The organism is Seleniivibrio woodruffii (assembly GCF_029267515.1).
Taxonomy (GTDB): Bacteria; Chrysiogenota; Deferribacteres; order Deferribacterales; family Geovibrionaceae; genus Seleniivibrio; species Seleniivibrio woodruffii_A.
Map to the genome: position 1 here is coordinate 57,672 of NZ_JAJUIS010000002.1, position 114,404 is coordinate 172,075.

The window sequence follows — 114,404 nt, forward strand, 5'->3', positions numbered from 1 at the left end:
TTCCCATCTTTTTGAACTGCGATTCGTCAAACTGAACGCTCAGATTGCGCATGAACAGATTTCCTGTGTTTTTTATGCTCATCATGAGTATCTGACCCTCTGGAGCATCCTTTATCTCATAATATACGGTGAGGTAGTCGTCCTTCGCGGAATTATCATACCTCTCTGCAAGCTCTCTTGCCGGCTGATACTGCATGGAGGAAACGTCCATACATCCGCCCATAAAAAATACAGATGCCAACAGAACCATTATATACTTTTTCATGACAGGCTCCTTATCAGCCGGGTCGGTTGATGTAATCCTCGTGCGGGTCTCTTTCTTCGTCGTCGTCCGCCGCTTGCGGGGTGACAGGTGCAGCTGTTACAGCGGGCTGATCCGGAGCCGCCTGTGCAGGCTGTGCCGCCGTTTTAGGTGCGGCATCTCTGTCCACATATTCGGTTTCGGTAAGCTCGCACTCTTTGATAGCGATTTTTTTATCCATTTCAAGAATATACGAATAGTCCGGTTCGAAGGTTTCCGCCTTCAGCTCGCCGTTTTGTATCATCTGCAAAACCTTATTGCCTATGACCTTAACGCGTTCATCACGTTTCTTTTTCAGGTTTGTGATGTCGATCTTGATACTTCCGGTCTTCGCGAGTTTCTGTATCTCTTCGACACCTTTTTCAAAAGTCTCTTTCAGCCAGCTACCGGGCATGATATCCCCCTTTACACGCTTTCGGGCTTTTCGCCCCATCTCTTATATAAGTTATGCTCTATTTCTATTATATCAAATATTTTTCCTGTTACAAAAGAGATAAGTTCACTGATTTCAGACGGATTGTGATAAAAAGCGGGCGCTGCGGGTAAAATTACCGCTCCGGCGCGGGTGAGAAGCGCCATATTTTCAAGATGGATGAGGTTCAGAGGCATCTCGCGGAATAGAATAACCAGTTTTCTGCGCTCTTTCATGGCGACGTCGGCACAGCGCTCTATAAGATTTGAGCTTATCCCGCCTGCCGCTCTGCCTACAAATCCCATGGATGCCGGAGCCACTATGTATGAATCCACTCTGAAAGAACCGCTTGAAACGGGTGCAGCAAAGTTTTTGTGATCATACAGAGCTGCTTCAGCGCCTATATCAGATAAAAAATCCTTAGGTGAGGCATAATTTTTATTCAGTTCCAGGTTGATGTTCGTCAGCGCATCAGGAGTAATGCACAGGTGCAGTTCACAGCCGTGTGCGGGCAGCTTTTCTATCAGGTCTTTGGCATATACCGCGCCGCTGGCTCCTGTCACTCCCAGAAAAACACGTTTCATATCATCCTCTTAACCATAATGTCGATGAAAGTGAATATGCAGATGGTAACGCTTATGTATGCGTTCAGGTTAAAGAACGCCATCCCCAGCTTTGAAAGGTCTGAGGGCTTGATTATTGAGTGCTGATAGACCATAAATCCACCGGAGAGCAGTATCCCCGCCAGATAAACGTAGCCCATGTCGAAATAGTGCCATGTATAGAAGAAAAGAGCGAATGCTACGAGGTGGAAAACCCTTGCCAGCATAAGCGATTTTGCAAGCCCCAGAAAGCGGGGGATGCTGAACAGACCTTCGCTTCTGTCAAAATCTATATCCTGACAGGCATATACGATATCGAAGCCTGATACCCAGAAGAGCACTGCAAGCCCCAGCATACTGATACCGAGGTTTACGTTGCCTGTAACGGCAGCCCATGCGCCTATGGGGGCAATTCCAAGGGCGATACCCAGAACTATATGACATAAAAAGGTAAATCTTTTTGTATATGAGTAGAGAAGAAAGACAATGAACGGCACTGGTGAAAGATAAAAGCAGAGCGGATTTAACAGGTATGCCGCGAAGAAATAGAGTGCGAACGACAGCACGACGTAGAGCGATGCCTCTGTGACGGATATCTTTCCGGCGGGGATGTCTCTTTTTTCCGTGCGGGGGTTGCGTGCATCTATTTTGGCATCCGCGATGCGGTTAAAGCCCATTGCGCCGCTTCTTGCGCCCAGAACGGCAAGAGCAATAAGCCCCACTGTGCGCATGTCCGGTAGCCCGTCCGCCGCAAGAAACATTCCTGTGAATGCGAAGGGCAGAGCGAACAGTGTGTGCTCAACCTTTATCATACTTAAAAACGTTTTTAATTTTTCCACTGATTCACCATTTTATGAGATTGCCACACCTGCTTTGCAGGTTCACAATAGCGTGCGGGTGTCTCTGCGAGGAGCGGAGCGACGCGGCAGTCTCATCAATTTAGTATTACGTCTAAAATCGCCGCCGCGAAATCGTCGCTGTCGTTAAGGCTTTCTATGCGGACAATATTCAGTCCGCTCTTTTTATATTCGGGGATATACTGTTCGTCAAGTTCTATAAGTGTTTCGATGTGGTCGGATACGAAAGATATGGGCACAACGATAACATTATCAACGCCTTCCTCCGCAAGCCTTTTCAGTTCGCGGTCGGTGTAGGGTGAAACCCACTTAACCGGTCCCGTGCGGCTTTGAAACGCAAGCCCATGGGATTTCGGGTTGGTTTTGGAGATGAGATACGCCGCCTGTTCGTTTATATGGTGTGTGTATTCGTCGCCCTTTGCCACCGTGTATTCCGGCAGTGAGTGGGCGGAGAAGAGAATATGACATTCTGAAAGCGGTTTGCCAAGTTTTTCAGCGGCTGAGAAGATTCTGTCGGTGATGCACTTGTTGTACTTCTCGTTCATGTGCCAGTATTTTTTGACAATCATGTTTCCTTTTGGTTTCGGCAGCGGGTCGAATCTGTCGAAACAGGCGCCCGTAGTGGTGTATGAATACTGCGGGTACATTGTGGTGACGTAGATATTTTCAAACTCCTGTCCCTCAAGCTCCTTGAGTGAGTCTTTGATATACGGATGGTAATAGCACATACCGATGGAGCTTATGATCTCTCTGCCTGTGATGCGCTGATATTCGGGTTTAATCTTTTTTAGGAGTTTTTTTAAATGAGGAAGCTGGGGGGAGTGCCCGCCCAGCTTCATATATTCGGGTGCTACCTTTACGGAGCGTTTTTTCGCGATTTTTCTGGCGATGAAGTTCTGCAGAAGCCCGCCCACATGGAAATCTATGATGGTTCGGTCGGAGAAGAGGTTGTAAAGGAACTCCTCTATTCCCTCAATGCTGTCCGGTCCGCCCATATACATTATGTAGAGCAGGTCTTTTTTCATGCCAGTCCTTTGACTATTTTAACGAGGTAGTCCACGTTTTCAACTGGAGTGGGCGGCAGGATGCCGTGTCCGAGGTTGAAGATGTGTCCTTTCAGCGTTCTGCCTTCCTCAAGAATCTTCTCAGCCTGCTCTTTGATAGCCTCTTTTGAGCCGAAGAGCAGAACGGGATCGAAGTTGCCCTGAAGAACGTATTTTCCGCTGCCGAGTTTTGCGTCGGCATCAACAAGTCTGGTTTTCCAGTCAACGCCCATGCCTGCGCAGTTCAGCTTTCCGATTGTGTCATAGAAGCTGTACGCATCTTTTGCAAAGTAGATGAGCGGAGCGCCTTTTATGTTGTCGGCTATATGCTTAACATAGGGGAATACGAATTTTTCATAGTCATAGGGGGAGAGAACGCCCGCCCATGTGTCGAACATCTGAACGACGTGCGCGCCTGCGTCTATCTGTGCCTGAAGGTATTTCAGTGTTGAGGATGCGAGTTTTTCCATCAGAACTGCGTATGCTTTGGGTTCTGTGTGCATCATTATTTTAATATGCTCGAAGTTCTTTGAACCTTTACCTTCGACCATGTAACAGGCGAGGGTGAAGGGTGCACCGGAGAAGCCTATCAGCGGTACATCCAGAGCCTTTACAAGCATTTTAACCGTTTCTATTACAAATGGGACGTCCTTTGCAGGGTCTATCTCACGCAGTTTATCGGCATCCGCCAGAGTGCGGACGGGGTTTGCAATTACGGGTGCGGGGTCGAAATCCAGCTTGATTCCCATGGGTTCCACGGGGATAAGGATGTCTGAAAAAAGGATTGCGTTGTCGAATCCGAAAGCGCGGATAGGCTGCAATGTCACTTCCGTGCAGAGTTCGGGTGATTTGCACAGCTCAAGGAAAGTCACCTTGCTGCGCACCTCTCTGTATTCTTTCATGTATCGTCCAGCCTGACGCATGAACCATACGGGGGGTCTGTCTGTTTTTTCGCCGTTAAGGGTTCTCATTAATAAATCGTTGAAAGCCATGTTTTGCTCCGAAATTAAGATTATATATTGATTCCTTAATTCCCGTTCACTGTCAAGTTCTTTTCATATTTAATCCTGAAAATGCAAAATATTCCTATAAATTTAGTATGTTATTCTTGCGTAATTTTACGCGCTTTGGTATTATCATGCTCCTAAATCTTCATATAGAGGGATATGATGGCTAAATTCAAAGTTCTTGTTACCGACCACATCTCACCGGACGGTATAGACATTTTGAGAGCGGAAGGCGACATACAAGTCGATATCATGGCGGGTATCAAGAATGCCGAGCTGAAAAAGATAATAGGCGAGTATGACGCGATAATCACAAGAAGCGGCACGACAGTTGACGCAGATCTTATTGAAAATCCGGGGAAACTGAAGATTATCGGACGTGCAGGCGTAGGTCTTGACAACGTTGATATCGAAGCGGCAAGCATGAAAGGCATTATCGTTATGAACGCCCCCACTGGCAACACACTGGCTGCCTGCGAACTGACCATGGGGATGATGCTTTCCGTGGTTCGTAAGATACCCACCGCAAACCAGGTTACAAAAGCCGGCGAGTGGGACAGAAAAAGATTTATGGGTATGCAGCTTTACAAAAAGACTCTCGCAGTTGTCGGTCTCGGACGTATCGGCGGCAACGTCGCCAAAAGATGCAAGGCTTTCGAAATGAAGGTCGTTGCGTTCGACCCGTATATCAAACAATCAAAAGCGGACGCTCTCGGCGTCGAGCTTTGCGAAACCCTTGAACAGGCTATATCTCAGGCGGATGTTATCACTTTCCACACCCCTCTGACAGAGGAAACAAGAAACCTCATCACGGCAAAAGAGATTTCAAAGATGAAGGACGGTGTCGTTATCATTAACTGCGCGCGCGGCGGTATAGTTAACGAGCTTGACCTTGTTGCTGCCTGCAAATCAGGAAAGGTGCTGGCTGCGGGACTCGACGTTTTCGTAAGCGAACCCCCCGTTAACCACCCCTTCTTCGAAGTTGATAACATATATGTTACTCCTCACATCGGCGCGAACACTCAGGAAGGTCAGTACGGCGTTGCCGTTATTATCGCAGAGCAGGTTAAAAACGCTCTCCACGGACGCTCATACCGCAACGCGGTAAACATTCCTTTCATGAAGTCACAGCTCCCCGAAGAGATGCAGAAATATTTCGAACTCATGGAGAGCATGGGACACCTTGCGGCGCAGGTCGTTAAGGGCAGACCGGAATCAATTGAGTTCACAATGGTCGGACCCAAGTTTGAAGAGGATTTCGGCGAAAGAACGTTCGATACACCCTTTAACTTCCAGCCTTTCACCATTGCAGGTCTGAAAGGTTTTATGGAGGTGGCAGTTAAAGAGAACGTATCCTTCATCAACGCTCCCTACGTTGCAAAAGAGCGCAGCATAGACATACTTGAGACCAGAACCAACTCATATGGTAAATTCAACGATCTCGTTGTCATAAAAGTTAAAACCGACAAAGAGGAAAAGACGCTCGGCGGTACGGTTTTCAATGATGGCATCGGACGTATCCTTACATACGACAACTACTATCTCGACCTTATCGGCGAGGGAACTTATCTGTATTTCAAAAATATGGACAGACCAGGCATGATAGGCAAACTGGGAACCATCCTCGGCAACAACAACATCAACATTGCCGATTTTGAACTCTCCAGAGAAGCCGAAGGAACAGCCGTTGGCTTCGTCCGTGTTGATAACAAGATACCCTCCGAGGTTGTTAAGGAGATTCTCGCCCTCGACGGCATGATGGAAGTTAAAGCCGTCACACTTTAATGATAACACTGAATATCAATACATCTGCCCGCTGTCAGCTTGTGGACATCACCCGTGATGTGGAAAACAGGCTGACAGCCCAAGGGCTGCAGGACGGCATTGTCGTCATCTATACTCCGCACACCACATCGGCAATCACTATCAATGAAAACGCAGACCCCGACGTTCAGACTGATATGAACGCATTTCTTTCAAAACTCATTCCGGTATCAAGGGATTTCAGACACGTTGAAGGGAACTCCGACAGCCACATCAAGGCATCGCTTGTGGGCGCGTCGGAAACTGTGATAGTTGAAAACGGCAGGCTCGTTCTCGGCACATGGCAGGGCATATATTTCTGTGAGTTCGACGGACCCAGAAACCGCAAAGTCCATCTGAAATTCATCGGCTAATGAACACATTTTTTAATCTTAAAAACACTGATAAAGTAAGTTTAAGCCAAATTGTAAGGGTCTCTAGTGAAACGTGGGTTCATGAAAACGGGTTTTGTGCAAACTGTCTCTGCGGTCTTAATAAATTCCCAAATAACAAACCTGTTGCTGATTTTTTCTGTCCTGAGTGCGGAGAACAATTTGAATTGAAATCAAAAAAGAACAAGTTTGGGAATAAAATAACTGATGGTGCCTATGAATCCATGGTTTCCAGAATAAACTCGTCGGATAACCCCAATTTTTTCTTTATGTCATACAACCTCGTTGAAATGACTGTAAATGATTTGATTTTGATTCCTAAACATATTTTTGAAATAAATCTAATTGAGCGCAGAAAACCATTAAATTCAACCGCTAAACGCGCAGGCTGGGTTGGATGTAATATTCTGTTTAATATGATACCGGAATACACAAAAGTATATTACATCAAAAGTGGGTCTGTAATGTCTCGCAATGAAATTAACTTTAAATGGAATCAATTAACTTTTTTCAAATCACAGGATTTACGTGATTCTAAAGGATGGCTGCTGGATGTTATTCTTTGTATCGAAAAGCTAGGAAGAAAAGAATTTAATCTTAATGATATTTATTCATTTGAATCATGGCTAAAGAACAGACATGAAAGAAATAATAATATTCGCGCAAAAATCAGGCAACAGCTTCAAGTGTTGCGGGACAGGCAATATTTAGAATTTACTTCCAGAGGACTTTACAAAGTTCTGTGAAAGTAGCTCTTAGCCGCAGACATCCTCGCCCATAAGAACTGTGAACTTATTGCGTCCGGTTGACTTGCTCAGATAGAGCGCCTTATCCGCAACGCCGACCATAAACTCCACGTCTGTATAGCATTTATGATAAGGAGTTATTCCTGTGCTGAACGTTATCTGAAACTGTTCCCCGTTGCTTTCGAAAATGGTCGCAGCAAGTTTGGTGCGTATCCTCTCAACAGCCATGATGGAATGTTCAAGGTCGGTTTCTGTAAAGATGATCGCGAACTCCTCTCCGCCGTAACGGGATGCGAGGTCGGTTGAGCGGATGCACTCTTTTATCGTGTTGGCGTATACTTTGAGAACTTCGTCGCCTTTAAGGTGACCGAAATTATCATTTACCTTCTTAAAGAAGTCTATATCCATGAGAGCAAGGCAGAAATGGTTGTTGTAGCGTTCGGAGCGCTGCATCTCGTCTTTCAGTTTGTCTTTGAAATATGAGTGGTTGTAGAGCAGGGTGAGACCGTCTTTTTTCGCCATCTGCTCAAGGAACTCGTTCTGTTCCAGAACGTTTGTGGATGCGAATGCCAGCTCAAATATCGTTGATTCCAGCTCTTCTGTCTTCTCTTCCAACTCAAGTTTGATGCTTCTGTGCTGTTTCAGCGTATTGAAACGTATCTCAATCTCTTTTTCAGGGTCTTCCTTCAGGCAGAACACGAAATAGTATTCCTTTGAAAGTTCAAGCAGGATTGCATCATGGAGCTTATCGGAGATGAACAGGAAAAAATTGTTTGTTTTCAGCAGCTCTTTTATAGAACCGATGCTGTCGTCTTCGCATATTTCAAAGACGACAAGCTCGCGGTTTATATTCTCGATTTCATCGGCAGACATGAACTGCGCCTGAGTGAATATCTGCGCAATGTGCTGTCTGATGTTTTCTGTTTTGGCTCTCGCTGTAACTTTTGTGTTATTCGGCATCCTCAGGCCTCATGTGGGGAAATAGTATAACGTCGCGGATGGACTGGCTGTCTGTGAAAAGCATGACAAGCCTGTCAATGCCGAGACCGGCGCCTGCGGTGGGGGGAAGACCGTATTCCAGAGCACGGATGTAGTCTGTATCCATCATGCAGGCTTCTTCGTCGCCGGCTTCTTTTGCGGCAACCTGTTTAGCAAATCTCTCATATTGGTCAATGGGGTCGTTAAGCTCATTGAAACCATTGGCAAGCTCAAATCCTCCCATAAAAAGTTCAAATCTTTCAGTGGTTTCCGGGTCGTCTTTTTTGGACTTGGCAAGGGGGGAAACCTCTTTCGGGTAGTCGATTATAAAAGTGGGATTGATAAGTGTGTGCTCAATCAACTCTTCGAAGATCTCCATAATAATTTTGCCTTTGCCCCATTCCTTCTGTACTTTTATACCAATTTTGGTAGCTGCATTTTCTGCCGATTCTCTGTCTTTAAGCATGTCTTCGGTGATGCTGCTGCCTTTAACAATGGCTTCCTGCATGGTCATTCTTGCCCAGGGGCTTTCAAGGTCTATCACGTTTCCGCCGAAAGTTATCTCTTTCTTACCGTAGAGTTTTTCAGCAATTTTCTGGCACATTTCCTCAATCATGTCCATGAGGCCGTGATAGTCGTTGTAAGCATTATACCACTCTATCATGGTAAATTCAGGATTATGTCTTGTAGACAGTCCTTCATTTCTGAAATTTCTGTTGATTTCGAAAATCCTCTCGAATCCGCCGACCACCAGACGCTTGAGATAAAGCTCCGGCGCGATGCGCAGATAAAGGGGCATGTCCAGTGCGTTGTGATGCGTTATGAAAGGTTTGGCGGTTGCGCCGCCGACGATGGGGTGCATCATGGGGGTTTCCACTTCAAAGAAGTCTTTATCTATGAAAAATTTTCTGACTTCCTGAACAATGATGCTGCGTTTTCTGAAAGTTTCCTTCACATCCTCATTAACTATAAGGTCAACGTACCTTTGGCGGTAGCGTGTTTCTATGTCTTTGAGACCGTGCCATTTTTCCGGCAGGTCGCGGAGTGCTTTCGTGAGAAGGCGGAACTCTTTCGCGCAGATTGTCAGCTCGCCTGTTTTTGTTTTGAACAGGAATCCTTTGATGCCGATTATGTCGCCGACGTCAGTAAGGTCGAAAGCCGCATACTGTTCGTCGGATATTTCCCCTTTTTTAACATATACCTGAATGATGCCTGTGCGGTCTTTAACAGTAAGAAACGCCGCTTTTCCGAAGGGGCGCAAAGCCATTATTCTGCCTGCTACGTCGAACCATACATCCTGTGCCGGCAGGTTCTCTTTTTCTGTTTCCGCGTATTGTGCTGTAATTTCTGCAATGTCGTTCGCTACTTTATGATAATTGACAAACGGCTGTTCTGAAAGCTCTTTCAGCTTCTGCATTTTATCAAGACGGTGTTGTTCCATTGAATCTGAGATCTCCTGATAAGTTGATTTATTTTGACTGTTTATACCATAACTGCATATGCCTTCAAAGTGCAAATAAAAAATGCATCATATTTCATTTTATTTATTTGACACAGTATATAAAAATCACTAATCTAAAAAAGCAGATAAATTCCTTTGTTTCGTTATATTAATTCACTTGAAATATGTCTGCTTATAGTCTAAATTGTCGTGTTCGAATTAAAGAAAATTTTACCCAATCGGGGGTGTTTAATCACATGGGGCTTTTCGACGTATTTTCCAACGACTTAGCAATCGACCTTGGCACAGCCAATACTCTCATATATGTGAAAGGCAAAGGGGTTGTGTGTTCCGAACCCAGCGTTGTGGCAATTAACAACGTAAACAACGAAGTTCTCGCGGTGGGCAGCGAGGCAAAAAGTATGCTGGGACGTACTCCCGCAAACATCGTGGCAATCCGTCCTATGAAAGACGGCGTTATCGCCAACTTTGAGGTTACGGAGAGGATGCTCAAGAACCTCATCCAGAAGGTTCACAACAGAAAATCACTTGTGAGACCCAGAATAGTTATCTGCGTCCCTTCCGGTGTAACTCAGGTTGAGAAACGCGCCGTTAAGGATTCCGCAATTCAGGCTGGCGCAAGAGAGGTTTATCTCGTTGAAGAACCTATGGCTGCGGCTATCGGTGCGGGGCTCCCCATTGAAGACCCGTCAGGCAACATGGTTGTCGATATCGGCGGCGGTACAACTGAGGTTGCCGTTATATCCCTTTCAGGCATTGTGTATGCGAACTCCGTGCGCGTCGGCGGCGACGAGATGGACGATTCCATCGTAAGCTACGTTAAGCGCAAGTATAACCTGCTCATCGGTAACGGAACCGCAGAACAGATAAAGATGAAGATTGGCTCATGCTTCCCTATGGACAGCGAAATGAGCATCAAGATAAAAGGTCGCGACCTTGTTACCGGTATACCCAAGACAATTGAGATAACCGACGCGGAAGCCAGAGAGGCTCTCGACGAGGCAGTGTCAAAGATCATCGACGCGGTGCGCATCGCACTTGAAAAGACTCCTCCGGAGCTTTCCGCTGATATCGTTGACAGAGGCATCGTGCTTACAGGCGGCGGTGCACTTCTTAAAGGGCTTGATAAACGTCTTTCCCATGAAACAGGTCTGCCCATAATCGTGGCTGACGATCCGCTTCTTGCCGTTGCGATAGGCGCGGGAAAGGTGCTTGACAATATCGAGCTTCTGAAAAAAGTTACAATAGACTAGGGTGTCGGCAGCGGGGCAGATGAAACTTTGGAAAAAAACACTTATCGCTTTTATCGCCCTGCTCATCCTTGTTATCATTCAGGCGAGAAATCCTGAGATAAAAGGACCGTTCAGGGGCGTAATCGGCAACTTCGTTAATCCGTTTGTGTATTACACTGAAAAAACGTTCAGCTTTTTCAGCGATATATGGAGCGGGTACATTAATCTGGTGGACGTGCGCAGGCAAAACGACAGACTGAAGCAGGCGAACGGCGAACTTATGCTCGAAAACTCACTTCTGCGGGAGCAGGTGAAGGAACACGGACGCATAGCCAGACTTCTGAAGTTCAAAAACTATTCAGATCTCGATTTCGTTCCGGCATCCGTTGTCGGGCGCAACGTAAAAGGCTATCTGAAATTCATCGTTATCGACAGAGGCAGCCGCGACGGCATCAAACGTCAGGATCCGGTTATAAGCTATAACGGTCTTGTGGGCATGGTGCGCGAGGTTTATGCGGACAGCGCAGAGGTGGAGGTTGTTTTAAGCCCCGCCAGCAACGTTTCTGTTATGAACAACAGAACCCGCACCGTGGGCATAGTCCGAGGAAACGGTCACGGCAGTATGGCTGTTGATTTCTACGACAGGCTTGACAATGTCAAAAAAGGCGACACGATGGTCACTTCCGGTCTGGGCGGAGTATATCCCAAAGGACTGGTGGTCGGCTATGTCAGCGATGTGAAAACCGCTGAAACCGGACTTTTCAAGATAATGACACTCAATTCTAAGGTCAGGTTTGAAAAACTTGAAAATGTACTGGTGATAAGACAGCGATGAAAAGCATCAACTATCTTTATCCGGCAATATTTTTTGCGCTCATTTTCGGTCATATAATTACGCTGGTTTGGGCGTTTGTTTTTTCAAATTTTGATTTTGCAGTGGTGATTTTTCTTCTCATCTACGAAATGATAGATGAAGACAACTATATATGGCTTTCCGTTCTTTTCGGGGTTTACACAGATTATGCGCGCAACGGATTTTTCGGTCCCGGAGTCATGCTGTTTCTTGCGTTTTCAATCTCAAGGTTTAAAGCCGATATTGTTATGGATATGACCAAATTTAATTCGAAGGTGCTGCTGTTCACTTTTATTTCCGCTGTCTACTGCATTTTTAACGCTGCCCTTTCCGGTTACGACCCTGAAACGGTTTTGAAAATGACAGTCACAAGAACGGTTATAAACGTTGCCGTTGCGATAGGAATCGTGAAACTCTCGGAGTACAGAATTGCTTTTAAGAACGCTTAAAGACGAGATACTTGATTATTTCAAAAAGCGCGCCATGTTCGGATATGTGGTGCTCGGTCTTTTCTTTGCGTTCCTGGCTCTGCGTCTTTTTTACATGCAGGTCATAAGTTACGAAAAATTCAAACAGCTTTCAGAAAACAACCGTATCCGTATCGTCCGCATAAAGGCCGACAGAGGATTTATCAAGGACGTAAGGGGACGGCTTCTCGTTAAAAACTCACCAAGCTACGAGCTGAAAATCGTGAAAGAGGACGTTAAAGACCTCAACGCCATTCTTGATAAGCTGGCGAAGGTTCTCCCTATAGATAAGAAATACGCTATAAAGCAGGTGGAGAAATCCTATCTTTATGAACCTGCTGTCATTCTTCGCGGTCTGTCATTCAATCAGGTTGCGGAGATAATGGAACACTCCGACGATTATGCCGGTGTTGAGATAGGGCTTGAAGCCGTCCGAAGTTATATGGACAGCAGAGCGTTCAGCCACATCCTCGGTTATATGTCAGAAGTTAACGAACAGGAGCTCAGAGACAGCGCCTATTATCGTTCCGGCGATATGCTTGGTAAGACCGGAGTTGAAAAAGTATATGAAAAACAGCTCAGAGGCGATGATGGTGCCAGACAGGTTGAAGTTGATTCATACGGACGACCTGTCGAGATACTTTCAGAGAAGGCGAGTGTTCCGGGTGAAAACATAACACTCACCGTCGATTATGACGTTCAGACTTTCCTGCACAGACTGATGGACGGCAAAAAAGGTGCTGTCGTGGTTATGGATGTGAACAATTTCGATGTGCTTGCTCTCTATTCAGCGCCCGCATTCGATCTTATGTCGTTCACACCGTTTGCAACTTCTCAGGATAGGCTGGCTATCATAAAAGACCCTTCCAAACCGCTCCTTAACAGAGCCATTGAGGGTCGTTACCCTCCCGGATCCGTCTATAAGGTACTTATGGCGGTTATGGGGCTTATGGAGCATAAAATAAATCCGGACAGCAGATTCACCTGTACCGGAGAGATGCAGTACGGCAATTTCAAATATAAATGCTGGAAAAAAGAGGGGCACGGGACCATAAATCTCGTTCAGGCAATTGAGGAATCGTGCGACGTATATTTCTATAACCTCGGTCTTATACTTGGTATTGATACAATTTACGACTATTCCACAAGGCTGTCGCTCGGCGTGAAAACAGGTATAGCTCTGCCAAACGAGAAATCAGGATTTTTCCCAGGCAGACAGTGGAAAAAAGAGGTTCGCCACGAGGGCTGGTACCCTGGAGAAACGATAATAACATCAATCGGTCAGGGCTATATGGCGACAACCCCAATACAGATTGCCGTTATGCTCGGAGGTATTTTCAATGGGGGACACATATACACTCCAAATCTTGTCAGATACCTTGAAAATCCATCAACCGGGCATGTGCGTGAACCAGTCCGAAATCTTAAAAACAAGGTGCATATTGATAAATGGGCGGCAAACGTCGCTATGAAAGGTATGGTTAAAGTGGTTGAGGGCGAACACGCCACCGGCTACAGGGCTAATGTTCCCGGAGTTCATATCGGCGGAAAAACCGGTACGGCGCAGGTTGTAAGCCTTAAACGTACCGAGGATATGGACGAGGATGATATTCCTGAGCATTACAGAGACCACTCGTGGTTTGCCGCTGTTTTCCCGGCGGAAAACCCGAAATATGTCGCGGTTGCGATGATAGAGCACGGCGGAGCCGGCAGTAAGGGCGCAGCACCCATTGTCGGAGCATTAGTAAATAAAATGGCGGATCTTGGCTATGTTAAGCGTGAAACTGGACAGGAAGCACATTGAGAATTTTGATGTCGTTCTGTTCGCACTTCTCTTTCTGATAACGACTCTCGGCATTTTCGCCATTTATAGCGCGGGGTTTGACCCTGTGGACGGTAAAGTGCGCAATTTCTGGCTGAAACAGTTCTATTTCCTCATACTGGGGTATTTTTTGTTTTTTGCTTTCAGCGCAATAGGTTACAAAAAACTTGTTAAATATTCCTATGTGCTTTATGCTCTTGGTCTTATTATATTGGCGGCGGTTCTCGCCATGGGACATGAGGGAAAGGGTGCCGTGCGCTGGATATCCGTTGCCGGCATACGCATACAGCCCTCTGAGTTCTTTAAGTTCATCTGGATGATAGTTCTGGCAAGGCTCTACATAGATTTCACAATGAACAAGTACGGTATGCTGGATATAATAAAAAAACTGTTTATCGCCATGCCTCCGTTTGTTCTGGTTTTCCTCCAGCCCGACCTCGGTACCGGAGGAACCTATCTTGCCGTATGGGGAATTGTGCTGCTTTTTATCGGCATAAAGCGCATGACGCTGGTAATTATTGTCACCAGCCTTGTGTTTGCTGCGCCGATACTCTGGACGCACATGAAGCCTTATCAGAAGCAGAGGGTTGAGACGTTCCTTAATCCGGAGGCGGATCCTTTCGGTTCCGGATATCACGTTATACAGTCAAAGATAGCCATCGGTTCAGGCGGTCTTTTCGGCAAAGGATTTATGAACGGAACCCAGTCCCACCTGAAATTCATACCTGAGCGCCACACCGACTTCATTTTCGCGGTTATTGCGGAGGAGTTCGGTTTTATCGGTGCGTGTGTGGTGATTCTCTTATTTACAGGGCTGGTTTTCCGTATAATTTATGTAGGCATAAACTCGAAAGAATCGGCGGGAAAGCTGGTTTGTGTGGCTGCCGGTGCTATTTTCTTTTTCCAGTTTTTCGTGAACCTCGCAATGACAGTTGGTATGATGCCTGTTGTTGGTATTCCTATGCCGATGGTCAGTTACGGGGGTTCTTCCCTTATCACGTTCATGTCCATTCTCGGCATAGTGAACAGTGTGGCCATGAGGCGTTTTGACAGTCCCAGTGAGGTATAATGAAAGATTATAAAAAGCTCCTTAAAATATCCAGACCCGCAAGATATATCAACGGAGAGATAAACTCCATCCACAAGGAACACGAAGGCAGAACGACTGTTTGTCTTGTTTTTCCCGACGTTTATGAGGTCGGTATCAGCCATATAGGGTATAAAATGCTCTATGAAAGATTGAATCTGCGTGATGAGCTTGTTTGCGAGCGGTTTTTCATGCCGTGGCCTGATGCCATCGAAGCATACGGAAGTGAGATGTTCGTCAGTCTGGAATCTACAGCAGGTCTGAAAGATTTCGACGTAGTCGGCTACAGCTTTCAGTATGAGCTGTCATATACGAATATGCTGAAATCCCTGCTGATGGCCGGAATTCCAGCCAGAAGCAAAAACAGGGGCGAGGACGACCCGATTATAATTGCGGGCGGTCCCTGCGTTTGCAACCCCATGCCTATAGCTGACTTTATAGACGTATTTTTCATCGGTGAATCTGAGATAACTCTGCCTGACGCAATGGTTAAGCTCAATGAAATGAGCGGTGCCGCAAGAGCAGAGAAGATAGCGTATCTCAACTCTCTGCCGTTCACATACGTTCCGGAGATAGACCCTGACAAACATGTAAAACGTTCCATTCACACCGGATTTTCTGACGACTATACAATAAAAGACCTTGTGGTTCCGGCTATCCCCGCCGTTCAGGACAGGGTCGCTGTCGAGATTTCACGCGGCTGCACACGGGGATGCAGGTTTTGTCAGGCAGGTATAATCTATCGCCCGAACCGCGAGCGCAGCGTTGACAATGTAGCTTGTGACGCACTGTATCAGCTGGATAAAACAGGATATCTCGAAACCTCTCTGCTTTCGCTTTCCGCATCGGATTACAGCAGGCTCGAAGAACTGCTTGTCACCATGGTGGGGCTGACCGAGGCGAGAAAGGTTTCTCTCGCATTGCCCTCCATAAGGGCGGACAGAATTAAGGAGTATATTTTCCGCGAACTTTCGAAGGTGCGCAAATCCGGCTTTACCATAGCGCCGGAGGCGGGTTCTCAGCGGATGCGTGACTCCATAAACAAGGGACTTACGGAAGAGGCGATACTTGAGGCTGTTGAGAAAGCATCTGATGCGGGATGGAACGGTGCGAAGCTCTATTTCATGATGGGACTGCCGGGTGAAACCCTTGAAGACGTGCTTGCCATAGCTGAGCTTGCGAGAAAGGCAAAATACCTGCGAAAAGGCAGATTCAGTATAAAGGTATCCGTTTCAAATTTCGTACCCAAAGCCCATACTCCATATCAGTGGTGGGGGCAGAACAGCGGTGATGAATTTTTCGAAAAAAGGCAGAAACTCAAGGAACTTCTTGTTAAATATAAAATTCCCCACGCTTTCCACGGTATTAAAACCAGTGTTCTTGAGGGTGCATTTTCCCGCGGTTCCAGAGAACTAGGTAATGTTATCGAAGAGGCTGTTAACCGCGGAGCCATGTTTGACGCGTGGACTGAGTTCTTCAATTTCTCCGTCTGGGAGGAGTGTTTCGCTAAATTCGGGCTGAAAGTCGAAGATTTCGCTCAGCGCAGCTACAAACGCACGGAGAGACTGCCTTGGGAGCATATAGACTCCGGGGTTACAAACGATTTCCTTTGGGATGAATATCTCAAATCACAATCGCTGGAGCTTACATCGGACTGTACAGACGGCGTATGTCATATGTGCGGTGTATGCGACTTCAAAGAGATTAAGAACACATTTGCCGATAAAACTGAAATAGCTACTGAACCTGTGAAGGACGTGGATGAACAGAAATTCACCCGTTACGCGATGGTGTTTTCAAAGACGGAAAGGCTAAGCCTCCTGTCAGCCATCGAAACCCAGAGGCTGTTTACTCACGTTCTGACAATATCAAAATTCGGACTGAAATTCACCAAGGGGTTCAATCCGCAGCCGAAACTGAGCTACGTTCAGGCGGCTTCCACGGGGCTTTCGGGACTTAACGAGGTTCTTATATTCGAATCGGAAAAGATAGATGATTTTCAGGAAGCCATAGACAGGCTGAACGGTATTCTGCCTAAATGGGTACGTATCAGCCACATGGTCGAATTTCCGGTCAATCCCAGACACTTCGACGTATACGTACGCTTCGGGTTTGCAAAAGAATTTATAGACATTTTCAAGGCGAAATATGAAGCCGGAGAGGCGAAATACGAAAAACTGAACAAGAAAGGACTGCCCAAGGTTATGGATGCAAAGGATTTCACCGCGCAGACAGGTGAGACGGACGTTGTTTTCAAGACTGAAACCACGGGTAATTTTAACTGTTTCGAGTTTTTTGAAAGCCTTGGATATGAGCGCGGCGACATTGATATAATAAGAAAGAACGTTTATCTTGTGCCGAGAGAGGGTGACGATGCGGTCGGAACCGATTTATAAGACTTTTCTCGAAGATATTTACAGGAAATACAACAGTATTGAATATCTTGACACAGACCCTGTGTTCTTCCCACATGCGTATGAAGGCAACACCGAATACGTCGCTTTGACTGCGGCTGTATTCGCGTATGGAAACGTGAAGGCTATCAAAGGGTTTATCCGTTCATTCCTTGATTATTACGGAACAGACCCTCTTGCGGCTGTAAAACCTTCCGGCGGGCTGTATTACAGGTTTCAGAAGAAGCACGATATAGAGTATTATTCGGAGCTTATGCGCAGGCTTTACGGTGAATACGGCTCCATAGAGAACATTTTTGCCAAAAGGGATACGCTGGAGGAGGGGATACTCCTTTTCCATGACCTGATTAAAAATTACGCGGCTGATGCAGATACCGGACTGCACTTTCTGTTCCCAAATCCGGTAACATCCGGTTCAAAACGCCTGCGTATGTTTCTGCGCTGGATGATTCGCAAGGATAACGTAGATTTCGGCTTATGGACGAAATTCAGTCCCGCTGAGCTTATGATGATAATAGACACACATATTCTCAGATTCGCAAAAAATAACGGAGTTATAACAAATGACTCTGCCACCCGTTCCAACCTTGAAAAAGTCAGCAGTTTTTTCAGAGCCATGAACCCAGAAGACCCTGCGAAATATGACTTTGCGCTCACAAGACTTGGTATCGTTTCGGGATGTAAGTATATGAGCTGTATAGCCTGCAGCACCTGCGGGCACAATGACGGCTGTATATTTAGGAATTGATGAATATATGAATATTTAAAATGTATCTTCGTAGCATTGACAAAGCATGAAAATAGTATAGTATAAATCTGAAAGCGCTTAAAGATATTTAGGAGGATTGCTATGGCAGCAGAACTTAACGAAGCTAGTTTTCAATCAGAAGTAATCGATTGCAGCATGCCCGTCCTTGTGGACTTTTGGGCAGTGTGGTGCGGACCTTGCAGAATGCTCACACCCACTATAGAGTCTCTTGCTTCAGAATACGCAGGCAAAGTGAAAGTTGCAAAGGTTAACGTTGACGAAAACCAGCAGCTCGCAGCCAAATACGGTATCATGAGCATACCTACAGTTATGGTTTTTAAAGACGGCAAAGTTGTTGAACAGTTCATCGGCGTTCAGCCTAAAGGCGTTTACGAAGACGCTCTTAAAAGATACATATAACATATCTTACGCACACTGCGGCTTTTCAGCCGTTACGGGAGCAGCTTTTTAACAGGCTGCTCTTTTTTTATCCATTTCCCTGATTTCAACTTCTTGATATGAATCAAAGAAAAAACTTTTCTTCAAACATATGCTGTGTATTGATGATAATGAATATCATTTTCTCTTGACGCGACGGCGTGATAATGATAGTTATTTTCATCATGCTTGGTATAGGGTTTTACTTTTTTAATTAGGGAGATCAACAAATGATTATTTCCATGAGAAAGATGAAAGACAATCAAAAGGGCAGGATTGTCAAGGTCAACTGCGAAGGCGAACTTCGTCAGAGGATCAACGATATGGGTCTGACCTCAGGAACTGAATTTAAGATCATAGGCAGGGCGCCCCTTTTCGACCCTGTTGCTCTGAAAGTGAGAGGGTTTACCATCACACTCAGAAACAACGAAGCTGATCACATTGAAGTGGAGGTCATTGATTAATGAAGATTGTTGCCATTGCCGGAAACCCCAACTGCGGGAAGACGTCTCTTTTCAACAACATAACAGGCGCAAACTACCACGTTGCCAACTATCCCGGTGTTACAGTTGAAAAGAAGGAAGCGAAAGTTAAGCACAACGGTGAGGAGTTTACAATCGTAGACCTTCCCGGTACATACAGCCTTTCCCCTTACTCGCTCGAAGAGAAAGTGGCGAGAGACTATGTTGTAAACGAAAAACCGGATGTTGTCGTCAACGTTCTGGACGCATCTAACCTTGAAAGAAACCTTTACATGTTCGTTCAGTTTATGGAGATGGGCGCACCTGTCATGGCTGCGCTTAACATGGTTGATGTTGCAAAGCTCAGAAAAATCAATATAGATGTCAAGGCTCTGGGCGAAAAGCTGAATGTGCCCGTGGTTGAAACTGTCGCAAGGGAAAACAAGGGTACCAGAGAGCTTCTGGACGCCGTTGCAAAATTCAGCGCGAGCCAGACAAAAGCGGCTCCCCTTGATATTTCATACGGTCCCGATGTTGACGAGACTCTCGTTAAAATGGAGACCAAGATCAAAGACGCAGGTTTCATGACTGCAAAATACCTTCCCAGATGGACAGCTCTGAAATATCTTGAAAACGACGAGCAAATAATCGCAGAAGGTTCAGGCATCGGCAGCATCCATCAGGAACTCGTTGCGATGGCTGAAAAACTTAACAGCCACATCAAAACAACTCAGAAAACAACAGCGGAAAACCTCATTGCGGATTACAGATACGGCTACATCAGCTCTATCCTTAAATCAGTTGTAACATATGAGGATTCCCCTCTGGACAGACTGTATCTCAGCGACCGCATAGACAAGGTACTTACTAACAAACTGCTGGGACCGATAATAATGCTCGGTTTCCTGTATCTTATATATGAGTTTACATTCTGGGCGAGTGAATATCCTGTTATGTGGCTTGAAAGCCTGTTCGGCTGGCTCGGCGGTGTTGCCGAAGCGGGCATGGCGGAGGGCTTGCTGAAATCTCTTGTAATTTCAGGTATCATCGATGGTATGGGCGGGGTTCTCGGTTTTGCACCTCTTATCCTTTTCATGTTCTTTGCCATCGCGTTCCTTGAGGACTCAGGCTATATGGCAAGAACCGCCTATATGCTGGACAGGGTGTTCCGTATTTTCGGGCTTCAGGGCAACTCTGTTGTTGCATACATCGTTTCCGGCGGTATCGCTGGAGGATGCGCAGTTCCCGGCGTTATGGCGGCAAGAACCATCAAAGGCGAAAAAGAGAGACTGATAACAATCCTTACGGCTCCTTTCATGCCCTGTGGTGCTAAACTGCCCGTTTATGCTCTGCTTATCAAGGCTTTTTTCCCCGGCAACGAAAGCGGAATGATGCTTGCAATCACGCTTATAAGCTGGCTGCTGGCGCTTTCAATAGCAAGAATACTGGGCACTTTCTTTGTAAAAGAACCAGATTCAGCATTTGTTATGGAGCTTCCTCCTTACAGGATGCCCACACTGAAAGGTCTTTCAATACACGCATGGGAAAGATGCTGGATGTACGTCAGGAAAGCGGGTACCGTTATCCTTGCGATATCCATCCTGCTCTGGGCTATGATGACCTTTCCGCAGCTCACAGACAAACAGCTTGAAGTTTATGAGAGCCAGCGTCAGGACGTAACCGCTTCTTACGATAAAGCTGTTGTTGAAGAGGGCGATTCCGATGCTGAAGAAGTTTCCGCTATGGCTCAGGAATATCGTGACCGACTTGCAGAGGTTGATGCCAATGAGGCTGGCGACGCTCTTGCAAATTCTGTGGCGGGCAGACTCGGAAAAGTGTTCGAACCTGTAACACAGTTTGCAGGATTTGACTGGAGAACCAATATTGCTCTTATAGGCGGTATAGCTGCAAAAGAGGTCGTGGTTGCGTCTCTGGGTACTGCATACTCTCTCGGAGAGGTTGACCCTGAGGAATCAGACAGTCTTGCTGATAAGCTGGTTAAATCCGGCTGGACCACAGCAAACGCAATCTCGCTGATAATATTCACAATGCTGTACGCGCCGTGTTTCGTAACTGTGGTTGCTATACGTAAGGAGACAGGCTCTTCCAAGTGGGCGCTTTTCACACTTGTCGTTTACACAGGTGTTGCGTTCCTTGCTTCTATTGCCGCCTTCCAGATTATGGGGTAACCGCTCGGAGGTGATATATGATGTCAAATATTATTCTTACGGCAATACTGCTCTGGGCAGTGGGTTTCGCCGGATATAGGGGATATAAGACCTATAAACAGGCGAAAAGCGACAAGCCTATGCAGTGCGCATGTTCCGGCTGCGGCGGAAGCTGTTCATCGGACAAGAAAATATAACATGGGAAGAGGGGCGCTTGCCCCTCTTTTTTTTGTAATTATCAGATAAATCTATATTTTATTGAATATCTGTTTAAATTGGATGAAAACCTTGTTTTTCAAATATTTGTAGCATTAGTAAAACCTATTGTGTATACTGATTGAAATATGAGGAGCTTAGCGCCACTAGTTCTGGTAGTATCAAAATGTTGTTAAACGGGGTATACCATGTTAGCTAAAACTTCACCAAAACCAAGTTTTTGCAAAAGTCATACACGGTGCAAACCGTGTCCCGCAATTGGCCGTTGGCAGCAACATTTTCCGGGCTTTGCTTCCAACGGCATTTTTTCGTGTCTAATTTCACTCCAGGGAATTTCCAGCCATGCTTAAACGTAAAGAACTGACTAATATTCTTGATTTTTCTCTTGAGCTGCTGAATATACGGACGTATTCTGGTTTCACATCTTCTGTTATGGGGCTTAAAGGGCTTTTTGAGTTCGATTTTGTTCACATAGGCGCTGTTTATTTTTCGGAAGAGTGGAAGATGCAGACCTTCTATACCAACCTGAGTGTTATGAAAGAGTGGTCTCCTTATCAGTATTCAACCAGCCCGAATCCCAACGACCCTGTTTACCACATGGTGAGCGCCGGAAAAACCATGATGTGGTGGGAAGAACTGCCCCCTGCGATAGGTTCCGTGACTCCGCTGATGATACTTCCTAACCTCTGCGGCTACAGCTTCAGCAAGGTTGCACCTGATAAATCCAAAACCGCCGTTATTTCATTCGGAGGCAGGGAATTCAGTAAAGCAGAGCGGACAGAGGAAATTCTTTATTATATTTATCCGCACCTTGCCAACGCATATTACAGGCTGAGCGAGATGCAGGACATTGACCCCGGACTTATCAGCGGAAGGGAAATGGACGTTCTGAGATGGCTGAAAGCTGGCAAAACCTCTTGGGAAATTTCAAAAATACTGGAAATAAGTGAGAATACGGTTAATTTTCATATCAAGAATATAAAGAGAAAGCTGAACGCGACAAACCGTCAGCACGCAGTTGCGATAGCTATAGCCAACAGTATCATTTCCTAGGTTTCGTTGCCGTCGCAGATTTTTACTCTGTTTCTTCCCGATTCTTTCGCCTTGCAGAGGGATGTATCTGCCTTTTTAAATAAGAGATCAGATGTGGCGTTTACAGGCGGCACAGCGCAGCATACTCCTATTGATACCGTTATATAGCCTCCAGTGTCTCCTGTTGTATGTTCAATTTTAAGGTTTTCCACATCTTCGCGGATCTGTTCGAAAAATTCTTTTGAGTGTCTCGTGTTCATTTCCGTGCATATAACAGCAAAAGCCTCGCCGCCGATTCTGAAAGCGAAATCACCGGCACGGTTTAGGGATTTTTTTATTGTAGCAGCGATACTTTTCATAACATTATCTCCGGCAAGGTGCCCGTAAGAATCGTTGTACGCTTTAAACGCGTCTATATCTATTATTGCAAGCGTCATGAATGAGCGGTTTCTCTGTGCTCTTCTCATTTCCTGTTCGATTATCTGGTTAAAATACCTTTTATTGTAAAGTCCGGTTTGTTCATCGGTAATGGTAAGCTCTTCGACACGCTTTTTATCAGTTATATCTGTTCTGATGGAGGAATAGCCTATGAAATTACCGCTTTCATCAATTTTGGGTACTATGTGTGCGTTAACCCAGAAAGTGCTGCCGTCTTTTCTTATATTTTTTATATCTCCGTTCCATGAATTGCCGGACATTATGGTATTCCACATCTGTCTGGACATATTCTGATCCATATCAGGGTGTTTTAATATTGTATGCTGCGCCCCGATAAGTTCGTTTCTTGAAAACTGAGAAATCTCACAAAGTGCTGTGCTGACCTTAGTTATTACCCCTTTTGCATCAGCTTCCGAGTAAATCACATATTTATCGATTATTTTATGGTTATAATTCAGCTCGTCTTTTGCCCTGTTCAGGTCGGAGCTTGTTCTGTGCAGGCTCCCGATATAAGCGTTAAATCCGATGTTAACAACAGTAAGGGTTGCCGCGGCAATTATAATACTGAACAGAAGGAGTATGAGGACATCATCCTTTATGTCCTCTATACTTTTTGTTACGTCTATGGCAGCAACAAGGGAGGCTATGCTCTCGTTGCTGTAGTTTTTAAGCTCCATGACAGGCGCAATGAGATATGTCCGTCCTTCGCTTTCATAGGTGATCATTTTCTGTTTTTTAAGGTATTTAAGAGCTTTAACAAAGAAGTCAGGCGTATCGGTTTTGATATATTCGTTTCCGGCAAGAACCAGTCCGTCCTTATTTCTCAGGATGTTCAGGGAGTCTTTTTTGAAAACGAAAGCCAGTTTTTTGTCCGTATACATTGTTTCAAGGAGATGGGTGAAATACATCGGGTCAGTGCCCAGTTCCAGACATCCAATATGCTTGTGGTCGCTATTGTAAACAGGCTGTACGACTCTATAATAAATACCGTTCAGTCCAACCTCTATTCCGCTTTCAGGCAGTTTTTCCTGATTTGATTTGGCTATTATGTGCCTTATTTTCGAAAGATCGTCGCCATATTGTGCCGGCATATGGACGCGGAGAATGGTGACGGTATTTTCCGTATGGAAATGCATGTTTTTAAAGAAATGATTTTCAGCGGCGAAGAGATCGAAATTCTGCTTAACAAGAGTGTAGAGCTTGATTCTGTCTCTTTGTTCTATGGCATTGATAACATCCTGATTTGACAGAATATTGTCAATTCGTGTGTAGTTCAGTTCGTTAAGGGCGTTCAGTTCGGATTTAAAAAACGCTTTAAGGTGCTCTGCTTCACCTGAGAGTGTGTTTTCCAGTTTTTGCCTATAACTTACATAGGTTATGAACAGAAAGAGGGCGAATAATAGCGCCATGATTACTGAAAGGCGTATCAGGGTTTTGTTCTTTATGTTCAGATAACGTTCTGTCATAAAGAATTATACCCTTATTAAAGGGTATATCAAATAAAAAAGCCGGACAAATGTCCGGCTTTGAAAACTCAGTATAATGAGTTGTTATTAGTATCTTCCGCGTCCGCCGCCGAAACCGCCGCGTCCACCGCCGAAACCGCCTCTGCTGTTTCCGCCCTCTTCACGGGGTTTAGCTTCGTTAACAGTTATGTTTCTGCCGCCGAACTCAGCGCCGTTGAACTGTTCGATAGCTGCTTTTGCTTCGTCGTTGTTAGACATTTCTACGAAGCCGAAGCCTTTTGAGCGTCCTGTTTCTCTGTCTTTGATGATGCGTGCTGAATCAACAGCGCCAACGCCGCCGAAAAGAGATGTAAGATCGTCTTCAGTTGTTCCGTAGCTAAGGTTACCTACATAAATGTTCATTGTAAAAATTCCTCATAATATTATTTGTCAAAACTCTCAACTCTGGGATAATACGGTGAGCAATACGGATGCTAAGGAGCCAAACGCAGGGAACTTATGAACAATTTTTGCGGGTTATATTGAGGTACAACGGCATAAATGATCTAGGTTCTGGTTCAAAATCCGGGTCAGTTTGCTAACAACGTTCAACCAAATCTCGGTCTGACAAACTAACTATACATTGTTAAAAATAAATAGCAATAGAAAAAATGGAGGGTTATGAAGAAAATATCAAAAGCGGGCATTGCTGCCCGCCTGAAATTTGTTTACAGGAGATGATTAATATCTGCCGCGTCCGCCGCCGAAGCCGCCTCTGCTGTTTCCGCCGCGTCCGCCGCCGAAACCGCCACGGTTTCCGCCTTCTTCACGGGGTTTTGCTTCGTTAACGGTGATGTTGCGGTTGTCAAGCTCTGTGCCGTTGAATTTTTCAATTGCAGCTTTGCCTTCGTTGCTGTCGCCCATTTCTACGAAGCCGAAGCCTTTTGAGCGTCCTGTTTCTCTGTCGGAGATGATGCGTGCTGAATCAACGCTTCCAACGCCGCTGAAAAGTGAAACAAGATCGTCTTCTGTTGTGCCGTAGCTAAGATTTCCTACATAGATGTTCATAATGAATCCTCATAAAATATTATTTGTCAAAACTATTCATGGAACGGTGCGCAAAGAGCGGAGATGTACAGTCTTGTGTACATAGAAACGGTGGAGTGAACAATTTTGCAGATAAATATTGAAGACTCAATAGAAAGCGGCATATAACTGATCAGGATCCGGTTCAAAATCCGGGATAAATTTGCGAACAACCTGCAACCGATGTATCGGTCTGACAGGAGTTACTATATATGGTTAAAAATAAATAGCAAGAGAAAAATAAAAAAAATATCAAATAAATAAAAAGGCGGACAAAAATGCCCGCCTTAACAGCTTTTATCTTTGAAGGAATCAGAACCTTCTGTTTCCGCCGCCAAAGCCGCCTCTGGGACCGCGTCCGGCGGGTTTGTCCTCTTTTGGCTTTGCTTCGTTAACAGTGATGTTTCTGCTTCCGAATTCGGAGCCGTTAAATTTTTCGATTGCTGCTTTCGCCTCAGCGTCGTTGGGCATTTCCACAAAACCGAATCCTTTGGAACGTCCTGTTTCCCTGTCTTTGATGATGCGTGCGGAATCCACTGCGCCGACTGTTGAGAAGAGTCCTATAAGGTCTTCTTCTTTTGTCTGATAGCTGATGTTACCTACATAAATGTTCATATACAACCCTTTGACCGCATTATGGTCATTTAATGTGATTGCTCAGAATAGCTGAAAATTAATACAAATCAAGTGAAAAGTTATACATTGAAATGGGTTGGGACAAAAAACAGTCTGTTTCACATCTTTAACATTGAAAAATCCTGAAGTGCTGTTAATGTAGTGTGGTGCAAAAGAATTTATTAAAGATATTTACGGAGTTTCAAATATGTCTGAAAAAACATGGGAACTGAAATGGATGGCCTGGGAGATCACATCAAAATGCAATCTGAAATGTGTCCACTGCCGTTCATCTTCGGGTATTCATTCCGCCGTTGGCGATTTCACCCTTGAAAAGGCAAAAAAATTTATCGACGAGCTTACTGAGTTTGCTAAACCTGTCGTTGTTCTGACAGGCGGCGAACCGCTCATGCGCGAGGATGTGTTCGACATCGCCGCATACGGCACGGAAAAAGGTCTGCGCATGGCTATGGCTACAAACGGGACACTCATTAACGACGAAGTCTGTGAAAAGATGAAAGCCGCCGGCATCCGCATTGTGTCTCTCAGCCTTGACGGCTCAACTCCTGCCGTACACGACGACTTCCGCCAGCAGGAAGGCTCTTTTCAGGCTGTAATGGATGCCGCCGCATACTTCCGCAAACACGATATCAAATTCATCATAAACTCATCGTTCGCAAAACGTAACCAGCACGACATCATGGACACATACAGACTCGCAAAGTCTCTTAAACCCACCGCATGGTATATGTTCCTCATAGTTCCCACGGGCAGGGGAGAAGAGCTTATGAAAGAACTTATCAGCAAAGAGGACTATGAAGATATACTAAACTGGCACTACGATATGGAACGCAACGAGGACGAAATTCTTGTCCGCCCCACCTGCGCTCCACAATATTACAGAATATGGGCGGACCGCAGCAAAGAGGCTGGGCTGGACAAAAACCGCAGGAACCTTACTTTCGGCACAGGTGGAAGCAAGGGCTGCATAGCCGGACAGACCATTGCCCTTGTGAACTCAAAAGGTGATGTGCTTCCCTGCTCATATTTCCCCGTAACTGCGGGCAACGTTTTCGAAAAGCCGTTTAAGGAAATATGGGATAACTCCAAACTTATGAATGATATGCGCAGCTTTAAAGACTATGAGGGAAAATGCGGTGTCTGTAAACACCTCGGCGTCTGCGGCGGCTGCCGTGCGAGAGCCTACGCCGTCACAGGCGACTATATGGCGGAAGAACCCTTCTGCGATTACATACCCGCTAACTATATCTGCAAATAATATTTTCTGCGGGTGTTTTATAATTGATAAAGCACCCGCATCTCTTACCCCGACACCTTTTCACATTACACAGTCTTTTTATCGTCTTATAATGAACATTTACTGTCTTGACATGGTACAAATTATGTTTTAAAATCCCGAAGACTTAGGGGAGTCATATGAAGATAATTTCGCTTCAGTTGCCAGTGAGGCTTTCAGAGGTTGACGAAAACCTGAGAAAGTTTAAAGACGGGATTTCGCAAGTTATTGATGGTGAAGATTCAATTATCATTCTTCCTGAGATGTGGGCTTGCGGTTTCGACTATCAGCGGCTGGTGGAATTTTCTGAACAAACGCACTCTGTTATTGACGGAATACAAAGTATTATAAATGATAATACGCTTGTAATCTCATCACTCCCCGAAAGAAATCAAAACAAGGTTTTTAATACGGTTTATGCGGTGACAAAAAACGGAATCGCTGCAACCTATAGAAAGAACTTCCTTTTTTCTCCCATGAGGGAGGATGAATATATAGACAAAGGCAGTGGTGTGACCGTCTTTGACTTCAAGGGTATGAAGGTCGGACTGCTTTTGTGCTATGAGGTAAGATTTCCGGAGATGTTCCGTATGACGGCGTTTGCCGGAGCGGATATAATAACCGTACCCGCTATCTGGCCGCAGATGAAAAAGGAACACTGGCTCACGCTTATGCGTGCGCGCGCCATAGAAAATCAGTGCTATGTCGCCGGATGCAATACAAACGTCATGATGGGCAAAAAAGATATGCCCTGCGGTTTTTCCGTCGCGTATGACCCCTGGGGCGAACCGATGTTTGAACCCTCCGAGGAGGAGGGAATCTACACATCTTTTGCCGATGCAGAGGTCGTTAAAGATATCAGGACAAAAATTCCCAGCTTCCTTGATGCAAAGGGATTTTTTACAATAAAAGGCATTAACAGTTGATAACTACTCAAATATGGAGGAACAAATGTCCGAATTAGAGTCACGCATCAGATGTAAGAGCCTTCTCAGCAAAGTTGTTAAAGTTGAGGAGACTATCCAGTATTTCAAAGACGGAATGAACCTCGGCTGGTCAGGTTTCACACCTGCCGGTTATCCCAAAGCAGTTCCGATAGCTCTGGCTGATTATGTTGAAGCTAACAACCTTCAGGGCAAAATGAAATTCAACCTCTTCATCGGCGCATCCGTCGGTGCGGAAACTGAGAACAGATGGGCACAGCTTGATATGATAGACCGCAGATGGCCCTATCAGACAGGTAAAGACATCGCTAAAGGAATCAACGAAGGACGCATCCGCATGGGCGACAAACACCTTTCTCTGTTCGCTCAGGATCTCGGATACGGTTTCTATACAAAAGACACTCCCACAGGCAAACTTGACCTTGCCATCATAGAGGTTTCTGCTATCACAGAAGACGGCGGACTTGTTCCCACTTCTTCTTGCGGCGTTATCCCCGAAATACTTATGATATGTGACAGAGTTATCCTTGAGGTCAACACTGGTCAGCCCTCTTTCGAAGGTATGCACGATATCATCGTTCCCGGAACACCCCCTAACAGACAAGTGTTCAACATCACAAGAGCTGACAGCCGCATAGGTACAACTTACTGTCCTTGCGACCCCAGCAAAATCATCGCTATCGTTGAGTCCAAACACCTCGACAAAGGTCGTGCTTTCGCTGAGCAGGACGACACTTCCGAAGCTATCGCAAACCACATCATGGACTTCTTCCAGTATGAAGTTAAATGCGGCAGACTTCCCAAAAACCTTCTGCCTATCCAGTCTGGCGTTGGCTCAATCGCAAATGCTGTTGTAGGCGGTCTTGCAAAAGGTCCTTTCAGCAACCTTACAGTTTTCACCGAAGTTCTTCAGGATACAATGCTTGACCTGTTTGATTCCGGTAAACTGGATTGCGCATCTTCTTGCTCTCTTTCACTCTCAGAGAAAGAAGGTTTCCCCAGATTTTTCGCTGACAAAGAAAAATATGCTCCTAAGATCACCCTTCGTCCTCTGTCAATCTCAAACGCGCCGGAACCTATCCGCCGTTTAGGTTGCATTGCTATGAATACACCTGTTGAGTTCGACATCTATGCACACGCTAACTCAACACTTGTCGGCGGCACAAGAATGATCAACGGTCTTGGCGGTTCTGGCGACTTCCTCAGAAACGCTTTCCTGTCAATCATGCACACACCTTCAACAAGACCCAGCAAAACAGATCCCCACGGCATTACTTGTGTGGTTCCCAAAGCTCCCCACATTGACCACACTGAACACGATCTTGACGTTCTCGTTACAGAGCAGGGTCTTGCCGACCTTAGAGGTCTCGCACCTAAAGACAGAGCACAAATGCTCATCGACAAGTGCGTTCACCCCGAATACAAACCGATTATGCAGGAATACTTCGACATGGCGAAGAAAGAGTGCCTGAGCAGAGGTGTAGGTCACGAGCCTCAGCTTTTCGACAGATGCTTCAAAATGCAGATGAACCTTGCAAAACACGGTACAATGAAGATCACAAACTGGGACGTACCGGAAATCGTCTAATCATCGTTTATACGATTCAAAAAGCCCGACCTTTGTGTCGGGCTTTTTTTCGTTTAACGGAAATATGAGCCTGCTTCACCCCATAGGGGTTCGCAGAGACGGGTAGAGGTGAACGTCTTCGCGGGGAGTTCAACGACGCGGCGATCTGATATCTTCAGCATCTTCTATGCGGAGCAGATTGCTTCGCTCTGTTCGCAAAAACGACATAAATTTCGTTAAATGCTCTAATAAATATCCCATTGAAAAATAGTAACTTTTGACTATTAATACCGATGTGGTATTATATGGCAGAGGTATAAATATGAATCGTTTAAGAATCGCCGTCGGAGCCATTTCATTCATTCTGGCAGTTTTCTGCCTTACAGCTCCCAGCTTTGCGGCGGAGAAATTTGTTATAAACTATGACAAAAAACTGGATGTAACTCAGAATCCAGTGACAATAGAGCAGGGAGGATACAAAATTAAAATTGATATGTCCCGCCCTGCGCGTCCCTTTTCGGAGATAGTTTTCCGTGTGTTCATAGACAAAGGCGGCAAGCCTGTGAGCATTTCGCAGGGGCACATCCTGTTTAATATGTCAATGGATATGGGACTTTACAAAGCTAATCTTCAGAAAGCCAATACAGGCTACACCGCAAAGGTGACTCTTCCTAAATGTATCATGGGCGGCAAGATATGGTATGGTAAGCTGTCTTTCGGGCATGAGGGCGGTCAGGTTGAAAAGGTTTTTCTGTTTAATATAAAGGATTGACGTGGAAGAGCTTTCATATCTTGGCTTTCTGACCCTTGGTTTCTCTGTCGGCTTCGGGCATTGTCTGGGGATGTGCCATCCCTTTGTGCTCTATATTTCAGGTCGTTTCGTGGGCGAAAAGAAGGGCTATCAGGCGCTTTTTCTGCCTCATATCAAATATAATCTCGGCAGGATAACAACTTACTGCGTTCTTGGTGCTGCTGCCGGACTTGTGGGCAGTATGGTTCAGGTTGTGGGCAATCTTGCGGGAATACAGAAGGGTGCGGCTATCTTCGCCGGTATCTTTCTGGTGCTGTACGGTATTTTTGCATTTTCAGGCTACAATTTCATGAATAAGCTGGAGAGCAAAATAGGGCGGGTGGACGTCGCGGACAAGATTAAGCGTTTTCAGCCTAAAACACCATATCTTACAGGTCTTATTCTGGGTTTTCTGCCATGCGGACCTTTATACGGCGTAATCATAGCCTCAGCTTCATCTGCGGATGCTTTGCGCGGGCTTCTTTCAATGCTTTTTTTCGGCACGGGGACTATGGCTGCGCTTCTTGCAGCTTCTGTCTTCGGCAATTTCCTTATGGCGCGAAGAGGTTTTTTTAACGCTCTTTCACTGGTGATAATGGTTGTAATGGGGGCTTTTTTTATCTGGTCAGGAATCAGGATGTGATTATCTGTTGATTCTCAGTGAGTTGAAGACCACCAGCAGACTGCTGACGCTCATCAGGGCGGCGCTGAAAACCGGATGCACCTTGCCCGTTACAGCCAGAGGTACCATCACTATATTGTAAGAGAACGCCCAGAACAGGTTCTCCTTGATTACCCTCAGAGTTTTCACAGAAGTTTCGTGCAATGTTGTCAGCATAGGGAGTTCATCCCTCATCAGAACTATGTCGGAGCTTTCTATGGCTATATCTGTGCCCTGACCGATTGCCACGCCTACGTCCGCGGTTGTAAGAGCCGGAGCGTCGTTTATGCCGTCACCAACCATCACACAAACATTCCTGTCAGACTGATATTTTCTGACTATATCGGCTTTATCAAAAGGTGTGACATCCGAAACATATTCCAGACCCTCAACGCCGAGCTTCTGGACCAGCTTTTCAGCCGCCGCTCTGTTGTCACCTGTGATTATGACAGCTTTCATGCCTTTTCTGCTTATGTATTGAAGTACCTCTGCTGCGTTTTCACGGATGCTGTCAGAAAGCGTTATCATGCCGCCGAATATGCCATCTATGCCAACACAGGCGATGGTATGTCCTGTATCTGCGGTTTGCGGAACGGATATGCTATTTTCTGCCATGAACGTTTTAGTACCCACCAGAACATGTTTGCCGTCAACAAGTCCTTTGACTCCCTTGCCCGGAACTTCAGAAAAATCAGTGACAGGCAGAAAATCGTCTTCGTATGCAGTTGTTATCGCCTTTGCTATGAGGTGCGTTGAATTCTTTTCAAGTGATGCTGCCAGAGCCAGAACGGTCTTTTTGTCGTCCGCTATGATGCTTTCGACCTTCAGTTCGCCCTTGGTTATGGTGCCTGTTTTGTCGAACAGGAATACGTCAGCTTTACTGTATCTCTCTATTATATCGCCCGATTTTGCAACAGCGCCCAGTTTGGTGATTTTCGATGTAGCAATAAGTATCGCCAGAGGGGTTGCAAGTCCCAGAGCGCAGGGGCAGGCTATTACAAGCACGGAAACCGCCGTCATTACGGAAGTCAGCACGTCCCCGCTGTGCAGATACCAGAATATGAATGTCGCCGCGGCAATTGCCAGTATGGATGGAACAAACCATGCCACTACCTTGTCTGCGACGTTCTGTATGGGCGCTTTTGAAGACTGCGCATCCTCCACAGCCTGAACTATTTTGGAGAGTGTCGTCGTTGCTCCCACCTGTTCAATCTGAACGACAATACTGCCGTTGATGTTGATGGTTCCGGCGAACACTTTATCGCCGTGCGACTTATACTTGGGACTGGATTCCCCTGTCAGCATGGATTCGTTTATCTCCGTGCTGCCTTTAACGACATATCCGTCGGCAGGCACCGAGTCACCCGGCAAAACCTCAAGATATTGTCCGGAGCGTACCTGTTTAACGTGTACCATCACGGATTCGTACTGTTTTTCAGGGTTAAAATCTTCTATGAGCCTCACCTGAGTTGGCTGGTATGTAAGGAGCTTTGAAACCGCGTTAGAGGTGCGTACCTTCGCTCCGGCTTCAATGTAGCGCCCAAGAAGGATGAGCGTAATTATGTTCGCAGTTGTGTCGAAATATATCTCTTTGTTCATGAAGAGTGCAAAGATGCTGTAGACATATGCGGTGAACGAACCCAGAAAGATAAGGGTGTCCATGGTTGTATGTCCTTTGCGTATCGCCTGTAAAGAGCTTTTGATGAAGGGATAGCCCGAATAGAACATTACAGGGGTGCAGAGGAACCATGCGATGTATTCGAAAAAGTCTTTGAGTCCCGCGTTGATACCCTGAAAATATCCGGCGTAAAGGGCAACTGTATAAATCATTAACTGCATTGTAAAAAATGCGGCTATGGAGAAACGGTAGAAATAATCTTTCTTTTCGTTTTCGTATATGGTTTCGACAGATGATTTGCTTATGGGAAGAGGGCAGTAGCCTATGGACGTTATCCTGTCGATTATCTCGGCAAGGGTTATTTTCCCTTTTTCCCAGCGGATTCGGGCTTTGTGGGTGGCGTAGTTCACGCGAACCGACTCCACCCCTTCCGCCTTTGATATGTAGGTTTCTATCAGCCAGATACATGCGGCACATCTTATGCCGCTGAGAGCGATGTCCACTTCATAACCTGTGTCTGTCAGCTTTATGCTGTCGAAGAATAGATCCTCCGACACTTTGACATTGGACACGGCACCCGCTTCCCATTCGCCCTCTCTTTTTGAGTAAAATTTGCCAAGCCCTTCTGTTTTGAGTATCTTATAAGCACCCGCACAGCCATGGCAGCAAAAGAAGACATCCTGACCGTCAATACGCTCCTGTATTGCCTGGTTTCTGTTGACCTCCTGCATACAGTGAGAACATTGAACAACCTTCTCACTTATCGTCGTCATCGTCATCCAGCATCCGGTATTTAGGTCCTTCCATGTCTTCAAACTCCCCGCTTTTGCCTGCCCAAAGAAAAACGGCAAGGACAATCACTCCCAGAATGAGGGAGATGGGGATCATAATGTAGAGTGCGCCCATCAGTTAGCGAATTTCATCGCGAAAAAGAGGGGGATGCCTATCATAGCGATAAGCGAGACTATCATAACAACTGTTCCGAGTTTCATAATAAAAAACCTCCTGCTTATTGGTTGATATAAAAATTCTTCCTGAGGGCTATTTCGTCCGCTGCTACTTTCGCACGAACCTCAAGAACAAAATTGCCGTAACCGTTTGCGGGAAATTCCGCTTTGTATGAACTGCCTTCAAGCCTCGGTGTGATATACACCATGTCTCCGTTTGTTGCGGGGCGCTCGACTGCGAACTTTTCATCGGCGAACGCAACTCCTGTCGCGTTTGCGATGGCAAATTCTATCGCCACCTTATCGCCGTTTTTAACGGTTCTGATGTTTTCAAGCGCCAGACCGTTGTCCTTTATTATCTTTTCGCATTTGTCATACTCCAGCCCCGTTTCGTAAGGCTTTTCAGTTACCTTGCCGTCAAAGTATTTGATACCAAGATAAATACTCGGTGCTATGGTAAGAAAAGCCACAAAAATAATCAAAAGCGATATTTTCATTTAAAGCCTCAAAAATTCAGACTGCTTCGCCGTTGGTTCGCAGAGACAATATTATGTCATTGCGAGGAACAGAGAGACTCGGCAATCTGTTTTTATTTTATAGTCTTACGTTTTGCCTTTATGGGTCTGCGGAAACTCATCTCACTCTCCTGCGGTTTCATCTCTTTGTCGTCAGGGATGGCGTGCATTTCTAGTGACAGAATAGGGAATTTTTCCAGTTTTTGCGCAGGAATGAACAGAAATACCGTTTGCTTGCCTGTTTCCGTGGGTTTGACGGTAAACGGTTTTTCATATTGCAGTTCGTACTCTTCAGTTCCCTTAACATCAAGGGTGAAGGCTATGTCCTTGTCGGAAATATTCTTAACTATAATTTCGTAAGAGTTGATTATGCGACCGTCTTTCTCTCTTGGCATGAACATCTGGTTAGGCAGAACCTGAAACTCGAATGGTTTCGTAGTTGCCGCCATCCAGATAAAAGCTATGCCGAATATAAGCGTGATGAATGTGGTTATCATCACGTTCACACGGTAAGGGTTCTTCTGTTTGTCAAACCCGAAAATATAGTGTACTAGGCTGGGATGCTGCTTTTTCTTCATGACCTTAGCGCAGGCGGTGATGCACTGCCCGCAGTTAATGCAGGCGGAAACAAGTCCTTTGCGGATGTCCAGCCCAACCGGGCAGGTTTTCACGCAGGCGTTGCATTTTATACATTTGTCCGCCGTGGCAGGGTCAAAAGCCACAATCAGCGTGTTCTTATCGAACATGATGGATTGCAGCTTGGAATAGGGACAGATAGTCGTGCAGAACTTATAGCGTACCAGTGTGAAGCTGAGATATGTCAGCACTGTCAGTACAATGCAGAACCACGCCGTGACACTGCCGAGTGTTCCCCCCGCAAGGTCGCGGAAGAAGTCGTAGGGTGAAACGAAATAGAATACTATAGTAACGCTCGCAATGAGACTAACGAGAAACACAAGTATATGGTTAAGAACCTTATTGATAAAATTCAGTTTTTTTCTGTCAAAGAACCATGTGAGGTTTATCATCACGGTGTGGGGGCAGAACCAGCCGCACCAGATGCGACCGTAAAGCTGTGTTATCAGTATACCGAGGAAAGTAATAAAAAATGTAAATATAAGAAGAATAAAGAAGTTTTCTATCCAAACGGATGCGCCGAAGAAAAAAAGGCGCATGGAAGGGATGTCAAAGCGCACAGCACTGTGACCGCCAACTATAAGCCAAGGGATTAGAAGGAATAAGGCGGTGTTAAAAAGCCGCACCGCCCAACGGTATTTTTGCAGATTAATCATCATCGTCATCCAGCATTTTGTATTTTGCTTCCTCAACCGCATCTTTTCTCTTTTTTGAATAGTAATAGAAAATTATTACGGCGAAGATCACTGTCAGCGACAGTCCGTAGAAAAGAAAGGAGTAAACGCTCCCAATCATAGACAGCCTCCTTGTTTTTTTATGAGACTGCTGCGTCAGTCTTCGCGAGGAGCGCAGCGACGCGGCGATCTCTTTAAGTTAAAAGGAAAGGGAGCCTAAGCTCCCTTTCTCGTTATCGATAGGTTACTTAGGCTGAGTCTGCATGGACTCCTGAAGCGCTTTCTCCTGCGACCACCCTGTAAAGGCGGGCGTATAAGCGTATACATAGTATATGCCGAAAACGATGAGTCCGATAAAAAGTATCAGCCAGCCAAGGGGAAGTGCGTTTTCGGTGTCTTCCCTTGTGAATTCTTCTAAGTTATCGAATTCCTCTTGCATGATTACACCTCTTCCCTGTTATTTAAGGCTGTTGATATAAGAAACAACAGACCATATTTTGTCTTTGCTGAGCTGTCCGGCAAAAGCGGGCATAGCGCCTTCAAGACCGTTTGCAACGGTTATGTAGGTGTCTGTGTCAGCGGGTTCGCCTTTGGCATAGTCGGAGATGGATGCACCGATGTTGCCTTCAGCGTTCTGACCGTGGCAGCCTGCACATTCAGCTTTGTATATAGCCTGACCTTCCGCTATGGCTTCGGGTTTTCCAGCAAGGGGGTTTGCGGCTTCTATCATTGAAGCGTCAACAACGATAGCCTCTTTTCTTGCAACGGAAGTACCGATTACCTGCATGTATGCCACAAGAGCGTCAAGCTGTGTTGCGGATGCAAGTGCAGTGGCGTCCTCTTCTGTGTAGGGGAAGCCGAGCGCTTTCATATGCGCAAGGGTTTCGGGAGCGTTGACAGGCTTGTTTTTCAGCCATGTGTATTTAGGCATGTTCGACTTAGGAAAGAACGCCTGAGGGTTCTCGAAGTGCTGAATATGCCATTCGTCGGGATATTTGCCGCCGATTCTCGCAAGGTCGGGACCTGTACGTTTTGAACCCCAAAGGAAGGGTCTGTCATAGGCAAATTCGCCTGCTTTTGAATATTCACCGTATCTCAGCACATCCGCTTTAAGGGGACGAACTGTCTGTGTGTGGCAGTTAACGCAGCCTTCCGCCTGATAGATGTCTCGTCCTGCAAGCTGCAGAGCCGTGAAAGGCTGAAGGTTTTCGTTTTTCGGGTGCATTCCCGCTGTGAACATGGGAACGAACACTGTCACAATTGTACCGATAAGTACTGTTACCGCAGCAACAACTGCGAACAGGACGGCTTTGCTGTAAAGTGAGTTTTCGTGATTGCTCATCGTGTGCCTCCCTACGCTGCCTGTTTGGCAAGGTCGTTGCCTTTTTTGATTGTCATAAGCACGTTATATACGAAGAACAGCATACCGACAACGAATATCACACCGGCAACGGTTCTCATCTGCCAGTAGGGATAGTTACGGACCAGTGTCTCCATAAAGGTGTACTGGAGCGAGCCGTCGGCGTTTGTCATCTTCCACATAGCGCCTTGCTGGATACCTGTTATCCACATAGTGATGGAGAACATAAGCTGTCCGATAAGGACTATCCAGAAGTGTATGTTGGCAAGTTTCTGGCTGTATATTTCGGTTTTATACATAGCGGGTATCATATAGTAAACTGATGCGCAGATAACCATTGTAACCCAGCCCATTGTTCCCATGTGAACGTGTCCGGGAACCCAGTCTGTATAGTGGATAAGGGAGCTTATCACCCTTATACCCTGAGAGGGACCCTGAATTGTCTGAAGACCGTAGAAGGTGATTCCAACTATGAAGAATTTTGTCAGATAGTTGGTTCTCATCTTAGACCAGTCCCTGTCCACAGTGAAGTAGCCGTTTACAACGGAACCCCATGAGGGAGCGATGAGGAACAGTGTGAATGCGATACCCAGAGTCTGTATCCAGTCGGGAAGGGGAGTGTACACAAGGTGGTGCGCCCCTGTCCAGAGATATGCAAATATCAGTGACCAGAAAGAGATGATGGACAGTCTGTGGCTGTATATAGGCAGCCCGGTAGACTTGGGAAGGAAATAGTAGAACATTGCAAGTATGGGAGTTGTGAAAAGGAAACCCACTGCGTTGTGTCCGTACCACCACTCAACGTTCGCACTGTTTACACCTGCAAAAAGGTGATAAGACTTTGTGAGCGACGCGGGGATCGCAAGGTTGTTAACGATGTACAGAATTGCAACAGTTATGATCGTCGCAATTACATACCAGAGAGAAACGTACATGTTTTTCTCTTTTCTTGTGAATACGTTGCCGAGAACGTTTATCGCAAACAGTACCCAGAGGATAACTATCGCGATGTCGATTGGCCACTCGAACTCTGCATATTCAAGAGACTGGTTCATGCCTGCGAAGAGAGAGAGCGTCGCAAGAACCATGCCGACATTGAACAGCCAAAGGTGGAAACGCGCCAGTTTCGGAAGAACCAGCGGTCTCTTGGTCAGCCTCATGACGATATAATAGAATATACCGAATTCGGCGCCGATTCCGAGCCCGTATGCCAGAACGTTGACGTGAAGGGTTCTGAGCCTGCCATATGAGAAATACTCACCAAAGTTAAGGTTAGCATCCCAAAGCTGGGCAGAGATGAGAAGACCCATCACAAGCCCGATGACACCCCAAAAGATGGCGGAGAGAACGAATCCCTGTACCGTCTTGTAGTCGTAATGAAACTCGTTGTTCATTCAGACCTCCTGCATTGATTTGGATTTTAAAAACAGTTCGTTACCATTAAAAAGAAACTCTTTTATCTTGGCCTCTTTCAGCCTATCCTCTATGTCTTTCTGGATATTGCTGAAAAGTCTGTTGATCTTGCAGATGGGGAAAAGCTGGCAGGTAGCGTTGTTTGTTGTGCAGGAGTTCACCCTTCCGGTGAATCCCATGCAGGCGAGTATATCGTACATACTGGCTTCGAGAGTTTTTTCCCCGATGGTCAAACCGCCGTCTTTTCCGGTTTTGGTCACGATAAAACCGCAGTTTTTGAGTTTGTTGATTATTTTGACAACGATAGGGCGGGAAAGATAGAGTGAGCGGCAGATGTCGTCTGTTTTAACCTGTTTACCGACAGTTGCCAGAAACACGATGATCCGTATTGCATAGTCTTCTTCACGCAGTATGAATGAATCCAATTGTATACCTCTCAGGTAAACAATACATCTTGTGTGAGACCCTTGTCAACAAAAGATACAAAAAATATCTAAATAGGCTTATTTGGATTTTCTATCGAGCATGAGCATTTCGCCGTTTTCTTTCAGATTTCCAAAGGCTTTGCCCAGACGCTCCATAATAAACTGATAACTGTTTTCATCATGATTTTTTGTGCAGGCGGAGCAATCCTTAATGTTACCTTTCCATTGCGGGTCGCCGCCGCAGTCGCCAAAGAAATAAAGAGGGCAATAGCAGAACAGACAGTTTTGCCGTTCAATCTTATGGCAGGGGAAATACTCACATTGTTCATTTGTAAAATACTTATAGCTCAAAAGGATGCTCCATATGCTTCAATATTAAGTTTACCACTTAAAATAGGATTTGCACTTTATTTTTTTGGTCTGAATTTTGTTTTCACCTCTTTGCTGTTAAGCTCGTTCAATACCTCTGTTGCTGTTGTTTTTGCAGTTTTTGATCCGCCGTCTCGCATGACTTTTGCAACTTTTACAGCCAGTTTTCGGTTCTCCTCATTGCGTTTTCCGATATTGCGCAGCGCCCAGCTCACAGCCTTTCGCACATAGTTGCGGCTGTCGTCGCACTCGTTCAGTATCAGCGTACAATAGCTGTCTATCTCCGCAGCGGTGAGCGTTTCGTCTTTTGCCGCGATATTGGCTATCATGGCGAAACCAGCCCGTTTAACGAATGTTTCGTTCTGAACAGCCCATTCGTATATCTTCATCTTGGCGCTTTCGGTTTTGTATGCAAGGTTTGTGCAGAACTGGTCGCACAGATCCCATGAATTTATCTCCATAACCCATTTTTCAAGCAGTTCATCGTCCATTCTGTTTTTGTCTGCAACCATGGTTGCAAGAATACGCGCTTCATGAATACCCGTTTCCCAAAGTTCAAGCGCAAGAGCGTGGTCTTTTCTCAGTTTTTTGCCTATTTCTCTGAGGTCGGCGGTCGTAACACCGCAGGCGTTCGCTGTGTTGATGCCGAATTTTGCCATGCTCTCCTTGTTCTCTTCCGAGCGTTTTTCTTCCAGAATCGTTAAAATTTCGTCTTTAGTCATTAGTTGATATACCTCATAAAATTAGAGAACAGGGTCGGGTGTCCGCTTGCATATTTGATAAGCCTGTCAGCTGCGTAATCCATTATTTTTCCGTAATCTTCAACACCAAGAGCTTCGCCGTAATTCAGCAGCAGCCCGGCAAAAACTCCGATTGGGTTGGGCATGGAATCGTCGAACGTATCTGCGACGGTTTTGTCGATATCAAGGTATATAAGACCGTCCTTAGTGAATATATCCAATGCTCTTTGTGTCAGTTTTGCCGCTTCTGTAAGGAAGTTACGCTCTTTTGTAACATGCAGGAACTCAAGGAGCGTGTCGATAGTGTACGCATAGTCTTCAAGGGTGACATGAGCCATAACTTCGCCGGCATAGTTTACGCGGAAAAGGGTGCCGCCCTCCATGTGGAAATGGCGCATCTTGTTCATTAGTGCTGAAGCCTGTTCAAGATAATATTCTTTGCCAGAAACCTCGAACATTTTAAGAAGCGCTTTGCAGAAAAGCATATTTTGCGAAAGGATTATCTTTGTATCCTTCGCTGGTTTTTCCCGTGTGTTTGTATCTTTCAACAGGTCGAAATGTTTCTCAAGACGGACGTAGTTTTCGTAATCAGCTTCATTGACGTTCACCACGCCTTCTTGCAGCGAGACAAGCTCTCTGACAGGTGCCATGGCATTTTCCGTATAGAGATAGTAATAACCTTCAACGAGCTTGCCGTCGTCGGAAAGGCTGTCTGCATCCATAGCAGCGATAAGTCCGAAATCAGTATTAAACTCATGGAGTATGAAATCAATGGTCTTTTCTGCTATGCGGAAATAGAGCATGTTGTCCGTGCGTTCATACATCTGTAAAAGGAATACGGCGTTCTGGGCGTTGTCATAAAGCATCTTTTCAAAGTGGGGGACTGTCCATTGCCTGTCCACCGCGTATCTGTAAAACCCGCCGTTGACATGGTCGTATATCCCTGAAGTACATAGCATATCTGCCGTAAGATTCATGAAATCGCGCACATAGAGGTCGGTGTCATAATAGTACAGCATGGCGTTAAGCACTGGAATATTAGGGAATTTTGCATCTCTGCCCAGTCCGCCGAACTCTGCATCGAACATTTTTGAAAAGTCTTCGGACGCCGTGTGAAAATCGAAATCACGCAGGTCGTTCATGCACCCCTCAAAAGAGGTGAATTTCTGCATAAAGGCGTCAAAATTATTGGCGTATTTTTCTGCCTCTTTCTGGTTTTCTCGGTATAGTTTGCCCAGTTGAACCACTATTTCAGTGAATGCGGGCAGTCCGTGTGTGGGTTTAGGCGGGAAATAGGTGCCGCCGAAGAACGGGCGTCCGTCCGGCAGGGTGAAAACGGAAAGCGGCCATCCGCCCCGTTTTCCGGTTGCATGGAGATAAAACTGATAGCGCTTGTCAACGCCAGGGAACTCCTCGCGGTCTATTTTCACCGGGATAAAATATTTATTAAGTATTTCCGCCGCAACCTGATTTTCGAATGTTTCATGCGCCATGACATGGCACCAGTGGCACGAAGAATATCCTATGCTGAAGAAAATGGGCATATTCAACTGCTTTGCTTTTTCAAACACTTCATCGGAATATGCCTGCCAGTTGACAGGGTTATTCTCATGTTGTTTCAGATAAAGACTTTTCTGTTCGGAGAGTGTATTTTGCATCGGTCTTCCTGACATCAATAATTTAGAAATCAGAATATAGACTTCGCCACTTTACGGCAAGGGAAAAAAAACGGGGCGGATGTTCCGCCCCACACGATAAGAGAGGTACGGCATGATGCCGCATAATGGTTTTGCAAACGCATGTTCCCCTTTATACAGAGGACATTATATTATTTATGTTTCTGTTTTGCCTTTTCTATTGCATCAACAACTGCGATTGCGCCGAGGTTGACTATCTCATTAACTCCGCTACCTCTTTGCAGAACATGAACGGAGCTTTGGAAACCTTGCAGTATGGGACCTATCGCTATGCCGCCGCCCAGTCTCCAGAGGAGTTTGTACGCGCTGTTCCCTGCCTCAAGGTTGGGGAAAACAAGCACGCTTGCGTCGCCTTTAATGTCGGAGAAGGGGAATGCCTCTTCCGCAATGGGTCTGTAAAGTGCTGTGTCCGCCTGCATGTCTCCGTCTATTATCAGTTTGGGATATTTATCTTTAACCTTTTTAATTGCATCGACAATTTTTGTTGTTCTGGGCATTTTAACAGAGCCGAAGTTGGTGAAAGATATCATGGCAACTTTAGGTTCTATTTCGAACTTAGCGCATGTGTCCGCGGACTGCATGGCTATCTGTGCCAGAACGTCAGCGTCGGGGTCTATGTTCACAGTTGTGTCGGCGCAGAGGACAACCCGGTCTCTGAAAACCATGAAATATGCGCCGGAAGGACTTGTATAGCCTTCCTGCATGGGCATTATCTCAAGCAGAGGCTTAATGGCATCGGGATAGTTGCGTGAATATCCGTTGAGCAGACAGTCAGCGTCCCCGCAATATACCATCATAGCAGCGTAATAATCGCTTATGCGCACAAGGAGTCTGTGCGCCTCATCCATGGTGAGTCCCTTCCTCTGGCGCATGTTGTGAAGCAGTTTAGTGTACTTGTCCAGATTGGGCGCGAGCGAGGGGTTAATTATTTCGCAGTCCGTAAGGTCGATGTTGTGTCTTTCGGCAATAGCGCGGATATGTTCTTCTTCTCCCAGCAGTACGGGTCTTGCGATACCTTCCTCAACCATTTTCTGTGCTGCGCGGAGAACTTTTTCGTGTTCGCCTTCGGGCAGTACGAGTCTTTTCGGTTTTTGTCTTGCAACACTTATTATCTGTCTGGTGAACTCTTTTGCAAAAGAGAGTCTTGATTCCAGATAATCCTTGTATTTTTCAAAGCTGGGGATGTCTTTCTGTGCAACGCCTGTGTCGATTGCAGCTTTAGCGACCGCGGGTGCAACCCATGTGAGCACTCTGGGGTCGAAAGGTTTCGGGATTATATAGTCAGGACCGAACTCAATTCTGTCAACGCCGTACGCCTTGCATACCGATTCCGGAACTTCCTGTCTGGCAAGCTGGGCGAGAGCATTTACAGCAGCCATCTTCATGTCCTCATTGATTGCTTTTGCTCTGACATCAAGCGCGCCTCTGAAAATGAAGGGGAATCCGAGAACGTTGTTAACCTGATTGGGATAATCAGAGCGACCAGTAGCCATGATAGCATCTCCGCGTATCTCTGCGACCTCTTCTGGTGTGATTTCAGGATCGGGGTTTGCCATTGCCATGATGATGGGGTTGCGAGCCATGCCTTTGACCATGTTAGGTGTCACGGCACCTTTCTGGGAGAGACCGAGGAAAACGTCTGCTCCGTCCATCGCCTCTTCGAGTGTCCTTTTGTCAGTGTTGACGGCGAACTCCTCTTTATATTTGTTCATGCCTTCGGTGCGTCCATTATATATAATACCTTTAGTGTCGCACATAACGATATTTTCGCGTGTCGCACCGACGAGCACCATCAGTTTCCCGATGGCTATTCCCGCTGCTCCGGCTCCGTTGACAACTATTTTTACTGTGCCTATCTTTTTGCCCACAAGGTCAAGAGCGTTTATGAGTGCGGCAACGGCTATGATAGCTGTCCCGTGCTGGTCATCGTGGAAAACGGGTATGTTGAGTCGCTCTTTAAGGGTCTCCTCAATATAAAAACAGTCCGGAGCTTTAATATCTTCAAGGTTGATGCCGCCGAAGGTCGGTTCCATCAGCTCACATGCTTTGATAACGTCGTCGGGGTTTTTGGTGTTAAGTTCTATGTCAAAAACATCGACATCGGCAAACCTTTTGAAGAGAACGCCTTTTCCCTCCATAACAGGTTTTCCGGCAGCGGCGCCTATGTCGCCGAGACCAAGAACCGCCGTGCCGTTTGAAACGACGGCGACAAGGTTTCCTTTGGATGTGTAGTCATAGACCAGTTCTGGGTTGGCTTCTATTTCCAAACAGGGCTGAGCAACGCCCGGAGTGTATGCTAGTGAAAGGTCTCTCTGAGTATAACAGGGTTTAGTGGCGACGACCTCAATTTTTCCGCATCTTGGAAATTTGTGATAGTCAAGGACTTCTTCCTTCGTTATTGCTTTTCTGTTCTTCATATACAGTCCTCCATACTAATGTTCTGTTACAGGATAGGGTATGTTAAACTATTAGTCAACTCAAAATCGACAGCACTACTTTTTTTCATAAAAAAGTTAAATTAAATTAAACGAAAAGTTAGCTATATTTAAATCGAAAAAATCAATTCAATTTTATAATATTCCTGTTCTGTTATTGAAATAAAAAATAGTATGAAAATATAATATGTGTTTGTTATTTGATTTATCTATCGATATAGACCTTTAAATAAAGCCTTTGTCTGATGATATTCTTTGTTTTGATTTAATTTATAGGAAGATTTTTTAATAGTATTTCTATACAATAATAATTGTGATAATACTTGTTATATGGTTTTGCGATAAGTTGTTTCATAGTGATGTTTTGATGTAACCAAAATTTAACAGAGGTTGTTTCAATTTTTTACCTGCAATCTTAAAAAATTGAAATCTGTACCATGAGGGTGTATACATATTACAGACTTATGTTAGCACGAAAAGGGATATTTTGGACAACGGAAAACTTATTTTCAATTTTAAAACATGGATGAAGCACGAGCAGGGGCTTGCCGATAACACCGTTGCCGCTTACGAATCCGACGTTTCCATCTTTGCATCTTCAATCATGAAAAATCTTGCCGAATGTTCCGCTCAGGAGATAATTGCCTTTATGACGGCAATGCGCAAAGACGGCTACAGTATAGAGACGGTTCTGCGCAGGATATCCGGCATTTCAGCCTTCTATGATTTTCTGATTCAGGAGAGGATGATAAAGACCAATCCCTGCGGATTTGTGTCCAAGCCTTCAAAGTGGGAGAAACTGCCCGTATTTCTGAATTTTGATGAAGTGGAGATGCTGCTCAATGCGCCTGATGTTTCATCTAAATTTGGTTTCCGTGACAGGATAATTTTTGAAACTCTGTATTCAACCGGTATGCGCATAAGCGAGCTTACCGGGCTTAAAGTTGCAGAACTTGACATGAACCGCGAGATAATGCGTGTGACAGGAAAGGGCGGCAAACAGCGCTTTGTTCCTCTTTACAGCTCTCTGGCGGAGAAAATGAGGGATTATCTTGGTTTCCGTAAAGATTATTTTGTTAAAGAGCGTGATGAAGGCTGGCTTTTTCTCAGCAAAAACGGTAAACAGCTAGACAGGGAGCTTGTATTCATGCTTGTGAAAAAATATGCCGAAAAAGCCGGAATCAATAAAAATATATCGCCGCATACCCTGCGTCACTCGTTCGCTACTCACCTGCTGACAAACGGCGCAGATTTGCGAACAATACAGATTTTTCTCGGTCACTCAGACCTTTCCACCACCCAACGCTATACGCATGTCACTGATGACACTTCCAGAAACGTGCTTCTGAACTGCCATCCGAGATTTAAAAGATGAAAAGAATAGCAGTTACTCATAAAAATCCTGATTTCGATGCCATGGCAAGTGCTTACGCTGCGTACAGACTTTACGGATTAGATGCCGTGGTCACAGCCACTTCATACGAATCCGCAGTTAACGAATACGTTTCGACACTTGAAAAACCGCTCCCGATAGTCCATCTGAAAGAGAAGGATATTGAAGATATAGAATCTCTTGATCTGCTGGTTATAACCGACTGCAAGCTGGCGGGCAGGCTTGAACCGTTGGAAAGCCTTGTGGCAAAAGCTAAAAAGGTTATAGTTTTCGACCATCATCCGGCACACGGGCAGGACATTGAGGCGGATGAGATGTACGTCGAGGAGACCGGATCCTGCTCTGCCGTTATAGTGCAGAAGATGAAAGAATCGGGGCTTACCCTTACGCCGGAAGAGGCTACCCTTATTATGACGGGCATCTACGAGGACACTGGTATGCTTACCTTCACAAGCACTACCGTTAAGGATATGGAGGCTGCCGCTTGGCTTCTTTCTTTCGGGGCGAACCTGCACGAGGTGGGGGAATATGTCAAACGGGAACTCAGTAGAGAACACGTTTTCATACTTAACGAACTTTTGACCAATATGAATGTGCACGCCATAGGGTCTGTGAGAGTCGGTGTATCAAATGCAAGTAACGACAAATATATAGAAGATATATCTCATCTTGCTCATAAGATAATGGATATAGAATCTCTGGACGCTTTGTTCATTCTTGTGCGGACTGGCGACAGGATCGTTCTTGTGGGCAGGAGCCGCACCGACGATGTTGACGCGGCGGAGATAGCCGCGGCTTTCGGAGGCGGCGGGCACTATACGGCGGCGAGCGCCGTAATAAAAGACCAGATGCTCCACGAGTGTGTGGCTAAACTGGATATGATTCTTGGTGAATCGGTGAAGCCTGTCAAAAAGGCGCGGGACATCATGACATCGCCTGTGAAAACCCTTGCAGCAAATGTGACTTTCGATGCGGCGATAGATATTTTCATGAAGCACAACCTGAACAACATGCCTGTCGTGCAGGGCGACGTACCTGTGGGTATCGTCTCCAGAAGGGATATCCTGCAGGGTTTGAAACACGGACTTAACAGTGAGCCTGTAAGCTCCATCATGCAGGTGGAGTTCACGAAAATACCGCCGGATATGCCGTATTACACCATAGAGGAGACCATGCTTGCCGGTAACCATAAGATGGTTATTGTTGAAGAGGATGGCAGACTTATGGGGGTAATCACCCGCACGGATCTTCTTAGGCTGATTCACGACGAAATAGCCAGAATGCCCCGTTTCAGCGACGGAAGGCTGATGAAGGGCGAGAACGGCAGAAGCAAGAACATCGCTGGGCAGATGGAGAACATTCTGCCGGAGCGTGTTTTCGGCACACTCAAAGACGTTGGCGCTATGGCGGATGAGCTTGGGTACAAGTGTTATCTGGTTGGCGGCGTGGTGCGGGATATTCTGCTGAGGAAGACAAACGAGGATATCGACATAGTCGTTGAGGGCAGCGCCCCTGATTTCGCGAAGGTTTTTGCCGACAGGATGGGTGCGCGGGCTGCCATACATGCGAAATTTAAAACTGCCGTGGTGATTTTTCCCGATGGTTTTCGTGTGGATTTTGCCACCAGCCGCACCGAATACTATAATTTTCCTGCCTCCGCTCCCACAGTGGAGGACGCTTCTATAAAGAATGACCTTTTCCGAAGGGATTTTTCCATAAACGCAATGGCTGTTAAGCTGAACAGGAAAGAGTTCGGCGTTCTGCTGGACTTTTTCGGCGGACAGAGGGACTTGCAGGATAAAAAGATACGGGTTCTTCATTCGCTTAGTTTCGTTGACGACCCGTCCCGTGCACTGCGCGCCGTTCGGTTCGCCGTGCGGTTCGATTTCATGATAGGACCTCACACTGACAGACTTTTCCGCCACGCTGTTAACCTTGACCTGTTCGAGCGCGTTCAGGGACAGCGGATGTTTCTGGAACTGAAGTATATCCTGAGCGAGAAGAACTACCGCAAGGCATTAAGGATGATGCGTAAATATGACCTGCTGAGATTCTTTCATCCTACGCTGCGTGTGGACGAGCGGAAAGAGGCGCTTTTTGATGATCTGGACACTATTCTGGATTGGTACGGGTTCCAGTTCGACGAGGAACCGGAGGCGTATCTTGCGCGGATGGCAGTGCTTTTCAGCGATATGGAGAGACAGGCGGTCAAGGATGTGCTGAGGCGTTTCAGTCTGGATGAGCACAAAACAAATCAGCACGCGGAATGTTTCAAAATGGTTAAGGATACCTCTGCATGGCTCAGACGATCGAAAAAGATGCCGGATTCGGTGTTTACCAGAAGGATGAATATGATGGATATTCCATGTGCTATAGCGGTTTCCGCTCTTGCAGGAGAGGATTTCGAACGGCAGGTCAAAGAATATTTTACTGTTTTCAGGTATGTTAAGCCGGATATCACCGGAAACGACCTGCTTGAGATGAAAATTGAGCCGAGAACTGAGTATTCCAACCTGCTTTCGGCGCTTAAAGATGCGAAAATAGATAAAAAATGCACCGACAGGGAGAGCCAGATAAGATTTGTGCAGGAAATGGTGAAAAATGATAAAAAAAACCGTTGAGGTTGCAAAAATACTCGTTCCGTCCATCCTCGGACATAAAGACACACATCTGAGGATGATAAATTCTGAATTTTCAGTCAGCACAAGCGTTCTTGGCGGCGTATTCACCATTGAAGGCAAGGCGGAGGATGTCCGTATGGCTGTCAAAGTGCTTGAGGAAATGGTTAAGATAGCTTCCGAAGACGACCTTGACACATCCAAGACCGCAGACATAATCCGCATGATTGCAGACAACACAGAGGACGCATACGATATCATGAAGGATGGCATACCTGTTGCGGGGCGCGTTAAAAAAGTTGCGCCGAAATCCGCATTACAGAGGGATTACGTCAACGCCATCCGCAACAACGACATGGTTTTCGGCATAGGTCCGGCGGGAACAGGCAAAACTTATCTTGCCATGGCGATGGGTGTTTACTATTTTCTGCGTAAGAAATGCGGTAAGATAATTCTGACACGCCCCGCTGTTGAGGCGGGTGAGAACCTCGGATTTCTCCCAGGAGACATAAGCGACAAGATAAACCCTTATCTGCGCCCTCTGTACGATGCGATGTACAGCATGATGGACTACGGCAGAGTGAACGCTCTGATTGAAGACGGCATAATCGAGGTTGCGCCGCTGGCTTTCATGCGCGGAAGGACTCTGAACGATGCTTTTATTATTCTTGACGAGGCGCAGAACACCACGGAGGAGCAGATGAAGATGTTTCTGACGCGGATGGGCTTCCAGTCAAAAGTTGTTGTTACCGGAGACATAACCCAGATAGACCTGCCGACCTCCAGAAACAGCGGTCTGATACAGGCCAGAAAGATACTTAAAGATATCAATGGCATAAAGTTCATACAGTTCACGGAAAAGGACGTTGTGCGCAATACCCTTGTGCAGAAGATTGTTCAGGCATACGATAAATATCACGGAGATACACATTGAAAGCGGAAATACTTATAACGGATGAGGTTGAGAGCGGACTTGCTGAGGAGCTTTTCAGACAGGCGGCTGACGCTGTTTTTGAAGAGCTTGAGGTGGAGTTTGACGAGTGCGAGGTTTCGCTGCTTATATGCGATGATGCCCAGATTCAGGAACTTAACAAAGAATACCGCGAGAAGGATTATGCAACGGATGTGCTGTCGTTTCCGATGTCCGACGATCCTTATGGCGAGGGCGGGATGCTCGGCGATATCGTTATTTCTCTTGATACCGCGAAGAAGCAGGCGGCAGAGGCTGATATTGCACTTGAGCGCGAGGTGAGTTTCCTTTTTATACACGGACTTCTGCACCTTATGGGGTTTGACCATGAGCTTGGGCAGGAGGAAGAGGAGGAAATGTTCACTCTTCAGGAGGAAATATTACTGAAACTTGTCAAATCAGGGAAAGTAGCTTGATAAAGTTTCTTCGTTATGTTATTTAGAGCTAATCGGCACTGGATTTTTTCCTGCCGAAATTAATATTTTTTATGAGGTAAAAAACCCTTCAATGGACTCGGACAGTTCGTGTTATCGTTTTAAAGGAGACGTAAGTGAGTGATTCTTTAATTCTTGAGTTGCTTACGATTATCGTCTGCGTCGTTCTTTCATCATTCTTTTCGGGAAGTGAAACTGCTCTGACATCGCTCAGCGAGATACGTGTGCGCCGTTTGATTGATGAAAATCCAAAAAATAAGCCGCTTAAACTCTGGCTTGAGCACCCTAACAAAGTGCTTAACACCACATTGATAGGAAACAACATTGTCAACATTCTTGCGTCTGTTCTGGCGACGGACTTCACCGCAAAGGTTGCCGGAAACTCAAACATAGCACTGGTTACAGGTGTTATGACCATTGTTATTCTTATTTTCGGTGAAATCACACCTAAAACCTATGCGAAACACAATGCCGATAAAATAGCGCTGCGTGTTGTCAAACTTATAAAAATTCCGTTTATTCTGTTCTACCCCTTTTCTTACGGGATAAATAAACTCGTAAAATGGATAATCGTGCTTTCGGGCGGAAACTTTGAGAAATCAAGGCATAAGATAACCGAGGACGAGCTTGAATTTTACATCTCTGAAAGCGGAAAAGAGGGGATGCTTGAAGGCAATAAAACTAAGATGCTCCAGAATATCTTCGACATCAGTGAGATATATGTAAAAGAGGTCATGGTGCCCAGAACGGATATGGTTGCTGTTGACATAAATACTCCTGCCGAAGAGTATCTGGACAGGATACTTGCTTCCGAATTTTCGCGGATACCCGTTTATGAAGACAGCATAGACAAGATAGTCGGTATCCTTTACGTTAAAGACCTGCTGAAATTCGTTAAAGAGGACGGGGTCAATTTCGACCTCAGAAAGGTTATCAGAAAGCCCTTCTTCGTGCCTGAGACCAAAAAGATAGACTCTATGATGGGTGAGTTTCAGAAAAGCCGCAACCATATGGCGGTGGTTATTGACGAATACGGCGGCGTTGCCGGTATTGTCACCCTTGAGGATATCCTTGAGGAAATTGTCGGCGAAATATGGGACGAGTATGACACTGAAGAACACGAAGTGGTTCAGACATCCGATGATACCTATATCGTTGATGTGCGTATGGATATCGACGATTTCTGCGACAAGTTCGGAGTGGACAAGACTCACGAGATGGACGAGTACGAAACCCTTGGAGGGCTTGTTTTCGACATAGCGGGCAAGATTCCGGAGGTCGGCGAAGTCTATAAATTTGACGGCTATTCGTTTAAAATATTGAATAAACATGAAAGAAGACTTGACAAGGTGGAGTTAACAAGGCTACACAGAGAGCCTGAAGATGATGAGGAGAACTCCGCCGAATATGAAAAAACAGCATAAAACAGGTTTTGTAGCAATAGTAGGACGCCCGAACGTGGGCAAATCAACACTTCTTAACGCCATTCTTGGTGAAAAGATTGCCATTACATCTGCGAAGCCGCAGACAACAAGAACAAATATTCAGGGGATCCTCACAAACGAGGATTCCCAGATTATCTACATAGATACACCGGGATATCACAACGCCAAGGACACCATAAACAAGATGATGGTGCAGCAGGCTAAAGACAGTCTGGATAACGCTCATGTGATTTACATGCTCGTGCAGCCGGATGAATTTATGGGACCGGAGCTTGAAAGTCTTCTTAAAGTTCTGGAAAAGACCGAAGCCGTTAAGTTCCTTGTGGTAAATAAGGTTGACAACTTTAAACGTGAACTGGTATATGAAGCCGCCAACAAGTTCTTCCCGAAACTGCAGTTCAAACACGTTCTGCCCGTTTCCGCTCTTAAAGGTACCAACGTGGATAAGCTCATTGAGCTTACCGTTGAGGAACTGCCCGAAGGTGAACCGCTTTTCATCGATGACGAAATAACCACTCAGCCTGAAAAACTTCTGGTGTCCGAGTTTATCAGGGAACAGGTTTTTCGCAGGCTGAAAGATGAGATTCCATATCAAATAATTGTTGAAACAGAAAAAATTGAAGACAGGAACGACGATTTGATGTATATTGCAGCATCGATAATCGTTAACCGAGAATCACAGAAGGGAATAGTTATAGGCAAAGGCGCGCGTGAACTTAAAGAAATCAGCACCGCGGCGCGCATATCTTTGTCAAATTTCTTCGGTGTAAAGATTTATTTGGATTTGTATGTTAAAGTCATTGAAGGCTGGCAGACCAAAGACGAGTATCTGAAACTACAGGGGCTTTATTGAAATGACAGGAATCTCTGTGAAAACGAAGAACAGACATATTGGTATCAGCGCCGTTAAGCATCCCCAGATGCGCATACAGCGCCAGTATTTCACGGAGATGGAAACTTCTTGCGATTCCCGATCGCGCTGAACGGTTTAAACCGTTAAAAACACATTGTTTATCAGCGCTATGAAAGGAGAATTGCCATGGTCAAAATTTACACCAACATTAACTCACGCCTGAAAATTTTTGAGCTTGAAGAATATCTTGCAAATATCGACGACATTGAGAGCGACGTTCTCTGGGTGGATATGATAAATCCATCCGGCGAAGATATAAGCACCGTCGCGAAAGAATTTGAAATTGAGTTCCCATCAAAACAGGAAACGGAAGAGATTGAGATAAGCTCGCGTTTCTGGGAATCCGATAAAGATATAACAATTAACAGCTATTTCCTCATTGTTGACGGCGAAGCGGTTTACAATGAGACTGTCACGTTCATCCTTCAGAACAACCTGCTTGTGACGATGAGATACAGGGAACTGAAAGTATTCAACGAGTGCGTTAAGAAACTGGTTTCAAGCCCAAGCATTTTCCGTGACGGCTCATACATCCTGAGCTATATTTTTGAAACGCGCATCGACCTTGATGCCGACATTATCGAAGGTTTGTCCCGCAACATATCCGGTCTGCGTAAAAAGCTGTCAGCAAACGACATTGACAACGAAGATATACTGGATTATATCTATCATTACGAAAACCTTAACACCAACATCAGAGATAGTCTTATTGATAAGCAGCGCATCATTTCCGCACTGCTGAAATCGCATAAACTTGCTGAAATAATCAAAAACAATTTCCGCATCATGATTAAAGACGTTAACTCGCTGATAGATTATGCGAAATATAACTTCGACCGTATGGACTATATCCAGAACATCGTTCTCGGTTTCGTAAACATTGAGCAGAACAAGGTAATTAAAATATTTACCGTAGTGAACGTCATATTCCTGCCGCCTACGCTTGTTGCAAGTATTTACGGTATGAACTTCAAGCATTTTCCGGAACTTGGGCTTAAATACGGATACGGATTTGCATGGGTGTTCATGATAGTTTCGGCGATCCTGCCTGTGCTTATTTTCCGCAAGAAAAGATGGTTGTAGACTGAAAATAGCTCTTTGCTTTCTGCCGTTTTGGAGTAATGTATCTGCATGAGCAGAGAGAAGACCGGAGCAATAATATACCGCCTAGTGAAGTATTCCGACAGTTCCGCCATTGCCATGGCTTTTTCGAAAGAATTCGGCAAGGTGAAACTGTTTGTGCCCAAAGCGTACACCAAAAAGGGCGGGGTGATGACCTTCATTCCAGGTCTGCTTGATATCGGCAGAAAGGACAGCGACCTCTCCAGATTTTACGCCTTCGAACCGGATACGGCTTTTTATAAGTATCTGAATAATCATGAAATTATTCTTCGTCTGCACCTTGTGTTCGAAATATTGGACGGGCTTTATCAGATAGATATGGCGGACGAACGGTTATTTGAACTTATACTTAAAATAGACGACGTAAACTACAGAAAAATAACGCCTTATATGATATATTTCATGCTGAGACGCGCCGGTTTGATGTACGACACTGAAAACTGTGCCAACTGCTCATCCGACGAAGATATTTTCACCGTTGCTTCAAACGGAATGTACTGCCCCACATGTGCAAAAGAGCTTGATATAGACAGCTTCTGCGACAGGGAATCGGCATATATAATCCGTTGTTTCGGCAACGCCCCTCTTTATAAAGCTCTTACAATCAACAGGAAACAGGAGATTCAGGTGCTTTCCGCCCTCGGCGCATATGCCGCTCATGTGTTTGAAAAACCCCTGAAAAGCCTGAAAACCATTATGGACATTATATAAAAGTGTAAAAAACAGTCTATAGGGAAAATTAATATATGTTATTTTCTTTACATTTTTCAAACGAATGGCTACACTTAATAAGTGCTTCACATATAACACAAATCAAAGGTATACAAAATATAAGAGGTTATTATGGAAAAGGGTGTTACGAATCTTAACAGATTCCTCATTGAGGAGCAGAGGGCATTTCCCGAAGCTACGGGCGACTTTACCATGCTCATCGAATCGATTGCTTTCGCTTCCAAAATCATCAGCCGCGAAGTAAATAAAGCGGGTATAGTTAATATCATCGGAAAAGCTCAATCTGTTAACGTCCACGGAGAAGAACAGCAGAAGCTGGACGTTTACGCCGACAAAAAAATGATTGAGGCAATGGATCACCTCGGAAAACTCTGCGCCATGGCTTCCGAAGAGAACGACGAGGTCATTCAGGTTCCCAAAGAATATCCGAAAGGGAAATATCTTGCGGTTTTCGACCCGCTCGACGGTTCAAGCAACATTGACGTGAATATCAGCATCGGAACAATCTTCGGCATCTATAAAAGACAGGATGGCGATACAGGAACTCCTTGCTGTAAAGACTTTATGCAGCCCGGACGCAAGATGGTTGCGGCTGGATACGTTATATACGGCTCCTCCACGATGATGGTGTATTCCGCAGGGAACGGAGTACACGGCTTTACACTCGACCCAAGCATCGGTGAATATATCCTCAGCCACCCGAATATGAAAATTCCTGAATGTGGAAAGATTTACAGCATTAATGAGGCTAACTATCACCACTGGGACGAGCCCACGAGAAAGTTTGTTGAACATATAAAAAACAACACTGAAAGAACTTACACTGCTAGATACATAGGATCGCTGGTGGCGGATTTCCACAGAAACCTGCTTAAAGGCGGCGTTTTCCTCTATCCCGGCGACGAGAAGAACAAACGCGGCAAACTGCGTCTGCTCTATGAGTGCGCACCTCTTGCATATATCATAGAGAACGCTGGCGGAAGAGCAACCAACGGTGCTCAGGACATTCTGGATATAGTTCCTGATACTCTCCACCAGAAAGAACCGCTTATCATCGGCTCTAAATATGAAGTTGAAACCTATCTGAAATATCAGAGGGGCGAACTCAAATAGACGATGCTCATAGGTGCGCATAAATCTATAACGGGTTCAATAGATAAAAGTATTGAGAGGGCACTTGCAGACGGCTGTGAGTGCCTTCAGATTTTTGTGAAAAACAAGAACAGATGGGAGGGCAAGCCGCTTTCCGAAGACGATGCTCTTGCTTTCGCATCCGCACTTGTCAGAAGCGGACTCAGGGTTTGTTCTCACGCTTCATATCTCATAAATCCCTCCGCTGTTAATCCTGAAACTGCTGATAGGTCTCTGATATCTTTTAAGGATGAGCTTTTGCGCTGTGACAGGCTCACCGTGCCTTTTCACGTTATACATCCGGGCGCGCACATGAAAGCGGGCGTGGAAGCCGGCATCGAAAGCGTCGCTGAGTTTCTGGACAGAGCTTATGATGATGGCGGATTTTCCGCTATGACGCTGCTGGAAACCACTTCTGGTATGGGAACATGTCTCGGTCACAGGGTTGATGAGATAGCCCGCATAATCGAAAAATGCAGAAACGGCGACAAAATAGGCGTATGTCTTGATTCATGCCACATTTTTGCGGCGGGATATGATATAGTCGGGGCATACGATGAAGTTTTTGATGAATTTTTCCGTATTTTCGGGGATAAGATAAAGGTGTTTCATCTTAACGACAGCAAAAAGCCGCTTGGTTCGAGACTGGACAGGCACGAGCTGATAGCGGAAGGTGAAATAGGCGAAGAATTTTTCAGGAAAGCTGTTAACGATAAGAGATTTGAAAACGTTCTTGGCATACTTGAAACGCCAGTTGAAACGGATTATAAAAAAGAAATAATAAAACTGAAATCATACAGGGGGAAATAGATGGAAATCACCGAAACTCCGGTCGTAACCATTATGAAAGAGCTTATCAAACCCGACAGAATCGCGGAAACGCATATTTCATATGTGTTTCTGAAAGACGATTATGTCTATAAAGTAAAAAAATCGGTGGATTTCGGATTCCTTGATTTCAGCTCCAAAAAGAAACGTAAGGCCATGTGTATACTGGAAAAAGAACTCAACGAGCGCTTTTGTAAGGATATCTATCTGGATGTGCTGAAAATCGTTCGCAAAGAAAAATCATTTGACCTTGTGAAATATGACAGTTCGCTCCTCACTATTGACTACTGTGTTAAAATGAAACGTATCAAGGACGACGCGTTCCTGTCCGCAAAGGTGGCAAGCGGCGAGGTTGCTGCGGAGGATGCGGTAAGGATAGGGGAGAACGTCGCGAAACTCTTTAAAAATATCAAAACAGATCCCTATGCTGCGGAGGCGAACGGAAGCTACGATATCGTGCGTTTCAACTGCGAGGAGAATTTTTCACAGACCGAAGGATATAAGGGCGGGCTGATTGACGCTGCACAGTTCGATTTCATAAAAAAACAGACCATAAAATTTCTGGATGAGAATAAAGAGATGTTCGAGCGCAGGCTGAAAGACGGCTACGTAGTTGACGGACACGGCGATCTGCGCCTTGAACATATCTATATGGACGGTGACGATTTCGGTCTTATCGACTGTATTGAGTTCAACCAGAGGTTCAGGTTTAACGATGTTATGTCGGAAATCGCATTCCTCAGCATGGAAGTTGACCAGATGGGGAAGACAGAATTTTCTGACGGGCTTCTGGAGGGCTTTTTCAGGGTATATGATGATGAGGATTCGAAAAAACTGCTCAACTTCTACCGCTGCTACAGGGCATACGTCCGCGCAAAAGTGACGTGTTTCCTGCTTGGTTCAAAGGATGAAAGCTGGGAGCACTATAAAAAGAACAGGGACGACGTTGCAAAGCTGATGAATATGGCGGCGCTCTATGCGGCAAATATGTTCGAAACAAAAAGCCTTATTTTTTATGGACTTATGGCTTCCGGTAAAACAAGGAATGCCAAGATGTTCAGTGAAGTTTTTCCTGTCAGGCACATCAATACAGACGTGGTGCGGAAAGTAATGCACGGTATTGACCCTGAAAGTAAAGTGCACGTTGATTTCGGCGTTGATATCTATTCAAAAGAAAACTCGCTGAAACTTTACGAAGAGCTTGGAATGATGGCTGAGACCAACAGAAAGCTGGGGCGCATGAGCGTCATTGACGGCAGTTTCAGCAAAACTGAGTATCTAGGCAGGGTGAACGTTTCATATAAAGGAAAGTTCTTAAAAGTGCGTTTTTTCGCCTCCGAAGAGGAGATAATGGCAAGGCTTGAGAAACGAAAAAATAAAATATGCGTCACCGACGGGCGCATCGAGATATATGAAAGTCAGAAGAAGACCGCGCAGGACATAGGCGCGGATTTCGAAGTTGAAACAACAGGAAGAGCGGAAGACAACGCCATGAAAATACTGGGATTTCTGATTAATGAAGCATAATTTTGACATCAAGCAGGTTAATTCGCCATTCGAGGATACGGCGTTCTTTGTGCGCAACGTATACAAAACTGAAGGATTTCTTTTCGACTGCGGCAGGCTTGGCGGTCTGACCAATTCAGAAGTGCTTTCCATATCTGAAATATTTATAAGTCACACACACATAGACCATTTCTACGGATTCGACAGGATACTGCGCGGGACGCTTCTTTCTGGGAAACGGTTCCGTGTTTTCGGACCGCAGGGCATCATTAAGAACGTGCGCGGCAAGATTGACGCTTATACATGGAATCTGATAAAAAGTTATCCGGTAAGTTATGAGGTTATTGAGCTTAATTCCGGTAAAAAAGAGTATGATACTGCAGTTTTTTCCGCCGCGGACGGTTTTGAAATGGTAAGAGGCTCCATAAAGCACGAAGACTTAATTCTTGGCGATGGTTTCAGACTGGATTTTGATATTTTCGATCACAGGGTACCGTCTGTGGGCTACAGGGTTTCCGAACGTGAGATGGTTGCCGTTAAAAAAGATGCTCTGGAAAACGGATTCCTCCCCGGAAAATGGATAGGAGAGCTGAAACGCAGGATACTTTCCGGTGAGCTTGACGGAGATATAGAGGCGGAAAGCTCTTCCGGGCTCGTAAAAATGACTATACGCGAGGCAGCGGAAAGGTTTATCGAACATGTTAAGCCGAAATCTGTCACTTTTATAACAGACATCGCGCCCAGCAGTGAGAATTTTGAAAAGGCTGTGGCGCTGGCGAAAGACACGTCCGTTCTGCTTATTGAGTGCGTGTTTCTGGAAGAGGATTTCGAGCACGCGGACATAAAAAAACACCTTACTATGACCCTTTCAAAGAGGATTTTCAGGGAGAGCGGCGCGGAAAAGGTACGTTTTTTCCATTTCGCACCCCGTTACGATCAATGCCGCAGGGAGTTTTATGACAGGCTCCACAGCGACATGGAGGGATGTATTTACTGATGACTGAACTGAAACCTTTCAAAGATCTGTCCGATGTCGAAGATATTGAACTGCACGATCTGGACTTTAAACGCGCGGAATCGGAAAATGTTGCACTGAAAGCAAATTACCCGCATTTTGAAAAACGAGGAGACATAGGCGTTCTGCTGGTGCACGGCTTTACGTCCAGCCCTCTTGAGATGCAGCCGCTTGCCGACTATCTTGCATTGCAAGGGTTCAGCGTTTACAACGTCCGTCTTGCCGGACACGCATCGGATTATCATTATCTGAATATGACAGGCTACGACGACTGGTACGATTCAGTCAAATACGGGCTGTTTACTCTGAAACGCAACTGTAGAAAGGTTTTTGCCGCAGGTTCGTCCATGGGTGGTCTGATATCTCTTATGACCGTGCACCTGAACGGACTAGACGGTGCTGTGCTGATGGCACCCTGCATAAGGATAAAGGCTCCTCTGGCATCCATTACTCCTGTTGTCAGCATGGTGATGCCTTATATGCCTAAGATAGGGTTTGATATGCAGTATTCGGATATTTTTTACCACACATGGCCTATGAAAGGGGTGGCAGAACTTTATCGGTTCACCAGATACATTGAAAATGTTACGCAGCATTTTTCTATGCCGCTTCTGGGTTTTCAGTTTCCCGGTGACATGATTGTGAGCGCAAAGGCGACGAAAAATTTCTTTTCCGGCGTCGGCTCGAAAGATAAATTGTATGTTGAGTTTCCGAATAAAGACGGGCAAACTCATATCTTGACATCCCACCTGAATCAGCATAGAGATGAGATGTTTGCAAATATCGCCGTTTGGCTTAAAGACAGGAGCGAAAAATGACGGAAAGTCTGAAAATAGGCTTTATCGGAGCCGGAAACATGGCGGAAGCAACTATAAAAGGGCTTCTCGCATCCGAACTGAAAACTGAACTCGCCGTCAGCGATTCCAGCGTAGAGAGACTCGAAGTAATCCGTACTGTTTACGGGATTGAAGGCGTTACGAAAGATAATAAGAAAGTGGCGGATTTTGCTGAAATACTGGTTCTGGCTGTAAAACCTCAGATAATCTCCGTTGTTCTGCGCCAGCTCAAGGGCAGAGTGCGGGAAAAGCTCATCGTGTCCATAGCCGCAGGAGTGACCACTGAATATATCGAAAGCGTTCTTGGGGAGGATACGCGCATTGTACGCGTTATGCCCAATACGCCAGCGCTGGTTCTCAGCGGCGCTGCGGCTGTTTGCGGCGGAAAAGCGGCATCAGATGAAGATCTTGCGACGGTGAAATCAATATTCGATGCCGTGGGAAGCTGCATCATCGTTGACGAATCTAAGATGGATGCTGTAACAGGGCTTTCAGGCAGCGGTCCCGCATACGTTTATCAGTTCATAGAGGCGCTTAGTGATGCAGGGGTTAAAATGGGGCTTATGCGTGCGGACGCAACCCTTCTTGCCGCGCAAACCGTTATGGGGGCGGCCAAAATGGTGCTTGAGACTAAAAAACACCCAGGCGAGCTGAAAGACAGCGTGACCTCACCCGGCGGAACGACAATTTGCGGTATCCATGAGCTTGAAAAGGGCGGGATGCGCGCCACTGTGATGAACGCAGTTGAAGCAGCGACTGAGAAATCCAGAGAGCTTGGTAAAAAGAAATAAAAGGTGTGCAGATTTTTCTCTCATATGTGAAATATTTGCGTGCCTATCTTCTTGTAATTAGCTTATATATAACAAATATGTTGACAAAATGAAGTGGCATTTCTTTTGCATTATCCTTTGAGGAGGAAAAAATGCGAAAATATAGAAATACCGTTTCGATTATTACTTTTGTGCTGTTTATTGTGTCGGCTGTGACGGGGTTCATAATATTTTTTATGCCACACGCTCCCCGACCGGATGTTGCTGCTGAAGCTGTGCGGGCTATCAGTTTCGGGCTGGTGATGAAAAGAACCCATGAATATGGTGCTATGCTGATGGCGGTTGCTGCGCTGCTGCATATTTATCTTAACTGGGGCTCGTTAAAAAGCTATATAATTAAGAACAGATAAGAAAGGCGGTCTTGCGACCGCCTTTTAAGCTATATTCTTTCAGAAATAAGGTCGCCCATCCGGTCGGTTTTGACCAGTGTCTGTCCCGTCTTGTTCTTGTTAAAGATGTCGCCGGTTCTGTAACCCTCGTCCAGAACCTTCTGAATAGCGTTTTCGATGTCTGTTGCCGCAGCATCCATGCCGAGAGAATAACGGCACATAAGAGCCGCAGACATTATTTGAGCGATGGGGTTTGCTATGTTCTGCCCGGCGATGTCTGGGGCTGTTCCGCCGATAGGCTCGTACAGACCGAAGTTAGATTCGTTGATTGAAGCGGAAGGGAGCATACCCAGTGAACCGGTGAGCATTGCCGCCTCGTCGGAGAGTATGTCGCCGAACATGTTTTCGGTAACCACAACATCGAACTGGGAAGGCCAGCGAACAAGCTGCATTGCTGCGTTGTCCACATACATGTGGTTCAGTTCAACGTCGGGGTAGCTCTTGTGAACCTCTGTAACAACCTCACGCCACAGAATAGAGGACATGAGTACGTTTGCCTTGTCAACGCTTGTAACTTTCTTGCTGCGCAGTCTGGCGGCTTCAAAAGCGAGTTTTGCGATGCGCTCGACTTCGGGCTTGGTATAGAGCATGGTGTCCATACCCATTGTGCGTTCGGCGTTTATCTCTTTGGGCTGACCGAAGTAGATACCGCCTGTGAGCTCGCGGAAGAAAGCTATGTCGAGACCTTCAGGGATAAGCTCGTTTTTAAGTGAGCTTGCGTCTATGAGAGAGGGGAATATTTTAACCGGTCTGATGTTGCAGAACAGGCTGAAATGTTTACGCAGGGGGAGCAGAGCGCCTCTTTCGGGCTGTTGTGCCGGAGGAAGATTTTCCCATTTGGGACCGCCCACTGAACCGAAAAGGATAGCGTCTGATTTTTCGCAGAGTTCCAGAGTTGACTCGGGAAGGGGGGTGCCGTGGTTATCTATTGCGATACCGCCTATGTCGGCGAATGAAAATTCGAATGTTTTATTATATTTTTCAGATACTTTGTTCAGGACTTTAATAGCCTGCTGCATCACTTCGGGTCCGATTCCGTCACCCGGTAAAACTGCTATTTTTGCCATGTGAAACACTCCTTATATTAGTTAACTATCAATTTTATGCCAATATATCTGTAAAGTCAAACTTTAATATGTTTAATAAAACTACATTGCATGTTCTCGTCTGTATATGATGTAAACTGCGAGACTGGCAAAAATTATTATGGGCAGAAAGCTGGACATGAATGGGCTGAGTACGCCGTTTTTGCCTAGTGAAGCGCATGAAGCAACACTCATCCAGAAGCCGAATCCCACTCCAAGTGATTTTGCGGCAACTTTAATATATGAATGGTTTCTGTTGAAGTCTACGCAGAGAGGAAATATCACAAGAATTATCACAAGAACGCTGACTGCATGTGCAAAAATTTTATATATCTGCATCATATATTTGGAAGTGTTAACGTTCTGATTTTTCATAACCTCCGCAACCTTGTATATGTCGCCTATGGAGACGAATTGAGGTTTAAGGAAAGGCATTTTTGAAAGTTCGTCAAAAATAGGTTTTTCAGTTATTATGTTTCTGACATCATAAGTTTTTTTCGGGACGTTCATCATTTCGTATTTTTTCTGATTGAACAGTTTCCACTTGTTCCCGTCTTTTTTTGCTGAGTTATAGGTTTCTATGGATTCAACCTGCAATTTATCATTCAGAGTATATTCGGTGACGTAGTGAAACTCCATCTTTTCAGGGTCAAGAGCGGTTATGTGTATGAACCTGTTTCCGTGGAGTTTCATCCAGATGTTAGTGAGAGAAGGGCGTATGTCCATCTCTTTCTTATAGATTATTTCCGCGGCATATTTTTCCCGCATATACATGACTTTCGGGTTAATTGTGTTTGCTGTCAGAACGAGGAGCATGGATACAACTACGCCTGAGATGAGAAACGGCTGTATCAGGCTGCGTATCTTGCCGCCGAGTGAGACATACGCTACCAGTTCATTATTTTTTATAAGCGTAAGCATAACCAGCATTGTCGAAATGACTATGGACATCGGCATGGTCGTATAGAGCAGATACGGAACTTTCATGAGGTCGAATATCAGTACCTCAGTGATCGTTACAGCGTATTTGTCTATGAGGTCGGTGTGCATTGCGGCATTGGCGAGGAGTGAAATGACCCCTACAACAATCTGAACAACAACTGTATATTTAAGGAATAAGGTTATGACATATTTATCAAATTTAGATATCATAGAACTCTCTCATAGGCGAAGATGCTCAGTATTCCGAAAAATATGTTCGGCACCCACGCGGCGAAGAAAGGATCGATGCTTCCCTCTGTTGCAATGTTCTGTGCAACGAGAAACATCATATTATAAATGACTACTATGAAAACTGTGGATGGAACAGCCATGGTCTTTCCGCTTCTGTGGAAGAACATGCCGATACTCATTCCGAAAACGCACATGATTATTGCTGCGAAGGGCATTGAAAAGCGTTTTGAGTATTCGAATTTATATATCGGATCCTCGTTGAAGTTTGCTCTGAGCTCGCTCATAGGCATGAGTCTTTCTGTTTTGATAGTCACTTTAGAAGCGTCAGAAAGTGGCGCATTTATGCTGAATTTCTCGAAATTTATTGTGGAGTGCATATTGTCTTCGCGGATTGTGGCTATACGTCCGTTGGAAAGCTCCAGAAGAAGACCTGCATCACCTGTGGGGATAATCTGCGCAGACTGTGCGGTTATAACCGAGTTCTTGTTCTTGTCAATGATCATCAGACGTTCGTATTCAGTATCGCTCTTCTTCTTTTCCGCGTAGAAAACATAGCCTTTGAGTTCTTCGTAAAGCTCTTTTTCCTTGATATCTTTGATGGACACCAGTTTTGCCATTCTGAGTACGTTCTCTGCCGCCATAAAACTGCCTTTTGGCATGAAATAGGCACTCATCGCAATACCCATCAGGAAAACGCCTATGGCAAATATCATTGACGGCAAGAGAAAAAATCTTCTGCCAGCCCCGAAAGACCTCATGGCTATTATTTCGCTTTCAGAGGACATCCTGCCGAAAACAAAGATAACGGCGAGAAGTGCCGACGTTGGTATGGTTATTACGAAAAATGAGGGGAGATAATATATCACCGTCTGGATTATCAGCCATGCCGGAACGCTTTTTGTGAAGAAAAGGTCTGACAGGTCAACGAGTTTATCCAGCAGCAGCAGAAGTACGAAAAATATGTTGCCGAGCAGAAAGATCGGCAGCAGTTCTTTCAGAATATATTTATGAATCAGTTTGAGTTTCACTGTAAAGCCTTATGACCGGAGTCTCTTTTTTTACGGTAACTTCGTCTATTCGGACTATGTAGTTGAGCGGGATATACGAGCGCTCAACATTTTTGAAGACCTCTTTCAGTTTTCCGTCGTCGGGAGAGATAATTATATCAGACTGCCCGATGAAGACTATGTCGGATATCTCTATCAGCCCAAGGAACGAGGACGGATTAAGGTAGCTGGCGTGTATGGTCTGAACCTTTTTGTCTTCGTCTATAAAGATGATTTTATACAGTTTTTTGTTCATTCGTTTATTCGCCTTTGCGGTAGTAAAATTTTACGGCGGAGCGTGAGGAGAATGAATCGAATATCAGGTTTACCAGGCTTATGATTATAGCGCCGAGAAAAGCCGCCCAGAATCCTTTGATGACCAGTTCTTCAATAAAATGAGCCGTAAGCAGCAGAAGCAGTGAGTTGATGATCATGTACCCGATACCGAGGCTCAATATCTGGAAAGGAAGCGTCAGGAAAAAAAGCAGCGGGCGCAGGAAAGTCTGGAAGAACGTGAGGATAAGCGCTGCCGCCAGAAGAGCGCCGTATGATTTCACATTAATGCTTTCCATGATAAGCGATGCGAAACCTATTCCTATTACGTTGACACAAATTCTGTAAAGTATATACTGAAATCTATACATAATAGGACATAATATATTGTTAAAATGATAATAACAAGGAGTTTTTCATGATAGATCTGCATTGTCACTCAACCTATTCTGACGGTACGTTTTCTCCTGCAAAGCTGCTTGAATACGCTGAAAAAAGGGGCGTAGAGGTTCTGGCTCTGACAGACCATGATACTGTTGACGGGCTGCCTGATTTCTTTTCTCACGAAACAAAAGTGGAACGGGTTGCCGGTACTGAACTGAGCATCGACTATGACAATGGAACATTTCACGTTGTCGGACTTTTCCTTGATTATCATAATAAAAAACTGAACGAAACTCTGGATTTTCTGAAAACGGCACGCAGAGCCAGAAACGAGAAGATACTCACCGCCGTCAGCAACCTTCTCGGACGTGAGGTGACTTTGGATGACGTTTCCGATGGCAATGAGGGCGAACTGGGCAGACCGCATATAGCAAAATTTCTTATAAAATGCAAAGTTGTCTCCACCATGCAGGAGGCTTTCGACAAGTATCTTGCAAAGGGTAAGCCGCTTTATGCAGACAAAGCCCGTCTGAGTTTTGACGACGCTGCCAAAATAATTCACGGTGCGGGCGGTATAGCCGTTCTGGCGCATCCTGTGAGTTTGAGGCTTGAAGATGATGCCGTTGAGCCGTTTCTTTCGGACTTGAAGGGCAGAGGACTGGATGCAATAGAGGTTTTCTGTTCAGAAGTGGTTCCAGAACGCCGCCCGTTTTATCTTGAAACAGCGCAAAGGCTCGGTCTCGGCGTTTCCGGCGGCAGCGATTTTCATGGAGATAATAAGCTGAAAATAGCTCTCGGCACGGGTCCTGAAACTCTTAATACTCCGTATTCGGTTTATCAGGCGCTGAAAGAGCTTACGCAGAGATAGTCGAATACCTCTGTATGGTCTTTTATGACCATGCTGTCTTCAAGCTCGTTTTCGTATGCGAGGAAATGCACTTCTGCCGCTTTTGCAGCCAGATAGTCCGTCATCGAATCGCCTATGAAAAGAATCGATTCTTTCGTGCTGCTGAAGTAATCCATAATTTTGAAAAGCCCTTCGGGGTTTGGCTTGGGATTTGCTACATCCATACACGTAACGGTATAGGAGAAAAAATTTCCCATACTGAAATGTTCCAGAAGGTATGAAAGCGATATGCCCCTGTTTGTGAAAACGGCGAGGCTGCGACCGGAACTTTGGAGCTTTTCGAGGGTGTCGTGTATGTTCGGGTTTGGTTTCATAAGATCTATGAACATTTTAAAGTTCATTTTCATGGCAAACTCAAGCATCTCTGCAATCAGTTTTTCGTCTTTAACGAAATGCCTGATTATTCCTTCGTTGGTTCCCATCATGGCGAGTTTCACAAGGGAAGGGTTTTCCCAGTCTATGACAGGGATTCCGTATTTTTCAAAAACGAAGTCGTAATAACCCTTAACCGCCATGGTGCTGTCGAACAGCACTCCGTCGCAATCGTAAACAATAATATTTTTCATACCTAATTGCTTAATACATTTTTACGGTTTGGGCAATTTGTTTCTAAAGATAAGAAGAAATCAGTCCGAATAGACTGGTATCCATAGGAGGTTGACCCATGGCAGGTATACAGGTTGGCGGTATCGTTTCCGGACTTGACACGAACGCGCTGGTTGAACAGATGACCCAGCAGGCTAACATTGCTGTGGACAGGCTTAACGGACAGTATTCTTATAAATCAATCGAAAAGAGTGTTTATACAGACATTAACGATATGATGGGTGATATCTCAACCGATCTTCTGTCGCTGAAGCTGGAATCAACTTTCCTTTCCAAAAAAGTATCGTCAACAAATACTTCTGTTGCAAGCGCCACCGCCACTACAGATGCGGATATCGGTTCGCATTCTATAAAAGTTTCAAAACTCGCGAAAAACTCTGAGGCTATCAGCTCATATACTCGTGTTGCCATGGTCTCCGCAGGAGCCAATGTTTCGAAGATAACAGGTACTGCCACGGAATCCCTTGAAGGCACGCACACGGTCACTGTGTCCACGGTTTCATCTAAATATCTCTCAACAGATGTTCTTGAAGTAAACAATATAGGTTCGGTCACAAAGCAGGCGGGTACAACTTTTTCCGGGGTTGACTCAAACGGTTTGCTCACGGCTGATGTAACCGGAGATATAAAGTTCAGCTATACGGACGCTGACGGAAACAGCCAGACGCTGACCATAAGCGGTACTTTCGGATCCTCCGGTCAGGACATAAACGTCGTTTCAACGAATGTTGAAGATACCCTTAATAACGCACTTAACGCCTCTATGGGGACGAACAATGTTCAGTATGTCGTCATGAGGTCTGATTATAACAGCACATCCTCTTCATGGAATTTTTCCATGTATGAAACCACGATAGATGATTTTAACATAGCTTTTGACGGAACGGATGCGTCTACCATAAGGGATACTCTCGGTTTTTCCGAATCTTCATCCCCAACGGTTTCCACCACTACAAAAATAAACAAGTACCACCTTTCCGATTCTGCCGCCAACCTTGGAAACAAACTGGCAAGCTCCATTTCCGGTATTGTTCCTGGGGCATCTCTTGAGCTTTCCGGTGCGCTTACAACAGGAACTTTTGTTTTCGCTCAGGATGCGTCTTTAAAGGTCTCTGCGGCAACATATTCCACATACGTCTCAGACACAGTTACAACAGGTACTTTAGATACGGCAACGGACGGACTTCAGAACGCCGGATTTTCGGTTGCGGCAAGCAGCAGCCTCAACGGTACCTTCACCATAAACGGTGTGGCAATAACTATTGATGATTATACGAAAATAAGCGTTGACGACCTGCTTGGCATAATAAACAGTTCCGGTGCCGGGGTCACGGCTTCGTATGATTCCACTGCCAAAAAATTCAAGCTGGAATCAAATACCATCGGTGCGAAAAGCATTACCCTCGGCGACTACAGCGATACAAGCAGTATGTTTAAACTGCTGAAACTGGACTCAACCAGCGAAACAACATATACCATAGGAAGCACGTCCGGCAGTATCAGCACTACAACAAATCTCACGGGTGCGGGGCTTACAACTTATCCTTACTCAGGAACCTTCACTGTAAACGGCGTGTCCATTTATGTGGATACCGCTGTGGATACTATACAGACGGTAATAGATAAGGTGAATAAGTCCGGTGCCGGCGTAACAATGAGCTATGACGCCACAACAGATAAAATAAAGCTAAAATCAAATACGATAGACCCCATTACTGTGGGTTCGTCTGCGGATACAAGCAACCTGCTTGTAGCGTTTAACCTTACAGACGATTCAACTGTTGAAAAAACTGTCGGGGAAGAGGGCAGCAGAGCCGTTTTCACTGTGGACGGCACAACGTATGTCAGAGATACAAACGTTATAGACGATGTTGTGGGCGGTATTACGTTTACTCTTAACTCTGTCAGCAACGAATCCGCAACCATTGACGTGTCTGTTGATCCTGCAAAAGGTGTTGCGGCTTTCGCGAAACTGATTCAGCACTATAACACCCTAATGGAAAAACTCTATACACCGGAAGTGGATGAAGACGAAGAGGAAAAATATATCGAATATCTCACTGATTCCGACAAAGAGAGCATGAGTGAAGACGATATAGCTACTTATCAGGAAAACTATGAACTTTATAACAGCTATAAGATAATCAGACGAAGCTCTGAACTTAGGAACCTTGACACAAACCTGAGAAAATCATTCTTTGCCGAGCGAACCGGAATAACATCATCCATAAACGATATGTCCGACCTCGGAATAAAAGTTGCCGGAGCAGGGGATACATCGAAAGAGGTCTACGGATACCTCGTTTCCCTGTCCACAGATTATGATGAAATCTATGCCGCTCTTGAAGGCAACGAAACTTTTATGGATGCTCTTCAAAATAATCCTAAAGATGTTTATACATTTTTTGCGAATTCATCCGATTTAGATGTAGATGATGCTACAACCACCAAAGAGAAGGCAGCCATTGAACAGCAGATAGAGAATGAAGTCGGCTGGGCAAGATACTTTGGTGATTACGTGCTTACTGCTTATACGGATTCAGATGGTATGATCGGTAATAAATTGGGCACAAGCGGAACACTTCAGACCTACATGGATAAACTGGCGACCAAGATCAGCGATCAGGAAGACAGGGTTCAGCAGGAGTTGGAACGCTATTGGGCACAGTTTACAGCTATGGAACAAGCGATTTCCGATGCACAATCTCAGGCTTCCGCATTAAGCAGCGTGACAGGTTCATCATCTTAATGTATAATAGAGGAGTTTTAATCTATGCAAAGCCCTTACAAGAACTACATCAAACAGGAAGTTGAAGGAGCCACCAAAGGAAAACTTGTTCTTCTTCTGTATGATGGAGCTATCAAGTTTATGAGGATTGCTGTTAAAGCTATTGACGACAAAAATATTCAGGACTCTCATAACAATATTATGAAAGCCCAGAATATTATCTATGAACTTATGTCCACCCTTAACATGGACGCAGGTGATATTTCAAAAAACCTCCTGCGCCTTTACGATTTTATGGTGTGGCAGCTTATAGAAGCGAACAGGGAGAAAAGTAAAGACAAAGTTGAAAGCGTGATAAAACTTATGTCAAACCTGAGAGAGGCTTGGAGAGAGGTTGTCCAGAAAGAAGAGGGCACCGCCAAACCGGAAACTCATGAGGCAGAGGTCAGATCCATCAATTTTGCCGGATAATTTATGACTATTAACCCTAACGGTTCCGTTGTTAATCTTCGGGAAAAGCTCCTGCAGATGGACAGGAAAAAAACACAGTCTGAGTCTGAAAGTGTGAATTCGGACAAATTGTCGGGCGAGTCCGTTTCTGCTGATAAACAGTATATCTCTGATATTATCGGCATAAGAAATGAAAATAAACTCGCGGTACAGAGTTCAAACGCCATCACATCCAAGGATGAGGCGTTTGAGATGCTCGACCTTCTTAAAAAGAAGTTTGCCGACAGTTCTGAAACAGCTCTGAATGCTCACAAAAAGGCGAGTCCCGACACGGTGATGAAGTTCTATCCTTTTGAATGACATTCCACGGGTTTAAAAATGCTGATAAGGAAACAATCCTGATGAGCCAATCCGATTTTCTTGTTATGTTTAAACAAGCGTATGATGCTGCAAAAGATTTGAATGAAAGAGCTTTTGATGATTCATTCTTAGATAAATATCAAACTTACAGTAGTTATATTTCCCAGATAATCCAGATACTTCAAAATATGCCGTATAAGACGGAAGAGGTTAGAACGCAAATAAAAAACCTTCTTGAAGAGCACAAGAAGGTTGAGTATCGTCTTGAAAGAGAAAAAACGGAGATTGGGAAAAAAATATCCGGCAAGATACGCAAACAGCATATCCAGAACAAATATCATTCAAAAAGTATTAAGTCGGCACTGCTAAATAAAAAAATCTAGAACATTCAAAGAAGGATTTCTAATTCCTGCTCTGAACACACACATGACATCGATCCGGTATAAATACTAAACCTGTGCCTGTGCGGAGCACTGCCTGTGCTTTTTCTGAAAGGGGCTGTTATTCAGCGTCTATCAGAAGTTCTTTGATCTCTTTGCCGGGTTTGAAGTAGGGTACGTTTTTGGAAGGTACTTCCACTTTGTCTCCGGTTTTGGGGTTGCGTCCGAGTTTGGAGTTTTTCTCTCTGATCTTAAAGCTGCCGAATCCGCGGATTTCCACTTTGTCTCCGGCTTTCAGAGCGTCTTTGATGTTCTGGAAAACGCCGTTAACGATAAATTCGATCTGCTTTTTTGTCAGTTCGGGGTTGAGGGTAGCAATTACTTCGATCAGTTCTGATTTAGTCATAACCATAATCTCCGTGCAAATATCGTTTATTTATGATATTTTTCAATGTCTCATTATATCCGATGTGTTTTAGCGTGTAAAGTGAATTTACATTTTTTTTTAAGGAAATAATTGTCATGGCAGGATTTGTTAAAAAAGTGCTTAAATCCGGACTGGGAATTTTGACCAGCAGGATTTTCGGAATGGTCCGCGATGTTCTCGTGGCGGGCTTTTTTGGTGCAAACGCGCTCACAGACGCCTTTTTCGTCGCTTTTGCCGTTCCGAATCTTTTCCGCGCTTTTTTTGCCGAAGGAGCGCTCTCCTCTGTTTTTGTTCCCATAATGAGCGACAAGCTGACGAAAGAAGGTGAACATTCTGCTTCAGATTATCTTACCAGTCTCGTTTTTTTTGTTTCAGGCGTAATAATAGTTCTTCTTGCGGTAGTGTTTATATTTCCAAAGATATCCGTGACCGTTTTCATGCCTGGCTACAGACACGAAACAGCCATTCTGTCCGCCGCAGCCGATATGCTTGTAATACTCATGCCGTATCTGCTTACAATATCGGTTTGTGCGCTTTTTTCAGGTTATCTTAATATTAAGGATACCTACTATCTGCCTGCCGCCTCAACGGCTATTCTAAATCTCTCTATGATAGCCGGTGCGTGGCTGGGGTATATTAATTCAGGTGACATAAGGATACTGTGTTACGGTGTTCTTGCTGGCGGTGTGCTCCAGCTTTTTCTTGTTCTGGGAGCCGCTGTTTACAAAGGTTACCGTCCGGTTTTCTCATGCGGAATAAACAAGGATGCTCTTAATTCTTTTTACTATGTTTTGCCGTCTCTGGCAAGTGTGGGGATAAACCAGCTCAACTTCATGGTGGGGCGCATAATCGCATCGTTTCTTGCTGTGGGGAGTATATCGTATCTTTATTATGCCAACAGACTTTTTCAGTTTCCTCTGGGCATGTTTGCCGTGGCTGTGGGTACTGTTACCCTGACGGAGATAAGCGTGGCGAACTCAAATGATGACTTCGGGCAACGTAATATACTTATAGATAAGGCGGTTAATGCTATTCTTGTAATAATGGTTCCCGCTGCCGCCGGTCTCATAATCCTTGCAGACCCTATCATTGCATTCGTTTACGGAAGGCTGTCTTTTGGGATCAAAGATGTTAACGCAACGGCTTTTGCGCTTCGCATGTATTCTTCAGGTCTCCTTTTCTTTTCACTCATAAGCGTATTTAGCCGCATATACTATTCCGATAAGGATGTTAAAACCCCGCTTAGGGCTGCGTCGATAGGGTTTGTTTTTAACGTTCTTCTCGGATTTCTTTTCATGAAGCCCCTTGGGCACGGCGGCATTGCTCTTGCGTCCTCTATTGCCGCGTTTGTGAACTGTGTGTGTCTGTATATAAATCTTAAACACTATAATTATTCCGTAAATGGCAGCTTGGCGCTTATCAGCAAGGTTGCCGTGTCAACTGCGGCAATGTCCGCCGTTATCTGTATCGCGGATATGGAAAGGGTGCAGGTTCTTATCAATATTACACTCGGATGCTGCGTGTATTATTTTACTATGAAAATGCTTGGGATTGATATGCTGAAGGTGATGAAATGAGGGCTGTTCTTCAAAGGGTTAACAGTGCATATGTCCGTATCGACGGCAAAATTCAGGCGGAGATAGGCAAAGGGCTTCTGATACTTTTCGGTGTGGAGAAGACGGATGCAGAGGAGAAATGCGCAGAGCTTGCTTACAAGTCCATGAATCTTAGGATTTTTGAAGACGATAACGGTAGAATGGGGAAATCTGTTAAAGATGTGGAAGGAGGGGTTATTGTTGTAAGTCAGTTCACTCTGGCGGGAAACTGTAAAAAAGGTCTGCGTCCTGATTTTACAACTGCAATGGAACCTGTGACAGCCAATCAATACTATGAAAAGTTCGTTTCGGAGTGCCGCTTAAATTACCTTCCGGAAAGGGTACAGACCGGAATTTTCGCAGCCGACATGAAAGTTGGTCTTGAAAATGACGGTCCCGTTACAATAATATTAGAATCTAAGCAGGAGCATATATGAACATTGATATAGTGATAACCGGCCCCCTGGGCGTAAATACATATATAGTATCGGATAAGGGCAATGCGGTGATTATTGATGCCGGCGGCAACGAAGAGGATATTGAGGAATATCTCAATGATAACGGGCTGAAGCCTGTTGCTCTGGTGAACACCCACGGGCATTTTGATCATATAGGAGCAATATATCCGCTTATGAAGAAATACGGGCTGCCTTTTTATTTACATAAGGATGATGAATTTCTTTTGGGGCAGGGTAAAAAAGTTATGCAGATGTATGGATTTGGCGACATGGAAACGCCTTATGTAACAAATTATATTGAACACGGGCAGAAACTTGACCTCGGCGGGATAACCATGGATGTTATCCACACTCCGGGACATACACCAGGCGGGTGTTGTTTTTATATCGACGGGCTTAAAAGCGTTATAACCGGAGACACGTTGTTTCTGGAATCTGTTGGTCGTACAGACTTTCCATACAGCAGTACACAGTCCCTTGTAGACAGCATCAGTGAAAGGCTTTTTTCGCTTCCCTCGGAAACCGTCGTTTATCCCGGACACGGAGCGAAATCGACTATTGAGCATGAAAAAAACATGAACCCTTTCATGTGATTATGAAAATATTTACAGTGTTTGGATTATTGACTTATATCACATATCTGATAAGATAACCTGAATGAAGTACATGCTTGCGGATACATCGGGAAAAGGGCTTTATGTCACTGTGTGCGACGAGAACAGAGTTCCTTTTTCGTCTGTCTTTCTGACGCTGGAAAACTCTCTGAGTGAAAAGATGCTCTGGGCTTTGGACAATCTTTTGTACGGTTCCGGACTGACACCGCAGGACATCGACAACTATTATGTGGTGAAGGGTCCCGGCTCCTTCACAGGAATAAGAGTGGGCGTCGCTACGCTCCTCGGTTTTTGTATGGCTTGCGGAAAGCAGCTTCAGGGAATAAGCTCCCTTGACGCGGCTGCAATAGTCAGCGGAAAGCAAAAGGTTACAACAGCAGTTAAACTTCGCGGAAAGCTATACGGCTACAGAAGATATGACTTTGAAAATAATGTTTTTTCTGAATATATGACCGGAAAGTTTGAAAGTACTGACGGTCTTTTTGTTGTGAACAGCGGTGATGGTAATACTGTCAATCTTTCAGAGGCTCTGCTTTCCGAAAGATTCGGCATGTTCGTGAGCGATTATGCGCCGATGTATATGAGACCAAGCGAGGCGGAGATCAATTTTGATAAGAAACGCATCGCATGAAGATCTGGACGCGATTCTTGAGATAGAAAACGGCTGTTTCACCCGCCCTTGGAGCCGGAAATCGTTTGAGGCCGAACTTTTTAAAATCAGAAGCGATTTTCTGGTCTGCGAAGAATGCGGTGAAGTGGCGGGATATATAGTTTTCTGGTATATTTTGGATGAGGCGGAGCTTGCAGACGTCGCCGTTGCGGAAAAATTCCGCAGAAGGGGCATTGCGAGCCGTCTTATTACGCATTGTGTTGAAAAACACGAGGAAATCGATATCATACACCTTGAGGTGGAGACCAACAACATCTCCGCTGTAAGTTTGTATGAGGGAATGGGTTTTAAACCTAAAGGGCAGATAAAAGATTATTACGGTGAAGGCAGACACGCACTCAGGATGTCATGCCGCCGTACAGATTACAGGGGTGACTAGCATGCTTAAAGACAGCGCACTGGTGGAAAAGATTTGTCAGGTCGATGAGGAGTTCAGGAAACTTTTTGAAAACCACATCCGCTTCGAGCAGGATCTTGAGGCTCTTTACAGTCTCAAGTTTTTTCCGCCGGAGGTTGAAGCAAAGATGAAAGAACTGAAAATGCTGAAACTCAAAGGTAAAGACAGGATGACGCAGATTATAATAAAATACAAAAATGATAATGGTTTATAGGAGATAGTTAATGAATAGCAAGAAATATTTATTCACATCAGAGTCTGTCAGCGAGGGACACCCGGACAAAATAGCGGATCAGATTTCTGACGCTATCCTTGACGCCATGCTTACCGATGACCCGAACAGCCGTGTTGCCTGTGAAACGCTTGTTACAACAGGACTCGCTGTGGTTTCCGGAGAGGTTACCACCAGCACATATGTGGATATACAGTCAATTGTAAGAGAAACAATCAGACAAATAGGATATACAAGAGCTAAATTCGGTTTCGATGCTGATACTTGCGGCATAATAACAACGCTTAACAAGCAGTCTCCTGACATTGCCATGGGTGTTGACACCGGAGGCGCAGGTGATCAGGGGCTTATGTTCGGCTACGCTTGCGACGAAACGCCTGAACTGATGCCCATGCCCATAATGCTTGCACATAAAATAACGAAGAGACTTTCCGAAGTCCGCAAAAGCGGCGAATTAAGCTACCTCCGCCCTGACAGCAAATCTCAGGTTACAATAGAATATGACGGATATACTCCGCTTCGTGTGGACACCGTTGTCGTAAGCTCACAGCACTCCGAGGATATCAGACTTGACGTTCTCAAACACGATATAATCGAAAAAGTAATCAAACCGGTTATCCCCAGCGATATGCTTGACGATAAATGCAAATATCATATAAATCCCACAGGTCGTTTCGTGATAGGCGGTCCCATGGGGGACTGCGGTCTTACAGGACGTAAGATTATCGTTGATACATACGGCGGCATGGGGCGTCACGGCGGAGGAGCATTCAGCGGAAAAGACCCGTCGAAAGTTGACCGCTCCGCAGCATATGCAGCAAGATGGGTTGCCAAAAACATCGTTGCCGCCGGACTCGCAAAAAGATGCGAAATTCAGGTGGCATACGCTATTGGGGTTGCAGAACCTGTCAGCGTCATGGTGAACACTTTCGGCACGGCCGAAGTTGACGAACAGCTTATCGAAAAAGCTGTTATGGAGGTTTTTGATCTCACGCCCAAAGGTATCATAACCGCACTCGACCTCCGCAGACCCATTTACAGAAAAACCGCTGCATACGGACATTTCGGACGCAGCGAATTTTCATGGGAAAACACCGACAAGGTTGACGCACTTCTGGCAGCAATACGCTGATAAATAAATTATTCATGCCCGCGAAGTTTTTGACTTTTGCGGGCTTTCTGTGCTTATAAGGAGAAAAAGATGGACAATACGCTGAAATACAAAGTCGCCGATATTTCCCTTGCAGATTTCGGACGCAAAGAGATTGACATCGCCGAGCATGAGATGCCCGGTCTGATGGCGACCAGAGAGAAATATGCGCCCCTCAAACCCCTTAAAGGAGTACGTATCTCCGGTTCTCTGCACATGACCATTCAGACGGCGGTTCTTATAGAGACCCTTACGGCTCTCGGTGCGGAAGTAAAATGGGCGAGCTGCAACATCTTCTCCACACAGGATCACGCTGCCGCAGCCATAGCGAAAACAGGAGTTCCCGTATACGCGTGGAAGGGTGAAAACCTTGAAGAATACTGGTGGTGCACAGATATGGCGCTGCGTTTTGACGGTGGCAAAGGACCCCAGCTTATCGTTGACGACGGCGGCGACGCTACCATGATGATACACGTCGGTTATCTCGCAGAAAAAGATCCCTCCATTCTCGACAAAACTCCCCACGGAGAGGACGAGGCGGAACTCTATAAACGTCTGAAAATCATCCTTAAAGAGAACCCCACAAGATGGCACGATACTGTTAAGGAGTGGAAGGGCGTTTCTGAAGAGACCACAACAGGCGTTCATAGACTCTATCAGATGATGGAAAAAGGTGAACTGCTGGTTCCGGCAATTAATGTAAACGACTCTGTTACAAAGTCAAAATTTGATAACCTCTACGGATGCCGTGAGTCACTGGTAGACGGAATCAAAAGAGCCACCGACGTTATGATAGCCGGTAAAGTTGCTGTCGTATGCGGATACGGAGACGTCGGCAAAGGATGCGCGGAATCTCTGAAAGCAATGGGTGCAATAGTAATTGTTACAGAGATAGACCCCATATGCGCTCTTCAGGCTTGTATGGCGGGCTACAGCGTTAAAACAGTTGAGGATACCCTCGGTCTCGGAGATATCTATGTTACCACAACCGGCAACAAAGACATCATCCGTATCGAGCACATGGAGAAGATGAAAGATCAGGCTATCGTCTGTAATATAGGTCACTTCGACAACGAGATTGAAGTGGCTAAACTCGAAGAATACAAAGGAATTAAAAAGCTGAATATCAAGCCTCAGGTGGACAGGTACACTTTCCCCTCTGGCAATTCAATATATCTGCTTGCCGAAGGAAGGTTGGTGAATCTCGGATGCGCCACAGGACACCCTTCGTTCGTAATGAGCAACTCTTTCACAAACCAGACCCTTGCCCAGATAGACCTCTGGACTAACAAGGATAAGTATGAGGCTAAAGTCTACAGACTCAGCAAAAAGCTGGATGAAGAGGTTGCAAGGCTGCACCTTTCAAAAATAGGTGCTAAACTTACCACACTTTCAAAAGATCAGGCGGACTACATCGGCGTGCCGGTTGAAGGTCCTTATAAACCGGAGCATTACAGGTATTAATACCTTATGGTAAAGCAGCATTTTGATATAGTTGTCATCGGTGCCGGTCCTGCCGGCATCGAATGTGCCAAAAAACTGGCAGACAGCGGAAAACAGGTTTTACTGATAGACAAGAACATAGGCGGCAGTTACTGCTACGCCGGGAGTGTTGTGTCTAACCTGCTGCTGCATATCAGCTATCTTTACGAAAGAAGCGTCAACAAGGCTTCTAACTTTTTAAGCGTCGATTATGATAAAGTTCCCTCATTCGACTTTAAAAAAGCTAAAAAGTATATTGACGGCATAACCTCTAAGCTCGTAAAAGATTTTCAGGACGAACTGGAGCAGTCCGGTGTTCAGGTTATCCGCGGAACCGCTGTTTTCGAAGATGAGAATACCCTGCGTGTTACGGATGAAAAACAGTCCTTTCTTATAGGATTTTCAAAAGCAGTAATAGCCACCGGTTCCAACAATATGGCAACAAACGTTCCGTCTACTAAAAAACTCATTGACTCCACAAATATTTTCGAACTGAACGCAACTCCAAAAAGCGTTATAGTTGTCGGCGGCGGTTTCATAGGTACCGAGTTTGCAACTTTTTTCAGACGGATAGGTTCCACTGTGACTATTATTGAAAAAACTGAGAAAGTTCTTGCAACCATTGACAGACAGGTTGTTAAAGACTATGAGGATCAGCTTAAAAAGAACGGAGTTGAGATAATTAAAGGCGTGTCTGTGGAGCGTATAGAGAAGGTCGGCAACAAGACCATCGTTTTTCTGAGTAACGACACCAAACTTGAATCGGAAGAGGTATTTCTGTCAATAGGCAGAAGACCTAACATGGGCAGGATAGGTGTTGACAGCGCAGGGATAAAGCTGTGCGAGAGAGGATTCCCTAAGCTGACGAAAAGCCTGCGCACAACCAACAGGAACGTTTATGTTGTCGGCGACTGCACCGGTATCAATATGTTTGTTAACTGGGCGTTCATGTCGGCGGATATGGTTGCCAACGACATACTTGAGAAGAGCAAGGTCATATCGGCGGAATACTGCCCGCGTATACTGCATCTGGATCCGGAGATAGCCGCTGTCGGACTAAGCGAGGACAAGGCGAAGGAATCGGGAATAGAGTGCAAGGTTATCAAACATTCCTTCAAAAATCTTGAAAACGCCATAATGTCAGGTACTTTCAAGGGCTTCATAAAGGTTATTTATGACGATGCCACTAAAAGAATCCTCGGATGCCATGCGATTGGCAGTGGTGCGGCGGAACTTGTAACAACCTTTTCAATGATGATCCAGTCAAGAATATCTCTTAATAAACTTGAAGATTTTGTCTTTAATCACCCGACTTTCTCCGGTGTTTTGGGCGACATCGCAGGCAAGGTTAAATGAAAGCGATTTACAGCCTTTTCGTATGGATAACTTTCGGTCTCACGACCGCTTTCCTTACAGTTTGCGGAGTTCCTTTCGTTATTGTCGGCAAAAACCCTTTCTTCTATCTGGCAAGACTTTGGGCAAAGATAAGCTCAAAACTGTTTCTTGTGCGCTATGAAGTTCAGGGGCTTGAAAAGATAGAGCCGGACAAGAACTACGTCTTTATGGGCAACCACCAGAGCTATGTCGATATATTTTCCATGATATCCATAATAGACAAGGACTTTCTTTTCATGGCGAAGAGAGAGCTTTTTTCCATACCGTTTTTCGGCTATGCCATCAAGCATATGGGACTTATCCCTATCGACAGGGGTGAGAGCCGCGAATCACTTAAAAGCCTTTTCGATGCTGCCAAAAAGATTCAGGAAGGCTATTCTGTGCTCCTTTTCCCGGAGGGAACAAGATCCGAAGACGGAGTTATGCTGCCTTTCAAACGGGGAGCATTTACACTTGCCGTCCGCACCGGACAACAGATTATCCCTTTCGTGATAGACGGTTCGGGAAAGGTTATGAAGAAAGGGGCGTTTATCATCAATCCTTTCAGAAAAGTGCGTATATGTTTCCTCGACCCCGTAAGCCCCGACGGAATCAAAGACAGAGAGATGGTTGATATCATAAGAGCGAGGATGGAGGATGCGCAAAAAGAACTTAGCGGTGCTGGGACTGGGAAGTAATCTGGGGCGGAAAGCCCGCAATCTTGCCCTTGCCGTAAACGAAATATCCTGCTTTTGTGAGGTTGTGCGTGTGTCTTCGATATATAAGACCGCATCTTTGCTGCGTGACGGACAGGATGGATATTTTAATCTCTGTATGCTTGTCCGCACGGATTTTCCGCCGGAAAAACTCCTTTCAGCAGTCAAAAATCTTGAAAAAGTTATGGGCAGAGAGAACACCGGAAGATGGTATACCAGGCTTATAGATATAGATATTATAGACTATGACAATATTGTTGCGGAGTTTGACGGTCTTTCTCTTCCCCATAAAGAAATGCAGAACCGCAGTTTCGTTCTTAAACCTCTGGCAGAAATTTATCCTGATTACATTCACCCCCTAAGTTGCTTAAATGTCAATGATATGGTAAAAAATATCAAGGACGATCTTGGCATAAGCAAACTGGGGGTGTGCATATGGCGGTCATAACCATCTCAAGACAATACGGTTGCGGCGGTGAATACGTCGCGGAACGCGTCGCAGAAAAACTCGGATTCAAATTCCTTCATAAAGAACTGATACGCATAGCTTCCGTTCTGATGAGCACAGACGAAGAGAAGCTGAAACAGTTTGACGAGGAGGAGTTTTCCACCATGCGGTCGTTTATGTCGAAATATTTCGACCTGGGCATGTTCACGGAAATGCTCAGTAAAACCGATTATTCCGAAAAAACTGCGAAAGAGATAGCCATTCAGGAAGCCGAAACTTTTTTCGACAAATACAATCCTGATACAACTGCGTTCGACAGTGACACTTTTCAGGCGATGATAAAAAAGATAATCATGAAGGCGGCGGACACCACAAATGCCGTGATAATGGGCAGGGGCGGGGTTTGTATACTTGCAGACGTGCCGGACACGCTGCATTTCAGACTTATTGCCGCGGATGATGACAGGATACGCTGGGTGAGCGCCCGCGAGAACATATCTAAAAAAGACGCTAAAGAGCGCATTGAAGAAGTTGACAAACGAAAAGAGAAATATTTCAGACACCATTTCGATAAGGATATAAATGACCAGTGGATGTACCACGGCACTCTGAATCTTTCGAAACTGGATATAGAAGAGGCTTCGCTTGCTATAACCGCCATCGCGAAGATAAAATTTAAACTCTGAAACCTTACTGTTGACTGGACAGTGTTTTAAGCATAATATCAGGATTTTGGAGGAATATTTCCCGTGTATCAGAAAGTCAAAGGTTTCAGAGATATATACGGACTGGAAGCCAGATACTGGAACAAAGTTGAAAAGGTATTCAGGCAGACATTCCGCACGTTCAATTTCGAAGAGTTCTATCTTCCGGTTCTTGAGAAAACAGAAGTATTTAACAGAGGCATAGGCTCCACAACAGACATAGTTGAGAAAGAGATGTTCGCCTTCGACGACAGGGACGGCACGTCTGTTTCACTGCGTCCGGAGGGCACAGCGTCACTTGTCAGAGCGTATGTTGAAAATAAACTGTTCTCAACACCTGGAATATCAAAATACTACTACATAGGTCCCATGTTTCGCAGGGAACGCCCGCAGAAGGGCAGATTCCGCCAGTTCACACAGGCGGGGATCGAAGTTTTCGGCTCCGGCGGTCCTTCAATAGATGCGGACGTTATTTATCTGCTCTATAAGCTGGCTGAAAATCTCGGCATAAAGGACTACGTCAGTATGGAGATAAACTCCATCGGATGTCCGAGCTGCCGTCCTGCATACAACGAAAAACTTATCGAATATTTCAAGGCGAATATAGACCATCTTTGCGGAGACTGCCTGCGCAGACTTGACAAAAACCCCATGCGCATCCTCGACTGCAAGAACGAGTCCTGCAAAAAGATAACCGCAGACGCGCCCAAAGCCGTTGACTATCTCTGCGACGAGTGCAAAGACCACTTCGAAGGTGTGAAAAGCTACCTTGACGCGCTCTCTGTTCCATATAAAGTGAACCCTATGATGGTTCGCGGACTGGATTATTACGTACGCACTGCGTTTGAGATGATAACCGACAAACTCGGCTCCCAGAGCGCCGTGGGTGCCGGAGGACGCTATGACGGACTGATTCAACTCCTCGGCGGTCCGGACACTGCGGGAATAGGCTTTGCGGTGGGCATAGACAGGCTGGTTAGTCTCTGTATGCTCAACGAAACGGAGAAAGAGAACGATCTTGACGTGTTCATCATCAGCTTTAAGGACGTTTCAGACAAAACCGCACTTAAACTTGCGAACGAAATGCGTTCACAGGGGATCAGTGTCGATATGGACTACGATTTCAGAAAGATGAAGAAGCAGTTCAGCCTTGCCGACAGATACGGTGCACTTTTCACCGTTGTGATAGGTGAGGACGAAGCTGCTAAAAACACCGCCGCTGTCAAAGACATGCAGGCTGGTACGCAGGAAGAGATTGAGACCGCAAAGGTTACGGCATATATTATAGATAAACTCAGGAGGAATTAACGTGCTTTCAAACATGGGAGACTGGCGAAGAAGCCACCACTGCGCACAACTTACCGGAAAAAACATCGGCGAAAAGGTCTGTCTTATGGGCTGGGTTCAGAGACGCAGAGACCACGGCGGCGTTATTTTCGTTGACCTCAGAGACAGAGAGGGGCTTACTCAGGTTGTAATGAACCCCGAATATAACGAAAAAGTCCACGAACAGGGCAACAGCGTGAGAAACGAGTTCGTTATCGCTGTTAAAGGAACCGTTTCCGGCAGACCGGACGGAACAGTCAACACAAAACTTCCTACAGGCGAAATAGAGATAATGGTTGACGAACTGCGCATCCTGAACAACGCAAATACTCCTCCTTTTATGATAGACGATTACACCAATGCGAATGAAGACGTAAGGCTGAAATACAGATACCTCGACCTGCGCAGACAGAAACTTCAGAACAACCTCAGACTGCGCCACGAACTGACACGCACTGTCAGAGAGTTTCTCTACAGCAGAAACTTCATGGACATCGAAACGCCTTTCCTTACAAAATCAACACCTGAAGGCGCAAGAGACTACCTTGTTCCCAGCCGTGTGAACCCCGGAAAGTGCTACGCGCTGCCCCAGTCGCCCCAGATGTTCAAACAGCTTCTGATGGTTGCCGGCTACGAAAGATACTTTCAGGTAGTAAAATGCTTCCGTGATGAAGACCTCCGCGCAGACCGCCAGCCTGAGTTCACTCAGCTGGATATGGAGATGTCGTTTATCGACAGGGAAGACCTCATGGACCTCATCGAGGACATGTTCATCCTTATCTTTGACAGAATAAAAGGTATCAAACTGACAAAAGGTTTCCCCAGAATGTCATATGACAACGCTATGGAAAAATACGGTCATGATGCCCCCGATACCCGTTTCGAAATGTTCCTTAAAACTATCAACGACCTCGTTAAAGATTCCGGATTCAAAGTATTTAACGACACTGTTAAGAACGGCGGGGTTGTAAAAGCGGTTGTTGCACAGGGAGCAGGAGAGAAATTCTCAAGAAAGGACATCGATGATATGACAGACTTCGTTGTAGGACTCGGCGCAGCCGGTCTTGCATACATAAAAGTGAACGAAGACGGTCTCCAGTCGCCTATTGTTAAGTTCCTCGGCGATTCTGCCGATAAGATTGTGAGCGAACTGGGCGCAAAACCGGGCGATATCATTTTCTTCGGCGCAGGCAAAAAGGAAATCGTGAACCTTTATATGTCAAAACTGCGTATAAAACTCGCAAATATGCTCGGTCTCATAAAAGAGGATCAGTATTCATTCACATGGGTGCTGGACTTCCCGCTGCTTGAATACGATGCAGAAGATAAAAGATACGTCGCTGTTCACCACCCCTTCACAGCTCCGCTGGACGAGGACGTGGACTATTTTGACACAGATCCCGGCAAGATGCGCGCCAAAGCATATGACCTTGTTCTCAACGGCTCGGAGATAGGCGGCGGTTCCATAAGGATACACAGAAGCGACGTTCAGGAGAAAATGTTCAACGCTCTCGGCTTCACGGAAGAGGAGAGGGAATATAAATTCGGCTTCTTCATAGAGGCTCTGCGCTACGGAACGCCTCCCCACGGCGGTATAGCGTTTGGCGTGGACAGACTTGCATCGATACTGACAGGTTCCGACTCCATCAGAGACGTTATTGCGTTCCCCAAAACGCAGAGAGCAACCGATATGATGAGCGATGCACCCAGCAAAGTGGACGAAAAACAGCTTAAAGAACTCTTTATGCAGTTCAACGTCCCTGAGAACGATTGATAAATTATATAAATATTACAAAAATAAGTAGTTTGCACTTTTGACAAACTATTTCATGTGTGATATTATTATATGTAAACAAAACCCGGAGGATGAAATGAGCAGAGTAACTAAATTGCTGTTTATGGCTGTTATAGCAGCCGCTGTGTTAGTCTCAGGCTGCACAAAACCTCCCGTTCAGGAGATGGACAACGCCAGAGCCGCCATGAAGGCAGCTCAGGAGGGCGGCGCAGAAATGTGCGCCGGAACCGAATACTTAGCTGCTAAACAAAAACTCGAAGCTGCGGAAGCAAAAGTTGCTGAAGCTGAAAAAGGTGGCGATAAAAGTGAGCTTTACAAACAGGCAAAAGCTGAACTGATTGAAGCAGCAGCCGATTTTGAAAAAGTTAAACTTGTTGCCGCTGAAAGAGCGAAAGTTAACGAGCAGGCTAAAGCCGAGCTTGCAGCTGCAAAAAACAACCTTGCCGCAAATGCTGAGGACGGAGCCAAATACTCCGCCACATATCAGGCAGCCAAAGCAAAACTTGATGAGGCTCAAGGTCTTATTGACAAATGCGAAGGCGAAAAAGCACTTGCTGTGCTGAAATCTGTTTCTACTGACAACGATACCATCCAGAAAGAGATTGCAGAGGGCAAAGCCGCTTCAATGAAAGCGGATACCAAGGGTTCAGCCGCTGCTTCAACTCCGGTTGCAGGTTCAGTTGAAGATATAATGAAGTATAAAGTCGTCAGAGGCGATAATCTTTGGAATATCTCTAAAGCGAAATACCTCAACCCATTTATGTGGCCGCTCATCTATTGGGCTAACAAAGAGCAGATTAAAGACCCCGACCTGATTTTCCCCGGTCAGGTGTTTAAGATCCGCAAAGATGTTGACGCTGACAAAGCGAAAGCAGTTGACTACTCCAAACACAGAGGACCATGGTCGCTGTTCGACGGCAAATAAGACAACAATCTTTCAAATAGAAAAGCGGAGGTTAACGCCTCCGCTTTTTTTGTATCTGATATTCTTATTAAAAAAAATGTTACTAATATTTAAATCGACTTATATCCGTTTTCAAGGTACATGTTCTTGTAGCTGATATATCTGTCGGCGTAGTTTCTTATGCCGTCAATATCCTTTTGTTCCAATGTCTTCACCACTTTTGCGGGGCTGCCCATTATGAGGGAGCAGGGAGGGAACTTCTTGCCGGGGGGGACAAGGGATCCTGCGGCTACTATGGAGTTTTCTCCTATTTCCGAATCATCAAGGATGATTGCACCTATACCAACCAGAACGTTGTTGTTTATTCTGCATCCGTGAAGCATAGCGTTATGTCCTACTGTGACGTAATCACCTAATATAGTAGGGAATTTATCTAAAGTGGTATGTATAACGGTTCCGTCCTGAACGTTTGAACATTTCCCTATGACTATCTTTTCCACATCGCCTCTTAAAACGACGTTAAACCAGATGCTTGCGTCATCATCAAGTATAACTTCGCCGATTATATCTGCGCTGTCTGCTGTAAAAACTCTTTCACCCTTAACAGGAGCGGTGTTCAGCCTGCGTAATACAGATTCCATATAATCACCTGTCCAATAATATTTAAAACAGGATATTCGCCTATTTGTTTTCAGTCAACTGTTAAAGTAATTTTTGACGAGATATTAATTAAAATAAGATAATATTGGGTAATATATTAGTAAATATCGTAAAATAAAAGATTAATTATTAACGAAAGATGTTGACAGTGTGTCTTTATTTAATATATAATCTTAATTATTTTTATGGGGTGTTATTATGCCTTACGGTATCAAATTAAGAGAGATCAGAAAAAAACTTGGTATGACCCTTGAGGATATATCCCAGAAAACCGGTTTTACCAAAAGTTTTATCAGCCAGATAGAGAATGGAAAGAACTCACCCTCTATCGCTTCGCTGAAAAAGATCTGCTTTGCGCTCGGAACAACTATCAGCGAACTTTTTGAGGATGAACGCAACATTGTTAACGTGTTTGATCCCTCGGAATATAAAGTTTTTAAAAACAAGAGTATTTCGATGTCGTTCATCGCTTCTAAACTTGTTAACAGAAAACTTGAGCCCATGCTTATAGAGCTCGACCCTTACGGTGAAACAGGTTCCGAATATTATCAGCACGTAGGTGAAGAGTTCGGTTACGTTATAGAAGGCGAGATCTGCGTGGTGATAGGTGCTGATGAGTACCATCTTCCGGCAGGACACAGCATATATTTCAGCTCAAACATGCCACACAAGATACGCAACAGAACCGATAAACCGGCTGTGGCTCTCTGGGTGGATACGCCGCCAACTTTCTAAAAAGTTAACAGAGGAGGTCGTAAGACCTCCTCTGACTGATGATAAACTGGTCTAAACTCAATTGGATTAGCTCATAGCAAAGCTGTTTCATAAAGACTTTGGCTTCTCTGTAATGGCAGCAACTTTCGTCTTTGCGAGGACTGAAAGGATTAAGCAATCTGATTTTCTTAGTTTTTTGTCAACAACCAGAGGAGGTCGTAAGATCTCTTTTTTTTATCTTGACGTAAGTTCTTTAATTACCTATTATTCACTTGCTTGGATCTTCGGACCGAGACACCGCAAATCAACAAAGTTCAATTTTTGCCATGTCTTGCGTCTGTAATCAGAAAATCAGAGGTTGGATATGAGCAAACACACTGATATCAAAAAGATTACAGTCAATACAATCAAAAAAATGAAGTCTAACGGTGAAAGAATATCCTGTCTCACCGCATATGATTTCACGTCTGCATCTATACTGGACAAAGCCGGAATAGATATGATTCTCGTGGGTGATTCCCTTGGAATGGTCATAAACGGCTATGAAAACACTCTTCCGGTCACGGTAGATGAAATAATCTATCACTGTAAAATGGTCAAACGTGCCGCGACTAACGCATTTCTTATCGCCGACATGCCGTTCGGTTCCTATCATGTATCAGACGAACAAGCCCTTGAAAACGCTATCCGCGTCATTAAAGAGACCGGATTTGACGCTGTTAAGATTGAAGGCAGCGGAGAACGTGCCGGACTGGTAAAAAAACTCACCGGATGCGGCATAAACGTTATGGGTCACATCGGTCTCATGCCGCAGTTCGTCAGTACAATGGGCGGATACCGCATACAGGGCAGGGAAGGGCACGAAAAATTGCTTGCCGATGCTGTTGCACTGGAAGAGGCAGGAGCGTTTTCTATAGTGCTTGAGGGCACTGTCAGTTCTGTTGCGCAGGTGATAACGGACACCCTGAAAATACCCACCATAGGCATAGGTGCCGGAGTTCATTGCGACGGACAGGTGCTTGTTTTTCATGATGTTTTCGGTATATTCGACGGCTTCACACCAAAATTTGTCAAGCAGTATGCCAATGTTAATAAGATAATATCAAAGGCGGCAAAGACTTATATTAAAGAGGTAAAAACCGCTGAATTCCCGCAGGATATACATTCTTTCTGAGGTGATAGATGAAGATATTTAGAAAAGTAGCTGATATAAAAACTGAAATTAAAAAAATAGAGGCATCTGCTAAAACTGTGGGACTTGTTCCCACCATGGGGTTTCTCCATGAAGGGCATATGTCGCTGGTGCGCGAATCGGTTAAAAACAACGACGTGACTGTGGTCAGCATATTTGTTAACCCGACACAGTTCGGACCCACGGAAGACCTTGCGGCTTACCCGCGCGATTTCGAAAACGACTGCGCACTTCTTAAAAAGAACGGCGCGGATATCGTGTTCAACCCCGAACCTTCGGAGATGTACGGCGAAGGTTTTTGCACTAAGGTTGAGTTATCCGGTATCACAGAGGTTCTTTGCGGGATCACAAGACCTGTGCACTTCGCCGGGGTTGCAACTGTGGTTACAAAGCTGTTCAACATTGTTGAACCCCACAGAGCATATTTCGGATCAAAAGATTATCAGCAGCTTCAGGTTATAAAGCGTATGGTGAAAGACTTGAACATGGACGTTGAAGTTGTGGGGATGCCTATCGTGCGCGAGGCTGACGGTCTGGCACTCAGCTCAAGAAACGTTTATCTCGGTGCGGAGGAACGCGTTTCAGCACTGGCTCTCAGCGGCAGTTTCAAAGTTGTCGAAGACCTGCTGAAAAAGGGCGTGAAGGATACTGAAACCATAAGAAAAGAGATTGCGGATTTCATTCTGAGTCATCCGCACACGAAGATAGATTACATCGAAACGGTAAATCCTGAGACTCTGGTCTCAGTGGGCATGACAGACGCGGATTTCGTTGTTGCGCTTGCCGTATATGTCGGAAAAGCAAGATTGATAGATAACAGATATTTTGAGGTGCATCATGTTTAGAGAGATGTTCAAATCAAAAATTCACAGAGCCACAGTTACAGATGCTGATCTGCACTATGAAGGCAGCATAGGCATCGATCTCGACCTTATGGAAGCGTCAGGCATCAGAGAGTATGAAAAGGTAGATATCTGGAACATAACAAACGGCGAACGTTTCCAGACGTACGCCATTGAAGGCAGACGCGGCAGCGGCGAAATATGCCTTAACGGAGCGGCGGCGCGCAAGGTGCATGTCGGCGATATGGTTATAATCGCCACGTTTGCCATGTACGACGAAAAGGAGCTTGAAAACTATAAGCCCACAGTCGTTCAGGTAGATGCGAATAACAAAATTGTGCAGAAGACAGGCGCCTTAGTATAATATTTGCAATCTTCCGATTAAACTGATATGATTGCACAAAAATACAAAGAGGTTCTCCATGTCCGAATATAAACAGTATGTCCGTCTGCTTCTTGCTGAAGATAAATACGGCATCGATATCATGGATATTGAAGAAATTCTCCGCATGGTGGATATTACAACCGTCCCCAAGGCACCTTCATTTGTTGAGGGCATCATAAATCTTCGGGGCAGGGTTATCCCTATCGTGGATCTGCGCAAGAAACTCGGGCTTATGGCATCTGATTTTACAAACTCTACCCGTATAATTGTTGTCAACCTCAACGGACGCAAAATAGGCTTTATTGTCGATAACGTTGAGGATGTTCTCCGCGTCAGCAGCGATGTTGTGGACAAGGCTCCAGCCGCATCCACAGGCGCCGATACTAAATACATTCAGGGTGTTGCGAAGACCGAAACAGGAATGGTGATAATCCTTGATGTACATAAAGTTTTCTCAGGAAATGAATCTTCCGCTCTGAACATGTTTTAAATGGCAAACGACAGAGGAAGACTTTTAAGACTGCTTGCAGATATTAAAGATCACACGGCGGACTACTTTAAAAATCCGCGCAAATATCTGGATGCGCTGAAAGATATAACCACCCGCAGCGGTTTTGACTCTGCGGGTTTTGTTTTTAAAGACACTTACGAGCGCAAAGAGCTTGAGAATATCCTTGCCGAGATAACACTTCTGGCACAGTCCGCAAACACTACCGAAGAGTTTAAAGCAGTAGACATCCGCAGTCTCCCGCGCATAGGTAAAAAGGTTGCGGATGCTCTGGAAAAGCAGAATATCCGAACTGTCGAGGATATGCTCTATCATTTCCCTTACAGATACGAGTATATAGGCGAGTCCCAGAGCGGAAAGCGTGCATTGACAGGTGTTTTCAAAACTGGTGGTGTCGTTATAACCAAAAACAGGAAAAGATTCTACAGGGCTGTTTTTCAGGCTGATTTCGGTCAGTTCTGTGCAATCTGGTTTCATTTCTCAGCAAAATTCCCGTCTGGCGCTCTAAAAGAGGGCGATAAATACACACTTTACGGTCAATCAGGTAATTTCAGCGGCATGGAATCGATAATCCACCCGCAGTTCATCAAAGAGGACGAGATGGGCGAGATAATCCCCGTTTACACTCTGCCTAAAACCGTAGCGCTGAAAAGCTATTGTTCCGCTGTTAAATCCGCTCTGGAGCGGTATCTTGGTCTTGTGCCTGATTATCTGCCCGCCAGATATGAGATGAAATACAAATATCCTTCCGCGAAAGAGGCGCTCAGGCTGATACACATGCCTGACACACCGTACGAACTGCCATCTCTGTCCGACAGAAGCCATCCTGCATATCAGCGCTTCATTTACGAAGAGCTTTTTTATCTTCAGATGGGGCTGTTGTATAAAAAGAAAGCCTACGCCCGCCAGGAGGGCATAAGGTTTGACATAAAAATGGAATATCTTGAGTGGATAAAAGGACTTCTGCCTTTTAAATTCACACACGCACAAAAAAAGGTCATGGCGGAGATTTTTAACGATATGTCAGCCACCGGACAGATGAACAGACTGGTTCAGGGGGACGTGGGCAGCGGTAAGACCATCGTTGCGTTCACGGCGGGGCTTGTGGCTGTAAAAAACGGCTGGCAGGTTGCCGTAATCGCCCCCACAGAGGTTCTTGCCAGACAGCATATGGCTAACCTTATTAAGCTCATTCAGGGAACCGACGTTACAGCGGCGCTTCTGACAGGTTCCATGACCCAGTCGGAGAAGAAACGCACCAAAGAGATGATTGCCGCCGGACATATGGATTTTGTTGTGGGCACCCACGCTGTGATTCAGGAGAATGCAGATTTTATGCGCCTTGGGCTTGCTATAATAGATGAACAGCACCGTTTCGGTGTTGAGCAGAGAAAATCATTGATAGAGAAGGGATACATGCCGGACATCCTTCTTATGACGGCAACGCCTATCCCGCGGACACTGGCGCTTTCGTTCTACGGCGACCTCGACATCAGTATAATAGACGAGATGCCTCCGGGGCGTACACCCATAATAACTAAACACAGCAATAATATAGAAGATGCACACAGTCTCATTGCCTCTGAGATTGCCAAGGGACACGGGGCATATGTGATATATCCGCTCATAGACGTGAGCGAGAAGATAGACCTGAAAGCAGCCACAGACGAGTATGAGAACCTCTGCGGGGTTTTCGGTGAAGAGAACGTGGGACTGCTCCACGGGCGGATGAAACACGAGCAGAAACAGCAGCTTATGGATGCTTTCAAAGCGGGCACGATAAAGATTCTGGTGTCAACCACAGTTGTTGAGGTTGGTGTGGATGTTCCGCAGGCAACCGTCATGGTAATTGAGAACGCCGAGCGATTCGGGCTTTCACAGTTGCATCAGTTGCGCGGGCGTGTGGGAAGAAGCCACAGACAGTCCTATTGTATGCTCATAACAGGAAAAGAGGTCTCCGAAGAGGGCAGGGAGCGCATAAACGCCATGTGCCGATATGCGGACGGCTTCCGTCTCAGCGAAATTGACCTTGAGATGCGCGGCCCCGGAGATTTCTTCGGAACGCGTCAGTCCGGACTGCCGGAGTTTCGGTTTTCAAACATTGTGCGCGATGTTAAGGTGCTTCAGCAGGCGCGTCATGATGCCGCCGAAGTGCTCTCGGACGATCCTTCGCTTTCGCAGTCTAAAAATGCTGTCATAAAACAGGTATTGGCGAAAAAATGGAAAAAAGAACTGGAATACATAGATATTGCCTGACAGGTGTAATTCGATTTGATTTATGCGTTATTGTGCGGTTTAATTGATATATACACCAACGTTACAGGAGGCAACCCCGATGCAGCTAATTAAACTTACTGAAGAACAGCTCAAAAACATCTGCTCAGGCATAAACTTGCAGAGAGCAGAGAATTATGTCGGGAAGTTCCATAACTGCTCTGTTGACGGTTCGCTTATCAAAGGAACTATAAAGGGCAACCATGGTGACTATGAGGTCAGTCTTGATCTGGCGAGTGATCCAATCGGCTATACATGCAGCTGTGAAAACTCCAGAGAACTTTTCTGCAAACACGCGGCCGCACTTGGACTTACCTATATCTACACCCCTTGGGTTTTCGCCAGCAAAACGAGGCTGGACAGAAAAAAACTCCAATCCACAAACGAAATACAGTTTTTTGTAAAGACTACTCCGCTTAAAGACCTTCTGGACGAGCTTAAAAAGGCGAACATAGGTCTTTCAACGATTTCAGAACTTACCGGCATTTCAATGCAGCAGATTTCCGTTATGGTAAAGGAGGATACCACTGGAAAGCATCACTCTCTTACGGATCCTTTAAAAATGTCGTGCTTGTTCCTTCTTGAAAAATATGCTTAAACTAAAAGCCCTGTTGAGTCAGGGCTTTTTTTTCGAATAACACAAAGGATTAATATGACTGAAAACTTGAAAAACAAAGACCCGTTTCATGGAATCACGCTGGAAATGATTGTGAACAGACTTGCAAAACACTACGGATGGGAAAAGCTGGGCGAACTTATCACCATCAAGTGTTTCATAAAAAATCAGTCGGTTCCGTCCTGTCTGAAATTTCTGCGGCAGACGCCATGGGCAAGGGCAAAGGTTGAAGATCTTTACCTCGCTACAGAGTTTACTGACGAAGAACCCGTTAAGGTTAAGAAAGTTAAAAACAGACCGCAGGAAAGCGATATATAAATTCAGTCCGGTGCACATAATAACCTTGTAAAAACGGCTGAAATCTGATAGAAAATTGAAGTTTTGCCCATAGAGGTTCATCGGAGGATATTTTGGCTAAGAGAACAGACATTAAGTCTATCATGATAATAGGTTCCGGACCTATCGTCATCGGACAGGCGTGCGAATTTGACTATTCGGGAACACAGGCTGTAAAAGCGCTTAAAGAAGAGGGGTACAGGGTTATCCTCATCAACTCTAACCCAGCGACAATTATGACAGATCCCGAAATAGCCGATGCTACATACATCGAACCCCTTAATGTTGAAATGGCGGAAAAAGTTATCGCAAAGGAACGACCCGATGCGATTCTGCCCACAGTCGGCGGACAGACTGCCCTTAACCTTGCGAAAGATCTTCATGCCGCCGGAGTGCTGGATAAATATAACGTTGAGCTTATCGGCGCTAAAATAGAGGCTATCGACAAAGCGGAAGACAGGGAACTCTTCAAACAGGCTATGAAAAAAATAGGTCTGACCCTGCCCGAAAGCTACGTGGTCAATACATATCAGGATGCCCTTGACTGCATCGATAAAATAGGCTTCCCCGCAATCATCCGCCCATCGTTCACTCTCGGCGGAACAGGCGGAAACGTCGCCTATAACATGGAAGAATATAAAGAATACGTTGAATGGGGGCTGGAAGCGTCTCCTGTAACTGAAATTCTGGTTGAGGAATCGGTTCTCGGCTGGAAAGAATACGAGCTTGAGGTCATGCGCGACCTCAACGACAACGTCGTTATCATCTGCTCCATCGAAAACATAGACGCAATGGGCGTTCACACCGGCGACAGTATAACAGTTGCACCCGCCCAGACCCTTACGGATAAGGAATACCAGATAATGCGTAACGCCGCCATCGCCGTTATCCGCGAGATAGGCGTCGATACTGGCGGTTCAAACGTACAGTTTGCCGTTGATCCCAAAACAGGAAAACAGATTATCATCGAGATGAACCCCAGAGTTTCCAGAAGCTCCGCGCTGGCATCAAAGGCAACTGGCTTCCCCATAGCCAAAATAGCGGCAAAGCTCGCTGTGGGCTATACTCTGGACGAACTTAAAAACGACATCACGCTCAAGACCCCCGCGTCTTTCGAGCCTACAATAGACTACTGTGTTACCAAATACCCCAGATTTACCTTTGAAAAATTCCCCGGTGCGGACAACACTCTGACAACTCAGATGAAATCCGTAGGCGAGGCTATGGCTATCGGCAGAACCTTCAAGGAGTCCATCCAGAAGGCGATAAGCTCTCTTGAAATAGGTAAATCCGGTTTCGACGAGGTTTTCAGCGACGAAGAGCGCAAGACAGAAGCTGCAATCGAACAGATCAAAGCATTGCTCAGAAGACCCACTGCGGAACGTATGTGGTATGTCGGCGAGGCTTTCAGAGCAGGATTCTCCGTTGCTGAGGTTCACGAGCTCTGTTTCATTGATCCGTGGTTCCTAGATAACATCAAACAGATAATAGATTTTGAAGCTGAACTTAAAAAAATATCAATATCATCAATAGATGAGGCGACATTTATTAAAGCAAAGCAGATGGGTTTCAGTGATAAACGACTGGCAAAACTCATGAATTGCGCAGAGCTTGATGTCTGGGCGAAGACAAGGGGCAGGGCAGTATACAAGCGCGTTGATACATGCGGTGCGGAGTTCGAGTCTTTCACTCCCTATCTTTACAGCACTTATGAAAAAGAGTGTGAAGCGGAACCCACTGACAGGAAAAAGATAATGATTCTCGGCGGCGGACCCAACCGTATCGGTCAGGGTATAGAGTTTGACTACTGCTGTGTTCATGCTTCTTTTGCCCTTGAAGAGATGGGATTCGAAACAATCATGGTCAACTGTAACCCTGAAACCGTTTCAACCGACTATGACACATCCGACAGACTCTATTTCGAACCCCTTACGAGGGAACACGTTCTTAATATTGTAGATAAAGAAAAACCCTTCGGCGTAATCGTCCAGTTCGGCGGTCAGACACCCCTTAAACTGGCAGTACCGCTGGAAAAAGCAGGCGTTCCGATTCTTGGCACCTCACCGGACAGCATAGACATAGCCGAAGACAGGGAACGCTTTAAGGATATGATAACCAGACTGAATATAAAACAGCCGCCCAACGGCATAGCAAAAAATGCCGAGGATGCTTTCAGAATAGCCGAAGAGATAGGCTATCCCGTTGTTGTGCGTCCGTCATATGTTCTCGGCGGTCGGGCTATGGAGATAGTGTACGACACTGAATCGCTCCAGAACTACATGGTGTACGCAGTTAAAGCCAGCGAAGAGCACCCTGTTCTGATAGATAAATACCTCCAGCACGCAACCGAGGTGGACGTTGACTCCATAAGCGACGGCGAAACAACCGTTATCGGCTCCATCATGCAGCACATTGAAGAGGCGGGCGTTCACTCAGGCGACTCCGCGTGTTCAATCCCGTCAAGAACCATAAGCGATGCTGTGCGCGCACAACTCCTTGAATATACAAAGAATATCGCGAAAGAGCTTAAAGTCATCGGTCTGATGAACATCCAGTATGCCATCAAAGACGAAGAGATATATATGCTTGAGGTAAACCCCAGAGCATCCAGAACAATTCCCTATGTCAGCAAGACTATAGGTGTTCCGCTGGCAAAAATGGCGGCAAAGGTCATGGCAGGCGCAAAACTGAAAGACCTCGGCTTCACAAAAGAGGTGGACATAAGCTACTTCACCGTGAAAGAGTCAGTATTCCCCTTCGTCAAGTTCCCCGGAACAGACCTTGTACTCGGACCGGAGATGAAATCCACAGGCGAAGTCATGGGTATCGACTCCCATTTCGGAAGCGCATTTTACAAGGCTCAGATAGCCGCAGGAAATAAACTTCCCAAAAGCGGCAACGTCTTCATCAGCGTTAAAGACTCCGTTAAAGAGGAGATACTTGGCGTTGCGAGGGAACTTGTTAAGACCGGCTTTAAACTTGTTTCGACATCAGGAACTTATAATTTCCTGCGCGAAAACGGACTTGAAGTCGTTAAACTTGCAAAAGTTCACGAAGGTATTCGTCCAAACGTTGTGGACAAAATTAAAAACGGCGAAATCGCCTTTGTTATCAATATCCCTGAAGGTAAAAAATCCAGACTGGACAGCGAATCCATCAGACGTACCATGCTGAGCTACAGTGTGCCCTACGTCACAACCGTTGAGGCTGCGAAAGCGTGCATAGTAGCCATCGCGGCAGGACAAAAAGGTCTGACGGTTACGCCCATTCAGGAATATTATAAAAGAGGCTGAACATGAAAGGAAAAGTTGTTAAAAATCAACAGCTTAATGATAAGTACTTTTTCCTTGAAATAAAATCCGAAGAGTTTGTTACGCAGGCTAACGTCGGTCAGTTCCTTATGATAAAACCCGGAAGTCAGGATTACACGCACGATCCGCTTCTACGCCGCCCGCTGGGTATCGCAGACGTTAAAGACGGCAAGTTCAGCCTTGTTTATATGGTTGTAGGCAAAGGAACAAAACTGCTCAGCGAGTTCCACGAGGGCGGAATGATAGAGTTTTCCGCGCCCCTCGGCAACCGCTTCACACTGCTTGAGAATAAGCGTGTGGCTCTTGTTGCCGGAGGAATAGGCATCGCTCCTGTATTCTGGCTCGCGAAAACTCTTAAAACACGCGGCTGTGTGGTTGACCTCTATTATGGCGGTCGTACCGTGGACGACGTTGTTCTTCTTGAAGAGCTGAAAGAAAACACCGACCATCTGATAGTTACAACTGACGACGGTTCCGCCGGAATAAAAGGATATGTCACACTTCCTTTTAAGGAAAATGTTGAAACTTACGATATGGTATACACCTGCGGACCCAAACCCATGCTCCAAACCGTCAGCGAAATCTGTATCAATGCGGACGTTCCGGTGGAAGTTTCTCTGGACGAGCGCATGGCTTGTGGACTGGGTGCTTGCCTCGGATGTATCATATATGTGAAAGATGGCGACGAAATAGTGCAGAAACGCTGTTGTGTCGAAGGTCCTGTTTTCGACGGCTCCAAAATTGCGTGGGATAAATTAATCTAATTCGGAGAATCGTTTATGTCTGACAGACTTAAAACCGTCTTTTGCGGTATAGAATTCAAGAACCCGATAATCACTGCCAGCGGAACGTTCGGCTATGGTCTGGAATATGCGAAACATATCGATATAAGCAGGCTAGGCGGAATCTCTGTTAAGGGTATATCACTGCAAGAAACTGCCGGTAATCCCATGCCCCGAATAATGGAGACCACATCGGGAATGTTAAACGCCATCGGGCTTCAGAACGTCGGCGTGGATAAATTTATAAACGAAAAACTGCCTGAACTCAGAAAGCACGACACGAAGATAATCGTTAACTTCTGGGGTAAAACCATTGATGAATATGTGGCAGTTGCCCGTATACTCGACGATGCCGACGTTGATATGCTTGAGATGAACATATCCTGCCCGAACATAAAAGAGGGCGGCATAGCCTTCGGTACCGACCCGAAAATGACATACGAAGTCACTTATAACGTCAAAAAAGCTATTAAAAACAAACCGCTTATGGTGAAACTGTCGCCGAACGTCACAAATATCAAGGTTTACGCGAAAGCCTGCGAGCAGGCTGGAGCGGACGCAATCAGCGCGATAAATACGCTGCTTGGCATGTCCGTTAATATCCATACCAGAAAGCCCAATATTTACAACGTTACGGGCGGACTTTCAGGTCCCGCTATCAAACCGGTTGCAATACGCATGGTTCACGAGACATTCAGGACAGTTAATATCCCGATAATGGGCATCGGCGGCATAATAGACTGGCGAGATGTTGTGGAGTTCGGACTTGTGGGCGCATCCGCCGTTCAGGTGGGTACGGCAAACTTCATAGACCCTGAGATACCGTTAAGGATAATAGACGACCTTGACAAATATATGGCTGAAAATAATATATCGAATTTCAGCGAACTGATTGGAAAAGTTGATCTGACAAGATAAAAAGAGGGCGGGTTAAAACCCGCCCGTTTCGTTTCTATACTTTGATGTCTACGTCCATTCCGAGAAATTTTTCATACTTCTCAATAACAGGTGTTACTTCTTCTCCAAGGAACTGGTCAACCTGCTCCGGTGCTCGTCCGACAAATTTTATAGGGTCGAGCAGAGCCATGATTTCCTCTTTGTTCAAAGGCACGTCCTTGTCCGCAGCCAGTCTGTCGAGAAGATCATTGTCCTTGCCTTCCATCTTGACGCGTTTACCAGCTTCCATAGAGTTGACACGGATTACCTCGTGCATGACCTGTCTGTCTGCGCCTCGTTTGACGGATTCCATTATAATATTTTCTGTCGCCATGAAGGGGAGTTCCTCCATAACGCGTTTTGTTATCATCTTTTCATAGACGACCATGCCGTCAGTGATGTTGTAAAGCAGTTCAAGGATCGCATCGATGGCGAGGAACGCCTCGGAGATACCTATACGTCTGTTTGCTGAATCGTCAAGAGTTCTTTCAAACCACTGGGTAGCGTGGGTCATGTAAGGGTTGAGGCTGAGCGCTATGACATGGCGGGAAAGGGAGCAGACACGCTCGCTGCGCATAGGGTTGCGTTTATATGCCATGGCGCTGGAACCTATCTGGTTTTTTTCGAAAGGCTCTTCAATCTCTTTCAGGTTGGCAAGCAGCCGCAGGTCAGTAGCCATTTTATGAGCTGACTCCGCGATTGCCGCGAGTACCGCAAGGACTCTTGTGTCCTGTTTTCTTGTATAAGTCTGCCCTGTTATGGTCAAAACCTTGTCAAATCCCATCTTTTTAGACACAGTCTCATCCAGTGTACGCACTTTTGCGTGGTTGCCTTCGAAAAGGTGAAGGAAGGAAGCCTGAGTTCCGGTCGTGCCCTTAACACCTCTGAAACGCAGATTTTCATGTGCAAACTCAAGTGCTTCGAAGTCCAGAACAAAGTCCTGAAGCCACAGGCAGGCACGTTTGCCAACGGTGGTGAGCTGTGCCGGCTGGAAATGTGTGAAGCCGAGCGTAGGCATATTTTTATATTTCAGAGCAAATTTTTTCATATTGTCCATGACGTTGACCATCTTTTTACGGACGATCTCAAGCCCCTCTTTAAGGACTATAACGTCTGTGTTATCACCGACAAAAGCGCTTGTAGCGCCAAGGTGAATTATGGGCATTGCCTTGGGGCAGCACTCGCCGTATGTGTGGACGTGCGCCATAACGTCGTGGCGGAATTTGCGTTCCATTTGAGCCGCATATTCAAAATCTATGTTTTCAACGTTGGCTTTAAGCTCTGCAATCTGCTCATCAGTGATGTTGAGTCCGAGTTCCTTTTCAGATTCTGCAAGGGCAACCCAGAGCTTGCGCCATGTAGTGAATTTTTTGTGCGGTGAGAAAAGGTAGAGCATTTCAGGGCTGGCATACCTCTCCTGCAAAGGGTTTGAATAACTTTTGTAATCTTTCATCATATTCCTCTAACCGTTTATTATCTTATCCGCCCAGAGCCTGGCGTTATACTTTATTTTCTCTTCATCCATTGTATGGATTATTCTATCTTTCATCAAACACTTACCGTTGACATACATAGCCGTTACGTCGGATGATGATGCGGAATATACAAGGTGGGAAACAGGATTAAAAACTGGGGTGGTCTTCGGGCTGTCGAAAGAAACCACGATGAAATCGGCTTTATTTCCTTTTTTAAGCTCGCCTGTGTCGTCTACGCCAAGGGCTTTCGCGGCGCCCGTGGTCGACATATGCAGAACAGTTTCGGCGGGCAGGGCGGTTGCGTCTCTAAGCACACCTTTGTGAACCAGAGCGACGCTGCGCATTTCGTCAATCATATCGAGATCATTGTTACTTGCCGCACCGTCAGTGCCGATGGTTACGTTGATTCCGGCATCCATCATCTTTTTGACTGGTGCAAAACCGTTCGCCAGCTTCATATTGCTCTGGATGCAGTGTGAAACGCTTACATTTTTTTCGCCCATAATGGCTATATCATCATCGCCAAGATGTACGCAGTGGGCAAAAATACTCTTAATATCAAAAGCTCCTGTTTCATTCATAATATGGACTGTGGTCTTTCCGTGCTTAGCGACAGAATCCGCTGCTTCGTTTGCAGCCTCCATGAGATGGGTGTGCAGAAGAAGGTCGTGTTTTCCGCAGAACTCGACACATTTAACGTAGTTCTCAGGACTTACTGTATAAGGTGCGTGGGGACAGAGCGAAACGGTGATGTTGTCGTCGTTCTTATATTTGATGTGAAGGTCGGATGCTTTTGATATGTAATCGTCTGCGCCGGTTCCGAATTTCGTAGGGAAGTCTAGTACCCCGACACCTATTATGCCTTTCAGTCCGCTTTTTTTCAGTGATGAAGCTATGTGGTCTGACAGGAAATACATGTCATTGGAAAGTGTCGTTCCGCTTTTTATCATTTCGATGGCAGCAAGGTCACTTGCCGCCTGAATAAATTCAGGCGAGAGCCACTTTGCCTCCGCTGGCCATATGTGATTCTGGAGCCACTCCATGAGGGGCAGGTCATCTGCCATCCCTCTGAAAAGTCCCATCGGAAGATGCGTATGAGTGTTCACCAGTCCTGGAAAGATTGCAGAGTTGCTGAAAATTTCAATGGTGTAATCATCTGCCGGATTTTCGGCTATGCCTGTTATAGTGTCATTCTCTGTAAGCAGGTGGGTGTTAGTATGTATCTTGTTGTTGTAATAGACGTAATCTGCATAGTAAGCTGTTTTTGTCACTTCATACCCTCCAGAATATCAATTATCTCAAGCGGGGCGTTAACTGTGAAGTCGGGTTTAACATCACTCACAGTACCATAGCCGAAAGTGCAAAAGCAAGTTTTTACCCCTGCATAGTAGCCAGCTTCAATATCCGTGTGGTTGTCTCCAATCATAATAGTGGATGATTTTTCGGCACCGTAGTCTTTAACAATATTTTCAACAGGGACAGGGGAGGGTTTCTTTGCGCCGAAGCTGTCGCCTCCGTACCATTTGTCGAAATACCTGTCTATACCGTAATGCTGAACAAGTCCGCCTGTTAAAGATTCTATTTTATTTGAAAGAATAACTGTTTTTATATTATTTCTGTCCAGATACTCGAATATTTCATCATAACCATCTATTACTCTTGTGTTTACTGTCATTTTCTCAGCGTAAAGGGTTCGGAAAAAAACTTCCATCTCGTCTTTGAAATTTTCTTCCCCTGCTGCGCGAATGACCAGTTTTCTAATTCCATCACCTACAAAACTTCTTGTTACATCTATGGAAAATCTTTTAAGACCGAAATGTTTCATAGTGTCGTCGAGACATTCGTGAATATCCTGAAGCGTGTCGAGGATGGTGCCGTCCAAATCAAATATTGCAAGAATCATAAATTCCCCCGAAATTATTAAATAACCGCAGTCTTTTGGGTTTTCTGTTATAGTATTTCTATCTGTGCTAGTCAATACGATAAGGCGGTGGTATAAGAGTTTATGCATGAATGGCTGATACAATACGGTTATTTATCTATGTTTATGCTGGCGTTTCTCGCATCGACAGCTATTCCGGTCGCTTCCGAATGGCTTCTTGTGGCGCTGGTGATAAAGGGGCTGAACCCTGTTCTTCTTCTTGTGTGCGCGGTTACAGGAAACTATCTCGGAGCCTGCACAACCTATGCCATAGGCTATTACGGCAGTGATTACGCCATAAGAAAGATACTCAAAATCAGCGATGAGAGCAGGGCAAAAGCTGAGCGTACCTATAACAAATACGGTGCAGTTTCCCTGCTGTTCTCATGGATACCGATAATCGGCGACCCTCTTTGCCTTGTTGGCGGTCTTTTCAAGATACATTTTCTTAAATATTCCGTTCTGGTCTTCACAGGAAAGCTGATACGCTACGGCGCAACTGTCTGGCTCACCCTGAAAGGAACGGAAGCCTTTATCCGTTAGCTATTTTTTTGTTTTCCAGAGAGAAAAGAAAACGCCTGATGCCAGCAGAAACAGCGTTATCGTCAGCGATTGAAGTGATGAAAAATGATACCATCCAAACACGTCGCCTATGAAAATCTTTGAACCTATGAACACAAGAACCAGAGAAAGTGTGTATTTCAGGTAGTAGAAGCGTTTTATCATGGCGGCAAGGGCAAAATAAAGCGCCCGCAGACCGAGGATTGCAAATATATTACTTGTATATACTACATAAGGATCTGTTGTTATTGTGAAAACAGCAGGTACGGAGTCCACGGCGAAAATAACATCCGCTATCTCAACCATTAACAGTGCCACGAAGAGGGGAGTGCAGTAAATGTGGAGCTTGCCTGTTTGTGGATGTGGCTCTTTTATGAAGAAATCGTGCCCGTGGAGATGCTCCGTTATCCTGAGGTGGTTCCGAAGGAATTTAAGGATTGCGTTGTCTGACAGGTCGTCGTCTTCGATCTCTTTGTTAAAGAGCATTTTAACGCCTGTGTATAGAAGAAAAAGGGCGAATATATAGAGTATCCACTCGAAACGGCTGACCAGAGCTGAACCCAGTCCTATCATTATGCCGCGCAGAAGGATAACGCCGAGGATCCCCCAGAAGAGAACTCTGTGCTGATATTTTGCAGGAGTTTTGAAATAGCCGAATATCATGGCTATTACGAATATGTTATCCATAGCAAGCGATTTTTCAACCACAAAGCCTGTCAGATAGTTAAATCCGCTGTCATGTCCGAACTTCCACCAGACCCATACGCCGAAGAGAAGACCTATGGCTATGTAGAACACAGACATTTTAAGACTTTCCGCAACACCGATTTCATGATCTTTTTTGTTGAACAGTCCCAAATCAAGAATAAGCAGGAATATCACAATCGCAAAGAAGAGTATCCAAGACCAGATTGGCTTAGACATAACCGTTATAAATAGAAAATCCACAGCAAATACCCTCTGAAAATAATAAGTAAGACAATCTAATCCAGTTACAGTTCAAACGCAAACATAATTCGTTCAAATTAATTTAACATAATATATCTTATAGGACGTTACTGTGTAGTCAGGGTAGAAGCTGGTTCGCCCTGAAACCCCTGATTTTATTGGATTGCTCTGTTTTAGTGATTGGCGCAGTAATTGTTGAAGACGTTATTGAGGAATTTTACGTTTTTAAATGCCGTTGTGTTGGCTCTGGAAAATTCAGACTCTTCCACTTTTACATATTCAGATTTCAATCCTTTGTATTCGTTCCTATCCTGCGGCGGCATTGGATTTTTATTCATAGGGCCGACCTGATATACGTATATGTCCGGATTGCCGGCAACAACTGTCTCTATGCCTGTCTTAAAGACTTTCTTTTCTTCTTTGACAGACATGTAGCCTCCGGCGCGGGTCACCATGTCACTTACTATACTGTCGGTTCCGGCAGACATCAGAGGCGTTTGCGATACCTCGAAAAATATGTTTACCCTGCACGCAGGTTTTTTTAGCCCCGTAATTTCCTTTTTAAGCGACTTTTCCAGAGCGGCGGCGGTATCTGCCTTGCCGAACTCCTTTCCAAGGTCTCTGACGGTCAATAAAATTTCCGCCAGATTGTTCGGGTCAAAAGTATAAGTTCTGATACCAAGAGCAGCTTTTATTTCATCTGTGAAATATTTGCCGTTACCTGCGATGAGAAGATCCGGCTTCAGCGACCTGATTATCTCTATGTTAGGTTTAAGATGCGTGCCGACCTCGACGGCGTTAGGAAATCCGTCAAGATTTTTTGTAACACCAACAACTTTGCTTTCAGCTCCGAGTTTTTGTATAATGTCTCCCGCTGCAGGAGCAAGAATAACTACCCTCTCTGCGGCAAAGGCGCTAAATGATGAAAGAGAAATCGTGAGAATTAGGAGAAACCTTAACATTATAAACCTCTTCTATTATCTTAGGCGTCACTTCCTTGTTTGAAATATCGTAAAGTATTTTTCCATCCTTCATGAAAATGAGACGTTTGAAATATCTTATAGCGAGATTGACGTCGTGCATGGATGCTATGACGGTTTTCATAGTATCTTCAATAATATTCATGATTTCAAGTGAGTGCCGGACATCAAGCATACTGACAGGTTCGTCCAGAAACAGGAATGGGGTTTCCTGGTTGAAAGCGCGCGCCAGCAGAACTCGTCGTTTTTCGCCTCCGGAAAGCTCGTTCAAACGTTTGTCCTTATATTTTACGATGTCGAAAAGAGTAAGTTTTTCAATGGTTTTTTCATCATCTTTACGGCTGTATTTTCCGCCGCACATGCGGAATCTGCCCATGCGTACTATCTCGAAAACAGTGAACGGAAACGATACGTCTGGATTCTGGGCGAACAGCGCAAACATCTTCGCCCTATCCTCTGTGGACATGCTTTTCAGCGGTCTGTCCATGTATGAAACGTTTAGCTCTGATTCCAGCAATCCGCAGCTATAGTTGATAAATGTACTTTTGCCGCAACCATTTTCACCAAGAATAGCAACTTTATCATGAGTTTTAATTAATAAATCATTTATATCAAGTGCAAAGTCTGGTCTTTTAAAGTAAATTCTGCCGTATTTAATCATGCCACATCTCCGCACGGCGTTTAACGAGGATATAGAAGAAGAATACACCGCCTATAACCGCAGTAACTATACCAACAGGGAGTTCCGCTCCGGAGCTTATCGCCGAACGGGCGAAGGTATCTGCACCAAGCAGCAGGAGTCCGCCGAATATCATTGAATAGTAAAGGTTTGACTTCATATCCGGTCGAAATGTACTGCGGGCGATATGTGGAACAATCAGCCCTACAAAGCCTATAAGACCGCTGTAACTCACTGCAACGGAAACAAGTATAGTTGCCGTGATAAACGCCGCCGCCCTCTCCTTCCGTATGTCTACTCCGCCTGTCCGCGCTGTGCTGTCGTCGAATACCAGCATGTCAAGCACTGCGGCTCTGCTATTCAGGTATATAAACGATGCCGTCAGCACTATAAAAACAATTGCCAGTTCATAGAAATCGATATAGCTGAAACCGCCCATAAGCCAGAATATCACAGACGAAAGTGATTCATCGAAATAGAATTTTATAAAACCCATTATGGATGAGGCAACTATGTTAACTATCACACCGCAGAGTATCATTGTTACGGCGCCATTTGCTCCGCCTGACAGTGTATAAACAAGCCATAGTCCGAGGATTCCTGTAAGAAATGCGAACGGAGGTACATAAACCGGTGGAAAACCTGCTGCAATGGCAAAAACAGCCCCAAGAGCGGAAGATGATGCGGCTCCGGTGGTGAAGCTGTCCGCGAGAGGATTTCGCAGCACGAGCTGATATACGGAGCCTGAAAGCCCAAGCATTGCACCGATCAGAAAAGAGAATACAGCTCTTGGCAGCCTCAGGTTTGTGATAATGTCAAAATTATCGCCGCTCAGTATGTCCAGTTTTACTGAACCGAAAAACAGAGAGGACGCAATGGCGACGACAACAAACAGCAGCCAGAGATATCTCACGGTTCCATCCCCCGCATTATGCGCATACATATCCAAAACAGAACGGCCGCTATCAGAGCGGAAATACCGAAATTGACCAGATATTGCGTCTCAATGCCGATAACGGAGCCACGGATGAGCGACGTTGTGTAGGTCATGGGGAATATGTGTGCCAGATATTTGACAACTAAGGGCATTTTATCAACGGGGTAAAAAGTGCCTGAAAGAAAAATCATAGGCGTGATTACGAACGCGTTGACGGCAAACTGATCGCCGTGGTTTTTTACCTTCAGTGCAACGGCAATGCCGAGCAATGAAAAAATTATCAGGTGAATCAAAAGTGCCGGAACTATCATCAGCGAAGGGATATGCCTCATTCCCGCGATGTAGCCGTAGATAAGGATTATAATCACGGGGATAAGCCCTTTGATTATCCCGTAAATCACTTCTCCTGTTATTATTTCCCATCTTCCTACCGGAGCAAGCAGGTATTCGTCGAACGTTTTAAAATAGAATCGGGATATGTTGATATCACTCGAAATCCCATAGCTCTGGTTCATGCTTGTCATTGCAATAAGTCCCGGAATGAGGAAATCTATGTAGCCTGTCTGTCCGACAGAGGAGTTTCTGCCAATCCCGTATCCGAATGCCAGAAGAAACAGCAGCGGAGATACTGAAGACGCTAAGATATTGCGGTATATGCGGCTTTTCAGAACGCGCATTTCGCGGTAAAGTACGCCTTTTATGCCGTTCATGCGTCTATCCTCCGCCCTGTTATTTTGAGATACACGTCCTCAAGTGTCACTTCGCGTATCCTTGCCTCTGTCGTGATATTTTCCAACGCCGCGATGGCATCGTGTCTTGTCGGAAAATGTATGGTTTCAATCTCATTTTCCTTATATATATCAAGGGCAAATTTACCTATGGAGTCTTTAAGTTCCTTGGTTTTGCCCTCGGCGGCTATTTTGCCGTTGTCCATGATTATCACGCGGTCGGAGAGCATTTCCGCCTCTTCGATGTAGTGTGTGGTCATGATTACTGTGCAGCCATGGGTCTTGTTTATAGAGCGGATAAAGCTCCATAGGGTTCTGCGGACGCTTGCGTCCAGACCTGTGGTGGGTTCGTCCAGAAAGAGCACCTTGGGTTTATGCAGCAGTGCACGGGATATGACAAGTCTGCGTTTCATACCGCCGGAGAGCTTATCCGCGGTTTTGTCCTTGTGGTCTGCAAGCCCCGAAAAGTCCAGCGCATCCTGTACCGCTTTCTGAATATCTTTTATTCCGAACAGCTTGCAGTGGACGATGAGGTTCTCTTCAACTGTCAGGTCGCGGTCTACGTTGTTGTGCTGGGGAACCACTCCTATTTCCCGTTTTATGGTGTTGTCGGATGAGTCGAACACCTTGCCGTTGTAAAGGATTTTTCCTGCTGTAGGGTTTGAAAGTCCGGTAAGCATATTTACGGTTGTGGTTTTTCCTGCTCCGTTTGGTCCGAGCAGAGCCACCGATTCACCCGCTTCCACAGACAGTGATATGCCGTCCACAGCGGCTTTTTTATCGAATTTCTTCACAAGATCAACAGCTTCAATCAACATTTTTTCTCCTTTACACAAAAACTATTGTATAAGAGTGATGGATATTTGACAAGAACAGTCTTTTGAAAGTAAGATACCGGAATGGATGCAAAAGTTTACGAATGTGTTAAAGAAGTTTTTGAGACCAACACTCCTTTCAGCAGGAATCTGGGGATAAAAGTGCTTCTGGACGGATCACTTAATCCTTATATCAGGGTTGAACGGCAGGATCATCTCATAGGGAATTATATTCAGGATATCCTGCACGGAGGCGTAATTTCGAGTGTTCTGGATATCATAGGTGCAATTATCGCCGTTGACGGGGTTATAAGCCGCATGAAATATGACCAGAGAGCCGATATTATGAAAAAATTCGAAAAACTTGGCACTATAGACATGCGCGTGGACTACCTGCGACCGGGGCGCGGTGTCAGTTTCATTGCAACCGGAGAAGCTATGCGCACAGGAAACAAGGTTTCCGTGGTCAGAACAAAGCTGAAAAACGATGAAAATACACTTATTGCTGCCGGAACAGGCACATATATGGTCGGCTGATGAAGATAATCCATATCGACACAGGGAAAGAATGGCGCGGCGGACAGAGGCAGGCGCAGTTTTTACACGAAGGGCTGCTGGAGTCTGGTTTTGAGTCGATACTTGTGTGTAACGCTGACGGTCAGTTCCCGAAAAGGGGTGTCCAGTCCATTATCCCAATGAAATTCAGGGGCGAAACCGACCTCAGCTTTATGCGAGAGCTTAAAAAACTGATACGCATTGAAAAACCGGATATAGTCCATACCCACGACGCACATTCTCTCACCCCTGCTCTGCTGGCAAAGGTCATGGGAACCGGGTTTAAGCTGATAAACACCAGACGCGTGGATTTCTCTGTAAACAAAGGATATTTCAGCCGGAAAAAATATGACAACAGACAGGTTGATATTATAGTCGCTATATCGAAAGCTATCAGAGACATGCTTATAAGCGACGGGATATCCGGTTCAAGAATAAGACTGATAAATAGCGGCGTCCGCTTTCCAAAATCATTAAATTATCTTCTTTATAAAGAGCTTATAGATAAGTACGAACTTTACGGCAGATTTGTTATCGGCAACGTTGCCAATATATCCGACCACAAAGACCAGAAAACGCTCATAGACGCTTTCATCCGTTTCAGAGAGGAGGCTGAAAACGCATCTCTTGTTATTGTTGGCGGCGGTCCCCTTTCTGATGAATTAAAGGCTTATGCTGCCGCAACCCCTTATGGCAGTGATATAATTTTCACAGGACATACGGAGAGCGTATACGAACATCTGGCTCTTTTCGATGTATTCTGCATGTCCTCTAAAACAGAAGGTCTGTGCACGTCCATTATAGACGCCATGTTCATGATGCGCCCTGTGGCCGCCACAGCCGCTGGTGGAATACCTGAGCTTGTGAAAGATAATTTTAACGGTCTGCTGTCTCCTGTTAAAGACTCGGAGGCGCTTGCAGAGAGCTTTAACCTGCTTTACGACGACAGGGAGCTTGTGAAGAGGTTTTCATCGAACGGATTCCATACGGCATTAAAATTTTCCGACAATGCAATGGTTTCCGGCTATATCAGACTGTATGAGGAGCTTTGCGGGCGGGTGTAGTGAATCATGGTGAATTCGTCAAAATATGTCTTTTCTGCTTCACGCCATTGAAGAAGATCAATTTCAGGGAAATAGGTGTCTCCTTTATATCTGCCTTTGACCCATGAAATATACATGTGGCTGACAATATTGACTGTAAGATTATAAATATCTGCTCCACCTATAAAAAATAGCTTCCTGTCTGTCTGCTCGCCTATGCGCACAGCCTCAAGGATGGTTCGGCAGGTTGTAACGCCTTCTATTTTGTGAGAAGATATAACAATATTCTCCCTGTCGGGCAAAGGTCTGCCAATTGACTCGTAAGTCTTTCTACCCATTACAATTATATTATCAGTGGTCAGTTTTTTGAAAAGCTGGAGTTCCTGAGGAATGTGCCATGGGATTTTTCCTCCAGCACCGATAACTCTGTTTTCAGCCATCGCAGCAATGAGATAAAGTTCTTTCACCTTGTGTCTCCGTAGTGCGATTTCATGTTGTCCGGATGTGTGCCGGAAAGATAGCGCAGTGTCATGTACCAGTTGCGCAGTGTAGTAAAAAGCACACCCTCTTTCTCCCATCGGCGCGCAGAGGTATGCACTTTTTTATTGATGAGTCCGAATTTAAATCCGGCTCGTTTAGCATCCTGCATCAGCCTGAAATCCTCGAAGAGCGGATATTTTTTATAGCCATTGAAGCACTGTTTTTTTATAAAAATAGCCTGATCTCCGTATGGTATCTTTGTCAGACGGCATCTTATGTTTGAAAAAAACTCGATTATACGAAACACGGGTCTTTTACTGTCAATTCCGAGTAAAAATGCACCGTAGTCAGCAGTTTCGAGGCACTTCACGACAGATTCATGCCATTTTTCCGGTAGTTTTGTATCACAGTGCAGAAAAAGCAGGATGTCACCGGTTGCCGCCTCTGCCCCTTTGTTCATCTGTATGCCCCTGCCCTTTAATGTTATGACCTTTACGACTTTTTCGTTTGAAATAACGTCTAATGTCCTGCCGTTGCAGTCTGAAACGATTATTTCACAGTCTTTAAGTCGTGAAACAGTGCTGTTTATAGTATTTTGCTCATTAAAAACCGGAATTATGACTGATACTGTCATTTTCTGCTCTTTATCTTGTTATAAATAACAGGTATTAGCATCATTACGCCGAAAAGAACAAAAACCAGAAGCATCTTTTGCGAAAATATTTCCTCTGGCGAGTTTATCTCTCCGAGTCTGCTGCCCGCAAACATTATAACAAATCCTCCTGGTATTATTCCCGAAGCTGTAGTCCAGAGAAATGTTCTGAATGGAATATTCGTTAGTCCTGCCAGTATGTTAATTAGAAAAAAAGGGAAAACGGGGATAAATCTCAATGTCAAAAGGTAAAGATGCCCGTTTTTTGAAAGTTCTGTGTTAAAAAGCGTGAGCTGACGAGCATATTTATCGTGGATATAGTTGCCAAGCAGATATCTTGAGATAAAGAAAGCGGCGGAAGCACCTGCCGTGGCTGCTGTTACGGACAGTGCAAGACTCAAAACAACGCCGAACACATAACCGCCGAAAAGACTTATGATAATCGCGCCAGGCAAAGCAAAAGCTGTATAAAGAAAATACCCTGCTGTATAGAGAAGAACGGAAGTAACATAGTGTTGATGTACATAGGTTTTCAGCCCGTCTGCGTGTGTCTTCAGATATGAGAACGTAGCCATATCTGAATATTCGCTGCTGCGCAGCAGGATTATAAAAACGGCAATAAGTATGAGTATTATCAGTTTCTTAAACAAATCTATCCCCGAATTTCATAAGGTCATCCACGGTGTCAATGTCGCCTAGTTCTTTCAATAAAGCTACTGACTTATCTCTTGTTTCGAGCCTTTTCAAAGTTTCAATCAATACTGTATCAATACTCCATATCATATTACTGAATATAGAATATTCCTTTGATGGTCCGCTCATTCCGACAAGATAATAACCGCCGTCGAACGCTTTTCCCAGAACTGCATCGCTGTCTGCAAGAGCGGAGAAACCCTCCGAAATCATTTCGCTGTCAAGCTCCGGTATATCGCTTCCTGTAATAATACAGTTAGTGTATCCCCTTTCAAACGCATATTCAAAGGCGTTTTGCATTTTTCTGCCAAGATCCCCTGTTGTCTGAGCTATAAATTCATAATCTCCAAGCCAGTTTTTGAACTCGTGTGATTTTTCATGAGAATCTATAGCTATCAGAAGGTCATATTTATCAGATTCTATTGACTTTACGGCATTTTCAGCCAGTTTTTTATATATTTCCGCTGCTTTTTCCATCCCAATGGCTTTTCCTAAACGTGTTTTTACCCTTCCGGCTTCCGGAAATTTAAGAAAAATGATACATACATCGCTATTTTTCATGGTATGACCACAGTTTAGGTATCAGCGCCGGAACTTTTTTGCGGTATTCTATGTAATCCTGTCCAAATTCTTTAATTAGTTTGCGCTCTTCGTTTATATATCCGAGGATAAAATACACTGTGAGTATCAGAGTTATAACGAAATCCGTTCTGTTCATGGGACGTGCCCAGATTAAAACCAGTCCGGCGGTATAGTAAGGATGCCGTACCATTGCCAATGCACCCGTAGTTTTGAGATTTTTGGGCATTTCAGGCTGTTTTTCACCATTAAAATGTGCTTTTATCTGTGAAAAGCCAAGAAATATGCCGTTATCATATGATTTTGACGCATATAGTCCGAAAATAAGCCCGCAAAACCATATTAAGCCTAGAATGATCTGCCAGAATACCGATGGGGTGAAAAACGGCTGATGGTCAATATTCAGATAAAGATACGGGAATGGTAAAAGCAGAATAACAGATTGCGATACATAGAAAAATCTGTACCACCAGAGGTCATATATCCGTCCGGTAAGTTTTCTGTCCGCAAGTACGCTGTGAAGGATACAATAAAATATCAGATAGATGTAAAGATATAAAGGTGTCAAGTATTTATAACCGTATTAAGCAGATGATGTTTCAGTTCGCTTATGGCATATGGGCTTACACTGAAATCTCTGTACCCTATTTCTATAAGTTTGACAAGTATTTCAGGGTCGGCAGCCATTTCACCGCATATCTCGACCGGTATGTTTATGCTGTTGGCGCGCTCAAGGATGCGTCGCAGGAGGCTGAGAAACGCCGGATTGTCAAGTTTGTACAGCGAGCTGACCATGGGGTTACCCCTGTCCAGAGCGAAGAAATACTGGAACATATCGTTTGTTCCAATGCTGAAAAACGAACACTCACCCTGCATCTGATCCATCTGATAGATAACAGAAGGAATTTCCAGCATTACTCCGAAATCAGGAAGCTCAAGTCCAAGTTCCGCGGCTATTTCACGCGCGCGGTTCTTTACGCTGAAAAATTCTGATACGTCAGCGATAAAAGGAACGAGTATCTTTATTTTCGGATATGTTTTATGTAACGTTATAAGAGCTTTAAGCTGATCATCCAGCATTTTGCAATAGTCTGTCAGAAGCAGCCTTACGCCTCTGTTGCCTAGCGCCGGATTGTCCTCATCCGCCTCGTATGCAGTCTTTTTGTCGGAACCGATGTCCAGAAGTCTGAAAACGACGTGCTTATCGGTGAAGGCGCGCATTATTTCTCTGTATATCTCTATCTGGTTGTCTGTTGTGAATGGAACATCCTGACGCAGATAGAAAATTTCCGTCCGCACCAGCCCTATGCCCTCGGCGCAGAACTGCCCTGCCTTCTCCGAGTCCAGAACGCTGGATATGTTTGCGTAAAAGTGCACCATGGAGCCGTCTTGCAGCGGTACAAGCTGACACGCAATATCCCTGCCCTCCGGCTGGGTGTGTTTTGCTGACATCTTGGCTTTATATTTTTCGATGGTTTCCTGTGTGGGATTGAAGATCACTACACCGTCGTAGCCGTCAACAATAACAGACTGTGCGTACTCAAGTTTATTATGAATATTTGAAATACCTGTTACTGCAGGTATTTTTCTGCTCTTTGCCAAAATTGCAGTGTGGCTGGTAACGCCGTCTTTCTCCGTTACAAATCCGCATACGCGCTCGAGGTCAAGTGAAGCGGTTTCGCCTGGGGTCAGGCGGTTTGCAAAAATCACACTGTTATCCAGCAGATTAGCCTCTTTGCTCACAGCGCCCAGATGCTCAAGAAGCCTTGTGGCAATATCCTCGATATCCTGTGCGCGTTCTTTCAGATATGCGTCGTTGATGGAACGGAACCTGCGTATGTATTTGTCCGCGACGTGGCGCACGCTGAACGAGGCGCTCTTTTTCCTTTCGATGATGTGGTTTTCTATATCTTTCTTGAAGGAAACGTCGTTCAGCATCATCAGATGGGTTTCGAATATGCCGGAAGCTATCTCCTGACTAGTTGATTCCATTTTATTTATGAGTTCTTTAAGATCATTTGTCGTCTTATCTACAGCGTTTCTGAACTCCGTTAACTCCTCGTCTGGGGAAACGTTGTCATGTGTTTTTTCCACCAGTTTTGAAAGCACCATAACAGGTTCTCCGAAGGCTATGCCGCTTGAAAGCGGAACCCCCTTTTCCATCCGCTCTGAATCGTCCAGTCCCTTTTCCGCATCGTCCTGTGAAAAAAGGTAATGGCGCAGAACCAGCCCTGAAACCTGTGCAGCAACAGCCATAAGCAGTTTCTGCATGGTATCGGTGTTCAGTTTATTTTTGCGGAACTGAAATACCAGAACGCCGAACTCGTGTTCTCTGCTTTTAAGGGGAACGCCGATGAACGTCTGATACGGTTCCTCGTTGATGCCGGGGAAATAGTGAAATCTTTCGTGGCTTTTGGCATTTCTGATAAATGTATATCTGTTTTCAGAGAATGTCAGACCTGTCAGACCTTCGTTGAAACCGAGTGAGATGCTGCCCACAGCGTTTTCGCTGAGTCCGTTTGTAGCTGCCAGAACCAGCCTGCCGCCGTTTTTCAGATATATCGAGCATACGTCGCTTCCGATTGCGTCTTTAACGTATGCGGCAATGTTCGACAGTGTGGTGTCGGTGTCGTCTGAGTTGAGGATTATATTGCTTATGCCCAAAAGCAGATCGATTTTTTTCATATAATATCTTTATCAGATTCCTTCTCAGTCTGCAATCAAACAAATACGGACTTATCCGCTCCTAAAAAGCTGCACAGCCCCGCAATAGCGGGTGTAACGTCTTTGGAATATTTGTTAACATACAGTTGTATATGGTTTTTTATTACTGAATCATCCATCTCCTGCGCATGGAATTTAACAAAGTCCTCAATATTTTCATAATGCTCGTCCGCGTAGTTGATGGATTGTTTTATAACGTCCGTTATCTCCTGTGCATGGTCAAGAAGTTCGTTGCGGATGAGAATAGCACCTAATGGTATGGGAGATCTGAATTTTTCTTCGTAAAGCTCGCCGAGATCACAGAGTTTTTTTAAGCCCTGCTGTTCATATATAAATCTTCCTTCGTGGATTATAACTCCTGCTGCAACCTGTTTTGACGCTATTGCAGGCATTATCATGTCAAACCGCAGTTCCACGAACTCGAAATCTTCACCGAAAAACATTTTAAAAAAACGGAATGCACTGGTATTTACGCCTGGGATGGCAATTTTTTTGCCTCTTAGCGATTCAACGGAAACGTTTTCTGCGGACACGACCAGAGGACCGCAGCCGAAGCCCAGAGCGCCGCCCGCTCTGAGTATTTTGTATCTGTCTTTAACTGCTGGAACCACACCATATGAAACCTTTACAACGTCAGCCTCGCCTTTGATGGCAAGTCCGTTGAGCACCTGCACGTCGTCCATGTAGAGATCAAGTTCAAAGTTGTGTTTCACCAGCCCTTTTATCATCGCCCCAAAGATGTATGTGTCGTTGGGGCATGTGGATATACCCAGTTTCAGCTTCATCTTAGTTAGGCATCGGCACTTTGCCGAGCAGGTATTTGAGGTCGTCGTCACGGAACTGCACACCGCCGCCGACGAACCATGACTTATCGTCTTTGTTCAGGAAATTGTCATAACCTGCCTGCATGAAAAGGTTTTTATAGAATACATATTTAGCTGTTGCCTTTGCGTGTGCCTTTTTGTCTTCGTCTTTATCAGGGAAGTCAAACAGGTCTGCGGAGAGCACCAGTTTGTCTTCGTCTTTCAGCGGGTGATAGTCGAGTCCCACGCCAGCTTCGGACTCTTTAAGACCGACACGGAAGAAGTAATTATCCCAGAACCTGTTGGCGTACATCGCAGTGAAGGTCATGCTGCCGGGGCTGCGTTTGCTGCTGGTGACTGTTTTCTGATATGGTCCCTCGCTTGAACCGGGGGTGTAATAGTCGTAAGTTGCTGTCTCGTTAGTAATTGTTTTCTTTTCAACACCGTCCGGGTGGCTGGAAAGACCAAGCAGATAATATCTCTCTTTGCTGGGTGTAATTTTGACTGTAGCATGTCCCTTGCTTTCGTCTGTTTCTCCGTATCTCTCTGCAAAGAAAGCAAGATCCACTTTAAATTCGTTCAGTTTTCCCAGAGTGTCTTTCAGTCCTACAAGTGCGCCGTTCAGGTTGTCAACTGTCTGTTCGTCGTTGACCAGCTTGCCTATCGTTCCCTTGCCTTCGCTTATCTTGCCTGTAATATCGTTAAGGTTATCAACTGTCTTTTCAAGTTTAGCCGTAACTGTGCTCATATTTTTAATAGTGCTGTTGATATCCTCTTTGTTGCCGCCGATGATATCGTTTACATCCCCTGTTATGCTGGTGAGATTTTTTGTGATGGCAGGGGTTTCCGCTTTCATATCCCTGGTTATGGAGTTTATGTTTGCTATTATCTGATTAATGTTGGATGCGTTTGCGGTTGTGATGTCCGAAAGCTGTCTGGTAAGTTCGTCAACGTTGTACATTATTGCGTTGACGTGATTTTCATTATTTTTAACTATGGAGTTCACCGCATCCGTAATCTCGCGGATATTCGAAATAGTGGCGGACATGTTGCTTTCCGCCTCATTGGTTGCCAGAACCTTTCTCAGCGAAGCCGTTATCGCTTTTATGTCGTCGGCAATGTCGCCTATCTTGTTGCCCAGAACGTCGAAATCCGTTCCGCCGCCTTCAGAGGCTATCGTTGTACCTTCGGATATGACCCCTTCGGCTTTTCCGCC

At 45.3% G+C, this 114,404-nt stretch carries 120 protein-coding genes (2 of these 120 cut by a window edge); 70 read left to right on the forward strand and 50 right to left on the reverse strand.

The window, feature by feature from the left end; genetic code table 11:
- The 6 genes from Q7P67_RS02820 to hemE form a co-directional block, all read right to left on the reverse strand.
- Positions 1 to 265 carry the 5' portion of a hypothetical protein gene (locus Q7P67_RS02820; RefSeq protein ID WP_303850369.1) on the reverse strand. It extends 206 nt beyond the left edge of the window, so only the first 265 of its 471 coding nucleotides appear in the window; its start codon is at positions 263 to 265; its stop codon lies beyond the left edge, outside the window.
- A gap of 13 nt (positions 266 to 278) precedes the next feature.
- Complete coding sequence (locus Q7P67_RS02825) at positions 279 to 695, reverse strand: hypothetical protein (protein ID WP_303850370.1); 417 nt, start codon at positions 693 to 695, stop codon at positions 279 to 281.
- Positions 696 to 706: 11 nt separating this feature from the next.
- Complete coding sequence (locus Q7P67_RS02830) at positions 707 to 1,297, reverse strand: UbiX family flavin prenyltransferase (RefSeq protein WP_303850371.1); 591 nt, start codon at positions 1,295 to 1,297, stop codon at positions 707 to 709.
- Complete coding sequence (locus tag Q7P67_RS02835; RefSeq protein ID WP_369695986.1) at positions 1,294 to 2,127, reverse strand: UbiA-like polyprenyltransferase; 834 nt, start codon at positions 2,125 to 2,127, stop codon at positions 1,294 to 1,296. Before Q7P67_RS02835 ends, Q7P67_RS02830 begins: the two co-directional genes overlap by 4 nt.
- A 122-nt stretch (positions 2,128 to 2,249) precedes the next feature.
- Positions 2,250 to 3,197: a ferrochelatase gene (hemH, locus tag Q7P67_RS02840; RefSeq protein WP_303850373.1), complete on the reverse strand. Its 948-nt coding sequence runs from the start codon at positions 3,195 to 3,197 to the stop codon at positions 2,250 to 2,252.
- Positions 3,194 to 4,207: a uroporphyrinogen decarboxylase gene (gene hemE / locus Q7P67_RS02845; RefSeq protein ID WP_303850374.1), complete on the reverse strand. Its 1,014-nt coding sequence runs from the start codon at positions 4,205 to 4,207 to the stop codon at positions 3,194 to 3,196. The genes hemH and hemE overlap by 4 nt, the downstream gene beginning before the upstream one ends.
- 174 nt (positions 4,208 to 4,381) lie before the next feature.
- On the opposite strand from hemE, the gene serA reads away from it, so the two are divergent.
- From serA to Q7P67_RS02860, 3 genes are read left to right on the forward strand one after another with little or no spacing between them, the layout of a single operon-like run.
- The gene (gene serA / locus Q7P67_RS02850) at positions 4,382 to 6,007 is read left to right on the forward strand and encodes a phosphoglycerate dehydrogenase (protein WP_303850375.1); all 1,626 of its coding nucleotides are present in this window, start codon (positions 4,382 to 4,384) and stop codon (positions 6,005 to 6,007) included.
- Positions 6,007 to 6,399, forward strand: a complete 393-nt coding sequence (locus Q7P67_RS02855; RefSeq protein ID WP_303850376.1) for a secondary thiamine-phosphate synthase enzyme YjbQ — start codon at positions 6,007 to 6,009, stop codon at positions 6,397 to 6,399. The genes serA and Q7P67_RS02855 overlap by 1 nt, the downstream gene beginning before the upstream one ends.
- Complete coding sequence (locus Q7P67_RS02860; protein WP_303850377.1) at positions 6,399 to 7,163, forward strand: DpnI domain-containing protein; 765 nt, start codon at positions 6,399 to 6,401, stop codon at positions 7,161 to 7,163. Before Q7P67_RS02855 ends, Q7P67_RS02860 begins: the two co-directional genes overlap by 1 nt.
- A 9-nt stretch (positions 7,164 to 7,172) precedes the next feature.
- Here the strand turns inward: Q7P67_RS02860 and Q7P67_RS02865 are convergent, their stop codons facing one another.
- Both Q7P67_RS02865 and lysS read right to left on the reverse strand, forming a co-directional pair.
- Positions 7,173 to 8,123, reverse strand: coding sequence for a GGDEF domain-containing protein (locus tag Q7P67_RS02865; RefSeq protein ID WP_303850378.1), 951 nt, complete (start codon positions 8,121 to 8,123; stop codon positions 7,173 to 7,175).
- A complete protein-coding gene (gene lysS, locus Q7P67_RS02870; RefSeq protein ID WP_303850379.1) occupies positions 8,113 to 9,582 on the reverse strand; it encodes a lysine--tRNA ligase in 1,470 nt (489 codons plus the stop codon). Before lysS ends, Q7P67_RS02865 begins: the two co-directional genes overlap by 11 nt.
- A 257-nt stretch (positions 9,583 to 9,839) precedes the next feature.
- Here lysS and Q7P67_RS02875 point away from each other — a divergent pair, with 257 nt between their 5' ends.
- From Q7P67_RS02875 to Q7P67_RS02930, 12 genes are all read left to right on the forward strand, one after another.
- On the forward strand, positions 9,840 to 10,856 hold the full coding sequence (locus Q7P67_RS02875; RefSeq protein WP_303850380.1) for a rod shape-determining protein: 1,017 nt from the start codon (positions 9,840 to 9,842) through the stop codon (positions 10,854 to 10,856).
- Between the two features lie 19 nt (positions 10,857 to 10,875).
- On the forward strand, positions 10,876 to 11,670 hold the full coding sequence (gene mreC / locus Q7P67_RS02880) for a rod shape-determining protein MreC (RefSeq protein WP_303850381.1): 795 nt from the start codon (positions 10,876 to 10,878) through the stop codon (positions 11,668 to 11,670).
- Complete coding sequence (locus tag Q7P67_RS02885; RefSeq protein WP_303850382.1) at positions 11,667 to 12,137, forward strand: hypothetical protein; 471 nt, start codon at positions 11,667 to 11,669, stop codon at positions 12,135 to 12,137. Before mreC ends, Q7P67_RS02885 begins: the two co-directional genes overlap by 4 nt.
- Positions 12,118 to 13,959: a penicillin-binding protein 2 gene (mrdA, locus tag Q7P67_RS02890; protein WP_303850383.1), complete on the forward strand. Its 1,842-nt coding sequence runs from the start codon at positions 12,118 to 12,120 to the stop codon at positions 13,957 to 13,959. The genes Q7P67_RS02885 and mrdA overlap by 20 nt, the downstream gene beginning before the upstream one ends.
- Positions 13,925 to 15,046: a rod shape-determining protein RodA gene (rodA, locus tag Q7P67_RS02895; protein WP_303850611.1), complete on the forward strand. Its 1,122-nt coding sequence runs from the start codon at positions 13,925 to 13,927 to the stop codon at positions 15,044 to 15,046. The genes mrdA and rodA overlap by 35 nt, the downstream gene beginning before the upstream one ends.
- Positions 15,046 to 17,460 (forward strand): TIGR03960 family B12-binding radical SAM protein, encoded by a 2,415-nt coding sequence (locus Q7P67_RS02900; protein ID WP_303850384.1) that lies wholly within the window; start codon positions 15,046 to 15,048, stop codon positions 17,458 to 17,460. Before rodA ends, Q7P67_RS02900 begins: the two co-directional genes overlap by 1 nt.
- Positions 17,438 to 18,226: a TIGR02757 family protein gene (locus Q7P67_RS02905; RefSeq protein ID WP_303850385.1), complete on the forward strand. Its 789-nt coding sequence runs from the start codon at positions 17,438 to 17,440 to the stop codon at positions 18,224 to 18,226. Before Q7P67_RS02900 ends, Q7P67_RS02905 begins: the two co-directional genes overlap by 23 nt.
- Positions 18,227 to 18,328: 102 nt before the next feature.
- The gene (trxA, locus tag Q7P67_RS02910; RefSeq protein WP_303850386.1) at positions 18,329 to 18,646 is read left to right on the forward strand and encodes a thioredoxin; all 318 of its coding nucleotides are present in this window, start codon (positions 18,329 to 18,331) and stop codon (positions 18,644 to 18,646) included.
- A gap of 248 nt (positions 18,647 to 18,894) precedes the next feature.
- Positions 18,895 to 19,128, forward strand: coding sequence for a FeoA family protein (locus Q7P67_RS02915; RefSeq protein WP_303850387.1), 234 nt, complete (start codon positions 18,895 to 18,897; stop codon positions 19,126 to 19,128).
- Positions 19,128 to 21,314, forward strand: a complete 2,187-nt coding sequence (feoB, locus tag Q7P67_RS02920) for a ferrous iron transport protein B (protein WP_303850388.1) — start codon at positions 19,128 to 19,130, stop codon at positions 21,312 to 21,314. The genes Q7P67_RS02915 and feoB overlap by 1 nt, the downstream gene beginning before the upstream one ends.
- Positions 21,315 to 21,331: 17 nt before the next feature.
- Positions 21,332 to 21,490 carry a FeoB-associated Cys-rich membrane protein gene (locus Q7P67_RS02925; RefSeq protein WP_303850389.1) on the forward strand — a complete coding sequence of 53 codons (159 nt, stop codon included), beginning with the start codon at positions 21,332 to 21,334 and terminating at the stop codon, positions 21,488 to 21,490.
- 361 nt (positions 21,491 to 21,851) lie between these two features.
- The gene (locus tag Q7P67_RS02930; protein ID WP_303850390.1) at positions 21,852 to 22,562 is read left to right on the forward strand and encodes a helix-turn-helix transcriptional regulator; all 711 of its coding nucleotides are present in this window, start codon (positions 21,852 to 21,854) and stop codon (positions 22,560 to 22,562) included.
- Here the strand turns inward: Q7P67_RS02930 and Q7P67_RS02935 are convergent.
- The 4 genes from Q7P67_RS02935 to Q7P67_RS02950 all read right to left on the reverse strand — a co-directional run bounded on the left by Q7P67_RS02935 (position 22,559) and on the right by Q7P67_RS02950 (position 26,125).
- Entirely contained in the window at positions 22,559 to 24,445 is a 1,887-nt protein-coding gene (locus tag Q7P67_RS02935) for a diguanylate cyclase (RefSeq protein WP_303850391.1), read from the reverse strand. The two genes, Q7P67_RS02930 and Q7P67_RS02935, sit on opposite strands and share 4 nt — an antisense overlap.
- An 87-nt stretch (positions 24,446 to 24,532) precedes the next feature.
- A complete protein-coding gene (locus Q7P67_RS02940) occupies positions 24,533 to 24,847 on the reverse strand; it encodes an RNA-binding protein (RefSeq protein WP_303850392.1) in 315 nt (104 codons plus the stop codon).
- Positions 24,848 to 25,165: 318 nt separating this feature from the next.
- Positions 25,166 to 25,492, reverse strand: a complete 327-nt coding sequence (locus tag Q7P67_RS02945; RefSeq protein ID WP_303850393.1) for an RNA-binding protein — start codon at positions 25,490 to 25,492, stop codon at positions 25,166 to 25,168.
- A 330-nt stretch (positions 25,493 to 25,822) separates the two neighbouring features.
- Positions 25,823 to 26,125, reverse strand: coding sequence for an RNA-binding protein (locus Q7P67_RS02950; RefSeq protein ID WP_303850394.1), 303 nt, complete (start codon positions 26,123 to 26,125; stop codon positions 25,823 to 25,825).
- Between the two features lie 208 nt (positions 26,126 to 26,333).
- On the opposite strand from Q7P67_RS02950, the gene Q7P67_RS02955 reads away from it, so the two are divergent.
- From Q7P67_RS02955 to Q7P67_RS02975, 5 genes are all read left to right on the forward strand, one after another.
- On the forward strand, positions 26,334 to 27,404 hold the full coding sequence (locus Q7P67_RS02955) for a radical SAM protein (protein WP_303850395.1): 1,071 nt from the start codon (positions 26,334 to 26,336) through the stop codon (positions 27,402 to 27,404).
- A 158-nt stretch (positions 27,405 to 27,562) separates the two neighbouring features.
- Positions 27,563 to 28,348: a nitrilase-related carbon-nitrogen hydrolase gene (locus tag Q7P67_RS02960; protein ID WP_303850396.1), complete on the forward strand. Its 786-nt coding sequence runs from the start codon at positions 27,563 to 27,565 to the stop codon at positions 28,346 to 28,348.
- A gap of 25 nt (positions 28,349 to 28,373) precedes the next feature.
- A complete protein-coding gene (locus Q7P67_RS02965) occupies positions 28,374 to 29,954 on the forward strand; it encodes an acetyl-CoA hydrolase/transferase C-terminal domain-containing protein (protein WP_303850397.1) in 1,581 nt (526 codons plus the stop codon).
- Positions 29,955 to 30,255: 301 nt separating this feature from the next.
- A complete protein-coding gene (locus tag Q7P67_RS02970; RefSeq protein ID WP_303850398.1) occupies positions 30,256 to 30,705 on the forward strand; it encodes a hypothetical protein in 450 nt (149 codons plus the stop codon).
- Between the two features lies 1 nt (position 30,706).
- Entirely contained in the window at positions 30,707 to 31,366 is a 660-nt protein-coding gene (locus Q7P67_RS02975; RefSeq protein WP_303850399.1) for a sulfite exporter TauE/SafE family protein, read from the forward strand.
- On the opposite strand, the gene Q7P67_RS02980 is transcribed toward Q7P67_RS02975, so the two are convergent.
- From Q7P67_RS02980 to Q7P67_RS03040, 13 genes are all read right to left on the reverse strand, one after another.
- Entirely contained in the window at positions 31,367 to 33,775 is a 2,409-nt protein-coding gene (locus Q7P67_RS02980; protein ID WP_303850400.1) for a heavy metal translocating P-type ATPase, read from the reverse strand.
- Entirely contained in the window at positions 33,759 to 33,908 is a 150-nt protein-coding gene (gene ccoS, locus Q7P67_RS02985; protein ID WP_303850401.1) for a cbb3-type cytochrome oxidase assembly protein CcoS, read from the reverse strand. The genes Q7P67_RS02980 and ccoS overlap by 17 nt, the downstream gene beginning before the upstream one ends.
- A gap of 103 nt (positions 33,909 to 34,011) precedes the next feature.
- The gene (locus Q7P67_RS02990) at positions 34,012 to 34,446 is read right to left on the reverse strand and encodes a FixH family protein (protein WP_303850402.1); all 435 of its coding nucleotides are present in this window, start codon (positions 34,444 to 34,446) and stop codon (positions 34,012 to 34,014) included.
- A 92-nt stretch (positions 34,447 to 34,538) separates the two neighbouring features.
- Positions 34,539 to 35,765 carry a 4Fe-4S dicluster domain-containing protein gene (locus Q7P67_RS02995; RefSeq protein WP_303850403.1) on the reverse strand — a complete coding sequence of 409 codons (1,227 nt, stop codon included), beginning with the start codon at positions 35,763 to 35,765 and terminating at the stop codon, positions 34,539 to 34,541.
- Complete coding sequence (locus tag Q7P67_RS03000) at positions 35,749 to 35,895, reverse strand: CcoQ/FixQ family Cbb3-type cytochrome c oxidase assembly chaperone (protein WP_303850404.1); 147 nt, start codon at positions 35,893 to 35,895, stop codon at positions 35,749 to 35,751. Before Q7P67_RS03000 ends, Q7P67_RS02995 begins: the two co-directional genes overlap by 17 nt.
- Positions 35,896 to 36,018: 123 nt before the next feature.
- Positions 36,019 to 36,213 (reverse strand): cbb3-type cytochrome c oxidase N-terminal domain-containing protein, encoded by a 195-nt coding sequence (locus tag Q7P67_RS03005; protein ID WP_303850405.1) that lies wholly within the window; start codon positions 36,211 to 36,213, stop codon positions 36,019 to 36,021.
- A gap of 18 nt (positions 36,214 to 36,231) precedes the next feature.
- Positions 36,232 to 37,116 (reverse strand): cbb3-type cytochrome c oxidase subunit II, encoded by an 885-nt coding sequence (locus tag Q7P67_RS03010; RefSeq protein WP_303850406.1) that lies wholly within the window; start codon positions 37,114 to 37,116, stop codon positions 36,232 to 36,234.
- An 11-nt stretch (positions 37,117 to 37,127) separates the two neighbouring features.
- Entirely contained in the window at positions 37,128 to 38,528 is a 1,401-nt protein-coding gene (locus Q7P67_RS03015; RefSeq protein ID WP_303850407.1) for a cbb3-type cytochrome c oxidase subunit I, read from the reverse strand.
- On the reverse strand, positions 38,529 to 38,972 hold the full coding sequence (locus tag Q7P67_RS03020; protein WP_303850408.1) for an Rrf2 family transcriptional regulator: 444 nt from the start codon (positions 38,970 to 38,972) through the stop codon (positions 38,529 to 38,531).
- Positions 38,973 to 39,050: 78 nt separating this feature from the next.
- Positions 39,051 to 39,323 (reverse strand): cysteine-rich small domain-containing protein, encoded by a 273-nt coding sequence (locus Q7P67_RS03025; protein WP_303850409.1) that lies wholly within the window; start codon positions 39,321 to 39,323, stop codon positions 39,051 to 39,053.
- A 56-nt stretch (positions 39,324 to 39,379) separates the two neighbouring features.
- Positions 39,380 to 40,063, reverse strand: a complete 684-nt coding sequence (locus tag Q7P67_RS03030) for a DNA alkylation repair protein (RefSeq protein ID WP_303850410.1) — start codon at positions 40,061 to 40,063, stop codon at positions 39,380 to 39,382.
- Complete coding sequence (locus Q7P67_RS03035) at positions 40,063 to 41,739, reverse strand: thioredoxin domain-containing protein (RefSeq protein WP_303850411.1); 1,677 nt, start codon at positions 41,737 to 41,739, stop codon at positions 40,063 to 40,065. The genes Q7P67_RS03030 and Q7P67_RS03035 overlap by 1 nt, the downstream gene beginning before the upstream one ends.
- A gap of 170 nt (positions 41,740 to 41,909) precedes the next feature.
- On the reverse strand, positions 41,910 to 44,195 hold the full coding sequence (locus Q7P67_RS03040) for an NADP-dependent malic enzyme (protein WP_303850412.1): 2,286 nt from the start codon (positions 44,193 to 44,195) through the stop codon (positions 41,910 to 41,912).
- Positions 44,196 to 44,700: 505 nt separating this feature from the next.
- Between Q7P67_RS03040 and xerA the strand changes: the two genes are divergently transcribed.
- From xerA to Q7P67_RS03120, 16 genes are all read left to right on the forward strand, one after another.
- Positions 44,701 to 45,588 (forward strand): site-specific tyrosine recombinase/integron integrase, encoded by an 888-nt coding sequence (xerA, locus tag Q7P67_RS03045; protein ID WP_303850413.1) that lies wholly within the window; start codon positions 44,701 to 44,703, stop codon positions 45,586 to 45,588.
- Complete coding sequence (locus tag Q7P67_RS03050; protein ID WP_303850414.1) at positions 45,585 to 48,227, forward strand: CBS domain-containing protein; 2,643 nt, start codon at positions 45,585 to 45,587, stop codon at positions 48,225 to 48,227. Before xerA ends, Q7P67_RS03050 begins: the two co-directional genes overlap by 4 nt.
- Positions 48,208 to 49,158, forward strand: a complete 951-nt coding sequence (locus tag Q7P67_RS03055) for a PhoH family protein (protein ID WP_303850415.1) — start codon at positions 48,208 to 48,210, stop codon at positions 49,156 to 49,158. The genes Q7P67_RS03050 and Q7P67_RS03055 overlap by 20 nt, the downstream gene beginning before the upstream one ends.
- The gene (ybeY, locus tag Q7P67_RS03060; protein ID WP_303850416.1) at positions 49,155 to 49,610 is read left to right on the forward strand and encodes an rRNA maturation RNase YbeY; all 456 of its coding nucleotides are present in this window, start codon (positions 49,155 to 49,157) and stop codon (positions 49,608 to 49,610) included. Before Q7P67_RS03055 ends, ybeY begins: the two co-directional genes overlap by 4 nt.
- A 134-nt stretch (positions 49,611 to 49,744) precedes the next feature.
- Entirely contained in the window at positions 49,745 to 51,052 is a 1,308-nt protein-coding gene (locus Q7P67_RS03065; RefSeq protein ID WP_303850417.1) for a hemolysin family protein, read from the forward strand.
- Complete coding sequence (gene era / locus Q7P67_RS03070) at positions 51,036 to 51,926, forward strand: GTPase Era (RefSeq protein WP_303850418.1); 891 nt, start codon at positions 51,036 to 51,038, stop codon at positions 51,924 to 51,926. The genes Q7P67_RS03065 and era overlap by 17 nt, the downstream gene beginning before the upstream one ends.
- A 1-nt stretch (position 51,927) precedes the next feature.
- On the forward strand, positions 51,928 to 52,056 hold the full coding sequence (locus Q7P67_RS03075; RefSeq protein WP_303850419.1) for a hypothetical protein: 129 nt from the start codon (positions 51,928 to 51,930) through the stop codon (positions 52,054 to 52,056).
- 56 nt (positions 52,057 to 52,112) lie between these two features.
- Positions 52,113 to 53,069: a magnesium/cobalt transporter CorA gene (gene corA, locus Q7P67_RS03080; protein WP_303850420.1), complete on the forward strand. Its 957-nt coding sequence runs from the start codon at positions 52,113 to 52,115 to the stop codon at positions 53,067 to 53,069.
- A gap of 48 nt (positions 53,070 to 53,117) precedes the next feature.
- Positions 53,118 to 53,819 (forward strand): DNA repair protein RecO, encoded by a 702-nt coding sequence (recO, locus tag Q7P67_RS03085; protein WP_303850421.1) that lies wholly within the window; start codon positions 53,118 to 53,120, stop codon positions 53,817 to 53,819.
- Positions 53,820 to 53,951: 132 nt separating this feature from the next.
- Positions 53,952 to 54,953, forward strand: coding sequence for a class 1 fructose-bisphosphatase (fbp, locus tag Q7P67_RS03090; protein ID WP_303850422.1), 1,002 nt, complete (start codon positions 53,952 to 53,954; stop codon positions 54,951 to 54,953).
- Between the two features lie 3 nt (positions 54,954 to 54,956).
- A complete protein-coding gene (locus Q7P67_RS03095) occupies positions 54,957 to 55,781 on the forward strand; it encodes a deoxyribonuclease IV (RefSeq protein WP_303850423.1) in 825 nt (274 codons plus the stop codon).
- Positions 55,782 to 57,326 (forward strand): AAA family ATPase, encoded by a 1,545-nt coding sequence (locus tag Q7P67_RS03100; RefSeq protein ID WP_303850424.1) that lies wholly within the window; start codon positions 55,782 to 55,784, stop codon positions 57,324 to 57,326.
- Positions 57,316 to 58,302: a ribonuclease Z gene (locus tag Q7P67_RS03105; RefSeq protein WP_303850425.1), complete on the forward strand. Its 987-nt coding sequence runs from the start codon at positions 57,316 to 57,318 to the stop codon at positions 58,300 to 58,302. The genes Q7P67_RS03100 and Q7P67_RS03105 overlap by 11 nt, the downstream gene beginning before the upstream one ends.
- A complete protein-coding gene (locus Q7P67_RS03110) occupies positions 58,302 to 59,138 on the forward strand; it encodes a carboxylesterase (RefSeq protein WP_303850426.1) in 837 nt (278 codons plus the stop codon). The genes Q7P67_RS03105 and Q7P67_RS03110 overlap by 1 nt, the downstream gene beginning before the upstream one ends.
- Entirely contained in the window at positions 59,135 to 59,947 is an 813-nt protein-coding gene (proC, locus tag Q7P67_RS03115; RefSeq protein WP_303850427.1) for a pyrroline-5-carboxylate reductase, read from the forward strand. Before Q7P67_RS03110 ends, proC begins: the two co-directional genes overlap by 4 nt.
- Positions 59,948 to 60,078: 131 nt before the next feature.
- Positions 60,079 to 60,336, forward strand: coding sequence for a DUF4405 domain-containing protein (locus Q7P67_RS03120; RefSeq protein WP_303850428.1), 258 nt, complete (start codon positions 60,079 to 60,081; stop codon positions 60,334 to 60,336).
- 29 nt (positions 60,337 to 60,365) lie between these two features.
- Here Q7P67_RS03120 and leuB read toward each other — a convergent pair whose 3' ends face one another.
- The 5 genes from leuB to Q7P67_RS03145 form a co-directional block, all read right to left on the reverse strand.
- Positions 60,366 to 61,451 carry a 3-isopropylmalate dehydrogenase gene (gene leuB / locus Q7P67_RS03125; RefSeq protein ID WP_369695987.1) on the reverse strand — a complete coding sequence of 362 codons (1,086 nt, stop codon included), beginning with the start codon at positions 61,449 to 61,451 and terminating at the stop codon, positions 60,366 to 60,368.
- A 72-nt stretch (positions 61,452 to 61,523) separates the two neighbouring features.
- Positions 61,524 to 62,612, reverse strand: a complete 1,089-nt coding sequence (locus tag Q7P67_RS03130; protein WP_303850430.1) for an LptF/LptG family permease — start codon at positions 62,610 to 62,612, stop codon at positions 61,524 to 61,526.
- Positions 62,609 to 63,661, reverse strand: a complete 1,053-nt coding sequence (locus tag Q7P67_RS03135; RefSeq protein WP_303850431.1) for an LptF/LptG family permease — start codon at positions 63,659 to 63,661, stop codon at positions 62,609 to 62,611. Before Q7P67_RS03135 ends, Q7P67_RS03130 begins: the two co-directional genes overlap by 4 nt.
- Complete coding sequence (locus tag Q7P67_RS03140) at positions 63,639 to 63,935, reverse strand: DUF1820 family protein (RefSeq protein WP_303850432.1); 297 nt, start codon at positions 63,933 to 63,935, stop codon at positions 63,639 to 63,641. The genes Q7P67_RS03135 and Q7P67_RS03140 overlap by 23 nt, the downstream gene beginning before the upstream one ends.
- Before the next feature lie 4 nt (positions 63,936 to 63,939).
- Entirely contained in the window at positions 63,940 to 64,323 is a 384-nt protein-coding gene (locus tag Q7P67_RS03145) for a phage holin family protein (RefSeq protein ID WP_303850433.1), read from the reverse strand.
- Positions 64,324 to 64,370: 47 nt separating this feature from the next.
- Here Q7P67_RS03145 and Q7P67_RS03150 point away from each other — a divergent pair, with 47 nt between their 5' ends.
- Positions 64,371 to 65,204, forward strand: a complete 834-nt coding sequence (locus Q7P67_RS03150) for a PHP domain-containing protein (protein WP_303850434.1) — start codon at positions 64,371 to 64,373, stop codon at positions 65,202 to 65,204.
- Here Q7P67_RS03150 and Q7P67_RS03155 read toward each other — a convergent pair.
- The gene (locus tag Q7P67_RS03155; protein WP_303850435.1) at positions 65,174 to 65,809 is read right to left on the reverse strand and encodes an HAD family hydrolase; all 636 of its coding nucleotides are present in this window, start codon (positions 65,807 to 65,809) and stop codon (positions 65,174 to 65,176) included. The two genes, Q7P67_RS03150 and Q7P67_RS03155, sit on opposite strands and share 31 nt — an antisense overlap.
- A gap of 98 nt (positions 65,810 to 65,907) precedes the next feature.
- Between Q7P67_RS03155 and fliD the strand changes: the two genes are divergently transcribed.
- Genes fliD through Q7P67_RS03175 form a run of 4 tightly spaced genes read left to right on the forward strand, consistent with a single transcriptional unit; the run spans position 65,908 to position 69,770 of the window.
- A complete protein-coding gene (fliD, locus tag Q7P67_RS03160) occupies positions 65,908 to 68,598 on the forward strand; it encodes a flagellar filament capping protein FliD (protein WP_303850436.1) in 2,691 nt (896 codons plus the stop codon).
- Between the two features lie 24 nt (positions 68,599 to 68,622).
- Positions 68,623 to 69,048, forward strand: a complete 426-nt coding sequence (gene fliS, locus Q7P67_RS03165) for a flagellar export chaperone FliS (RefSeq protein WP_303850437.1) — start codon at positions 68,623 to 68,625, stop codon at positions 69,046 to 69,048.
- 3 nt (positions 69,049 to 69,051) lie between these two features.
- Positions 69,052 to 69,387 (forward strand): hypothetical protein, encoded by a 336-nt coding sequence (locus Q7P67_RS03170; protein ID WP_303850438.1) that lies wholly within the window; start codon positions 69,052 to 69,054, stop codon positions 69,385 to 69,387.
- Positions 69,384 to 69,770 carry a hypothetical protein gene (locus Q7P67_RS03175; protein WP_303850439.1) on the forward strand — a complete coding sequence of 129 codons (387 nt, stop codon included), beginning with the start codon at positions 69,384 to 69,386 and terminating at the stop codon, positions 69,768 to 69,770. Before Q7P67_RS03170 ends, Q7P67_RS03175 begins: the two co-directional genes overlap by 4 nt.
- A 118-nt stretch (positions 69,771 to 69,888) precedes the next feature.
- On the opposite strand, the gene Q7P67_RS03180 is transcribed toward Q7P67_RS03175, so the two are convergent.
- Entirely contained in the window at positions 69,889 to 70,173 is a 285-nt protein-coding gene (locus Q7P67_RS03180; protein WP_132873584.1) for an integration host factor subunit beta, read from the reverse strand.
- A 116-nt stretch (positions 70,174 to 70,289) separates the two neighbouring features.
- Between Q7P67_RS03180 and murJ the strand changes: the two genes are divergently transcribed.
- From murJ to Q7P67_RS03255, 15 genes are all read left to right on the forward strand, one after another.
- On the forward strand, positions 70,290 to 71,771 hold the full coding sequence (gene murJ, locus Q7P67_RS03185) for a murein biosynthesis integral membrane protein MurJ (protein ID WP_303850440.1): 1,482 nt from the start codon (positions 70,290 to 70,292) through the stop codon (positions 71,769 to 71,771).
- A complete protein-coding gene (gene dtd, locus Q7P67_RS03190; RefSeq protein ID WP_303850441.1) occupies positions 71,768 to 72,226 on the forward strand; it encodes a D-aminoacyl-tRNA deacylase in 459 nt (152 codons plus the stop codon). Before murJ ends, dtd begins: the two co-directional genes overlap by 4 nt.
- Positions 72,223 to 72,840: an MBL fold metallo-hydrolase gene (locus Q7P67_RS03195; protein ID WP_303850442.1), complete on the forward strand. Its 618-nt coding sequence runs from the start codon at positions 72,223 to 72,225 to the stop codon at positions 72,838 to 72,840. Before dtd ends, Q7P67_RS03195 begins: the two co-directional genes overlap by 4 nt.
- Before the next feature lie 64 nt (positions 72,841 to 72,904).
- Complete coding sequence (tsaB, locus tag Q7P67_RS03200; protein WP_303850443.1) at positions 72,905 to 73,492, forward strand: tRNA (adenosine(37)-N6)-threonylcarbamoyltransferase complex dimerization subunit type 1 TsaB; 588 nt, start codon at positions 72,905 to 72,907, stop codon at positions 73,490 to 73,492.
- On the forward strand, positions 73,470 to 73,910 hold the full coding sequence (rimI, locus tag Q7P67_RS03205; protein ID WP_303850444.1) for a ribosomal protein S18-alanine N-acetyltransferase: 441 nt from the start codon (positions 73,470 to 73,472) through the stop codon (positions 73,908 to 73,910). Before tsaB ends, rimI begins: the two co-directional genes overlap by 23 nt.
- Before the next feature lies 1 nt (position 73,911).
- Positions 73,912 to 74,142, forward strand: a complete 231-nt coding sequence (locus Q7P67_RS03210) for a DUF465 domain-containing protein (protein ID WP_303850445.1) — start codon at positions 73,912 to 73,914, stop codon at positions 74,140 to 74,142.
- A 10-nt stretch (positions 74,143 to 74,152) separates the two neighbouring features.
- Complete coding sequence (gene metK, locus Q7P67_RS03215) at positions 74,153 to 75,292, forward strand: methionine adenosyltransferase (RefSeq protein ID WP_303850446.1); 1,140 nt, start codon at positions 74,153 to 74,155, stop codon at positions 75,290 to 75,292.
- Positions 75,293 to 75,361: 69 nt separating this feature from the next.
- Entirely contained in the window at positions 75,362 to 76,774 is a 1,413-nt protein-coding gene (ahcY, locus tag Q7P67_RS03220; protein ID WP_303850447.1) for an adenosylhomocysteinase, read from the forward strand.
- Between the two features lie 6 nt (positions 76,775 to 76,780).
- Entirely contained in the window at positions 76,781 to 78,148 is a 1,368-nt protein-coding gene (locus Q7P67_RS03225; protein WP_303850448.1) for an NAD(P)/FAD-dependent oxidoreductase, read from the forward strand.
- Complete coding sequence (locus Q7P67_RS03230; protein ID WP_303850449.1) at positions 78,145 to 78,864, forward strand: 1-acyl-sn-glycerol-3-phosphate acyltransferase; 720 nt, start codon at positions 78,145 to 78,147, stop codon at positions 78,862 to 78,864. Before Q7P67_RS03225 ends, Q7P67_RS03230 begins: the two co-directional genes overlap by 4 nt.
- Positions 78,824 to 79,330 (forward strand): 2-amino-4-hydroxy-6-hydroxymethyldihydropteridine diphosphokinase, encoded by a 507-nt coding sequence (gene folK / locus Q7P67_RS03235; protein ID WP_303850450.1) that lies wholly within the window; start codon positions 78,824 to 78,826, stop codon positions 79,328 to 79,330. Before Q7P67_RS03230 ends, folK begins: the two co-directional genes overlap by 41 nt.
- Complete coding sequence (locus Q7P67_RS03240; protein ID WP_303850451.1) at positions 79,318 to 80,016, forward strand: AAA family ATPase; 699 nt, start codon at positions 79,318 to 79,320, stop codon at positions 80,014 to 80,016. Before folK ends, Q7P67_RS03240 begins: the two co-directional genes overlap by 13 nt.
- Positions 80,017 to 80,079: 63 nt before the next feature.
- Entirely contained in the window at positions 80,080 to 81,342 is a 1,263-nt protein-coding gene (gene hisS / locus Q7P67_RS03245; RefSeq protein WP_303850452.1) for a histidine--tRNA ligase, read from the forward strand.
- A 1-nt stretch (position 81,343) separates the two neighbouring features.
- The gene (gene aspS / locus Q7P67_RS03250) at positions 81,344 to 83,134 is read left to right on the forward strand and encodes an aspartate--tRNA ligase (protein WP_303850453.1); all 1,791 of its coding nucleotides are present in this window, start codon (positions 81,344 to 81,346) and stop codon (positions 83,132 to 83,134) included.
- Positions 83,135 to 83,231: 97 nt separating this feature from the next.
- Positions 83,232 to 84,080, forward strand: a complete 849-nt coding sequence (locus Q7P67_RS03255; protein ID WP_303850454.1) for a LysM peptidoglycan-binding domain-containing protein — start codon at positions 83,232 to 83,234, stop codon at positions 84,078 to 84,080.
- Positions 84,081 to 84,169: 89 nt separating this feature from the next.
- Here Q7P67_RS03255 and Q7P67_RS03260 read toward each other — a convergent pair whose 3' ends face one another.
- A complete protein-coding gene (locus tag Q7P67_RS03260; protein ID WP_303850455.1) occupies positions 84,170 to 84,700 on the reverse strand; it encodes a gamma carbonic anhydrase family protein in 531 nt (176 codons plus the stop codon).
- 217 nt (positions 84,701 to 84,917) lie between these two features.
- On the opposite strand from Q7P67_RS03260, the gene Q7P67_RS03265 reads away from it, so the two are divergent.
- The 11 genes from Q7P67_RS03265 (at position 84,918) to Q7P67_RS03315 (ending at position 96,597) form a co-directional block, all read left to right on the forward strand.
- Positions 84,918 to 85,454, forward strand: a complete 537-nt coding sequence (locus tag Q7P67_RS03265) for a helix-turn-helix domain-containing protein (protein ID WP_303850456.1) — start codon at positions 84,918 to 84,920, stop codon at positions 85,452 to 85,454.
- 343 nt (positions 85,455 to 85,797) lie between these two features.
- Positions 85,798 to 86,607 carry a 3-methyl-2-oxobutanoate hydroxymethyltransferase gene (gene panB / locus Q7P67_RS03270; RefSeq protein WP_303850457.1) on the forward strand — a complete coding sequence of 270 codons (810 nt, stop codon included), beginning with the start codon at positions 85,798 to 85,800 and terminating at the stop codon, positions 86,605 to 86,607.
- Between the two features lie 8 nt (positions 86,608 to 86,615).
- Positions 86,616 to 87,470, forward strand: coding sequence for a pantoate--beta-alanine ligase (gene panC, locus Q7P67_RS03275; RefSeq protein ID WP_303850458.1), 855 nt, complete (start codon positions 86,616 to 86,618; stop codon positions 87,468 to 87,470).
- On the forward strand, positions 87,463 to 87,831 hold the full coding sequence (gene panD / locus Q7P67_RS03280; RefSeq protein WP_303850459.1) for an aspartate 1-decarboxylase: 369 nt from the start codon (positions 87,463 to 87,465) through the stop codon (positions 87,829 to 87,831). The genes panC and panD overlap by 8 nt, the downstream gene beginning before the upstream one ends.
- Before the next feature lie 58 nt (positions 87,832 to 87,889).
- Complete coding sequence (locus Q7P67_RS03285) at positions 87,890 to 88,342, forward strand: chemotaxis protein CheW (protein ID WP_303850460.1); 453 nt, start codon at positions 87,890 to 87,892, stop codon at positions 88,340 to 88,342.
- A complete protein-coding gene (gene recG, locus Q7P67_RS03290; protein ID WP_303850461.1) occupies positions 88,343 to 90,616 on the forward strand; it encodes an ATP-dependent DNA helicase RecG in 2,274 nt (757 codons plus the stop codon).
- A gap of 79 nt (positions 90,617 to 90,695) precedes the next feature.
- Positions 90,696 to 91,232 (forward strand): SWIM zinc finger domain-containing protein, encoded by a 537-nt coding sequence (locus Q7P67_RS03295; protein ID WP_303850462.1) that lies wholly within the window; start codon positions 90,696 to 90,698, stop codon positions 91,230 to 91,232.
- A gap of 54 nt (positions 91,233 to 91,286) precedes the next feature.
- Complete coding sequence (locus tag Q7P67_RS03300) at positions 91,287 to 91,568, forward strand: VF530 family protein (RefSeq protein WP_303850463.1); 282 nt, start codon at positions 91,287 to 91,289, stop codon at positions 91,566 to 91,568.
- 92 nt (positions 91,569 to 91,660) lie between these two features.
- A complete protein-coding gene (gene carB / locus Q7P67_RS03305) occupies positions 91,661 to 94,879 on the forward strand; it encodes a carbamoyl-phosphate synthase large subunit (protein WP_303850464.1) in 3,219 nt (1,072 codons plus the stop codon).
- Positions 94,880 to 94,881: 2 nt separating this feature from the next.
- Complete coding sequence (locus tag Q7P67_RS03310) at positions 94,882 to 95,661, forward strand: dihydroorotate dehydrogenase electron transfer subunit (protein WP_303850465.1); 780 nt, start codon at positions 94,882 to 94,884, stop codon at positions 95,659 to 95,661.
- 15 nt (positions 95,662 to 95,676) lie between these two features.
- On the forward strand, positions 95,677 to 96,597 hold the full coding sequence (locus Q7P67_RS03315; protein WP_303850466.1) for a dihydroorotate dehydrogenase: 921 nt from the start codon (positions 95,677 to 95,679) through the stop codon (positions 96,595 to 96,597).
- 34 nt (positions 96,598 to 96,631) lie between these two features.
- Here Q7P67_RS03315 and purB read toward each other — a convergent pair whose 3' ends face one another.
- Genes purB through Q7P67_RS03330 form a run of 3 tightly spaced genes read right to left on the reverse strand, consistent with a single transcriptional unit; the run spans position 96,632 to position 99,993 of the window.
- Positions 96,632 to 98,068 (reverse strand): adenylosuccinate lyase, encoded by a 1,437-nt coding sequence (gene purB / locus Q7P67_RS03320; RefSeq protein WP_369695991.1) that lies wholly within the window; start codon positions 98,066 to 98,068, stop codon positions 96,632 to 96,634.
- A 9-nt stretch (positions 98,069 to 98,077) separates the two neighbouring features.
- On the reverse strand, positions 98,078 to 99,361 hold the full coding sequence (locus tag Q7P67_RS03325; protein WP_303850468.1) for an amidohydrolase family protein: 1,284 nt from the start codon (positions 99,359 to 99,361) through the stop codon (positions 98,078 to 98,080).
- Entirely contained in the window at positions 99,358 to 99,993 is a 636-nt protein-coding gene (locus Q7P67_RS03330; protein ID WP_303850469.1) for an HAD family hydrolase, read from the reverse strand. The genes Q7P67_RS03325 and Q7P67_RS03330 overlap by 4 nt, the downstream gene beginning before the upstream one ends.
- A gap of 138 nt (positions 99,994 to 100,131) precedes the next feature.
- On the opposite strand from Q7P67_RS03330, the gene Q7P67_RS03335 reads away from it, so the two are divergent.
- Positions 100,132 to 100,554, forward strand: a complete 423-nt coding sequence (locus tag Q7P67_RS03335; RefSeq protein WP_303850470.1) for a YqaA family protein — start codon at positions 100,132 to 100,134, stop codon at positions 100,552 to 100,554.
- On the opposite strand, the gene Q7P67_RS03340 is transcribed toward Q7P67_RS03335, so the two are convergent.
- The 6 genes from Q7P67_RS03340 to Q7P67_RS03365 all read right to left on the reverse strand — a co-directional run bounded on the left by Q7P67_RS03340 (position 100,555) and on the right by Q7P67_RS03365 (position 105,662).
- Positions 100,555 to 101,496: a TerC family protein gene (locus Q7P67_RS03340; RefSeq protein WP_303850471.1), complete on the reverse strand. Its 942-nt coding sequence runs from the start codon at positions 101,494 to 101,496 to the stop codon at positions 100,555 to 100,557.
- A gap of 197 nt (positions 101,497 to 101,693) precedes the next feature.
- Positions 101,694 to 102,482 carry an ABC transporter substrate-binding protein gene (locus Q7P67_RS03345; RefSeq protein ID WP_303850472.1) on the reverse strand — a complete coding sequence of 263 codons (789 nt, stop codon included), beginning with the start codon at positions 102,480 to 102,482 and terminating at the stop codon, positions 101,694 to 101,696.
- Entirely contained in the window at positions 102,436 to 103,161 is a 726-nt protein-coding gene (locus Q7P67_RS03350; RefSeq protein ID WP_303850473.1) for an ABC transporter ATP-binding protein, read from the reverse strand. Before Q7P67_RS03350 ends, Q7P67_RS03345 begins: the two co-directional genes overlap by 47 nt.
- Positions 103,154 to 104,092: an iron ABC transporter permease gene (locus Q7P67_RS03355; RefSeq protein WP_303850474.1), complete on the reverse strand. Its 939-nt coding sequence runs from the start codon at positions 104,090 to 104,092 to the stop codon at positions 103,154 to 103,156. The genes Q7P67_RS03350 and Q7P67_RS03355 overlap by 8 nt, the downstream gene beginning before the upstream one ends.
- Entirely contained in the window at positions 104,089 to 104,826 is a 738-nt protein-coding gene (locus Q7P67_RS03360; protein ID WP_303850475.1) for an ABC transporter permease, read from the reverse strand. Before Q7P67_RS03360 ends, Q7P67_RS03355 begins: the two co-directional genes overlap by 4 nt.
- Positions 104,823 to 105,662, reverse strand: coding sequence for an ABC transporter ATP-binding protein (locus Q7P67_RS03365; RefSeq protein WP_303850476.1), 840 nt, complete (start codon positions 105,660 to 105,662; stop codon positions 104,823 to 104,825). The genes Q7P67_RS03360 and Q7P67_RS03365 overlap by 4 nt, the downstream gene beginning before the upstream one ends.
- 81 nt (positions 105,663 to 105,743) lie before the next feature.
- On the opposite strand from Q7P67_RS03365, the gene Q7P67_RS03370 reads away from it, so the two are divergent.
- Together Q7P67_RS03370 and Q7P67_RS03375 are read left to right on the forward strand one after the other, a co-directional pair.
- Complete coding sequence (locus tag Q7P67_RS03370) at positions 105,744 to 106,196, forward strand: thioesterase family protein (RefSeq protein WP_303850477.1); 453 nt, start codon at positions 105,744 to 105,746, stop codon at positions 106,194 to 106,196.
- Positions 106,196 to 107,278, forward strand: a complete 1,083-nt coding sequence (locus Q7P67_RS03375) for a glycosyltransferase (RefSeq protein WP_303850478.1) — start codon at positions 106,196 to 106,198, stop codon at positions 107,276 to 107,278. The genes Q7P67_RS03370 and Q7P67_RS03375 overlap by 1 nt, the downstream gene beginning before the upstream one ends.
- Here the strand turns inward: Q7P67_RS03375 and Q7P67_RS03380 are convergent.
- The 8 genes in view from Q7P67_RS03380 to Q7P67_RS03415 are tightly spaced (at most 35 nt apart) and all read right to left on the reverse strand, a layout consistent with a single transcriptional unit that may run on beyond the window.
- Entirely contained in the window at positions 107,239 to 107,724 is a 486-nt protein-coding gene (locus Q7P67_RS03380) for a dihydrofolate reductase (RefSeq protein WP_303850479.1), read from the reverse strand. The genes Q7P67_RS03375 and Q7P67_RS03380 overlap by 40 nt on opposite strands.
- Positions 107,721 to 108,371 carry a TIGR04283 family arsenosugar biosynthesis glycosyltransferase gene (locus Q7P67_RS03385; protein WP_303850480.1) on the reverse strand — a complete coding sequence of 217 codons (651 nt, stop codon included), beginning with the start codon at positions 108,369 to 108,371 and terminating at the stop codon, positions 107,721 to 107,723. Before Q7P67_RS03385 ends, Q7P67_RS03380 begins: the two co-directional genes overlap by 4 nt.
- Positions 108,368 to 109,039, reverse strand: a complete 672-nt coding sequence (locus Q7P67_RS03390; RefSeq protein WP_303850481.1) for a TVP38/TMEM64 family protein — start codon at positions 109,037 to 109,039, stop codon at positions 108,368 to 108,370. Before Q7P67_RS03390 ends, Q7P67_RS03385 begins: the two co-directional genes overlap by 4 nt.
- Positions 109,032 to 109,643 (reverse strand): TIGR04282 family arsenosugar biosynthesis glycosyltransferase, encoded by a 612-nt coding sequence (locus tag Q7P67_RS03395; RefSeq protein WP_303850482.1) that lies wholly within the window; start codon positions 109,641 to 109,643, stop codon positions 109,032 to 109,034. The genes Q7P67_RS03390 and Q7P67_RS03395 overlap by 8 nt, the downstream gene beginning before the upstream one ends.
- Entirely contained in the window at positions 109,633 to 110,229 is a 597-nt protein-coding gene (locus Q7P67_RS03400; protein ID WP_303850483.1) for an isoprenylcysteine carboxylmethyltransferase family protein, read from the reverse strand. The genes Q7P67_RS03395 and Q7P67_RS03400 overlap by 11 nt, the downstream gene beginning before the upstream one ends.
- Positions 110,226 to 112,346 carry a phosphoenolpyruvate--protein phosphotransferase gene (gene ptsP / locus Q7P67_RS03405; RefSeq protein WP_303850484.1) on the reverse strand — a complete coding sequence of 707 codons (2,121 nt, stop codon included), beginning with the start codon at positions 112,344 to 112,346 and terminating at the stop codon, positions 110,226 to 110,228. The genes Q7P67_RS03400 and ptsP overlap by 4 nt, the downstream gene beginning before the upstream one ends.
- 35 nt (positions 112,347 to 112,381) lie before the next feature.
- Complete coding sequence (locus Q7P67_RS03410; protein ID WP_303850485.1) at positions 112,382 to 113,170, reverse strand: 1,4-dihydroxy-6-naphthoate synthase; 789 nt, start codon at positions 113,168 to 113,170, stop codon at positions 112,382 to 112,384.
- A 1-nt stretch (position 113,171) separates the two neighbouring features.
- Positions 113,172 to 114,404 carry the 3' portion of an MlaD family protein gene (locus tag Q7P67_RS03415; protein WP_303850486.1) on the reverse strand. 336 nt of this gene lie beyond the right edge of the window, so only the last 1,233 of its 1,569 coding nucleotides appear in the window; its start codon lies beyond the right edge, outside the window — the gene reads right to left on this strand; the stop codon is at positions 113,172 to 113,174.

Bases quoted from the DNA above. Each gene is read 5' to 3' on its own strand.
- lysS (WP_303850379.1), bottom strand. From the start codon at position 9,582: ATGGAACAACACCGTCTTGATAAAATGCAGAAGCTGAAAGAGCTTTCA.
- Q7P67_RS03255 (WP_303850454.1), top strand. From the start codon at position 83,232: ATGAGCAGAGTAACTAAATTGCTGTTTATGGCTGTTATAGCAGCCGCT.
- dtd (WP_303850441.1), top strand. From the start codon at position 71,768: ATGAGGGCTGTTCTTCAAAGGGTTAACAGTGCATATGTCCGTATCGAC.
- Q7P67_RS03260 (WP_303850455.1), bottom strand. From the start codon at position 84,700: ATGGAATCTGTATTACGCAGGCTGAACACCGCTCCTGTTAAGGGTGAA.
- hemE (WP_303850374.1), bottom strand. From the start codon at position 4,207: ATGGCTTTCAACGATTTATTAATGAGAACCCTTAACGGCGAAAAAACA.
- recG (WP_303850461.1), top strand. From the start codon at position 88,343: ATGGCAAACGACAGAGGAAGACTTTTAAGACTGCTTGCAGATATTAAA.
- tsaB (WP_303850443.1), top strand. From the start codon at position 72,905: ATGAAGTACATGCTTGCGGATACATCGGGAAAAGGGCTTTATGTCACT.
- Q7P67_RS03345 (WP_303850472.1), bottom strand. From the start codon at position 102,482: ATGTTAAGGTTTCTCCTAATTCTCACGATTTCTCTTTCATCATTTAGC.
- metK (WP_303850446.1), top strand. From the start codon at position 74,153: ATGAATAGCAAGAAATATTTATTCACATCAGAGTCTGTCAGCGAGGGA.
- Q7P67_RS03005 (WP_303850405.1), bottom strand. From the start codon at position 36,213: ATGCAAGAGGAATTCGATAACTTAGAAGAATTCACAAGGGAAGACACC.
- Q7P67_RS03075 (WP_303850419.1), top strand. From the start codon at position 51,928: ATGACAGGAATCTCTGTGAAAACGAAGAACAGACATATTGGTATCAGC.
- Q7P67_RS03365 (WP_303850476.1), bottom strand. From the start codon at position 105,662: ATGTTGATTGAAGCTGTTGATCTTGTGAAGAAATTCGATAAAAAAGCC.
- Q7P67_RS02970 (WP_303850398.1), top strand. From the start codon at position 30,256: ATGAATCGTTTAAGAATCGCCGTCGGAGCCATTTCATTCATTCTGGCA.
- trxA (WP_303850386.1), top strand. From the start codon at position 18,329: ATGGCAGCAGAACTTAACGAAGCTAGTTTTCAATCAGAAGTAATCGAT.
- Q7P67_RS03230 (WP_303850449.1), top strand. From the start codon at position 78,145: ATGAAAGCGATTTACAGCCTTTTCGTATGGATAACTTTCGGTCTCACG.
- ptsP (WP_303850484.1), bottom strand. From the start codon at position 112,346: ATGAAAAAAATCGATCTGCTTTTGGGCATAAGCAATATAATCCTCAAC.
- Q7P67_RS03010 (WP_303850406.1), bottom strand. From the start codon at position 37,116: ATGAGCAATCACGAAAACTCACTTTACAGCAAAGCCGTCCTGTTCGCA.
- purB (WP_369695991.1), bottom strand. From the start codon at position 98,068: ATGAAAGATTACAAAAGTTATTCAAACCCTTTGCAGGAGAGGTATGCC.
- hemH (WP_303850373.1), bottom strand. From the start codon at position 3,197: ATGAAAAAAGACCTGCTCTACATAATGTATATGGGCGGACCGGACAGC.
- Q7P67_RS03040 (WP_303850412.1), bottom strand. From the start codon at position 44,195: ATGAAGAACAGAAAAGCAATAACGAAGGAAGAAGTCCTTGACTATCAC.
- Q7P67_RS03055 (WP_303850415.1), top strand. From the start codon at position 48,208: ATGATAAAAAAAACCGTTGAGGTTGCAAAAATACTCGTTCCGTCCATC.
- folK (WP_303850450.1), top strand. From the start codon at position 78,824: ATGCGCAAAAAGAACTTAGCGGTGCTGGGACTGGGAAGTAATCTGGGG.
- Q7P67_RS02915 (WP_303850387.1), top strand. From the start codon at position 18,895: ATGATTATTTCCATGAGAAAGATGAAAGACAATCAAAAGGGCAGGATT.
- Q7P67_RS03110 (WP_303850426.1), top strand. From the start codon at position 58,302: ATGACTGAACTGAAACCTTTCAAAGATCTGTCCGATGTCGAAGATATT.
- proC (WP_303850427.1), top strand. From the start codon at position 59,135: ATGACGGAAAGTCTGAAAATAGGCTTTATCGGAGCCGGAAACATGGCG.
- feoB (WP_303850388.1), top strand. From the start codon at position 19,128: ATGAAGATTGTTGCCATTGCCGGAAACCCCAACTGCGGGAAGACGTCT.
- fbp (WP_303850422.1), top strand. From the start codon at position 53,952: ATGGAAAAGGGTGTTACGAATCTTAACAGATTCCTCATTGAGGAGCAG.
- Q7P67_RS02835 (WP_369695986.1), bottom strand. From the start codon at position 2,127: ATGATAAAGGTTGAGCACACACTGTTCGCTCTGCCCTTCGCATTCACA.
- rodA (WP_303850611.1), top strand. From the start codon at position 13,925: ATGTTAAGCGTGAAACTGGACAGGAAGCACATTGAGAATTTTGATGTC.
- Q7P67_RS03195 (WP_303850442.1), top strand. From the start codon at position 72,223: ATGAACATTGATATAGTGATAACCGGCCCCCTGGGCGTAAATACATAT.
- Q7P67_RS02940 (WP_303850392.1), bottom strand. From the start codon at position 24,847: ATGAACATTTATGTAGGTAACCTTAGCTACGGAACAACTGAAGACGAT.
- Q7P67_RS03120 (WP_303850428.1), top strand. From the start codon at position 60,079: ATGCGAAAATATAGAAATACCGTTTCGATTATTACTTTTGTGCTGTTT.
- ahcY (WP_303850447.1), top strand. From the start codon at position 75,362: ATGGACAATACGCTGAAATACAAAGTCGCCGATATTTCCCTTGCAGAT.
- Q7P67_RS02925 (WP_303850389.1), top strand. From the start codon at position 21,332: ATGATGTCAAATATTATTCTTACGGCAATACTGCTCTGGGCAGTGGGT.
- Q7P67_RS02875 (WP_303850380.1), top strand. From the start codon at position 9,840: ATGGGGCTTTTCGACGTATTTTCCAACGACTTAGCAATCGACCTTGGC.
- era (WP_303850418.1), top strand. From the start codon at position 51,036: ATGAAAAAACAGCATAAAACAGGTTTTGTAGCAATAGTAGGACGCCCG.
- Q7P67_RS03150 (WP_303850434.1), top strand. From the start codon at position 64,371: ATGATAGATCTGCATTGTCACTCAACCTATTCTGACGGTACGTTTTCT.
- Q7P67_RS03105 (WP_303850425.1), top strand. From the start codon at position 57,316: ATGAAGCATAATTTTGACATCAAGCAGGTTAATTCGCCATTCGAGGAT.
- Q7P67_RS03315 (WP_303850466.1), top strand. From the start codon at position 95,677: ATGTCTGACAGACTTAAAACCGTCTTTTGCGGTATAGAATTCAAGAAC.
- Q7P67_RS02990 (WP_303850402.1), bottom strand. From the start codon at position 34,446: ATGAAAATATCGCTTTTGATTATTTTTGTGGCTTTTCTTACCATAGCA.
- Q7P67_RS03015 (WP_303850407.1), bottom strand. From the start codon at position 38,528: ATGAACAACGAGTTTCATTACGACTACAAGACGGTACAGGGATTCGTT.
- Q7P67_RS02855 (WP_303850376.1), top strand. From the start codon at position 6,007: ATGATAACACTGAATATCAATACATCTGCCCGCTGTCAGCTTGTGGAC.
- Q7P67_RS03210 (WP_303850445.1), top strand. From the start codon at position 73,912: ATGCTTAAAGACAGCGCACTGGTGGAAAAGATTTGTCAGGTCGATGAG.
- Q7P67_RS03095 (WP_303850423.1), top strand. From the start codon at position 54,957: ATGCTCATAGGTGCGCATAAATCTATAACGGGTTCAATAGATAAAAGT.
- Q7P67_RS03000 (WP_303850404.1), bottom strand. From the start codon at position 35,895: ATGATTGGGAGCGTTTACTCCTTTCTTTTCTACGGACTGTCGCTGACA.
- fliS (WP_303850437.1), top strand. From the start codon at position 68,623: ATGCAAAGCCCTTACAAGAACTACATCAAACAGGAAGTTGAAGGAGCC.
- Q7P67_RS03285 (WP_303850460.1), top strand. From the start codon at position 87,890: ATGTCCGAATATAAACAGTATGTCCGTCTGCTTCTTGCTGAAGATAAA.
- mreC (WP_303850381.1), top strand. From the start codon at position 10,876: ATGAAACTTTGGAAAAAAACACTTATCGCTTTTATCGCCCTGCTCATC.
- Q7P67_RS03395 (WP_303850482.1), bottom strand. From the start codon at position 109,643: ATGAAAAATAGCGATGTATGTATCATTTTTCTTAAATTTCCGGAAGCC.
- Q7P67_RS02930 (WP_303850390.1), top strand. From the start codon at position 21,852: ATGCTTAAACGTAAAGAACTGACTAATATTCTTGATTTTTCTCTTGAG.
- Q7P67_RS03385 (WP_303850480.1), bottom strand. From the start codon at position 108,371: ATGACAGTATCAGTCATAATTCCGGTTTTTAATGAGCAAAATACTATA.
- Q7P67_RS02945 (WP_303850393.1), bottom strand. From the start codon at position 25,492: ATGAACATCTATGTAGGAAATCTTAGCTACGGCACAACAGAAGACGAT.
- Q7P67_RS03265 (WP_303850456.1), top strand. From the start codon at position 84,918: ATGCCTTACGGTATCAAATTAAGAGAGATCAGAAAAAAACTTGGTATG.
- Q7P67_RS03360 (WP_303850475.1), bottom strand. From the start codon at position 104,826: ATGAACGGCATAAAAGGCGTACTTTACCGCGAAATGCGCGTTCTGAAA.
- Q7P67_RS03330 (WP_303850469.1), bottom strand. From the start codon at position 99,993: ATGATTCTTGCAATATTTGATTTGGACGGCACCATCCTCGACACGCTT.
- ccoS (WP_303850401.1), bottom strand. From the start codon at position 33,908: ATGGGCGCACTCTACATTATGATCCCCATCTCCCTCATTCTGGGAGTG.
- Q7P67_RS03180 (WP_132873584.1), bottom strand. From the start codon at position 70,173: ATGACTAAATCAGAACTGATCGAAGTAATTGCTACCCTCAACCCCGAA.
- Q7P67_RS02955 (WP_303850395.1), top strand. From the start codon at position 26,334: ATGTCTGAAAAAACATGGGAACTGAAATGGATGGCCTGGGAGATCACA.
- Q7P67_RS03100 (WP_303850424.1), top strand. From the start codon at position 55,782: ATGGAAATCACCGAAACTCCGGTCGTAACCATTATGAAAGAGCTTATC.
- Q7P67_RS03140 (WP_303850432.1), bottom strand. From the start codon at position 63,935: ATGAACAAAAAACTGTATAAAATCATCTTTATAGACGAAGACAAAAAG.
- Q7P67_RS03375 (WP_303850478.1), top strand. From the start codon at position 106,196: ATGAAGATAATCCATATCGACACAGGGAAAGAATGGCGCGGCGGACAG.
- panC (WP_303850458.1), top strand. From the start codon at position 86,616: ATGAAGATATTTAGAAAAGTAGCTGATATAAAAACTGAAATTAAAAAA.
- Q7P67_RS03340 (WP_303850471.1), bottom strand. From the start codon at position 101,496: ATGTCTAAGCCAATCTGGTCTTGGATACTCTTCTTTGCGATTGTGATA.
- panB (WP_303850457.1), top strand. From the start codon at position 85,798: ATGAGCAAACACACTGATATCAAAAAGATTACAGTCAATACAATCAAA.
- serA (WP_303850375.1), top strand. From the start codon at position 4,382: ATGATGGCTAAATTCAAAGTTCTTGTTACCGACCACATCTCACCGGAC.
- Q7P67_RS02980 (WP_303850400.1), bottom strand. From the start codon at position 33,775: ATGACGACGATAAGTGAGAAGGTTGTTCAATGTTCTCACTGTATGCAG.
- Q7P67_RS02825 (WP_303850370.1), bottom strand. From the start codon at position 695: ATGCCCGGTAGCTGGCTGAAAGAGACTTTTGAAAAAGGTGTCGAAGAG.
- Q7P67_RS03350 (WP_303850473.1), bottom strand. From the start codon at position 103,161: ATGATTAAATACGGCAGAATTTACTTTAAAAGACCAGACTTTGCACTT.
- Q7P67_RS03170 (WP_303850438.1), top strand. From the start codon at position 69,052: ATGACTATTAACCCTAACGGTTCCGTTGTTAATCTTCGGGAAAAGCTC.
- Q7P67_RS03225 (WP_303850448.1), top strand. From the start codon at position 76,781: ATGGTAAAGCAGCATTTTGATATAGTTGTCATCGGTGCCGGTCCTGCC.
- Q7P67_RS03145 (WP_303850433.1), bottom strand. From the start codon at position 64,323: ATGTATAGATTTCAGTATATACTTTACAGAATTTGTGTCAACGTAATA.
- recO (WP_303850421.1), top strand. From the start codon at position 53,118: ATGAGCAGAGAGAAGACCGGAGCAATAATATACCGCCTAGTGAAGTAT.
- Q7P67_RS03300 (WP_303850463.1), top strand. From the start codon at position 91,287: ATGACTGAAAACTTGAAAAACAAAGACCCGTTTCATGGAATCACGCTG.
- panD (WP_303850459.1), top strand. From the start codon at position 87,463: ATGTTTAGAGAGATGTTCAAATCAAAAATTCACAGAGCCACAGTTACA.
- Q7P67_RS02960 (WP_303850396.1), top strand. From the start codon at position 27,563: ATGAAGATAATTTCGCTTCAGTTGCCAGTGAGGCTTTCAGAGGTTGAC.
- Q7P67_RS03310 (WP_303850465.1), top strand. From the start codon at position 94,882: ATGAAAGGAAAAGTTGTTAAAAATCAACAGCTTAATGATAAGTACTTT.
- murJ (WP_303850440.1), top strand. From the start codon at position 70,290: ATGGCAGGATTTGTTAAAAAAGTGCTTAAATCCGGACTGGGAATTTTG.
- Q7P67_RS03130 (WP_303850430.1), bottom strand. From the start codon at position 62,612: ATGATATCTAAATTTGATAAATATGTCATAACCTTATTCCTTAAATAT.
- Q7P67_RS03240 (WP_303850451.1), top strand. From the start codon at position 79,318: ATGGCGGTCATAACCATCTCAAGACAATACGGTTGCGGCGGTGAATAC.
- Q7P67_RS02950 (WP_303850394.1), bottom strand. From the start codon at position 26,125: ATGAACATTTATGTAGGTAACATCAGCTATCAGACAAAAGAAGAAGAC.
- Q7P67_RS02885 (WP_303850382.1), top strand. From the start codon at position 11,667: ATGAAAAGCATCAACTATCTTTATCCGGCAATATTTTTTGCGCTCATT.
- corA (WP_303850420.1), top strand. From the start codon at position 52,113: ATGGTCAAAATTTACACCAACATTAACTCACGCCTGAAAATTTTTGAG.
- Q7P67_RS02905 (WP_303850385.1), top strand. From the start codon at position 17,438: ATGCGGTCGGAACCGATTTATAAGACTTTTCTCGAAGATATTTACAGG.
- Q7P67_RS03175 (WP_303850439.1), top strand. From the start codon at position 69,384: ATGACATTCCACGGGTTTAAAAATGCTGATAAGGAAACAATCCTGATG.
- Q7P67_RS02830 (WP_303850371.1), bottom strand. From the start codon at position 1,297: ATGAAACGTGTTTTTCTGGGAGTGACAGGAGCCAGCGGCGCGGTATAT.
- Q7P67_RS03155 (WP_303850435.1), bottom strand. From the start codon at position 65,809: ATGAAAAATATTATTGTTTACGATTGCGACGGAGTGCTGTTCGACAGC.
- Q7P67_RS03030 (WP_303850410.1), bottom strand. From the start codon at position 40,063: ATGACTAAAGACGAAATTTTAACGATTCTGGAAGAAAAACGCTCGGAA.
- Q7P67_RS03050 (WP_303850414.1), top strand. From the start codon at position 45,585: ATGAAAAGAATAGCAGTTACTCATAAAAATCCTGATTTCGATGCCATG.
- Q7P67_RS02865 (WP_303850378.1), bottom strand. From the start codon at position 8,123: ATGCCGAATAACACAAAAGTTACAGCGAGAGCCAAAACAGAAAACATC.
- Q7P67_RS02860 (WP_303850377.1), top strand. From the start codon at position 6,399: ATGAACACATTTTTTAATCTTAAAAACACTGATAAAGTAAGTTTAAGC.
- Q7P67_RS03410 (WP_303850485.1), bottom strand. From the start codon at position 113,170: ATGAAGCTGAAACTGGGTATATCCACATGCCCCAACGACACATACATC.
- Q7P67_RS03335 (WP_303850470.1), top strand. From the start codon at position 100,132: ATGTTTATGCTGGCGTTTCTCGCATCGACAGCTATTCCGGTCGCTTCC.
- Q7P67_RS03295 (WP_303850462.1), top strand. From the start codon at position 90,696: ATGCAGCTAATTAAACTTACTGAAGAACAGCTCAAAAACATCTGCTCA.
- Q7P67_RS03370 (WP_303850477.1), top strand. From the start codon at position 105,744: ATGGATGCAAAAGTTTACGAATGTGTTAAAGAAGTTTTTGAGACCAAC.
- Q7P67_RS02900 (WP_303850384.1), top strand. From the start codon at position 15,046: ATGAAAGATTATAAAAAGCTCCTTAAAATATCCAGACCCGCAAGATAT.
- Q7P67_RS03035 (WP_303850411.1), bottom strand. From the start codon at position 41,739: ATGCAAAATACACTCTCCGAACAGAAAAGTCTTTATCTGAAACAACAT.
- fliD (WP_303850436.1), top strand. From the start codon at position 65,908: ATGGCAGGTATACAGGTTGGCGGTATCGTTTCCGGACTTGACACGAAC.
- Q7P67_RS02965 (WP_303850397.1), top strand. From the start codon at position 28,374: ATGTCCGAATTAGAGTCACGCATCAGATGTAAGAGCCTTCTCAGCAAA.
- Q7P67_RS02935 (WP_303850391.1), bottom strand. From the start codon at position 24,445: ATGACAGAACGTTATCTGAACATAAAGAACAAAACCCTGATACGCCTT.
- Q7P67_RS02995 (WP_303850403.1), bottom strand. From the start codon at position 35,765: ATGACGATGATGATTAATCTGCAAAAATACCGTTGGGCGGTGCGGCTT.